The sequence below is a fragment of the Aeromonas sp. S12(2024) genome, from assembly GCF_041402305.1.
Classification (GTDB): domain Bacteria; phylum Pseudomonadota; class Gammaproteobacteria; order Enterobacterales; family Aeromonadaceae; genus Aeromonas; species Aeromonas veronii.
The window spans coordinates 171745-287087 of record NZ_JBGLRB010000001.1; the positions used below are offsets into that span (position 1 = coordinate 171745).

General features: G+C 56.3%; 96 protein-coding genes and 1 pseudogene (2 of these 97 only partly in view). 70 read left to right on the forward strand and 27 right to left on the reverse strand.

Annotated features, from left to right (window positions below; all coding sequences use genetic code 11):
* The 3 genes from ACB035_RS00820 to ACB035_RS00830 all read right to left on the reverse strand — a co-directional run.
* Positions 1-1992, reverse strand: partial view of an efflux RND transporter permease subunit gene (locus ACB035_RS00820; RefSeq protein ID WP_371166435.1) — the 5' portion only. 1071 nt of this gene lie to the left of the window's left edge; the window shows 1992 of its 3063 coding nt (coding positions 1-1992); it begins with the start codon at positions 1990-1992; the stop codon falls past the left edge of the window.
* 167 nt (positions 1993-2159) lie between these two features.
* Positions 2160-4499 carry an acyl-CoA dehydrogenase gene (locus ACB035_RS00825; protein WP_270905100.1) on the reverse strand — a complete coding sequence of 780 codons (2340 nt, stop codon included), beginning with the start codon at positions 4497-4499 and terminating at the stop codon, positions 2160-2162.
* A gap of 48 nt (positions 4500-4547) precedes the next feature.
* Positions 4548-5201, reverse strand: coding sequence for a TetR/AcrR family transcriptional regulator (locus tag ACB035_RS00830; RefSeq protein ID WP_041208826.1), 654 nt, complete (start codon positions 5199-5201; stop codon positions 4548-4550).
* 469 nt (positions 5202-5670) lie between these two features.
* Between ACB035_RS00830 and ACB035_RS00835 the strand changes: the two genes are divergently transcribed.
* The gene (locus tag ACB035_RS00835; RefSeq protein ID WP_371166436.1) at positions 5671-6411 is read left to right on the forward strand and encodes a phosphatase; all 741 of its coding nucleotides are present in this window, start codon (positions 5671-5673) and stop codon (positions 6409-6411) included.
* Between the two features lie 211 nt (positions 6412-6622).
* Here ACB035_RS00835 and ACB035_RS00840 read toward each other — a convergent pair.
* Positions 6623-6748 (reverse strand): annotated as a pseudogene (locus ACB035_RS00840) (IS5/IS1182 family transposase); the annotation flags it as partial.
* A 123-nt stretch (positions 6749-6871) separates the two neighbouring features.
* On the opposite strand from ACB035_RS00840, the gene ACB035_RS00845 reads away from it, so the two are divergent.
* The gene (locus ACB035_RS00845; protein WP_042052982.1) at positions 6872-7996 is read left to right on the forward strand and encodes an HD-GYP domain-containing protein; all 1125 of its coding nucleotides are present in this window, start codon (positions 6872-6874) and stop codon (positions 7994-7996) included.
* Positions 7997-8161: 165 nt separating this feature from the next.
* Here ACB035_RS00845 and ACB035_RS00850 read toward each other — a convergent pair whose 3' ends face one another.
* The 6 genes from ACB035_RS00850 to ACB035_RS00875 all read right to left on the reverse strand — a co-directional run bounded on the left by ACB035_RS00850 (position 8162) and on the right by ACB035_RS00875 (position 12175).
* On the reverse strand, positions 8162-8347 hold the full coding sequence (locus ACB035_RS00850) for a hypothetical protein (protein ID WP_005338109.1): 186 nt from the start codon (positions 8345-8347) through the stop codon (positions 8162-8164).
* A gap of 42 nt (positions 8348-8389) precedes the next feature.
* The gene (locus tag ACB035_RS00855; RefSeq protein ID WP_371166437.1) at positions 8390-8971 is read right to left on the reverse strand and encodes a NifB/NifX family molybdenum-iron cluster-binding protein; all 582 of its coding nucleotides are present in this window, start codon (positions 8969-8971) and stop codon (positions 8390-8392) included.
* On the reverse strand, positions 8968-9282 hold the full coding sequence (locus tag ACB035_RS00860; RefSeq protein ID WP_164537379.1) for a DUF134 domain-containing protein: 315 nt from the start codon (positions 9280-9282) through the stop codon (positions 8968-8970). The genes ACB035_RS00855 and ACB035_RS00860 overlap by 4 nt, the downstream gene beginning before the upstream one ends.
* 223 nt (positions 9283-9505) lie before the next feature.
* Positions 9506-10687 (reverse strand): dicarboxylate/amino acid:cation symporter, encoded by a 1182-nt coding sequence (locus tag ACB035_RS00865; RefSeq protein WP_005359180.1) that lies wholly within the window; start codon positions 10685-10687, stop codon positions 9506-9508.
* 192 nt (positions 10688-10879) lie between these two features.
* Positions 10880-11431 carry a hypothetical protein gene (locus ACB035_RS00870; RefSeq protein ID WP_371166438.1) on the reverse strand — a complete coding sequence of 184 codons (552 nt, stop codon included), beginning with the start codon at positions 11429-11431 and terminating at the stop codon, positions 10880-10882.
* Between the two features lie 105 nt (positions 11432-11536).
* Positions 11537-12175, reverse strand: coding sequence for a TetR family transcriptional regulator (locus ACB035_RS00875; protein WP_139436033.1), 639 nt, complete (start codon positions 12173-12175; stop codon positions 11537-11539).
* A gap of 140 nt (positions 12176-12315) precedes the next feature.
* On the opposite strand from ACB035_RS00875, the gene ACB035_RS00880 reads away from it, so the two are divergent.
* The 35 genes from ACB035_RS00880 to ACB035_RS01050 all read left to right on the forward strand — a co-directional run bounded on the left by ACB035_RS00880 (position 12316) and on the right by ACB035_RS01050 (position 57124).
* Entirely contained in the window at positions 12316-13509 is a 1194-nt protein-coding gene (locus tag ACB035_RS00880; protein ID WP_100646408.1) for an efflux RND transporter periplasmic adaptor subunit, read from the forward strand.
* A 17-nt stretch (positions 13510-13526) separates the two neighbouring features.
* The gene (locus ACB035_RS00885) at positions 13527-16676 is read left to right on the forward strand and encodes an efflux RND transporter permease subunit (RefSeq protein WP_371166439.1); all 3150 of its coding nucleotides are present in this window, start codon (positions 13527-13529) and stop codon (positions 16674-16676) included.
* A 578-nt stretch (positions 16677-17254) separates the two neighbouring features.
* Positions 17255-18340 (forward strand): dTDP-glucose 4,6-dehydratase, encoded by a 1086-nt coding sequence (gene rfbB, locus ACB035_RS00890; protein ID WP_371166440.1) that lies wholly within the window; start codon positions 17255-17257, stop codon positions 18338-18340.
* Positions 18340-19227, forward strand: coding sequence for a dTDP-4-dehydrorhamnose reductase (gene rfbD / locus ACB035_RS00895; RefSeq protein ID WP_371166441.1), 888 nt, complete (start codon positions 18340-18342; stop codon positions 19225-19227). Before rfbB ends, rfbD begins: the two co-directional genes overlap by 1 nt.
* A 112-nt stretch (positions 19228-19339) precedes the next feature.
* The gene (gene rfbA / locus ACB035_RS00900) at positions 19340-20212 is read left to right on the forward strand and encodes a glucose-1-phosphate thymidylyltransferase RfbA (protein WP_371166442.1); all 873 of its coding nucleotides are present in this window, start codon (positions 19340-19342) and stop codon (positions 20210-20212) included.
* Between the two features lie 95 nt (positions 20213-20307).
* Entirely contained in the window at positions 20308-20853 is a 546-nt protein-coding gene (gene rfbC, locus ACB035_RS00905; protein WP_279485870.1) for a dTDP-4-dehydrorhamnose 3,5-epimerase, read from the forward strand.
* A 60-nt stretch (positions 20854-20913) separates the two neighbouring features.
* Positions 20914-21717 (forward strand): ABC transporter permease, encoded by an 804-nt coding sequence (locus ACB035_RS00910; RefSeq protein ID WP_279485869.1) that lies wholly within the window; start codon positions 20914-20916, stop codon positions 21715-21717.
* 33 nt (positions 21718-21750) lie between these two features.
* Positions 21751-23106 carry an ABC transporter ATP-binding protein gene (locus tag ACB035_RS00915; protein ID WP_371166443.1) on the forward strand — a complete coding sequence of 452 codons (1356 nt, stop codon included), beginning with the start codon at positions 21751-21753 and terminating at the stop codon, positions 23104-23106.
* Positions 23107-23153: 47 nt separating this feature from the next.
* Positions 23154-24440 (forward strand): hypothetical protein, encoded by a 1287-nt coding sequence (locus ACB035_RS00920; protein ID WP_371166444.1) that lies wholly within the window; start codon positions 23154-23156, stop codon positions 24438-24440.
* 17 nt (positions 24441-24457) lie between these two features.
* The gene (locus ACB035_RS00925) at positions 24458-26701 is read left to right on the forward strand and encodes a glycosyltransferase (protein ID WP_371166445.1); all 2244 of its coding nucleotides are present in this window, start codon (positions 24458-24460) and stop codon (positions 26699-26701) included.
* A complete protein-coding gene (locus tag ACB035_RS00930) occupies positions 26698-27747 on the forward strand; it encodes an acyltransferase family protein (protein WP_371166446.1) in 1050 nt (349 codons plus the stop codon). The genes ACB035_RS00925 and ACB035_RS00930 overlap by 4 nt, the downstream gene beginning before the upstream one ends.
* A gap of 23 nt (positions 27748-27770) precedes the next feature.
* Entirely contained in the window at positions 27771-28667 is an 897-nt protein-coding gene (gene cysD / locus ACB035_RS00935) for a sulfate adenylyltransferase subunit CysD (RefSeq protein ID WP_279485863.1), read from the forward strand.
* Position 28668: 1 nt separating this feature from the next.
* Positions 28669-30075 carry a sulfate adenylyltransferase subunit CysN gene (gene cysN, locus ACB035_RS00940; protein ID WP_371166447.1) on the forward strand — a complete coding sequence of 469 codons (1407 nt, stop codon included), beginning with the start codon at positions 28669-28671 and terminating at the stop codon, positions 30073-30075.
* Positions 30075-31811 (forward strand): SLC13 family permease, encoded by a 1737-nt coding sequence (locus ACB035_RS00945; protein WP_341536224.1) that lies wholly within the window; start codon positions 30075-30077, stop codon positions 31809-31811. Before cysN ends, ACB035_RS00945 begins: the two co-directional genes overlap by 1 nt.
* Before the next feature lie 12 nt (positions 31812-31823).
* Positions 31824-32429, forward strand: a complete 606-nt coding sequence (cysC, locus tag ACB035_RS00950) for an adenylyl-sulfate kinase (RefSeq protein WP_279485860.1) — start codon at positions 31824-31826, stop codon at positions 32427-32429.
* Positions 32426-33235, forward strand: coding sequence for a glycosyltransferase family 2 protein (locus tag ACB035_RS00955; RefSeq protein ID WP_371166448.1), 810 nt, complete (start codon positions 32426-32428; stop codon positions 33233-33235). The genes cysC and ACB035_RS00955 overlap by 4 nt, the downstream gene beginning before the upstream one ends.
* Positions 33235-34191, forward strand: coding sequence for a UDP-glucose 4-epimerase family protein (locus ACB035_RS00960; RefSeq protein ID WP_371166449.1), 957 nt, complete (start codon positions 33235-33237; stop codon positions 34189-34191). Before ACB035_RS00955 ends, ACB035_RS00960 begins: the two co-directional genes overlap by 1 nt.
* The gene (locus ACB035_RS00965; RefSeq protein ID WP_371166450.1) at positions 34191-35216 is read left to right on the forward strand and encodes a glycosyltransferase family 4 protein; all 1026 of its coding nucleotides are present in this window, start codon (positions 34191-34193) and stop codon (positions 35214-35216) included. Before ACB035_RS00960 ends, ACB035_RS00965 begins: the two co-directional genes overlap by 1 nt.
* Complete coding sequence (locus tag ACB035_RS00970; RefSeq protein ID WP_371166451.1) at positions 35213-37198, forward strand: polysaccharide biosynthesis protein; 1986 nt, start codon at positions 35213-35215, stop codon at positions 37196-37198. The genes ACB035_RS00965 and ACB035_RS00970 overlap by 4 nt, the downstream gene beginning before the upstream one ends.
* A 770-nt stretch (positions 37199-37968) precedes the next feature.
* Complete coding sequence (locus tag ACB035_RS00975) at positions 37969-38991, forward strand: exopolysaccharide biosynthesis polyprenyl glycosylphosphotransferase (protein ID WP_371166452.1); 1023 nt, start codon at positions 37969-37971, stop codon at positions 38989-38991.
* Between the two features lie 28 nt (positions 38992-39019).
* Positions 39020-39766: a glycosyltransferase family 2 protein gene (locus ACB035_RS00980; protein WP_371166453.1), complete on the forward strand. Its 747-nt coding sequence runs from the start codon at positions 39020-39022 to the stop codon at positions 39764-39766.
* A 2-nt stretch (positions 39767-39768) separates the two neighbouring features.
* A complete protein-coding gene (locus tag ACB035_RS00985; RefSeq protein WP_371166454.1) occupies positions 39769-40917 on the forward strand; it encodes a hypothetical protein in 1149 nt (382 codons plus the stop codon).
* A complete protein-coding gene (locus ACB035_RS00990) occupies positions 40895-42037 on the forward strand; it encodes a glycosyltransferase family 4 protein (RefSeq protein WP_371166455.1) in 1143 nt (380 codons plus the stop codon). The genes ACB035_RS00985 and ACB035_RS00990 overlap by 23 nt, the downstream gene beginning before the upstream one ends.
* Positions 42034-43239 (forward strand): glycosyltransferase, encoded by a 1206-nt coding sequence (locus ACB035_RS00995; RefSeq protein WP_371166456.1) that lies wholly within the window; start codon positions 42034-42036, stop codon positions 43237-43239. The genes ACB035_RS00990 and ACB035_RS00995 overlap by 4 nt, the downstream gene beginning before the upstream one ends.
* Before the next feature lie 11 nt (positions 43240-43250).
* Positions 43251-44513, forward strand: coding sequence for an oligosaccharide flippase family protein (locus tag ACB035_RS01000; RefSeq protein WP_371166457.1), 1263 nt, complete (start codon positions 43251-43253; stop codon positions 44511-44513).
* 208 nt (positions 44514-44721) lie between these two features.
* A complete protein-coding gene (locus ACB035_RS01005; protein ID WP_371166458.1) occupies positions 44722-45888 on the forward strand; it encodes a nucleotide sugar dehydrogenase in 1167 nt (388 codons plus the stop codon).
* A gap of 321 nt (positions 45889-46209) precedes the next feature.
* Positions 46210-47325 (forward strand): polysaccharide export protein, encoded by a 1116-nt coding sequence (locus tag ACB035_RS01010; protein ID WP_323891071.1) that lies wholly within the window; start codon positions 46210-46212, stop codon positions 47323-47325.
* Between the two features lie 235 nt (positions 47326-47560).
* A complete protein-coding gene (locus tag ACB035_RS01015) occupies positions 47561-47989 on the forward strand; it encodes a protein-tyrosine-phosphatase (protein ID WP_042018640.1) in 429 nt (142 codons plus the stop codon).
* Between the two features lie 62 nt (positions 47990-48051).
* Complete coding sequence (locus ACB035_RS01020) at positions 48052-50226, forward strand: polysaccharide biosynthesis tyrosine autokinase (RefSeq protein ID WP_371166459.1); 2175 nt, start codon at positions 48052-48054, stop codon at positions 50224-50226.
* A 280-nt stretch (positions 50227-50506) separates the two neighbouring features.
* Positions 50507-50767, forward strand: coding sequence for a hypothetical protein (locus ACB035_RS01025; protein ID WP_108542347.1), 261 nt, complete (start codon positions 50507-50509; stop codon positions 50765-50767).
* A 57-nt stretch (positions 50768-50824) separates the two neighbouring features.
* The gene (locus tag ACB035_RS01030; protein ID WP_304520030.1) at positions 50825-51469 is read left to right on the forward strand and encodes a YjbF family lipoprotein; all 645 of its coding nucleotides are present in this window, start codon (positions 50825-50827) and stop codon (positions 51467-51469) included.
* Positions 51466-52212: a capsule biosynthesis GfcC family protein gene (locus ACB035_RS01035; protein ID WP_236366572.1), complete on the forward strand. Its 747-nt coding sequence runs from the start codon at positions 51466-51468 to the stop codon at positions 52210-52212. The genes ACB035_RS01030 and ACB035_RS01035 overlap by 4 nt, the downstream gene beginning before the upstream one ends.
* Complete coding sequence (locus tag ACB035_RS01040) at positions 52212-54323, forward strand: YjbH domain-containing protein (RefSeq protein WP_371166460.1); 2112 nt, start codon at positions 52212-52214, stop codon at positions 54321-54323. The genes ACB035_RS01035 and ACB035_RS01040 overlap by 1 nt, the downstream gene beginning before the upstream one ends.
* A gap of 178 nt (positions 54324-54501) precedes the next feature.
* On the forward strand, positions 54502-56157 hold the full coding sequence (locus tag ACB035_RS01045) for a Wzy polymerase domain-containing protein (protein ID WP_371166461.1): 1656 nt from the start codon (positions 54502-54504) through the stop codon (positions 56155-56157).
* Between the two features lie 556 nt (positions 56158-56713).
* Entirely contained in the window at positions 56714-57124 is a 411-nt protein-coding gene (locus ACB035_RS01050; protein WP_005344269.1) for an H-NS family nucleoid-associated regulatory protein, read from the forward strand.
* 536 nt (positions 57125-57660) lie between these two features.
* Here the strand turns inward: ACB035_RS01050 and ACB035_RS01055 are convergent.
* From ACB035_RS01055 to nadK, 6 genes are all read right to left on the reverse strand, one after another.
* The gene (locus ACB035_RS01055) at positions 57661-59025 is read right to left on the reverse strand and encodes an efflux transporter outer membrane subunit (protein ID WP_371166462.1); all 1365 of its coding nucleotides are present in this window, start codon (positions 59023-59025) and stop codon (positions 57661-57663) included.
* Positions 59026-59027: 2 nt separating this feature from the next.
* Positions 59028-61001, reverse strand: coding sequence for a MacB family efflux pump subunit (locus tag ACB035_RS01060; RefSeq protein WP_371166463.1), 1974 nt, complete (start codon positions 60999-61001; stop codon positions 59028-59030).
* Positions 60998-62161 (reverse strand): macrolide transporter subunit MacA, encoded by a 1164-nt coding sequence (gene macA / locus ACB035_RS01065; protein WP_047439138.1) that lies wholly within the window; start codon positions 62159-62161, stop codon positions 60998-61000. Before macA ends, ACB035_RS01060 begins: the two co-directional genes overlap by 4 nt.
* Before the next feature lie 250 nt (positions 62162-62411).
* Positions 62412-63302 (reverse strand): manganese-dependent inorganic pyrophosphatase, encoded by an 891-nt coding sequence (locus ACB035_RS01070; RefSeq protein ID WP_371166464.1) that lies wholly within the window; start codon positions 63300-63302, stop codon positions 62412-62414.
* A 328-nt stretch (positions 63303-63630) separates the two neighbouring features.
* Positions 63631-65295, reverse strand: a complete 1665-nt coding sequence (recN, locus tag ACB035_RS01075; protein ID WP_106842548.1) for a DNA repair protein RecN — start codon at positions 65293-65295, stop codon at positions 63631-63633.
* A 250-nt stretch (positions 65296-65545) separates the two neighbouring features.
* Positions 65546-66430, reverse strand: coding sequence for an NAD(+) kinase (gene nadK / locus ACB035_RS01080; protein ID WP_005338038.1), 885 nt, complete (start codon positions 66428-66430; stop codon positions 65546-65548).
* A gap of 291 nt (positions 66431-66721) precedes the next feature.
* Here nadK and grpE point away from each other — a divergent pair, with 291 nt between their 5' ends.
* The 8 genes from grpE (at position 66722) to ACB035_RS01120 (ending at position 77495) form a co-directional block, all read left to right on the forward strand.
* Positions 66722-67297 (forward strand): nucleotide exchange factor GrpE, encoded by a 576-nt coding sequence (gene grpE, locus ACB035_RS01085; RefSeq protein WP_005338036.1) that lies wholly within the window; start codon positions 66722-66724, stop codon positions 67295-67297.
* Positions 67298-67594: 297 nt separating this feature from the next.
* On the forward strand, positions 67595-69523 hold the full coding sequence (gene dnaK, locus ACB035_RS01090) for a molecular chaperone DnaK (RefSeq protein WP_042053028.1): 1929 nt from the start codon (positions 67595-67597) through the stop codon (positions 69521-69523).
* 101 nt (positions 69524-69624) lie between these two features.
* Entirely contained in the window at positions 69625-70767 is a 1143-nt protein-coding gene (gene dnaJ / locus ACB035_RS01095; RefSeq protein WP_005338032.1) for a molecular chaperone DnaJ, read from the forward strand.
* Positions 70768-71031: 264 nt separating this feature from the next.
* Positions 71032-72522, forward strand: a complete 1491-nt coding sequence (locus tag ACB035_RS01100; RefSeq protein WP_371166465.1) for a carbohydrate porin — start codon at positions 71032-71034, stop codon at positions 72520-72522.
* A 115-nt stretch (positions 72523-72637) separates the two neighbouring features.
* Positions 72638-73594: an aminoimidazole riboside kinase gene (locus ACB035_RS01105; RefSeq protein ID WP_371166466.1), complete on the forward strand. Its 957-nt coding sequence runs from the start codon at positions 72638-72640 to the stop codon at positions 73592-73594.
* 83 nt (positions 73595-73677) lie between these two features.
* Positions 73678-75042, forward strand: a complete 1365-nt coding sequence (locus tag ACB035_RS01110; RefSeq protein WP_043818633.1) for a sucrose-specific PTS transporter subunit IIBC — start codon at positions 73678-73680, stop codon at positions 75040-75042.
* Positions 75042-76457, forward strand: a complete 1416-nt coding sequence (locus ACB035_RS01115) for a glycoside hydrolase family 32 protein (protein ID WP_371166467.1) — start codon at positions 75042-75044, stop codon at positions 76455-76457. Before ACB035_RS01110 ends, ACB035_RS01115 begins: the two co-directional genes overlap by 1 nt.
* A gap of 27 nt (positions 76458-76484) precedes the next feature.
* Complete coding sequence (locus ACB035_RS01120; protein ID WP_371166468.1) at positions 76485-77495, forward strand: substrate-binding domain-containing protein; 1011 nt, start codon at positions 76485-76487, stop codon at positions 77493-77495.
* 90 nt (positions 77496-77585) lie between these two features.
* Here ACB035_RS01120 and ACB035_RS01125 read toward each other — a convergent pair whose 3' ends face one another.
* The 4 genes from ACB035_RS01125 to ACB035_RS01140 all read right to left on the reverse strand — a co-directional run bounded on the left by ACB035_RS01125 (position 77586) and on the right by ACB035_RS01140 (position 80829).
* Positions 77586-78314 carry an MgtC/SapB family protein gene (locus tag ACB035_RS01125; protein WP_005338018.1) on the reverse strand — a complete coding sequence of 243 codons (729 nt, stop codon included), beginning with the start codon at positions 78312-78314 and terminating at the stop codon, positions 77586-77588.
* Between the two features lie 218 nt (positions 78315-78532).
* Positions 78533-78937 (reverse strand): hypothetical protein, encoded by a 405-nt coding sequence (locus ACB035_RS01130; RefSeq protein ID WP_075115460.1) that lies wholly within the window; start codon positions 78935-78937, stop codon positions 78533-78535.
* 379 nt (positions 78938-79316) lie between these two features.
* Positions 79317-80588 (reverse strand): NAD(P)/FAD-dependent oxidoreductase, encoded by a 1272-nt coding sequence (locus ACB035_RS01135; protein WP_005338013.1) that lies wholly within the window; start codon positions 80586-80588, stop codon positions 79317-79319.
* A gap of 55 nt (positions 80589-80643) precedes the next feature.
* Positions 80644-80829, reverse strand: coding sequence for a DUF2892 domain-containing protein (locus tag ACB035_RS01140; protein ID WP_005344304.1), 186 nt, complete (start codon positions 80827-80829; stop codon positions 80644-80646).
* An 88-nt stretch (positions 80830-80917) separates the two neighbouring features.
* On the opposite strand from ACB035_RS01140, the gene ACB035_RS01145 reads away from it, so the two are divergent.
* From ACB035_RS01145 to ACB035_RS01185, 9 genes are read left to right on the forward strand one after another with little or no spacing between them, the layout of a single operon-like run.
* Positions 80918-81232: a helix-turn-helix transcriptional regulator gene (locus tag ACB035_RS01145; RefSeq protein WP_005338008.1), complete on the forward strand. Its 315-nt coding sequence runs from the start codon at positions 80918-80920 to the stop codon at positions 81230-81232.
* Entirely contained in the window at positions 81232-81645 is a 414-nt protein-coding gene (locus tag ACB035_RS01150; RefSeq protein ID WP_064338373.1) for a YeeE/YedE family protein, read from the forward strand. The genes ACB035_RS01145 and ACB035_RS01150 overlap by 1 nt, the downstream gene beginning before the upstream one ends.
* A 13-nt stretch (positions 81646-81658) precedes the next feature.
* Positions 81659-82129, forward strand: a complete 471-nt coding sequence (locus tag ACB035_RS01155; protein WP_371166469.1) for a DUF6691 family protein — start codon at positions 81659-81661, stop codon at positions 82127-82129.
* Between the two features lie 41 nt (positions 82130-82170).
* A complete protein-coding gene (locus ACB035_RS01160; protein WP_371166545.1) occupies positions 82171-83211 on the forward strand; it encodes an efflux RND transporter periplasmic adaptor subunit in 1041 nt (346 codons plus the stop codon).
* Positions 83204-86368, forward strand: coding sequence for an efflux RND transporter permease subunit (locus tag ACB035_RS01165; RefSeq protein WP_371166470.1), 3165 nt, complete (start codon positions 83204-83206; stop codon positions 86366-86368). The genes ACB035_RS01160 and ACB035_RS01165 overlap by 8 nt, the downstream gene beginning before the upstream one ends.
* A 27-nt stretch (positions 86369-86395) precedes the next feature.
* On the forward strand, positions 86396-87535 hold the full coding sequence (locus ACB035_RS01170) for an efflux RND transporter periplasmic adaptor subunit (protein ID WP_371166471.1): 1140 nt from the start codon (positions 86396-86398) through the stop codon (positions 87533-87535).
* The gene (locus tag ACB035_RS01175) at positions 87528-88217 is read left to right on the forward strand and encodes an ABC transporter ATP-binding protein (protein WP_371166472.1); all 690 of its coding nucleotides are present in this window, start codon (positions 87528-87530) and stop codon (positions 88215-88217) included. The genes ACB035_RS01170 and ACB035_RS01175 overlap by 8 nt, the downstream gene beginning before the upstream one ends.
* Positions 88218-89432 (forward strand): ABC transporter permease, encoded by a 1215-nt coding sequence (locus tag ACB035_RS01180; protein WP_371166473.1) that lies wholly within the window; start codon positions 88218-88220, stop codon positions 89430-89432. It abuts the gene before it with no gap.
* Positions 89432-90631 (forward strand): ABC transporter permease, encoded by a 1200-nt coding sequence (locus tag ACB035_RS01185; protein WP_371166474.1) that lies wholly within the window; start codon positions 89432-89434, stop codon positions 90629-90631. The genes ACB035_RS01180 and ACB035_RS01185 overlap by 1 nt, the downstream gene beginning before the upstream one ends.
* 50 nt (positions 90632-90681) lie before the next feature.
* Here ACB035_RS01185 and ACB035_RS01190 read toward each other — a convergent pair whose 3' ends face one another.
* Complete coding sequence (locus tag ACB035_RS01190; RefSeq protein ID WP_371166475.1) at positions 90682-93144, reverse strand: diguanylate cyclase domain-containing protein; 2463 nt, start codon at positions 93142-93144, stop codon at positions 90682-90684.
* A 430-nt stretch (positions 93145-93574) separates the two neighbouring features.
* Here ACB035_RS01190 and ACB035_RS01195 point away from each other — a divergent pair, with 430 nt between their 5' ends.
* Both ACB035_RS01195 and ACB035_RS01200 read left to right on the forward strand, forming a co-directional pair.
* The gene (locus tag ACB035_RS01195) at positions 93575-94591 is read left to right on the forward strand and encodes a lipoate--protein ligase A (RefSeq protein ID WP_371166476.1); all 1017 of its coding nucleotides are present in this window, start codon (positions 93575-93577) and stop codon (positions 94589-94591) included.
* Between the two features lie 224 nt (positions 94592-94815).
* Positions 94816-96510: an aspartate aminotransferase family protein gene (locus ACB035_RS01200; protein WP_371166477.1), complete on the forward strand. Its 1695-nt coding sequence runs from the start codon at positions 94816-94818 to the stop codon at positions 96508-96510.
* 126 nt (positions 96511-96636) lie between these two features.
* On the opposite strand, the gene ACB035_RS01205 is transcribed toward ACB035_RS01200, so the two are convergent.
* From ACB035_RS01205 to ACB035_RS01220, 4 genes are all read right to left on the reverse strand, one after another.
* Positions 96637-97266 (reverse strand): NAD(P)H-binding protein, encoded by a 630-nt coding sequence (locus ACB035_RS01205; protein ID WP_201974184.1) that lies wholly within the window; start codon positions 97264-97266, stop codon positions 96637-96639.
* Positions 97267-97448: 182 nt separating this feature from the next.
* Entirely contained in the window at positions 97449-97787 is a 339-nt protein-coding gene (gene bamE / locus ACB035_RS01210) for an outer membrane protein assembly factor BamE (protein WP_005337980.1), read from the reverse strand.
* A 125-nt stretch (positions 97788-97912) separates the two neighbouring features.
* Positions 97913-98617 carry a hypothetical protein gene (locus ACB035_RS01215; RefSeq protein ID WP_371166478.1) on the reverse strand — a complete coding sequence of 235 codons (705 nt, stop codon included), beginning with the start codon at positions 98615-98617 and terminating at the stop codon, positions 97913-97915.
* A 1-nt stretch (position 98618) separates the two neighbouring features.
* Complete coding sequence (locus ACB035_RS01220) at positions 98619-101624, reverse strand: DUF1566 domain-containing protein (RefSeq protein ID WP_371166479.1); 3006 nt, start codon at positions 101622-101624, stop codon at positions 98619-98621.
* Positions 101625-101845: 221 nt separating this feature from the next.
* On the opposite strand from ACB035_RS01220, the gene ACB035_RS01225 reads away from it, so the two are divergent.
* From ACB035_RS01225 to ACB035_RS01285, 13 genes are read left to right on the forward strand one after another with little or no spacing between them, the layout of a single operon-like run.
* Complete coding sequence (locus tag ACB035_RS01225; RefSeq protein WP_005350403.1) at positions 101846-102049, forward strand: Flp family type IVb pilin; 204 nt, start codon at positions 101846-101848, stop codon at positions 102047-102049.
* On the forward strand, positions 102049-102462 hold the full coding sequence (locus ACB035_RS01230; RefSeq protein ID WP_371166480.1) for a prepilin peptidase: 414 nt from the start codon (positions 102049-102051) through the stop codon (positions 102460-102462). The genes ACB035_RS01225 and ACB035_RS01230 overlap by 1 nt, the downstream gene beginning before the upstream one ends.
* A 9-nt stretch (positions 102463-102471) precedes the next feature.
* On the forward strand, positions 102472-103362 hold the full coding sequence (gene cpaB, locus ACB035_RS01235; RefSeq protein ID WP_371166481.1) for a Flp pilus assembly protein CpaB: 891 nt from the start codon (positions 102472-102474) through the stop codon (positions 103360-103362).
* 19 nt (positions 103363-103381) lie between these two features.
* The gene (locus tag ACB035_RS01240) at positions 103382-104779 is read left to right on the forward strand and encodes a type II and III secretion system protein family protein (RefSeq protein WP_201942292.1); all 1398 of its coding nucleotides are present in this window, start codon (positions 103382-103384) and stop codon (positions 104777-104779) included.
* Between the two features lie 11 nt (positions 104780-104790).
* Positions 104791-105339, forward strand: a complete 549-nt coding sequence (locus tag ACB035_RS01245) for a pilus assembly protein FlpD (RefSeq protein ID WP_139740696.1) — start codon at positions 104791-104793, stop codon at positions 105337-105339.
* 3 nt (positions 105340-105342) lie between these two features.
* The gene (locus ACB035_RS01250; RefSeq protein ID WP_255911870.1) at positions 105343-106476 is read left to right on the forward strand and encodes a P-loop NTPase; all 1134 of its coding nucleotides are present in this window, start codon (positions 105343-105345) and stop codon (positions 106474-106476) included.
* Positions 106476-107789: a CpaF family protein gene (locus ACB035_RS01255; protein WP_013723952.1), complete on the forward strand. Its 1314-nt coding sequence runs from the start codon at positions 106476-106478 to the stop codon at positions 107787-107789. Before ACB035_RS01250 ends, ACB035_RS01255 begins: the two co-directional genes overlap by 1 nt.
* Complete coding sequence (locus ACB035_RS01260; RefSeq protein ID WP_371166482.1) at positions 107786-108670, forward strand: type II secretion system F family protein; 885 nt, start codon at positions 107786-107788, stop codon at positions 108668-108670. The genes ACB035_RS01255 and ACB035_RS01260 overlap by 4 nt, the downstream gene beginning before the upstream one ends.
* A 3-nt stretch (positions 108671-108673) precedes the next feature.
* A complete protein-coding gene (locus tag ACB035_RS01265) occupies positions 108674-109558 on the forward strand; it encodes a type II secretion system F family protein (RefSeq protein WP_371166483.1) in 885 nt (294 codons plus the stop codon).
* Between the two features lie 19 nt (positions 109559-109577).
* Positions 109578-110336 (forward strand): tetratricopeptide repeat protein, encoded by a 759-nt coding sequence (locus ACB035_RS01270; RefSeq protein WP_371166484.1) that lies wholly within the window; start codon positions 109578-109580, stop codon positions 110334-110336.
* Positions 110333-110806: a TadE/TadG family type IV pilus assembly protein gene (locus ACB035_RS01275; RefSeq protein WP_005359316.1), complete on the forward strand. Its 474-nt coding sequence runs from the start codon at positions 110333-110335 to the stop codon at positions 110804-110806. The genes ACB035_RS01270 and ACB035_RS01275 overlap by 4 nt, the downstream gene beginning before the upstream one ends.
* Positions 110803-111294, forward strand: a complete 492-nt coding sequence (locus tag ACB035_RS01280) for a pilus assembly protein FlpK (protein ID WP_371166485.1) — start codon at positions 110803-110805, stop codon at positions 111292-111294. The genes ACB035_RS01275 and ACB035_RS01280 overlap by 4 nt, the downstream gene beginning before the upstream one ends.
* Positions 111294-112676 carry a pilus assembly protein FlpL gene (locus ACB035_RS01285; protein WP_371166486.1) on the forward strand — a complete coding sequence of 461 codons (1383 nt, stop codon included), beginning with the start codon at positions 111294-111296 and terminating at the stop codon, positions 112674-112676. The genes ACB035_RS01280 and ACB035_RS01285 overlap by 1 nt, the downstream gene beginning before the upstream one ends.
* Positions 112677-112725: 49 nt before the next feature.
* Here the strand turns inward: ACB035_RS01285 and yiaY are convergent, their stop codons facing one another.
* Positions 112726-113877 carry an L-threonine dehydrogenase gene (gene yiaY / locus ACB035_RS01290; RefSeq protein WP_371166487.1) on the reverse strand — a complete coding sequence of 384 codons (1152 nt, stop codon included), beginning with the start codon at positions 113875-113877 and terminating at the stop codon, positions 112726-112728.
* Between the two features lie 382 nt (positions 113878-114259).
* On the opposite strand from yiaY, the gene udp reads away from it, so the two are divergent.
* On the forward strand, positions 114260-115015 hold the full coding sequence (gene udp, locus ACB035_RS01295) for a uridine phosphorylase (protein WP_005337975.1): 756 nt from the start codon (positions 114260-114262) through the stop codon (positions 115013-115015).
* Between the two features lie 140 nt (positions 115016-115155).
* Here udp and ACB035_RS01300 read toward each other — a convergent pair whose 3' ends face one another.
* Positions 115156-115343, reverse strand: partial view of an RluA family pseudouridine synthase gene (locus tag ACB035_RS01300; protein WP_323895318.1) — the final stretch only. 541 nt of this gene lie beyond the right edge of the window; 188 of the gene's 729 nt are visible here — the last part of the coding sequence; its start codon lies off the right edge, out of view — the gene reads right to left on this strand; the stop codon is at positions 115156-115158.

Sequence of the window (115343 nt, forward strand, 5' to 3'; positions counted from 1 at the left end):
GGGCAGGTTACCCCCCTGCAGTAGCAGGGAGACGCCGTTCTCGCTGTCAAAGCCGCCAAACAGCGACCCCTGACCGCCGAACACCCGGGTGTCGGGAATACCCACCAGCAGCTGTTTCATCAACAGGCTCTCCAGCTCCTTGATGCGGTTCTCGTCCTTGGGGCGCACGCCAATCTGGGCGCCCCCCGGGTAGCGCAAGATGTAGTAGTTTTTGAGGGCAGGCTCTTTCTCCCCCTTCATGTAGGGGGCGAGGCGGGCGATCAGGGTATCGATCACCTCTTTGCGCTGGGCCTTGAGGTTGACCCCGGGGGTGAAGTTCATCCAGACATCCACCGCGTCCCGTTTCACGTCCGGCAGATAGTCCATCTTCGGCAGCAGCGCCCAGGTGGCCAGGGCCGGCAGGCTCATCATCAGGGTGATGACCGTCCAGCGCTGGCGTGAGGTCGAGGTCCAGCGGATCACATGACGAGTGGTGCGCTGCCACAGCGACTCATAGGGGTCGGTCAGCGTTTCATGTCCCATCCAGCGCGCCGCCACCGCAGGCAGCACGATGACGGCGACCAGCATGGAGACTGTCACGGCGCAGGCGATGGTGAGCGCCAGATCGGCAAACAGCTGACCCTCCACATCGTTGAGCAGCAGCACCGGCAGGAAGATGGCGACCGTGGTGAGGGTGGAGGCGACCAGCGCCGTCCACACCTGACGGGTACCTTCGAGCGCCGCCTCTGCCTTGCTCAAATCCCCCCGCTCGTGGCGCCGGTAGATACTCTCCAGCACCACGATGGCGGCGTCGAGCACCATGCCGACGGCAAAGGCGATGCCCGCCAGCGAGATGATGTTGAGGGTGCGATCCATCACCTTGAGCAGGCAGAAGGTGAGCATGATGCTGATGGGGATGGCGAGGGCAATCATCAAGGTCGCCTTGAGCTGGCGCAGGAAGAGCCAGAGGATGGCGCAGGAGAGCAGCACCCCGAGCCCCAGGTTGGCAGTGACCATGCTGACGGCGCGATTGATGTAGAGGGAGGCATCGAACGACTGCTCCATGTGCAGCCCGACCGGCTCCAGCACCTCGCGGTTGAGCTCGTTCACCCGGGCCTTGATCGCCTCAAGGGATGCCAGGGCATTGGCGCCGCTCTCCTTGAAGATCTGGGCGGCGATGGCGGTATTGCCGTTCTGGATCCGCAGCACCGGGTTCTCTTCCCTGGCCACCCTTACTTCCGCCACATCCCGCAGATAGATGGGCAGGCCATCGCGCCAGTCCACCACCTTGTCCCCCAGCGTCTCGACATCGTAGCGACCGGCGAAGCGCAGCTTGTACTCCCAGCGACCGATGTCGAGGGTACCGGCCGACACGTCCCAGCCGGTGGTGGCGCGGCTGGCCAGTACCGGGATCTCCACCCCCAGCTCGGCGGCGCGATAGGGGTCGAAGCGGATCTGGATCTGGCGCTCGTTGATCCCCTCGACTGCGACCGTCGAGACCCCTTCGATGCGCTCCAGCTCGGGTTTGACCCGCGCCTCGATCAGTGCCTGATGATCATCGATCACCCCTTTGGCGCCTGGCAGCTGCTGGATGAAGAAGAAGGTGAGGGTATCGTTGCTGCTGTAGTTGTTGACGTAGGGGCCGCCAATCTTGTCCGGCAATCCCGAGACCCGGTTCAGTCGCGAAATCACATCGAGTTGGGCCCGCTGCATGTCGGTGCCGAGGGCAAACTCCATGTCGATTTCGGTAAAGCCGGGATAACTCTCGCTGGTGAGGCTCTTGAGCCCCTGAATCCCCTGCATCTCCTGCTCGATGGGGTCGGTGATCTCCGACTCCATCTCTTGCGGCGAGGCGGAACGCCAGCTCACCGAGATGTTGAGGTGTGGACGATCGATGTCGGGGAACAGCTGGATCGGCAGTCCCCGGATGCTGAGCAGGCCCAGCAGGAAAATCAGCACGATCGAGACCGCCACCCAGATGGGGCGTTCGATCGCCGTTTTGGCGAGGTTCATTCACTCTTCCTGAGTTGTTGTTATCGGCCATTCCGCTGGCCTTGCTTCCAAAAGCCCCTGCAAAGGGGCTCAAGCATTTAACTGGAATTCTCCCGGCTTGTAAATGCATGGTTAACAAACAAAAAAACCGGCCACGAGGGCCGGTTTGGTACTAGTTTGCCAAGGGATCAGGCGGCGTGCTCGACCTTGTTTGGCTGCTTGTTTGCTTGCTGGGAGAAGCCTTCCAGCTCGCCAGGGGCGAAGTTGTCTACCTGAATCGCTTCGTAGCGCAGGGCATCGGCGGCCAGCAGTTTGTCCGCTTCGTCCTTGCTCAGGATGGAACCGGCCAGTGCGGCGGCAACCAGCTCCGGCAGCGCCAGTTTGCGAGGCAATTTGCCCTCTTTCTGTGCCTGCACCAGCTTCTTCTCGTAGGGCTGCACGGCGATCATGGCCTGGAAGGCACGCTCCATCAGACCGACCGGATCCGCCTCATCCTTGCCCACATAGCAGAGGGCGGTCAGACGGTCGCGGAACTCGCCCGGCTTCATCATGGCCAGGCAGATGGCGTGGCAGCGATCGTCGGCCGGCATCTTGTAACCGACGCCGAACGGGAACACCACGCGCTTGAGTACGGCACCCACCACCTTGTTCGGGAAGTTCTGGAAGAAGCCCTCGAACGCCTTGCCAATCAGGTAGAGGTTGCGCTCGACCGCGTACTGCGCGAACGGCAGATCGGAGACCATGCGGCCCTGATCCTCGTAATGCTTGAGGGTGGCGGAGGCCAGATAGAGATGGCTCAGCACGTCACCCAGGCGGGCGGAGATCATCTCCTTGCGCTTGAGATCGCCACCCAGCATCAGCATGGAGACGTCGGCGCACAGGGCCAGCCCTTTACTCATGCGGGAGAGCTGCTTGTAGTAGCGGGCGGTTTCACCGGCTACCGGCGCGCTGTTGAACTGACCCAGGGTCAGCCCTTGGAACAGGGAACCGAAGAAGTTGCCGGCGCCAAAGGCGATGTGCTTCATCAGCAGGGCGTCAAACTTCTCGAGACCGCGCTCCACGTCGGTATCGGCTGCCGCTTCCAGCTCGGCAAACACATACGGGTGGCAGCGAGTGGCCCCTTGCCCGAAGATCATCAGGTTGCGGGTCAGGATGTTGGCGCCTTCCACCGTGATGGCGACCGGAATCCCCATGTAGGCGTAGCCGGTGTAGTTTTTCGGGCCGAGCTGGATGGCTCGACCGGCGTGGATGTCCATGGAGTCATCCATGATCTGGCGCGCCATCTCGGTCATGTGGTACTTGGAAATTGCGGTGACGATGGCCGGTGCCTGACCCAGGTCCAGGGAACCGGCGGTCATACGACGGGCCCCTTCCAGCTGATAGGTGAGGCCGCCGATACGGGCCAGCGCTTCCTGCACCCCTTCAAACTTGCCGATGGACATGCCGAACTGCTTGCGCACATAGGAGTAGGCGCCCACGGTGCGGCTCGCCATGTGACCGCAAGCGGTGCCCAGAGCAGGCAGCGAGATGCCGCGACCGGCGGAGAGGCACTCCACCAGCATACGCCAGCCGCGACCGGCGTAATCCGGGCCGCCGATGATCCAGTCGAGCGGAATGAACACATCCTTACCGAAGGTCGGACCGTTCATGAACGCCAGACCCATGGGGTAGTGGCGATCGCCAACGCGCACACCCGGGTGGCTGGTGGGGATAAGCGCGCAGGTGATGCCGAGCTCTTCCTTGTCACCCAGCAGCTTTTCCGGGTCATAGAGTTTGAACGCCAGCCCCAGCACGGTGGCTCGTGGCGCCAGGGTGATGTAGCGCTTGTTCCAGTTGAGGCGAATACCCAGCACCTCTTCACCCTTGTGCATCCCTTTGCAGACGATCCCCTTGTCAGGAATGGCGCCGGCATCGGAGCCCGCTTCCGGACCGGTCAGGGCGAAGCAGGGCACCTCTTTGCCACTGGCCAGCCCCGGCAGCCAGAAATCTTTCTGGGCCTGGGTGCCATAGTGCATCAGCAGCTCGCCCGGGCCGAGGGAGTTGGGCACCATGACGGTGACCGCCACGCTCAAGCTCTTGGTGGCGATGCGGGTGACGATGGTGGAGTTGGCAATCGCCGAGAACTCGCGGCCGCCATAGGATTTCGGGATGATCAGGGAGAAGAAGCCTTCTTTCTTCAGATAGTCCCAGACCGGTTCTGGCAGGTCTTTGGTTTCGTTGACGATCTTGAAGTCATCAACCATGGCGAGCAGGGTTTCGACCTGATTGTCGATAAAGGCCTGCTCCTCCGCGGTCAGCTCGGCCTTGCCGTAGCCGTGCAGTTTTTTCCAGTCGGGGTTGCCGCGAAACAACTCGCCATCCCACCAGACGGAGCCGGCTTCCATGGCCTCCCGCTCGGTAGCTGACAAGGGCGGCAGTATCTTTTTGAAGATGCCGAACACCGGACGGGTTACCACCTTTTTACGGATGGAGGGTACGCCGAGCACAACGGCTATCGCCAGCACCAGCAGGACAAGCAATGTGATCATACCGAAGTTCCTTCTATTTCACTGTTTCCGTTGATTTATTGTTGGTTGTTACACGGCCAGGGAGAGCCTGGTCGACTCCACGGGCGCCCCGACTCCGGACGCCAGATAAGGAATAACGTTGCGCACCAGCCCTTCCACATCGAGCTGCTGGCCAAAATCGGCCAGGGCGATGTCGCGCAGCGCATCGGCAGAGGCCATGGTGAATACGACGGTGCCCAGGGTGAAGTGCAGGCGCCAGAAGAGATCCGCGGGCGACAGGGCCGGGTTGGCCTTGGAGATAGCCTGGGTGATCCGCTGCAAAATGGGGCCGTAGTGGGCGGTGATAAAGCGGCGCAGGTGGCCCTGGCTGTCGATATAGCCGCGCCCCAGCAGCTGCATGAAGATGGCCGGGCCGTTGGCCCGTACCGCCGAGAGCTTCATCAGCGGTTCGACAAAACTTTCAAAGAGTTGCAGCAGGGTGAGCTGATCCTGCTCCATCAGTACCCGCAGGCGGGCATCGAGATCGGGCATAAACAGGCTCAGGTAACGGTCGAGTACTGCCTGGATCAGCTCCTTCTTGGAGCCGAAGTGATAGTTCACCGACGCCAGATTGACGTCGGCTTCACTGGTGATCAGACGCAAAGAGGTATCGGCGAAACCCCGCTCGGCAAACAGCACTTCAGCGGCGTCGAGAATACGGTTTTTGGTATCGATTTTACTCACTGGACACCTCACTTAAACGAATGTTTAAAAAGTACGTTTCATAACGTGAAGTGTCAAGAGAATGTGAATGAGTGTTAGCAGAATGTTTTTCGATGAAAAAAGCAAAGTGGGCGGAACTTAGTCAAAAAGCAGGACTCTATATCTATGCCACTGCAATTAAACATTAAGTCTCGCCCAACCTGCACCATGCTAGTTGGGCCTTTTTTTGCGCGTCTGTTACCGGTTTGCGGTTTGCAGGCAAAAAAAAACCGCCGCAGGGCGCGACGGTGGGGAAAGTGAGTTCGCGTCATCCTGACGGCAAACTGTCGATGCGAGTTCAGGCATGTATCGACGGGGGCAGTATGCCAGCCAGAGCCCCTCAGACTATGTCAGCTTCGCGGTATTTTGTGACAAAGTGTGGCAAGCACTGGCGTGGCCCAAGCTGCCGCTCTTTGCTATGCTGCCCTTTCAAAATATGAGGGGAGAGAAGATGAAGTACCCGGTCGATACCCACACTCACACCATTGCCAGCACCCATGCCTACAGCACCATCCACGACTATCTGCCGATAGCCAGGGCCAAGGGGATCAAGCTGTTCGCCACCACGGATCACGGGCCCGAGATGGCCGATGCCCCTCATGTCTGGCATTTTGCCAACTTGCCGATATTGCCAAGAGTGGTTGATGGGGTAGGGATCCTGCGGGGTATCGAGGCCAACATCAAAAACCTCGACGGGGAGATCGATTTTCCCGAGCGCTATGAGTCGCGCCTCGACATGATCATGGCGGGTTTTCATGAGCAGGTATTCCCTCCCTGCGATCAGGCCACTCACACCCAGGCGATGATCAACGCCATCAAGAGTGGCAGGGTCGATATGATCAGCCACCCGGGCAACCCCGCATTTCCCATCGACATTCAGGCGGTGGTCAAGGCGGCAGCTGACTATCGGGTGGCGCTGGAGATCAACAACTCCTCCTTCATTCACTCGCGCCCGGGTAGCGAAGGCAACTGCCGCGCCATCGTCGAAGCCGCGCGAGATCTGGGGGCCTACCTCACCTTCGGCTCCGATTCCCACGTCGCTTTCAGCCTCGGCGATTTTGACCACTGCCACCGTCTGGTGACCGAAGCGGGCTTCCCGCTGGAGCGGGTCTTGGTGCGCTCTCCCCGCGCCCTGCTCGATTTCCTCGAGAGCCGCGGCCGCGCCCATATCCCCGAGTTTTCCGATCTGTAAATCGGCTCTAACACCATGAGCCAACTCATAAAATCGAGCAGGCTCAATTGACTTGCCGGTCATTTTTTATGAATGTGGAGAGCAACAAGCCGGTATAGCTCAGTTGGTAGAGCAGCGCATTCGTAAGTAAATGAGCGACGTAATCTTGTCATTGAACACCTCAGGTCATGGTGGCGACTGTACCACCTAAAATGGTGTCCGGGATGATTAGACCACTACACTTCTTCCTGTGTGCCAGTCCTTCTTTGCGTATTACCAGCACGGCGTCATTTCTTGGGTGTCCCTTTTTCCATAGCCCTGCGTTCTTGCGCGGCGGGATACATGTTGTCGCCCCTTTGCCGTGAGGGCTTGTTGTGGGGATGCTGCTTTGTTGATTTTTCTGTCAATTTTGACGCTGTGGCGGGGAGAGCGTCAAAGGGAGTCACTATACTTCCATCACGGGGTCCCGTTGGAGAAGGCGATGGAAAGTTCATTTGGCGAAAAAATGCAGAGCGTACATGCCACGCTCAGGCAGCGCTTTGACAAGCTGAGTCGGGTGGCCATCGCGATTTACGATCCCCATACCGATCAGCTCAAGACCTTTGCCCACAGCACCGAGGGGCCCTCGCCACTGGTGCAATATGAGGTGAAGCTGAGCGATGTTCCCTCCCTGAGTTATCTGGCGGAGCACAAGCAGCCCCGGGTGCTCAGCAATCTGGATGCCCTGCGTGGCTCTGCGTCGGAGCACAGCCGCAAGGTGCTGGAGGCGGGCTATGCCTCCAGCTATACCGAGCCGCTGCTGTTCAACAGCAAGCTGTTTGGCTTTCTGTTTTGCGATGCCATGGAGCCGGGATATTTCGAGGAGCCGATCCGCAGCGAGCTGTCGGCCTATGCCCAGGCGCTCTCGGCCATCATTGCGGTGGAGTTTTTCTCCATCCAGACCCTTGGCGGCGCGCTGACCACGGCGCGGGAGTTCAGCCGCTATCGGGATGAGGAGACCGCTAACCATCTGCACCGGATGTCGGCCTACTCCCGGCTGATCGCCAAGACGCTGGCCCCGACTTGCGGGCTGAGCGATGAGGAGGTGGAGTTTATCTACCTCTTCTCCGAGCTGCACGACATCGGCAAGATCGCGGTGCCGGATGCCATTTTGCTCAAGCCGGGCAAGCTGACCCCGGAAGAGTTCGAGATCATGAAGATCCACCCCGGCAAGGGGCGGGAGATGATCAGCCTGATGATCAACGAGTTTGGTCTCGATGGTATTCACCACACCGACATGCTGACCAACATCATCGCCAGCCATCACGAGCGTTTCGACGGCACAGGTTATCCGCTGGGGCTGGCGGGGGAGGCGATCCCGCTGGCGGCGCGCATCGTGACGGTGGCCGATGTGTTTGATGCTCTGACCAGCGAGCGCCCCTACAAGAAGGCCTGGCCGTTCGAGACGGCGTTTGCCTATCTGGAGGAGCATGCCGGCAGCCAGTTTGATCCCGCCTGTGTCGCCGCAGCCCTGCACAACAAGGCCGAGTTTTATGCCATCTATCAGCAGTATCAGGATCCGGCCTGCTCTGCGAGCGTGGCGGCCAGCGGCGCCGAGCCGGGTTGAGCGCGTGTGATGAGCGTAAGGGCAAAGTGGCGGAACAAGCATGAATGAAAAGCGTAACAAGAGAGGGGGCACCAGCAGGTGCCCCCTCTCTTTTATGTGCCTCTCGATTCCACGCGCCTTTATTTTTCCGACCTTATCTCTGCGGCTATGGCGTGTGTGGTCAGGTTACTTTTTGGGCGTCGGCTCGCTGATTTGATAGAGGTGATCCGCGCAGGCGCTGGAGCAGCCACAGGGGCGCACCTCTTTATCTTCCCGTTTCTGGGCAAGCTGATATTGGCGCCACCAGATGATGGTGCCCATGGCCAGGATCAGCACGAACGAGGCGAGCAGGCTCAACAACCAGATGGACATGATCTCTTCTCCTTGATGGTGATGACATGCACAGCGATGGCATCAGTGATGATGGCAGCAACCACCCTGCTGGTTGGCGCCTTCACTGCCGTGGCAACAAGTATGGCCTTGTCGTGAGCTCTCTGCCTGATTGCCACTACTGGCGCAACAGTGATCGGAGCCACTGTTGCAACCACCATGACAATGGCTATGACTCTGGCCTGCGCCGACGGGCTGGATTGCACGGATAGTCGCCTTGCTCTGATGACGGCGAGACGGACGCCCCTGACTGGCCTCGGTGAGAGGTTGCAGATTGGCGGGGGCCAGCAGCGCGGGCAGCGGCAGGCGGGCAGAGCGGCACTGCAGCACCCGGATATTGATCGCCAGCAGGCGACTCAGCATCCGCTCGCCGATATTGCGCACCACCACCTGACCCACTTGATGATGGGCGAGGGCGTCGAGCAGCGCTTGCTTGCCGTGGCAGCCTTCGGCGGCGGCCGGGTTAGCCAGGGTGGCGATGACGTTTCCTTCGGGGTTAAGAATTTGCAGCTGCTCGGCACGGGTAAAGTGGCCAGCCAGCAACCCCTGACTCAGCATCAGGGCGCTGTTGCAGAGGGTGGTGGTCATGGTTGTGACAGCATTCATGTCGGCTCTTCTCCACTGGTTGGGTGGTCAGGCTCGGCGGGGTGCATCATCAATGCCTTGCCCAGACTCAGACACTCCACCACCTTGTAGCGCCCTTTTTTCAGGATATTGGCCAGGGTCTGGCGGGAGACCCCCATCACCAGGGCGGCCTCCTGCTGCTGCATTCCTTGAAGGTCGACGAGGCGCAGTGCCTCGAACTCGTCAGGGGCCAGCGTGACCTGTTCCAGCTGATGCATGGGGCGGCCGTTGGGTTTGAAGCAGCTGTTGGCGGGGCGGCCACAGATCTGGCGGGCAATCTTGGGTCTTGGCATGGTGGCTCCTAATTGGCATAAGCCATTTATACGCTCATATGTAGCATATGCCAATAATTTTGTCGGGTGTAGAGAGCTGCGCGAATGCTGTTTACGGCAGAGGGGGGTAAAGAGAGGGAGGAGGAATACGCACAAACACTGTGAAGGTGGCAGAAACGAAGCAGGCCCGAACATGGTTCGGGCCTGCGGTTTTGCAGAGGATGGTCGGGCTATCTCGGCGAGCTTATGCCTGTTCGGCCTCGGCCACAGGAGCTGCGCTCTCGCTACCGTTGGCGAAGCGATCCGCCCACAGGGCAATCACGCCGTCACCGGTGACGTTGCAGGCGGTGCCGAAGCTGTCCTGCGCCAGATAGAGGGCGATCATCAGGGCGATGGAGGCTTCACCAAAGCCGAGCATGGAGGTGAGCAGGCCCAGCGCCGACATCACGCCACCACCCGGGGCGCCTGGAGCGGCGATCATGATCACCCCCAGCATCATGATGAAGGGGAGCATGGTCTCGATGCCCGGAATGGCAAGATGTTCGGAGAGGAACATCACCGCGGTGGCACAGGTGACCAGGGTAATGGTGGAGCCACAGAGGTGAATGGTGGCGCACAGCGGCACGGTGAAGTTGGCGATACCGTCGCTCACCCCGTTGTTCTTGCTCGATTGCAGGGCGACCGGAATGGTGGCGGCGCTCGACATGGTACCCAGCGCGGTGAAGTAGGCGGGCAGCATGTTCTTGATGAGCTGGGCCGGTGAGCGGCCAAGGGCCAGACCGGTACCCACGAACAGTACGGAGAGCCAGATCCAGTGCATCAGGATCGCCATCACCAGCACCACGCCGAAGGTTTTCAGGGTGGCGAACACGGTGCCTTCTACCGTCATCTCGACAAAAACCCCGGCGATATAGAACGGCAGCAGCGGGATGATCACCTTGGCCAGCAGGCGGTCGATGATGTCACGACCCTGATCGGCGACCCGGCGCAGATCGGTGGCTTGGGTGGCGCTGATGCCGATGCCGAACACGAAGGCGGCGGCCAGTGCCGACATCACGCCAAACAGCGGCGGGATCTCCAGATTGACGTAGGAGGCGAGCTTGATGGCCGTGGCCGTGGTGGGCTCGGCGGCGGTGGTGAACTGCGGGATCAGATGGCTCGCTACGGTAAAGGCGAACAGCCCCGCCAGAATGGTGGAGCAGTAGGAGAGGGCCACGGTTTTGCCCAGCAGCTTGCCGGAGTTTTTCGGCAGGCTGGCGATGCCGCTCATGATAAAGAACAGAATGATGAGCGGAATGGTGAAGGTGATCAGCTGACCTATCACTGTCTTGGCCGTAAACAGCACGCGCGCCACCCACTCAGGGGCGTAGAGACCGAGCAAGAGACCGGCAAGGATGCCAGCAATGAGTTTCAGGACAAGTTTCATAAGGAAATCCGGAGTTGGTTGTATTGTCTGTTTTGTTATTAAAATTTGATATTAATCACACTTTTTAACACGTAAGCCGTGTTATGTCTGCCTTTTCTGCGTTAACGCCGAGTTAAATATTGTCGAAAGCCAAGATCGCCGACTAGCTGTCGGCTTGGCGTTGAACAGGAAAATCCGTGATGAATTAGCCCATTAGGTGGCCTGATGATCGCCACGCAGCAACATAACGTACTGGCTGGCGTGTTGACTTGTGCATGATGGCGTGTTGGTCGAGGCGGTTTCCATCGGCGCCAGTTGCAGCGCTATCCCGGATGTGGTGACCAGTTGCTGTAGCTGATGGTGACTTATCTTGCCGCTTGGCGGCAGGGGGAAGCAGAGCGGAGCGCCCGCTTTGAGCAGGGTCGCCAGCTGTTGCAACAGGGGGACAAGGGGGGCCACGTCGCTATCAAGCGGGCGGCTCAGCCAGATGCCATCGTAAGGGAGCACCGAGTGCATCTTCGCCAGTGGGCAGACCCGCACTGCTTGCCCGGATTGCTGCGAGGCAACTTTGGCGTTAGCCAGTACCGCTTCACAGGCAGTGACCACATACCCTTCTGCACGCAGCCAGCAGAGATCCTCCCCCATACCACATTGACCATTGAGCAGGTGAGCGCCGGGTTTGAGGCGTGCCACAAAGGCAGCCCGAGCGCGGGCATGCTGGTCGTTCAAGGGCCGGGAAGCGGGGATGGCGTCAGAGTGTGGCACAGGGGTTACCTCAAGCAGGGGGCGCACAGGGTAACAAATCGGGGCCTGACTGCCAAAACGCGCGGTCAGTCCCCGATTTGGATGTGAGGACGTTGCCGGAGCCGGTTAGCGGCCGCAGGCAGGCCCGTGGGGCTGGGCCAGCATGGTGAACATGCTCTCTATCATAAAGGCGGATTCGCCCTGCAGGTCGATCCGCCCCGGAAAGTGGAGCCAGTTGATGATGTAGCCATCCAGGGTGCAGTGGAGCAGGGTGGCGGCGCGCTGCAGGTTGAGGTTGGCGGGCAGTTGGCCCCGCCGTACCGCGTTGGCCAGGGTGGTCTCCAGGTCCCGAAAGAAGTTGGCGGACTGGCTGCGGATATGTTCGCGCAGTGAGATGGCTTCCCCCTCCAGCGATTCGAGATTGAACAGGATGGTGAACATCTGTCGCTGGGCCGGATTGTGAATGAAGCTGTGGAGCACCCCTTCGAAGAAGAGGCGCAGTTGCCCCAGCGGATCCGGCTCATCTGGGTTGAGGCAGGCATCGAGCTGGTGGGCGAGGGGGCTACAGAGCTCCTGCCAGAGCGAAATGAAGAGTTCATCCTTGTTCTTGAAGTGCCAATAGATGGCCCCGCGGGTCAGGTCTGCCGCCTTGGCGATGTCGGTCAGGCTGGTCTTGGCCAGGCCCTGAGAGCAGAACAGATCCAGCGCCGTGCTCATGATGTGGCAGCGGGTTTGCTGCGCCTCTTCTTTGGTTCGTCTGGCCATCGAAATTTGTGCCTCATGCAAGCAAAAAGTCACTTACATACATTTATGAATGTATGTATATTGCCTCATCTTTCGACTATTTACCAACAGGGCCCATGCGGCCCTGATTGTTCATTGACTGGCAAAGGCTCAGGTGTTTCATGCATAAACATATTCTTGCTCGTTCAGTTGGTCTTGCCTTGCTGGCTACAGGCTTGCTGGCAGGTTGTGGTGACAAGGGGGGCGCACCCCAGGGACAGGGCGGCATGCCCCCCGCGGCGGTCAACGTGGTGACCCTGCAGAGCGGTCCGCTGATGTTGACCACCGAATTGACCGGTCGCAGTGCCCCGTTGCGGGTGGCCGAAGTGCGTCCGCAGGTGAGCGGCATCATCCTCAAGCGCCTCTTTACCGAGGGAAGCGATGTGAAGGCGGGCGATCTGCTCTATCAGATCGATCCGGCTGTCTATCAGGCGGCGGTTGCCAGCGCCAAAGCCAATCTGGCCAAGGCCGAGGCCAACGAGCAGAGTGCCCGCCTCAAGGCGCAGCGCTATCAGGAGTTGCTCAAGGTCAAATCCATCAGCCGTCAGGACTATGACGATGCCGATGCGAGCTGGAAGCAGGCCAAGGCGGAGATCATGGCAAGCAAGGCTGCCCTGCGCACTGCCGAGATCAATCTCGGTTACACCCGCATCACCGCCCCCATCAGTGGCCGCATCGGTAAATCCGCGGTGACCGAGGGGGCGCTGGTGACCGCCCAGCAGGCTGACAGCCTGACCGCCATTCAGCAGCTCGATCCCATGTATGTGGATGTGCGTCAGTCCACCGCCGATCTGTTGCGCCTGAAGCGACTGGTCGCCGAGGGCAAGTTGACCCAGGACGAGCAGAAAGGGGCCAAGGTGACCTTCCAGCTGGAAGATGGCTCCACTTATGGCGAAGAGGGCTCGCTGCAGTTCTCCGATGTGACCGTGGATGAGACCTCCGGCATGGTGACCCTGCGGGTGATTGTGCCCAACCCTCACCAGCTGCTGCTGCCCGGCATGTTTATGCGCGCCACCCTGCAAGAGGGTGAGCGGGCGCAAGGGCTGCTGGTGCCGCAAACTGCCGTGACTCGCACCCCCAACGGCGGCGCCACCGTGATGGTGGTAACCGCTGATAACAAGGTGGAGCTGCGCAACGTGCAGCTGAGCCGGGTCGTTGGCAGCAACTGGGTGGTGGAGTCAGGGCTCACCTCCGGCGAGCGGGTGATCGTGGCTGGCTTGCAGAAAGTACGACCGGGCGCCGTGGTCAATCCCGCCGAGCAGGGTGCTGATGCAGCGTCTGCTCAAGCTGCGTCCAACACCCCGGCCAACAAGTAGGATGGAGTAGTCTCTTCATGGCTCGATTTTTTATAGACAGACCCATTTTTGCCTGGGTGATCGCGCTGGTGATCATGCTGGCGGGCAGCCTGGCCATCATCAAGTTGCCGGTCGCCCAGTATCCGAGCATTGCGCCGCCCGCTGTCGGGATTTCTGCCAGCTATCCGGGCGCATCCGCCAAAACGGTGGAAGACTCGGTGACCCAGATCATCGAACAGAACATGACCGGGCTGGATCACCTGCTCTACATGTCCTCTCAGTCTGACTCCGCGGGGCGGGTGTCGGTGACCCTCACCTTCCAGCCGGGTACCGATCCCGATATTGCCCAGGTGCAGGTGCAGAACAAGCTGCAGCAAGCCATGTCGCTGCTGCCGCAAGAGGTGCAGCAGCAGGGGATCCGGGTACAGAAGACTTCCAGCAGCTTCCTGATGGTCGCGGCCTTCATCTCCAGCGATGGCTCGATGAACAACGACGATCTGGCGGACTATGTGGTCTCCAATATCAAGGAGCCCCTGAGTCGTCTGGACGGGGTAGGGGACATCACCTTGTTCGGCAGCCAGTATTCCATGCGGGTCTGGCTCGATCCCAACAAGCTTAACCGGGTGCAGATGACCCCGGGGGATGTGCAGGCGGCCATCAAGGCGCAGAACGCCCAGGTCGCGTTTGGCAAGCTGGGTGGCACACCATCGGTGGAAGATCAGCAGTTCACCGCCACCATCATGGGGCAGACCCGGCTCTCTACCGTGGAGCAGTTCAACGACATCCTGCTGCGGGTGAATCAGGATGGCTCCAAGGTACGGCTGAAAGATGTGGCCCGGGTCGAGCTGGCGGGCGAAAGCTATGACGCCGATGCGCTCTACAACGGCCAGTCCACCGCCGCGGTCGCCATCAAGCTGGCGACCGGCGCCAACGCGCTGGATACCGCCGAGAAGGTGCGTGCCAAGCTCAATGAGCTGTCGGATTACTTCCCGGCCAACATGGAGATCGTCTACCCCTACGACACCACGCCGTTTGTGAAGATCTCCATCGAGGAGGTGGTGCAGACCCTGATCGAGGCGATCTTCCTGGTGTTCTGCGTCATGTATCTGTTCCTGCAGAACTTCCGCGCCACCCTGATCCCGACCATTGCGGTGCCTGTGGTGCTGCTCGGTACCTTCGGGGTGATGGCGGCGTTCGGCTTCTCCATCAACACCCTCACTATGTTCGGTATGGTGCTGGCCATCGGCCTGCTGGTGGATGACGCCATCGTGGTGGTGGAGAACGTGGAGCGGCTGATGAGCGAGGAGGATCTCTCCCCGCTGGAAGCGACCCGCAAGTCGATGACCCAGATCACCGGCGCGCTGGTGGGGATCGCCCTGGTGCTCTCCGCCGTGTTCGTGCCGATGGCTTTCTTCGGCGGCTCGACCGGTGCCATCTATCGCCAGTTCTCATTGACCATCGTCTCGGCCATGGTGCTGTCGGTGCTGGTGGCGTTGATCCTGACCCCGGCCCTTTGTGCCACCCTGCTCAAGCCGATGAAACATGGCGAGTTTGGTGCCAAGCGCGGCTTCTTTGGCTGGTTCAACCGCGCCTTTGATGCGGGTACCAACCGCTATCAGAGCGGTGTGCGCAAGGTGATCAAGCAGGGCGTGCGCTACAGCCTGATCTACGGTGCCATGCTGGCGGTACTGGCAGTGCTCTTTATGCGGATGCCCACCTCCTTCCTGCCGGAAGAGGATCAGGGGGTCATCATGTCCATGGTGCAACTGCCGGTGGGGGCGACCAAGCAGCGCACCGAGGTGGTGCTGGCGGACATGCGCGACTACTTCCTGAAAAACGAGAAGGATAATGTCGATTCTGTGCTGACCGTATCCGGCTTCAGCTTCGCCGGTAGTGGCCAGAACGCGGGGATGGCCTTTATCAAGCTCAAGGACTGGAGCGAGCGCAAGAGCCCGGATCGCAGTGCCAATGCCATCATCGGCCGCGCCATGGGCTATCTGTTCAGCATCAAGGAGGCGCAAGTGTTCGCCTTTAACCTGCCTCCGATCCCGGAGTTGGGTACGGCGACCGGTTTTGACTTCTTCCTGCAGGATCGCGGCGGTATTGGTCACGACAAGCTGATGGAGGCGCGTAACCAGCTGCTCGGCATGGCGGCGCAGGATCCCACTCTGGTGCGGGTACGCCCGAACGGGATGGAAGATACGCCGCAGCTCGATATCAAGATCGACTACGAGAAGGCGCTGGCGCAGGGGCTTTCCATCGCAGATATCAACAACACCCTGGCTACCGCTTGGGGCTCGTCCTACGTCAATGACTTCGTCGATCGTGGCCGGATCAAGAAGGTCTACATGCAGGCGGATGCCCCCTTCCGGATGAACCCGGAAGATCTGAAACTCTGGTATGTGCGCAACAGTGCCGGTCAGATGGTGCCCTTCTCCGCCTTTGCCAGCACCGAGTGGAGCTTCGGCTCGCCTCGTCTGGAGCGTTACAACGGCGTGCCGGCGATGGAGATCGTCGGTGAAGCGGCGCCCGGCAAGAGTACCGGTGATGCGATGGCTGCGATCGAGCAGATGGTGAAACAGCTGCCGGAAGGGGTGGGCATCGAGTGGACCGGGCTCTCCTTCCAGGAGCGTCAGGCCGGTTCACAGGCACCCGCGCTCTACGCCATCTCCTTGCTGGTGGTGTTCCTCTGTCTGGCGGCCCTCTACGAGAGCTGGAGCATTCCGTTCTCGGTGATGCTGGTGGTGCCGCTCGGGGTACTGGGGGCCATTGTGGCTGCTACCCTGCGGGGGTTGGAGAACGACGTCTACTTCCAGGTCGGCCTGCTCACCACCATAGGCTTGTCGGCGAAGAACGCGATTTTGATCGTGGAATTTGCCAAAGAGCTCTATGACAAGGGGATGGGGCTGGGTGAGGCGGTGGTGGAGGCGGCGCGCCTGCGTCTGCGCCCGATCCTGATGACCTCGCTCGCCTTTATCCTCGGGGTGCTGCCGCTGGTGATCAGCTCCGGCGCCGGTGCCAGCAGCCGTAACGCCATCGGTACCGGCGTGATGGGGGGGATGATCAGTGCCACCGTGCTGGCCATCTTCTTCGTGCCACTCTTCTTTGTGTTGGTGATGCGTTACTTCACTAGCCACAAGAGTAAAGAGGCGCGCATGGCTGCAGCGGTTGAGTCAAAAGGTGACTGATGGCATGCAGGTTGAGCTAATTTGAACAGAGTCCAATAAATCGCCAGTCAGCTTTGGTTTGGCTGACAATCAAGCAGGGCAACCTCATGGGTTGCCCTGTTTTTTGTGAAAAATGTAAGCAAAAATTGCGTGGTTGTAATTGAAAAAGCGAGGTATGAGTAGGCGCTTCGCGCTCTTGAGGTTGTGATGAGCCTCAAGTTGCACCCATCACGAATTACTTTCAACTGTTCATCCTTGGGAAAAACGGGATAGAATTCCCTATAAAATCGGGCTGGTGCAGTGTGCCACTCGCGGCGTGTCCGTTAGAAAGGTTGCGATCAACGCTGCCAAGACATAACGATGCTGGAGGCATGATGACCAATGGCGTGAGCAATTTGGTAAAAAGCAGCAAGCTGGGGGCTGTAACCCAGGGGCGGTAGCCATGATGTTTGCCTGTCATCAATGTAACTTTTGCTTTGTCTAAAATGTCAGCTCTCGGATATTGAGTGAATTTTAGAGATTGCTTCAGTTCTTCAGCGTTTACTCCATTTCAGTCCGCACGTATCACATATCAACTCTTCGCAAGAGATAACATATCTATGAAAATTCTCGTTACCGGTGGCGCTGGTTTTATCGGCTCTGCCGTGGTGCGCCATATCATCCATGATACTCAGGATGCAGTCATCAATCTCGATAAACTCACCTATGCCGGCAATCTGGAATCCTTGGCCGATGTATCGTCAAGCGAGCGTTATGTATTTGAGCAGGTGGATATCTGCAATCGTGCCGAGCTGGATCGGGTGTTTGCCCTGCACCAGCCGGATGCCGTGATGCATCTGGCCGCCGAGAGCCATGTTGACCGCTCCATCACAGGGCCGGCTGACTTTATCGAGACCAATATCGTCGGCACCTATCTGTTGCTGGAAGCGGCTCGCGTTTACTGGAACGGCCTGGACGAGGTACGCAAGGCGGCCTTCCGCTTCCACCATATCTCCACCGACGAGGTGTATGGTGATCTGCCCCATCCGGATGAAGTCGCCGTCGGTGAACCATTGCCGCTCTTCACTGAAACCACCCCCTATGCCCCCAGCAGCCCTTATTCTGCCTCCAAGGCCTCCAGCGACCATCTGGTGCGCGCCTGGCGCCGCACCTACGGTCTGCCGACCATCGTCACCAACTGCTCCAACAACTACGGCCCGTATCACTTCCCCGAGAAGCTGATCCCGTTGGTCATTCTTAACGCGCTGGATGGCAAGCCGTTACCTGTCTATGGCAAGGGTGACCAGATCCGTGACTGGCTCTATGTGGAAGACCACGCGCGCGCGCTCTACAAGGTGGTGACCACTGGCTTGGTCGGAGAGACCTACAACATTGGCGGTCACAACGAGAAGCAGAATCTGGAGGTGGTACACACCATCTGCGATCTGCTGGACGAGATGGTGCCGAAGGCGGGCTCTTATCGTGAGCAAATCACCTATGTGGCGGATCGCCCCGGCCACGATCGCCGCTATGCCATCGATGCGACCAAGATGAGCAGTGAGCTTGCTTGGCAACCGCAAGAGACCTTTGAATCCGGTATTCGCAAAACTGTGCAGTGGTATCTGGATAACCAGCAGTGGGTCAACAACGTCAAGAGCGGTGCCTACCAATCCTGGATTGAGCAGAATTACGGGGAGCGTACTTGATGCATATTTTGCTGTTTGGCAAAAACGGCCAGGTCGGTTGGGAGCTGCAACGTGCACTGGCCCCGCTGGGCCGCATCACTGCCGTTGATTTTGACTCCACCGATTATTGTGGCGATTTCAGCAACCCGGCAGGGGTGGCCGATACGGTACGTCTGGTCAAGCCGGACGTGATTGTCAACGCCGCGGCCCATACCGCAGTCGACAAGGCGGAGAGCGAGCGGGAGTTTGCCGAGCTGCTCAACGCGATCAGTGTAGCGGCGATCGCCAAAGAAGCGGAAGCATTGGGTGCCTGGTTGGTGCATTACTCCACCGACTATGTGTTCGATGGCAGCGGTGAGCGCCCCTGGGTAGAAACCGATGCAACCGCCCCGCTCAACGTCTACGGTGAAACCAAGCTGGCGGGTGAGCAAGGTGCGTCCCTCTGCTCCCGTCATCTGATCTTCCGTACCAGCTGGGTCTATGCCGCCCGCGGCGCCAACTTTGCCAAGACCATGCTGCGCTTTGGCAAAGAGCGTAGCGAGATGTCAGTCATCAATGACCAGTTCGGCGCTCCGACCGGTGCCGAGTTGCTGGCCGATTGCACTGCCCATGCTCTCCGCGTGGCGCAGCGCAAACCCGAGGTCGCCGGGCTGTACCATCTGATTGCCTCTGGTACAACAACATGGTTTGACTACGCCCAGCTGGTGTTTGCCAAAGCCAGAGAAGCCGGCGTTGAACTGGCTGTGACACAGCTCAATGCGGTGCCGACCAGTGCCTTCCCGACCCCGGCCAAACGCCCCCATAACTCCCGCCTTGATACTGGTAAATTCCAGCGCACCTTCGATCTGGTGCTGCCGGACTGGACAGTCGGTGTGGAGCGGATGTTGACCGAGATCCTCGGCAAGTAAATCACTGGCCAGAGATGTAGTGACTGCCTCCCTGGCTGGCAGGGATAAAACAGGAAGGTGTGGCCGCAAGCCACCTTTTTCTTTTGCAATTTAAAAATAAGAAACAAGCATCATGACCAAACGTAAAGGCATTATTCTGGCCGGTGGTTCTGGCACCCGTCTCTATCCGGTCACCATGGCGGTGAGCAAGCAGCTGCTGCCCATCTATGATAAGCCGATGATCTACTACCCGCTCAGCACCCTGATGCTGGCGGGGATTCGCGATATTTTGATCATCAGCACGCCGCAAGATACTCCCCGCTTTGAGCAACTACTGGGTGACGGTAGCCAGTGGGGCCTGAATTTGCAGTACAAGGTGCAGCCAAGTCCGGACGGGTTGGCACAAGCCTTTATTCTGGGTGAAGAGTTTATCGGGTCAGACCCCTGTGCGCTGGTGCTGGGGGACAACATCTTCTACGGCCACGACCTGCAGAAGCAGTTGGCGGCGGCAGCGGCCAAAGAGAGTGGCGCGACCGTCTTTGCCTACCATGTGCATGACCCCGAGCGTTATGGGGTGGTGGAATTTGATAAAGAGGGTACCGCTATCTCTCTGGAAGAGAAGCCACTGGAGCCCAAGAGCAACTATGCGGTGACCGGCCTCTATTTCTACGACAACGGCGTGGTGGAGATCGCCAAGAGCCTGAAGCCATCGCCCCGTGGTGAGCTGGAAATTACCGATGTGAACCGTATCTACCTGGAGCAAGGCAATCTGTCGGTGGCCATGATGGGCCGTGGTTATGCCTGGCTGGATACCGGAACCCACGAGAGCATGATTGAAGCGAGCAACTTTATTCAGACCATCGAGACCCGTCAGGGGTTGAAAGTAGCCTGTCCAGAAGAGATCGCCTATCGCCAGAAATTCATTACTGCAGAGCAGGTTCGTGAACTTGCCGCGCCGCTTGCAAAGAATGCCTATGGCCAATATCTGCTGAAAATGATTGGTTAATGGTTAATGGTTAATGGTTAATGGTTAATGGTTAATGGTTAATGGTTAATCGACTAACGATTAATGGCTAACTCCTCCCGAATCCCGAGACAAATATGAACGTAATCGACACCCAAATCCCCGACGTAAAAATCATCGAGCCCAAAGTTTTTGGCGATGAACGTGGTTTTTTCTTTGAAAGTTTCAATCATAAATTGTTTGAAGAAGCCATTAGTCGACACGTGAACTTTGTGCAGGATAATCATTCACGCTCGATGAAAGGAGTCCTACGTGGCCTACATTATCAGTTGCAACAGACCCAAGGCAAGTTGGTTCGTTGCACTCTTGGTGAGGTCTTTGATGTGGCAGTCGATATTCGTCGTTCTTCTCCAACCTTCGGTCAGTGGGTTGGCGTAATGCTGTCTGCTGAAAACAAGCGTCAGCTGTGGGTTCCGGAAGGATTTGCCCATGGCTTTGTCGTCACATCAGGTGTCGCAGAGTTTCTGTATAAGACCACTGACTATTATGCTCCTGAACATGAACGTAGCCTGCGTTGGGATGATTCAACATTAGGGATTGATTGGCCAATCACCGCAGACGTGCAGTTGTCAGCCAAAGATCAACAGGCCAACACGTTGACGGAGGCCGAGCTGTTCGAGTAAGGTCGCGCCTGTTTTTTCGCCCTTGTTTAACGAGGGCATTATTTTGGAGTGGTTGTCATTATGTCGATTTTTATTCGCCCTTTTTCCAGTATTTTAGAACACCGTCGTTTGGTTTTTGATCTAGTTCGACGAGATGTATCAGCACGATACAAAGGTACATTACTAGGGCTTACTTGGGCTATATTGAATCCGCTATGTATGTTGGCGCTCTATACATTTTTTTTTACCGCTATTCTGAAAGCGAAGTGGAATGTTGGTGAGACACATGCGAATTATGGATTGATGCTATTTTGTGGATTGATTATCCATGGTTGGATGGCTGATGTATTATCTCGTTCCCCGGAATTGCTTGCGTCGAATCGTAATTATGTCAAAAAAGTGGTATTTCCACTGGATGCGTTGACCTGGATTTCAGTGTTGTCAGCACTGGTACAGATATTATTGAGTTTGTTGTTGCTGATAGTTCTATCCCTTTTTATGGGCAACATCTTATCTTGGTCTATGTTGTTTTTGCCCGTTGTTCTGACACCGCTTTTTTTTATGCTGCTTGGTTTGGGATGGTTTATCTCATCGTTGTCTGTATTCTTTCGGGATATAGGGCAGTTCATGGGCAGTCTGATAACCCTGCTGATATTTACCAGCACGGCGTTTTTTTCATTGGAAACAGCCCCAGAGCTTATTCGACCTTACTTGTTGTTTAATCCCCTGACCATCATCATGGATTCACTACGTCAAGTGACTATCCTGCATCAATACCCTGATTGGGGGTTGCTAGCATGGCACTCTGTAGCGTCAATCGTCATATTTTATGCTGGGTATTTCTGGTTTGAACGCACCCGTCCAGGGTTTGCGGATGTTATTTAATAATGCAATATTTCAAGTTTATGGTGGAAGCTGATGTCATTGTCTTATCCTCCGAGTTGTTTACAAGTAATTAATGTATCAAAGACATATCGTGTATTTGACACCCCGTCTCAACGATTGAAAGATCTCATTGGCCTAAATGGCCGTCATCAGGATGTGGTTGCATTACAAAATACTTCATTCAGTCTGGTTCACGGGGAAACAGTAGCTATTGTTGGTGCAAATGGTTCGGGTAAGTCAACTCTGCTACAACTTATTTGTGGGACTCTTACTCCGAGTACTGGAACTATCAAGCGTCATGGTCGCATTGCAGCGCTACTTGAACTCGGAGCCGGTTTTAACCCCGAATTTACTGGGTTGGAAAATGTATTTTTAAATGCCAGCATCAATGGTTTAACACAAGAACAGACCGAGGCCATATTACCGGATATTCTCGCCTTTGCCGATATTGGTGAGCATGTATATCAGCCAGTGAAGACTTATTCCAGCGGCATGTATGTGCGCCTCGCCTTTGCTGTGGCGATTCACGTTGAGCCTGACATTCTCATTATCGATGAAGCTTTGGCGGTTGGTGATGAGGCCTTCCAGCGCAAGTGTTTTGCTCGCTTACGCGATTTGCAAAGCCGTGGTGTCAGTATACTGTTTGTTTCCCACTCGGCGGAGTCGGTCGTATCTCTTTGTGACCGTGCGCTGTTGCTTGATCATGGGCAGCTCTTGCTGGATGGCCCTCCCAGGCAGGTGGTGGCACAATATCAGAAATTATTGTATGCCCGTCCGGAACAACGGGAGCAGGTTCGTGCCGAGATCCGTAATGAGGGGATCGCTCCCCAGCCAGTCGTGGTTTCTGCTTCTGAACCGGCATTCTCCTCTACACCTTATCATCCTGACTTTTTTGTCGCCGGACTCGAGGGGGATGAAACCGATTATGTGGAAAACGGGGCGGTGATATCGTCGCCCATGTTGCTGGATAGCGACGGATACCGGGTTAATCTGGTTCATAAGGGAGCTGAGTATCGTTATTGCTATCAGGTGAAATTTTTGCATGCGGCTCGTGATGTTTTCTGTTCCACCTTGCTCAAACGTGTTGATGGCGTTGCTATCGGGGGCATGTGCAGCAGCCCGCCGGGTCAGCTCAGTGGATGGCATGTGTCCGCACAGAGTCATATTCGGGTCGAGTTCCGTTTTCGAGTATCACTGAACGCGGGCACCTATTTTTTTAATGCCGGGGTTCAGGGAGCCGCTTTGTACGAGCATGGTTTTTTGGCTCGCAAGCTGGATGCTTTGATGTTCAAAGTGTTGCCAACAGCGGACGAGTGTTCGACCGGTAACGTCGATTTTGGTTTGGTCTGTAAAATATTTTCTTGTTCGGGCGGTGCATTAGAAAAATAACCCTAAGGCGCTGTTAGTTCTTCTCTTCATATTATGGAATATGTGATATGTCCTATTCTCGTCGATGGGTGTTTGTGCTCGGAATGCATCGCAGCGGCACCAGTGCGGTTGCCGGTGCCATAGCAACCAGTGGTATTTGTTTTGGACAAACCTTTATTGACCTGCAAGGGGATGTGAACGAAAAAGGATTTTGGGAGCATGCCGAGTTGGTTGCTATTAACGAAGCTCTCCTTGCGGAACTCTCTGCGCACTGGTTTGATCCCTTTTCGATTTATGCACGTTATGCGGCTGGCTGGCAGCCATCTAGTGCGCTATTTCAGCGCATGTGTGATTTTTTGTCTCATCCCGAATTTGGTGATGCGGCATTGTGCGGTCTTAAAGATCCCCGTTTGTCGGTTCTGTTACCCTGGTGGCAACAAGCGTTGCGGCGGGTGGGTCATGATGTCTGCTACTTATTGATGAATCGACAGGTGGGGCAGGTTGCCCATTCATTGCAACGGCGCGACAAGATGGGCATTTTACTCGGATCGTTGTTATGGAACGAATACACCTTTTGCGCCGAATACTATACCCGTAAATCATCGCGTTGTTGGCTTGATTATGAGGCGTTGATCGCTGAGCCTGCAGTTGCAATGGCTCAGGTGGTAGATAGACTCGGGTTGTCGGTTTCAGTAACAACGGATTTTATCGATCCTGCCATGCAACGGCAGCAGGGCAAACCAATACTCTCACTCTGCCTGCCAGAGTTACTGGTGGAGTTGAGTCAGTTTATTGAGACACATGGAATGGCCGTACTCGAGCAAGATTGGCAATCTTTGTGGCAACGTAGTCGACAGATGAATAAAACATCTCAGCTTTGGTTAAGCGCCCTAGTAGAGGATTTTTTGAGCTTAAATCGTGAAATCAAGTTGTCACTTTCTCTTGGCGATCAACATGCCGTTGCGCTGGAGATCATCCGACAACGGGATCACGAGATTGTTGTGCTTGATAGCAGGCTGGTACAGGAGGGGGCGTTACACGGCCGGGCACTCGAGCTGATTAAACAACGTGATGATGAATTACAAGCGCTGAATGCAAAGTTGGTAGATGAAGGCGAGCAACATGGCCGAGCGATCGAGCTGATTAAACAACGTGATGATGAATTACAAGCGCTGAATGCAAAGTTGGTAGATGAAGGCGAGCAACATGGCCGGGCGATTGAGCTGATTAAACAACGTGATGATGAAATCGAAAAAATAAACGCTACATTACATGATGTTCAAATGAAAATTAAGACAATTCAACGTCATCGTGTGCTGAATTGGTTTATCAATAAATTTATCACCAGTATGTGAGTTACTTAATGAAAAATATGAAAGAGCTTGACATTATCATCCCCGTTTACCGTGGTCTTGATGAAACTCGGGAGTGTATTCTCTCATTAGTTCCAGCGATGCCTGTTTGGGCTCATCTAATAGTAATCAATGATAGTTCACCGGAACAGGCATTGACTGAATGGCTGCAGGAAGAGTCGCCCAAGCTGGGTTTTAGCCTTTATGAGAATAGTAAAAATAAAGGGTTTGTTGGTACCGTTAATTTTGGCATGCAGCTTAATCCTGATCGAGATGTTCTGTTATTGAACAGTGATGTCGAGGTTGCTAATTCAGACTGGTTGGAAAGAATGCGTCAGGCGGCTTATTCCCATGATCGGGTGGCCAGCCTGACACCTTTTTCCAATAATGCAACGATATGCAGTTTTCCTCATTTTTGTGAGGATAATGATCTCTATGCTGGAATGAATGTTGATCAGTTAGATGCGCTTTTTGCCGGATTGCCGCAGTCTGATGTGTTGATAGAAGTTCCTACCGGTGTAGGATTTTGCATGTATATTAGACGTGATTGTCTTGATAATGTTGGATATTTTGATGAAAAAACCTTTGGTAAAGGGTACGGCGAAGAAAATGACTGGTGCCAACGAGCAATCAAGCTGGGCTGGAAAAACTATCACCAGTTAAATGTCTTTGCTTTTCATAAAGGCGGGGTCAGCTTTCAGGAAGAAGGGGATCCAAGAAAAGCCAGAGCACTGGAATTATTGAATTCACTTCATCCCAATTATGCTGGTGATGTGCATCAGTTTGTCAATAATGACCCGGCTCGTAAAACAAGGTTGATGGCTAAAATGTTTCATATTAGCCAATTGAATGTTCCGGTAATTCTTGCTGTATCTCACCATCTTGGTGGTGGTGTTGCTCAGCATGTATGTGAGTTAGCTTCTTATTATCATGATCAAGCCTGGTTTATCCGTCTTTATCCAAATGGTAGAGAAGGGGTGGTCAATCTCAGTCTAAGTTGTCTGAATGCTGACAAAAAAGATTATTTTGAATTTGATATTAAATTCGAATATGAACTTTTGTTATCTATTCTGAAATATTTGAATGTGAGCCGGGTTCATTTTCATCATACAATGGCACTACCTCCACGTGTGTGGATGTTGCCATCATCTTTACATGTTCAATATGATGTTACGATTCATGATTATTATATGGTCAATGGTAATCCTACTTTGACCGATAAATATGGTCGTTTTGTTGGTGATGATACCATTGATTTTGATTTGAAATGCTCTGAGGCATATCCAATACCTGTCAGTCCTGCCGATTGGCGTATTGGTGCCATGCCGTTACTCTCGCGGGCTGAAAGAATTATTTATCCTTGCCGAGATGTATATCAACGTTTTATTAAGTTATTTGATTACTCACCAGAGTTATTAGATAAAACGGTTATTGCTTATCATCCTGATGCACAAAATTATCCGGTAACTAACATAACACATCAGCCAAATGAACCGCTTCGAGTCTTGATTTTGGGGGCGCTCAGTCGTGAGAAAGGCGCTGATTTACTTGAACAGGTTGCGTTACTCTGTGATCCGACTGAAATTGAATTTCATTTGTTGGGTTATGCATATCGACCTTTGCGTGGTGTGATTACCCATGGTGCCTATCAGCAGGACAATTTGAATGAAAAGCTGAAACTAATTAATGCTCATGTTGTGTGGTATCCGGCACTTTGGCCGGAAACCTATAGCTATACATTATCCATCGCACTGGAACGTGCTTATCCAACGGTATGTCCTAATCTAGGTGCTTTTATCGAACGTACTTGGCAACGTAATGGTTCTTACCTTTTACCATGGAATATGAGTGCCTTAGATTTTGCTGCATTTTGGCGTGCTTATTCACAAGAGGCAGATGTCATTAGCTTTGAATGTAACCAACCAGAGATTTGTGAACATCCTCCGTTGACTGAATGTTTTTATCAGGAAAATTACTTGTGTTCATCACTTCACCGTATTGTTGAAAGTGAAAACTTGATTGATTTTTGTAAATTAGTAGACCAATCTGAAGATGCTAACAATCTTTGCAATTTGATAGAGCAACCGACAATATCGTCAGGCTCGTATGGTTGTTCAAAAAAAGAACTTATATTACGTCAGCTCTGGAACGTTCGCAATCATCCGGTTATTGGACGAGCATCAAAGTTTATTCCATTCGCTGTGCAACGTGCAATCAAGCGATATTTAAGCAGGAAACCGATGCATGAGATTATTAATAAATGAGAATACGATTATATAGTCTTGATGTTTTGCGTGGTATCGCTGCGCTTCTTGTATTGGTTTATCATATGGAAGAACTCGGTGTGGCCGCTTGGCCACATCTTTTTTCCTGGGGATGGATTGGGGTAGATCTTTTTTTTGTGCTTAGTGGTTTTTTTATTTCACTCAGTGTAATAGTTCCTTCTTCATGGAGCTTTTTAAATTTTATAAAGCGTCGATTTTTGAGGATTGCACCACCATATTATGTGTCTATGATTATTATAATGGCCATTTCTGGAATGTATTTTCTTACAACCAGCAATGGACTTTATCATTCGCTGTCACATTTTCTATTTTTACACTCTTATTCACCGCAAACACATGGTTCAATTAATGGGGCTTATTGGTCGTTAGGGGTGGAATTTTCTTTTTATATCCTGATTGGATTAAGTGCCGCTATATTGAGGCAAAAAAAACGAGCAGGCTATATATTAATAGGTGCAGTTATATTTTCATGGTTATGGCGAACTGGTTGTTTTTTATATATAGAAAATGATGCCATGCAGCGATTTATCTGGTCTACCCAAGTTTTTGGTATGCTCGATGAGTTCGCAATAGGAGTTTCTATTGCTCTGATTTACACGCATGTTGAAATGTCAAAGCTGTTCAGACATGTATGGCTTCCATTTGTGCTTTTATTTGCTGGGCTTGGAATGGTTATCGCTTATGTGCTTCACGCTGTTAGCGTGAATTATTGGTTTGACTACAGCACTATGGTGTTCTCAAGAACTTTTCTTGCACTTGGTTTTGGCATGATAATCCTTTCATTTATCGGTCTGGAAAAATATGATCTTTTTATAAAAGCATGTCGATGGTCTGGGCTATGCTTTGTTGGAACGATAAGTTTCAGTATTTATTTATATCACCTACCCATTATCCAGGCAACAGTTAACGTAAAGGATAGTGTGGGTAGCATTAATGCTATATCCTTAAGCGTCATCTTTATGACAATGTTAGTCGCATGGGGCTCATATATTTTTGTTGAGAGCCGTTTTATGAGAACACATTAAATTTTATGGGAAGGTTGTATACCATGAATTTATCTCATCTTTATAGCCTCGAAATGGAGGCAATAAGCATTTTTCGTGAAGTCGTTGCTCAATTTGAAAACCCGGTGATGCTTTATTCCATCGGTAAGGACTCATCCGTGTTGTTGCATCTGGCACGGAAAGCATTCTATCCGGGAAAAATTCCGTTTCCTTTGTTACATGTGGATACAGGCTGGAAATTTCGTGAAATGATCGAGTTTCGAGACCGTATGGCAGCCGAGCATGGTTTTCAGTTGTTGGTACATACCAACGAAGAGGGACGGGCACAGGGGATTAACCCTTTTGACCACGGTTCTTCTTATACCGATATCATGAAAACGGAAGGGTTAAAGCAGGCTCTCAATCAATACAAGTTCGATGCCGCATTCGGAGGAGCCCGACGGGACGAGGAGAAGAGTCGAGCCAAAGAGCGGGTCTTTTCATTTCGTGATGCGCAGCACCGTTGGGATCCTAAAAATCAGCGGCCTGAGCTGTGGAATCTTTACAATACCCGTGTCAATTCAGGCGAGAGTATCCGGGTCTTTCCGCTCTCTAACTGGACCGAACAGGATATCTGGCAATATATCTACCGTGAGAAAATTGAAATTGTGCCGCTCTATTATGCGGCCCCCCGTCCTGTGGTTGAACGTGGCGGCACCCTCATCATGGTCGATGATGACCGGATGCGTCTGATGCCGGGCGAAACACCCACGTTGAAAACAGTGCGTTTTCGCACCTTGGGCTGTTATCCCCTGACCGGGGCAATCGAGTCTGAAGCGGATACCTTACCGACCATTATTGCCGAAATGATGCAGGCCAGAACCTCCGAGCGGCAGGGGCGACTCATCGATTCGGATCAGTCAGCCTCGATGGAAAAGAAAAAAATGGAAGGATATTTTTAACATGGCTGAGAATGATGTCGTGAATGAGTTTGAGGCCTATCTGGCCGCTAACGAACATAAATCGCTATTGCGCTTTTTGACGTGTGGGAGTGTGGACGATGGCAAGAGTAGCCTGATTGGTCGTCTCTTGCATGACTCGAAGTTGATTTATGATGATCAGTTGGCGGCAATAAAACGCGATTCGCGTAAGTTTAATACCACCGACCAAGAAGTGGATCTGGCGTTGCTAGTTGACGGGCTGCAGGCCGAGCGCGAGCAGGGCATCACCATCGATGTGGCCTATCGTTATTTCTCGACCGATCGTCGCAAATTTATCATTGCCGATACACCGGGCCATGAGCAGTACACCCGAAACATGGCGACCGGGGCTTCTCACTGCGATCTGGCTGTCATTCTGGTGGATGCCAGCAGTGGTGTAAAAGCGCAGACCCGTCGTCACAGCTTTATTTGTTCGCTGTTGGGTATTCGGCATATTGTGGTCGCCATCAACAAGATGGATCTGGTGGCATATGACGAGACCCGTTTTAACCAGATTCGGGATGATTTTTTAGCTTTTTCCACGGAGCTGGGATTTGTGAATATCACTCTTATTCCACTTTCAGCCTTGCGTGGCGACAATGTCGTCGAACCCGGTAACAAGATGCCCTGGTATCAGGGGCCTTGTCTGCTCTCTTGGCTCGAAACGGTGCACATCGCCCCGCTCGACATGGGATCGTTTCGCTTTCCGGTACAGTATGTGAACCGACCTGATGCGGATTTCAGGGGCTACTGCGGCACGGTGGCTCGGGGACAAATCGGGGTCGGTGATCCTGTACGGGTATGGCCGTCCGGCAAAGCGAATCGGATCGCTCGTGTTGTCACTTTTGATGGTGATAAGAGGAGCGCCATCATGGGCGAGGCGGTGACGCTGACGCTAGATGATGAAATTGATATCAGCCGGGGGGATATTCTGGCGCCAGCCGATGAACATTGGTGTTCTGCGGAGAAGGTCAGTTGCATGTTGGTGTGGTTACATGAAACACCGCTGCAGCCCCATCGTCAATATGAGATAAGAATTGGTACTCGTACTCTTACCGGATTTGTGGAGAGCATTGATTATCGGGTTGATATCGAAGATTTTTCCCATCATCCAGCGGTGCATTTGCAGCTTAACGAAATAGCGCACTGCCAGATCCGGTTCACCATGCCGATACCGGTCGATTCCTATGCCACATGTCACGAAACGGGAGCGTTGATTTTGGTTGACCGTCTGACAAATGCCACCATGGGGGCCGCCATGATCGTGCAGGCGCACAGTGAAGAACCTCAGTCGAGACATCCCTTCAGTGAATTTGAAATTGAGCTTAATGCATTAATTTGCAAGCACTTCCCCCATTGGGAGGCAAAAAATCTGAAGGATTTGATCTGATGACAATGATGGCATGGTGGGTGTTGCTGGTTTTTGTTGGCGCACTGATGGCTCTTGCCCGTTGGCAGGACAAGGCTGATCGTATTTTCGGTCTGGTGTTGATGCTGCTCTATTTGCCAGGTGCCATCAGCAGTGAGGCATTACTGGCCAGTGCCGCGAACAATGGCCTGATCACCTTGGTGTTGTTGATTTGCACAGCATTTGTACTGGAAAAAACGCTGCTGTTACAACGTGCTGCCGCCTGGATGTTGACACTGAACTTTGAACGTTGTTGGTGGCGAGTGATGCTGAGCAGCATTGCCAGCTCAGCCTTGTTGAACAATACCGCGATTGTATCAATTCTGCTCGGCCCTCTGCGTTCTGTCACTCATCATCCCGCTCGTCGATTAATCCTACCGATGACCTATGCCGTGTCGATGGGGGGAATGCTGACACTGGTTGGTACTTCGACCAACCTGATTGTTAATTCAATGATGATTGAGGCGGGGTTACCCGGTTTTCATCTGACGGATTTTTTTCCGGTCGGCGTGGCCGTGGCCATTGTGGGTATTATCTGGTTGTGGTGGCGTCGTGAACAACTTCCGGCCGCACCATTGAATGCGGAGTCGGTGGAACACTATCTGGTGGAAGGCCGTATCGAACCGGATTCGTCACTGATTGGCAAGACGATTGCTCAAGCAGGGTTACGTCATCTGCAGCGTCTGTTTCTGGTCGAAATTGTCAGGTCCGGTGAAAAAATCTGCCCAGTGCCACCATATGCCCAACTCGAAGCCGATGATCGGTTGCTCTTTTCGGGAGACCCGGCTTCGATTGGCTTGTTGGCCCGTTTTAAAGGGTTAGCCAGTTATGCGCAACGGCAGGGATTGAATGCCGGCGAATTGACGGAAGTATTGATTTTGCCAGATTCTTCCCTCTGTGGTGTGCGTCTGAAAGATTCCGACTTTCGGGCCAAATTTGATGCTGCCGTGGTGGCGATCCGTCGTAACGGAGAGGCGCTGAGCGGTGTCATCGGCGAGCAGATATTGTGTGGTGGCGATTTCTTGGTGCTGGCAACCGGGAAAGATTTTTTGGGGCGTGCCAACCTGACCAAAAATTTTCTGATTATACGAGGTGCCAAGCCGGCTGCGACGATCAAACCATTGACCGAATGGTTGATGATTGGCGGGTTTTTACTGGCGATTACCCTGTCCGCGTTGGGGTGGGTATCTCTGTTTAAATCCATGGTTTGTTACCTGAGCATTTTACTTTTGTCAGGTACGTTGACCTTGAATGAACTGCGGCGACGTTTTCCTTTGGGGCTTTGGTTGATTGTGATGTCGGCTCTGGCGTTGGCAAAAGCGATGGAAACCAGTGGCTTGATGGGGGCCGTGACCGATTTGGTCAAGGTTCATCTGGAAGGTGCTTCACCTCATTGGGCATTGGTTGGTATGTTGGTTGCGACATGGTTGGTGACGGAGATGGTGACCAACAATGCGACTGCGGCCATGATGATACCTCTTGCCCTCGCGTTGGCGCAGGGTTTGGGCGTGTCGCCACTCCCGTTTGCGATGGCGGTAGCATTTGGTGCCAGTTGCAGTTTTGTCAATCCTTATGCCTATCAGACCAATCTGATGGCACTGAATGCGGGTGAATATCGTCTAGTTGATTTTTTGCGATTGGGACTACCTTTGGCTTTGCTCTATCTTGCTGTGGTTGCAGCATGTGTTCCTCTCTTTTTCCCATTTTTTCCCGGATGAGGCTAGTTTCTTATGAATGATCTGACATGGCATGATCATCAGGTATTGCCAGCACAACGAGCACAACAAAAGCATCAGTTACCCGCAGTGCTCTGGTTTACCGGATTAAGCGGTTCGGGAAAATCGACCATTGCCAATCTGGTTGATGAAAAACTCTATGCCATGGGGTATCACGGATTTGTGTTGGATGGGGATAATATTCGCCATGGTCTGAATGGAGATCTGGGATTCAGTGATGCTGAGCGGGTGGAAAATATCCGGCGTATTGCTGAAGTCGCTGTTCTCATGGCCGATGCCGGTCTGATTGTTTCAGCAGCGTTTATTTCTCCTTTTGCCAATGATCGGGCTTTAGTCAGAGAACGATTGGGTACCAGATTGATTGAAATTCATGTCAGCACCCCCCTTTCTGTATGTGAACAACGGGATCCCAAAGGGTTATATCGGAAAGCAAGAACAGGAAGCATCCTGCATTTTACCGGTATCGATTCACCTTATGAGGTTCCATTAAATCCGGATCTTGTATTAGATACTGGTGAACTTTCCGCAGAAGAGTGCGCCAGCAAGATCTTGGATTTTCTGAGCAATGGTGGATGGTTACTCAAGGATGGTAATAAGTGAGCTCGGTATTACTTTCGATAAGCCTTGTGACCTACAAGCCTGATAAGGTTTTATTAGCGTCAACGCTATCGGTGATGTCTAAGGCTGCTATTGATGCTGGTGTAAATGTGCGACTAACAATGGTAGATCATACGCCATCGGCACGGCTGAATATTGATCGACAATGGTTGGCTGGCATCTGGCATCATTCCTTTGAATTGATTCAGCATGGCGATAACCCAGGTTTTGGTTGTGGGCACAATCTGGCATTGCAAACAGAGACGTCTGACTATCATCTGATTCTTAATCCCGATTTGGGCATCGCAGCGGATGGTTTGGTGTGTGGATTGGAATTCATGGCACAAAATCCGGATTGTGGATTATTGACGCCTTTCGCTACATGGGAAGATGGTGAGGTACAGCGGCTTTGCAAACGCTATCCAACCGTATTTGATTTATTGCTGCGCGGTTTTGCGCCCGCGTTTGTGAAGAGGTTATTCCAGACGCGCTTGGCGAAATATGAGATGGCAGATCAGCTTAATAATCATGACGTGCTGTGGGACCCACCCATTGTCAGTGGTTGTTTTATGATGTTTCGCACAGATGTTCTACAGCAGCTCGGAGGGTTTGACCCTCGCTTCTTCCTCTATTTTGAAGATTTTGACATCAGTTTGCGGGCAGGAAAGATCAGCCGGATTGCTTATGTCCCTCAGGTGAAGGTCGTTCATCACGGTGGGCATGCATCCCGCAAAGGCTGGCGCCATATCTGGATGTTTGGGCGTTCCATGGTGACTTTCTTCAATATTCACGGTTGGCGTTGGTGGTAATGGCAGATATCAAAAGTACAGTCTTGGTGACAGGTGCCAACGGATTTGTAGGCAAGGCGGTCTGTGAACACTTGCTGGCGCTGGGGGCGAATGTGAAAGGTGCAGTACGCAGTAGCCCGCTCGCTTCGTACCAGGTTCAGGCTCCCTCTTTGACTGCGGATGCCAACTGGACAGCCCAATTGCAACAGGTGGATGTGGTTGTTCACTGTGCAGCCAGGGTGCATGTAATGTCGGATACCGCGACAGATCCCCTAGTCGCATTTCGAGCGGTGAATACAGAGGGCACCCTCGCTCTTGCCCGGCAGGCTGCTGAGGCAGGAGTAAAGCGCTTCATCTTTATCAGTTCGATCAAAGTGAATGGCGAGCAGACCGAGCCTGGCAAGCCATTTGATGAGAATGTGCAAAGTCCGCCAGAAGATCCCTATGGACGCTCGAAGTATGAGGCGGAACAGGGGCTGATGGCACTCGCGAAAGAGTGTGGTATGGCTGTAACCATCATTCGTCCTCCTCTTATTTACGGGGAAGGGGTGAAGGCTAACTTTGCCAGCATGATGACGTGGGTGCGCAAAGGGATCCCGCTCCCTTTTGCCCGCTTGACCAATGCGCGTAGCCTGTTGGCGTTACCTAATCTGTGTGACTTTATTGCCCATGCGATGGCGCACCCAGCTGCAGTGAATCAGGTCTTTTTAGTCGCAGATCCTGTCGCAGTGTCGACGTCTCAGTTGTTGGCGGCGATTGCAGAAGCAGAAGGGGTTCGCTGTCGGCTCTTTTATCTCCCACCAGGAGTAATAAGAGTGCTTGGACGCTGTTTGGGGATTGATGCCAAGCTACAACGGATTTATGGCTCTCTGGAAATGGATACCCGCAAGGCTCAGAGCCGATTACAATGGTCGGCACCCTATTCGCTCTCTCAGACCCTATCTCTGATGGCGTCGATCCATAGTGAGTCGTCTTGATGCTGGCATTTGTTTTGTTGTCGATATTTTGTCTTTTTCTTTCAATCACCATGACCGGCCTGCTCAGGCGCTACGCACAGACCCGCTTGCTTGACCAACCCAATCATCGCAGTTCGCATCAGGTGCCTACCCCGAGAGGCGGTGGCATGGCTATCGTGGCGACCTTTCTGCTGGCAGCCCCGTTGTTTGTCACCCTGATCCCACTTCCCTCCGGCATATCCCAGAGCAGCTTCGCATTGATATGGGCTGCGGCGCTGGGGATTGCCTTGGTTGGTTTTATCGATGACCACATCTCTCTCAAGCCCCGAACCCGCCTGATTGTGCAGAGCATGGCGGCAGCTTTGGTGGTCTCTGCGGTTAATGGTTTGCCAGCGCTGACCTTCTTTGGTTGGCAGCTCGATCTGGCCTGGTTTGGTTACCTGCTGGCCTGGCTGGGGGTGATCTGGTTTATCAACCTGTACAACTTTATGGATGGCATCGATGGCTTGGCGGCTGGCGAGGCCGTTGTCGTCTGTCTGTTCATGGCGTTATTTCACTATCTGGTTGGGGGGGAGTGGTCGTCTACCAGTTTGATCCTGCTACTGGGGATATCGGCGGCGGGCTTCTTGTGCTGGAATTTTCCGCCCGCCAGGATCTTTATGGGAGATGGTGGCAGCGGATTTCTTGGCTTGATGCTGGCTTCCCTGATGCTGCTGGATGCTGCATCTGCACCTCAATTCCTGTGGGCATGGCTCGTCATGCTCGGAGTCTTTGTGGTTGATGCGACTTGGACGTTGCTGAATCGCTTTCGTCTGAAATGTCGTCTGAGCGAGGCTCATCGTACTCATGGCTATCAATATCTGGCGAGGCGTTGGCAAAGTCATCGAAACGTGACCTTGGCTGTGCTTCTTATAAATAGCCTTTGGCTTGCTCCAATCGCTGTCATGATTGTATTGGGCCAGCTCGATGGTGTGAGCGGTCTGGTCATTGCCTACTTGCCGTTAGCTTTTCTTGCGTATCACCTGAATGCAGGAGTACCAGAATGAGAAATGAGCTTTTACCCGGTGGGAGCTGGCTACTGACTTGCCTGGGCTCCCTGTCACGAGCCAGCAAGCGTGCCATCTCTGTCACCGTTGATATGATCCTGATCACCATGACCTATTGGGGGGCGTACTGGATCCGGCTTGAACATAATTGGCCAATCGATAGCCCGCATCACTGGGCACTGCTTGGCGCTGTTATCATTGTCAGCATCGGTCTGTTTGTAAGGCTGGGGCTTTATCGCGCAGTGCTCCGATATGTCAGCTTTCGGGTGCTATGGACAATCTTGCTAGGGGCATTTCTTTCAACCTGTTTCTTTGTTCTCTCTGCGTTTTACTTCGATATCTTTCTGCCGAGAACGGTCTCGGTTATCTATCTCTCCTTTTTGGTGTTACTGGTTGGTGGTGTGCGGCTGTTTTTCCGGGCGCTCCTTAATACCACCCGTTTGGCTCGTACCCAGGTATTGATCTATGGCGCGGGCTCTTCGGGCCGACAGCTGCAAATGGCCTTGTTGCAAGGCAATGAGTTTTATCCCGTTGCCTTTATTGATGACGATCCCGCCAAACAGGGATGCGTGATCCAGGGCTGTACCGTCTATCACAGTGCTCAGTTGCCAGCCTTGATTGGCCACCATGGGGTGCAGAAGATCTTGCTGGCCATGCCGAGCAGCACCCGGGCTCGCCGTCAGGAGGTGATTAATGCACTTGAGCCCCTCTCTTGCGAAGTGCTCTCTATCCCGGGGATGGCCGATCTAGTCAATGGCTCTGCCCGCATAGACCAGCTCAATGAGGTCTCCATCGACGATCTATTGGGCAGAGATCCGGTAGAGCCTGTGGCCACCTTGATGGAAGCCAATATCACAGGCAAAGCGGTCATGGTGACAGGTGCCGGTGGCTCTATTGGTTCTGAGCTCTGTCGCCAAATCTTGCGGTGCCGTCCATCCACTCTGGTACTGTTCGAACTATCCGAGTACGCCCTCTATGTCCTGCACAAGAACCTGCGGGAGCAGTGTCAGCGTGAAGAAATCGAAACGGATCTGGTGCCGTTACTGGGGTCAGTGCAGCGCCAGCATCGTCTCAAGACGGTGATGCAGAGCTTCAGGATCCAGACCGTCTACCATACGGCTGCTTACAAACATGTCCCGCTGGTTGAGTTCAACATCATTGAAGGGGTACGTAACAACGTATTCGGCACTCTTTATGCGGCACAGGCGGCCATTGAGGCAGGGGTGGAAACATTCGTGCTGATCTCTACCGATAAAGCCGTGCGGCCAACCAACACCATGGGGGCCAGCAAGCGTCTAGCCGAGTTGATCTTGCAAGCTTTGACCCGCGAGAAGCACAGCACCCGTTTTTGTATGGTGCGTTTTGGCAATGTTCTTGGATCTTCCGGCTCAGTGGTGCCGTTATTCAGGCAGCAGATCGATAAGGGGGGGCCTATCACCCTGACTCACCCCGATATCATCCGTTACTTCATGACGATACCTGAGGCTGCCCAGCTGGTGATCCAGGCAGGTGCCATGGGGGAGGGGGGCGATGTCTTTGTGCTCGATATGGGTCAACCGGTACGGATCATGGAGCTGGCCAAGCGCATGATACGCCTCAGCGGCCTGACACTGCGTGATGAGCAGCGACCGGATGGTGATATTGCCATCGAAGTGACGGGTTTGCGGCCGGGTGAAAAGCTCTACGAAGAGTTACTGATTGGTGATGATGCCAGAGGAACCGAGCATCCCCGGATCATGGTGGCACAAGAGAGCTGGCTGCCCTGGTCGCGACTGCGCCCCTTGCTGGCCTCGCTGGATGATGCTTGTCACCGTTTTGATCAACAGCAAGTTCGCGAGATCCTGATGCATGCTCCTGCTGCATTCGAACCTACAGATGGTATTTGTGATCTGGTGTGGCTGGCCAAACAGCAGCTACCACCAAGTGATAATGTTGTTAAATTGCCCTCACATAACATAGATTTTTTGCTTGCCAATCACTGAGTTTTTATATAGGCGCCCATTATTGGGCGCTTTTTTTTTGCGTCCCCATCAATTTGTTTGTTTTTTAATCGATCGAGCCAGTCGTGGACTAGATTGGCTACTCATTTCGATGAACCATAGGTACAATCCCCCCCGCTATTTCGGAATTATCCTACATTTTGGCGTGAAATATTGGTGCACAGTGTAGGGATTATGGCGAATAGCTGGCGTGGCGACTGGTTTTGTCGCCCCTCTCGCCAGAGGCTGATGATTGTAAATCACAACGCCATTTACTAACTCTTTTAACAATATAAAAAAGACTGCATGCACACTGGGAGCTGTAACTCAGGGGCGGTAGCCATTATTTTTTTTATAGATTGGATTGTTTTTTAGTCCGTTACTGACTTCTTTGTAGTCAATTCGGCGCTTTAGCGATAGCGATGATATCGATACAAGAGGGACCGTCAGTAGTCCCCAGATACATGGCACGGGATAGAGAGTGTGACAACGCCGGAGTGTGATCATTCGGGTGTTTGTCACTGGTTGGCAATCGATTGTAATTGAAATGTTTTTACTGCCGGACTCGTCAACTCGATGAGTTTGCCGAGCTCCTCCTGTCCAGCCCTTCGCTTTCAAATAAAAATCAATCTCTTTTCTTTGTTCGTTTCTCGCCGTGGCTCGTTTCGACAAGCTGCCGGAGGGAAACACAAAATCTACGTGACGTGGCAGTCGAATGCCGATGAGACAAACCTCGATGGTTGTTTCTCTGGGTATAGACATGAAGAGAGCTTATGGGAATGCATAATAAAATAGACAGTAGTGCAGCCTTCGGGATTGCTGCGAATGAACAGTTGACGGCCGAGAGCCATTCACTGGATATTGGTAATCTGGTGTATGAGCTTAAGCGGGTTCACATGAAAAGTGATGAGCTTTATGTTTACTGCAGTGACAATGACAAAAAGCTTATCGAGCGAGTGCTTGCTGATTACCCCTTCACATTGAACTTCAATGTGACAGACCTCTCGGCCCTGAAAGGTAAAACCCTTGTGCATTACAAGAGTGGTGACCTTCCCGATGAACTGGCAGCAATGCTGGTGTTGGCCACCAAATATGGCGCCTACGTTGAACCGCTGGTCAGTTATCTGGATCGTCGTTTCGGCCGCACTGAAGTGGAGTTGCTGCACAGCGGCTACTTCCTGCACATGAAATCTTTCTCCATCCTCTCCCGTCCATCCAATCGCATTGTCAAGCGTGCGCTGGATCTGGTCTCTGCCATTGCGCTCAGTCTGGTTGCCATTCCCATTGGCTTGCTTGCTGCACTTGCTATCAAACTGGAATCACCTGGTCCCATCTTTTATCGTCAAGCCCGGGTTGGTCTGTTCAACCAGGAATTCGACGTAATCAAATTCCGCTCTATGCGAAACGATGCCGAAAAAAATGGTGCTCAATGGGCAAGCAAGAACGACGCCCGAGTCACTCGTGTTGGCCGTTTCATTCGCAAGACCCGTATTGATGAACTACCGCAACTGATCAACGTCTTTAAAGGGGAAATGTCTCTGGTTGGCCCAAGACCCGAGCGGGAAGTGTTTATCAAAGAGCTGGAAGCCGTTATCCCGTACTATCGCTTCCGTCATGCGGTCAAGCCCGGCATTACCGGCCTGGCCCAGGTCAAATACCCTTACGGCGCATCTATTGAAGATGCCGTTTGGAAGCATAAATACGATATCTTCTATATCAAGCATCAAAGCCTGATGTTGGATATCAAGATCCTGCTGCTGACAGTCAAGACGGTGCTGTTTGGGATGGGACAGTAAATTTCATTTAATGTTTGAGGTTTTTCTAGTGAATGAGTTAGTTTCAATAATAATGCCTGCATATAATGCATCTGCAACTATAAAAGAAAGTATAAACTCTGTTATTAGGCAGACTCATGATAATTTTGAGCTTTTGATTGTAGATGACTGCTCTTCAGATGACACTATTGCAATCATATCCGGTTTCGCTGCGACCGATTCAAGAATAAAGCTTATTGTTAATAATGTGAATCTTGGTGTGGCTAAAAGTAGAAATAAAGCTATTGATTGTGCTACTGGAGAGTATATTGCTTTTTTAGATAGTGATGATTTGTGGTGTGAAAATAAACTGAAATTTCAATTGAACGAAATGAAACGTCATCATGCAGAAATCTCATGTTCGTCTTACTATGTTTTTTCTGATAAAAAAGAAAATGTGATCGGTGTTCGAAAAGTTAAGAAAAAAATAGGGTATAAGGACTTACTCAAGTCCAATTCAGTTGGATGCCTAACCGTGATATATAATGTAAAAAAATTGGGGAAATTGAAATTTAAGTCTGTTGGACATGAAGACTATCTAGCATGGCTTGATATAACAAAATTAGGCAGTTTTTTCCTCGGTGTTAAAGAGCCTCTATCTTATTATAGGGTTTCACAAAAAAGTTTATCATCAAACAAAGTAAAAATGATGGGTTATCAATGGAGGATATATAGAGAGCATCAAAAAATACCAGCTATGAACTCAATTTATTATTTTTCTAATTATGTTATTAGAGGAATTCTGAAAAGAGTTTAAATATGAAAATAGAACTTGCATTAAAATTGATAATTATTTTAATGACATTGAAAATAGCAAGTCCACTTGGTGTTTTTTTTGTTACATTCTCTCTGCCCATTGCCATATCTTTGTTTGTTTTATTCTTTTCGCAAGGTAAGTTCTTAGCCCATAGAATTGTCATTTCTGGTGTGTTTCCTGTAGTGTTGTTGCTTTTATCTTGGCTGTTGCTGTTCACTAATGGAAAATACTCTATAGAGCTGTATGCACACTATTTCTATGTTACATCTGTAATATCTATATTTATATTATCATGTCTAATTAACTCTCTGAATGATTATTTTTATAGTTCAAAGTTTTGGTTAGGCTTGACAAAAAATCTAATTGTTTTTCATTGTGGTATTCTAATTGCTCAGCTTGTTCTTTATCATTCTATAGGGGTGAAGATTGATTTTGGAGAGTTGACTGGGGGCAATGAAATTCGTGCGATGTATTCCTTTAATGGTGTAGATGTTTTCCGAGCTAGTGGGATATTTGAAGAACCATCAATATTTTCAGCCTACATGTTTTCATTCATTGTTATTCGATATTTATTCAATGGGAACGGTATAGATAGATATATCTTGCTGGGGACGACATGCATGTTGATGACTTGGTCAGCCATGGCAATTATTTTGGTCTCCTTGTTTTATGTTGTTTCATCAATTAGATTCAATATTGTCAGTGTATTAATTACATCTGTCATGTTAATTGTTATCGGGTATTTTTCATCAGATTTTATTTTGTTGAGATATGAAAATACCATGTCAGGACTAGATCCTAGTAATTTAACAAAGATGACAGTTATAACTGAGTTTATAAATAATAGAGATCTCTTTTTATATGGTTATGGTTTGATTAGAAAGAATATGTTTTATGGTTTAGATGGCCTTGGAGATACAACCGTTTATTCAAGCCTTATAACCATATTTGGTTTTTTTATTGGTGGGCTCCTAACTCTTATTTTGTTAATGGGGCTTTTGTTATCCAAACTTTCAGTCAAAGAAAAAATTCTACTGGCAGCAGTATTTATAAAATTTGCTTGGCCTGGTTATGTATTTTTCTGGTTCTTGTTTTCTTACTCAGTTAATATGGCTTGGTATTCAAAAAATGAAAAAAATTCTGATCTGTAATATAAGCTATCTACCTGAAGTTGGTGGTGTTGAGAACTCAATCAGGCATTTAAAGGATGAGTATGAGAATCTCGGCTATTCTGTCAGTCTATTAGTTGGAACTAAAGAGACGCCTTCCTTTGAGGGCGAGCATAAAGGTGTAATAAAATTCAAGAGAAATAGGTTTAGTGGAGGACTCTTAGGTAAACTAAATTTTATCTTTATGCTGCTAGATTTATTCCGTAAATTACTTATATTACGGGGCGAAAGTTTTGAATTATGCATATCAAGGAATCAATTTTTAACTATTGTTGTAAAGAGTGTTCTTTCATGTCCTGTGGTATATGTGGTGCCCGGATTTGCTTATTTTCAACAATCAAAAAGTAATTTGCATGGTGATATTCTAGGCCAGGCTAAAAGGATGATACATCACCTGTGTGATAAATTGGCCTTACAGTTGGCGGACAATGTATGCGTTTTTAGTCAAAATATGACCATGCAGGCTCTTCATGTAAATAAAGCTGTTGGAAATAAGATGACACTAACACGCCCAGGTGTCGATATTTTACGTTTTCTGCCTAGAGATAATAATGGGCAATTAAGGAGCGAGTTTATTGATAATTGCGGCCTGCCCCAAAATAGCATATTGATACTCTGTCTTGGTAGATTGGTAAAGGCAAAAGGATTTGACATTGTAATTGAGGCCTTGCAGCATCTCCCAGATGAATATAAATGTATCATTGTTGGTGATGGTCCAGAGAGAGTTAGCTTGGAGGAGCAAGCTAAGTCTATTGGTATTGATAATAGAGTTGTATTTTTGGGGAAAGTATCCACGCCTGAAAAAATATACCCACTGTGTGATGTTTTTGCTATGTCATCAAGATATGAGCCATTTGGGCAGACAATATTGGAAGCCATGTCTTGTGATTTACCTATCGTTGCCTTCGAGGGGGTGGGAATTACTACAGCTACACATGAAATATGCTCTAAATACGCAGCCTATTGTAATCCCGAAGCTAAAAGCTTGGCTGATATAATTATCTCTACGCTACATAACTATAAGCGTGGATGTAATAGAGAATTCGTTTCTGAAAAATATTCTTGGCATCAATTAGCAACGCACGTGGTTTCTCTAAAATGAAAAAAGTACTTTTTTTTGTCGGTGAATTCCCCTCATTATCTGAAACATTTGTTTTAAACCAAATAGTATCAATGATAAAGTGGGGTTATGACGTAAGAGTCTTGTCGATCAGAAGAAATCATGAGGTCATGCTACATGATGAGAACGATGCTCAAGATATTCTTGGTAAGTCAGATTATCTTTTTAGTAAAGATGAGTGGGCATGTAAATATAAAATATTCCTGCAATCAGCTATAAATTCATTCACAAAACCGCAGCGTTTCAAAATTTTAGCTGATGATGGACTTTTGGCATTTTGCGCGGTAAATGCATTTTATGCAGCTGACTCCGAAATTAGAGGTTTTCAGCCTGATGTTATCATCTCACACTTCGGGCCAACCGGAGTCATTGCGCAGGCAATAATCGAATCTGATAGTATATTTGATAATGTTAAGCATATGGTTTTTTTTCATGGGTATGAAATGTCAGAACATAAGACATTTCGTCGTTATCTTCCTTCTTATAGAAAAATGGCCAAATCAAAAACTCTTTTTTTACCAATAAGTAATTATTGGGATAAAAAGTTGAAATCTAGTATATCTAGTATTAATTCTCATATTGTGCGTATGGGGGTAGATGTCAACTTGTTTGCATTTAACAATGTTCCTCATACATTTAAAAAGAAAATAAAATTATTTAGTGCATGTCGTTTTGTTGAAAAAAAAGGTATTGAGTATGCAATTAGAGCATGTGCATCGCTTAATCTTGATTACTCCTATGATATTGCGGGTAACGGTCCTTTGAGTGATGATTTATCCAATTTAATCATTTCACTTGGTGTTCAGGATAAAGTTAGACTTATTGGGCCATTAAAGAGCCATGAGGTCGCAGAAAAAATATCGATGTCAGATATATATATATTGCCGAGCGTAACAGCTAGTAATGGGGATATGGAGGGGATTCCTGTTGCATTAATGGAGGCTATGTCGTCAGGAGTTTTGTGTTTATCTACATATCATAGTGGAATTCCTGAGTTAATCAAAGATGGTGTGTCTGGTTTTCTTGTACCAGAGAAAGATGCGCATGCTCTGAGTGAAAAAATCATATACATATCAAAATTGAGTGAAGGTGAATTATCAGCAATAAGAAATGCTGCGCGACGTCATGTAGAGGAGTCATTCAATGTTGAGAGAGAGCTGAAAAAATTATGTTCTCTTTTTTAAAAAGCTCGAGAATGGCATCTGCTGGTTTCATTCAAATCGTTACTTTTATTATAGCAGGTTTGTGTCAGTTAATCGTTACACTGTTATTAGCAAAATACTACGATAAGGATTCTCTTGGTATAATAAGTATAATAAGTATCATTAATTTATTTGGGTTTAGTTTAGCGGAGGCCGGTGTATGTAATTACGTGATATATAAAGGGGATATAGAAAAAAGATGTTTTTTTACAATCCAGTGGACGATTTTATTTTTATCATCACTGATGTCTTTATGTTCTCTTTTGATATATGCTTTTGAGTATTCAGAAGTCATATGTAATTCTGTTGCTGCGGCTTCACTGTGTTTTCCATTGCTCTCATTAGGGGTGGTACAGTATTCAAAGCTGATATGTGATTATCGATTCAAAGACATTCTATATATAGAGGTTTTTTTTAGAGTGTCATTGGTCGCTTTTGTTTATTTCTTCTTGTTTTATGATGTTTTTCATAATGCAATATATGGTTATGTATGTTCTCTAATTTTATCTTACATCGTTAGATTATTAGCAATTCATGTGAGAACTAAAAATTATACTTTTGTTTCTTATAAAAGTGACTTTGATCGTAGTGTTTTTTCTTCTTTCATGAGCTTCTACATGAGTCAAATAGGAAGCAATGCTATTAATGCAGTAGGAAATAAGTTGGATGAGGTTATAATATTGTCTAGTCTTGGTCTATCAAATTTAGGCCAATATTTTATTGTCAAGCAATTTGTGATGCAGATATTTTCTGCACTTTATCAGGTTAAACGAAGATTGTTAATGCCTTTGTGGTCTAATAAAGGTACTTTTAATGTAGATAAGGTCTTATATCTATCATTCCTCATCGTTTGTTTAACCACATTAACGTTATATGTTACCAGCAATCTAGTCAGTGTTGATTTTATAGCTGCATCTTTAAATTCAAATTTAATAATGGTTTTTGGCGTTATATCTATGATTGCATTGAGATATATGTCTGGAAATTTGCAGTGTGCGTATTTTCAGGTCAAGGGAAAACCATATGTTGAACTATATTGGAATGTTATTCAAACATCTTTTATATCATTCTTTATTGCATTGGCTGTGATGTTTTTTCATATATCCACTGTAGAACAATTTGTTAAAGTTATTTGTTTCTTGTACTTTTTGGTCTCTATCGTTGGTTATATATATTTCTCATGGCATGGTATAAAGATGAAATTTGTTTTTTGTTTTTTGTTTTTTGCTTTTGAGTTTGCATTTGTAATGTTTTAAAGTATGTGGTCTATAAATTATTTATTTTCTAAATGACACTGTTAATATAAATTTTTAGTGTGAAAGTAAAAAGTATTTGCTTGTTGTTTACTGCCAATTTATGTCTGCTATAAACAATAGTTTTCAAACTTAAATTGTATGCTATATGTAGGATGAAAATTTTTAGGGTTGACTTTTATTTAATGCATAGATAAAAACGAGGTTAGATGTGAAAGTTGCTATTGCCGGCACGGGATATGTCGGTTTATCAAATGCTGTTTTACTTGCGCAACACCATGAAGTGGTGGCAGTCGATGTGATTGCCAGCAAGGTTGAGCTGATCAATCAGCGCCGCTCCCCCATCGTCGATACAGAGATTGAAAGCTATCTGGCCAGCCGTGATCTGCATCTGCGAGCCACCCTTAATAAAGAAGAGGCTTATCAAGGGGCAGACTTCGTTATCATCGCAACGCCAACTGATTATGATCCCGAAACCAACTACTTCAATACCAGCACGGTGGAGTCTGTGGTGAAGGATGTGATGGCTATTAATCCCGATGCGGTGATGGTGATCAAATCCACCATTCCGGTCGGCTTTACTGCTCGGCTGCGTGAAGAGTTGGAATGTGACAATCTTATTTTCTCGCCGGAGTTTTTGCGTGAAGGGCGTGCCCTTTACGACAACCTGCATCCGTCTCGCATTGTTGTGGGTGAGCGTTCCGAGCGGGCTCACGTGTTCGCCAATTTGCTATTGGAAGGGGCGATCAAGAAAGATGTGCCTGTGTTGTTTACCGACAGCACAGAAGCCGAGGCGATCAAGCTGTTTGCCAATACCTATCTGGCCATGCGGGTTGCCTTTTTTAATGAGCTCGATACCTATGCCCAGCTGCATGGTCTCGATAGTCGCCAGGTTATAGATGGTATCGGTCTCGATCCCCGTATTGGTAGCCACTACAATAACCCGTCATTTGGCTATGGTGGTTACTGCTTGCCGAAAGATACCAAGCAGCTGCTGGCCAACTACAACAAGGTACCGAATAACCTGATCCGGGCGATTGTTGATTCCAATACCACGCGTAAGGATTTTGTTGCCGACTCGGTGATCCGCAAGAATCCAAAACGAGTGGGTGTCTATCGACTGGTGATGAAGGCGGGGTCTGATAACTTCCGTGCTTCTGCCATTCAAGGGGTCATGAAGCGGATCAAGGCGAAAGGGATTGAAGTGGTTATTTATGAGCCCACCTTGAACGAGCCCGAGTTTTTCCGCTCCAAAGTCATGACCGATCTGGCGCAATTCAAAGAGAGTTGTGATGTGATATTGGCCAACCGTATGGTTGAAGAGCTGAGCGATGTAACAGACAAGGTATATACCCGCGATCTGTTTGGTAGTGACTAATATGCCGACAGCGGTTCCCTCAAGCTGGGGGAATCGCATTTTATTGTAAAAAAGTCGTTAAATATTACGTTGGTGCGATTCAATCACATATCTGATTCAATCTGTTGGGAAATCAGGGCTGATTTTAATATCAGCACCAAAGATGGTGTGCTTGAAGATGGGTATATATCCATTGAATTGTCAGTGTTCTGCTCATATTGAGCGGTTCCATTGTTGCTGTGATTTTATCCGTAAATTTATCTCAGAATTCTCCGTGTTTTCCGCTATCATACGGCGATTTTTCCGTTCAGTTCTTGATGGCAAGCTTAATAAGGTGTGGTAGTGAAAAGGATTCAGCTCATTCCTCTGTTGTCGGCCGTGGCCCTGCTCAGTGCGTGCACTGTGGTGCCCGGTACCAATCTTTCCACCAGTGGCAAAACCGAGGTGGCTACAGGTTCCGTTGATGTTGATCAGCTGGCAGATGTCTATCCGGTTACCCCCGCGTTGATCAGCCAGCTGCGCAAGGCGCCGGTGGTGGGCAAGGCCAACCCCGAGCTCAATAGCGAGATCAGCCGTTACGAGTACCGGATTGGTGTGGGTGACATCCTCAATGTCACTGTATGGGATCACCCCGAGTTGACCATTCCGGCCGGTTCTTACCGCAGTGCCAGCGAAGCGGGCAACTGGGTCCATGCCGATGGCACCATCTTCTACCCCTATATCGGCAAGGTGGCCGTAGTGGGGAAAACTGTGGCGGAGATCCGTACCGATATCGCCAAGCGCTTGGCCCAGTTTATCGAGAGCCCGCAGGTGGATGTGAGCATTGCGGCTTTCCGCTCCCAGAAGGTTTATATCTCCGGCGAGGTGACCAAGCCGGGCGCCCAGCCCATCACCAATGTGCCGATGACCCTGCTCGATGCCTTCAATCTGGCTGGCGGGTTGACCCCGACTGCAGATTGGCACCATGTGGTGTTGACCCGCCAGGGCAAGGAGTTCCCGCTCTCCATGCAGGATCTGCTGCAGTATGGGGATCTCTCTCACAATCAGCTGATGCGTGACGGCGACATGCTCTATGTGCCGCGCAACGATGCCCAGAAAGTTTTTGTGATGGGTGAAGTCAACAAGGCATCGACCCTGACCATTGGTCGTGAGGGGATGAGCCTGACAGAAGCACTGAGCAGTGCCGAAGGCCTTAACCAGAATGCCGCCAATGCGACCGGCATCTTTGTATTGCGCCCCGCCGCCAAAGCCCAAGAGAAAGCCGCCATTTATCAGCTCGACCTGAGTGATGCCACCGCGCTGGTGATGGGGACCGAGTTTGCGTTGCAACCTTATGACGTGGTTTATGTCACCACGGCGCCGGTGACACGCTGGAATCGCGTGTTGAGTCAGCTGGTGCCCTCCATCAACGGCTTTAACGAGCTGACCGAAGGCATGCTGCGGGTTCGCAACTGGTAAGGCAGTGATGTTGCTTAACCTCTCCCGCTGGATTGACGTGTAGCCGTACTCCCTCAGGGGGACGGCATTGAGGGGGGCTGATGCCTCCCTTATCTCCGGTTGTTTGTTGCTTTGATACGGTGACAAACGGGGAGGATAGGGCAGAGGGCTATGCCCTCTACCCGCCTACCTTCAGGAAGATGCACGTAGTGAGGGGCGGTGGCTGCAGATTTTATTTTTTAAGAGCGACAGCGATATGTTTGAAAAAATTCTTGTGGTGTGTGTGGGCAATATTTGCCGCTCCCCAACCGGTGAACGACTGCTTCGCGAGCGTTTGCCCGGCCGTCAGGTCAGTTCTGCCGGGGTCAGTGCCCTGGTTGACAAACCGGCCGACAAGGTCGCGAGCGAGGTGGCACAGCAGCATGGGCTTTCCCTTGAGGGACACTCGGCGCGCCAACTGACCCGCGAGCTCTGTCAGGATGCCGATCTGATCCTGGTGATGGAGAAAGGGCATATCTCTGCCGTCACGGCTATCGACCCGGGGGCTCGTGGCAAAACCATGCTGTTTGGCCACTGGCAGGGGGAGAGTGAAGTGCCCGATCCTTATCGTCTGAGTCGGGAAGCTTACGAACATGTTTACCAGCTGTTGGTGCGTAGCGCCGATGGGTGGGCGAAAAAACTGTAACGACATCCGCAGCGTCTGGTGGTGTTTGGGTTGTATCTGACTATAAAAATGGATTGTGTTTAATGACGACTTCTTCTGTTTCGTCCCGGCAGAGCAGTGCCGCGGTGGAGAATGACGAGATCGATCTGGGGCGCCTGCTGGGTTACCTGATCGATGGCCGTTGGTGGATTGTGACGATCACCGCTCTGTTTATGGTTCTTGGCGTTGCATACGCTCTGTTGGCCACCCCAGTCTTCAAGGCAAACGCCTTGCTGCAGGTGGAGAAAAAAGCCAGTGGTGCTGCGCTGCTCGGGGATATGGCTGATGTATTGGGCGGTGAACAGCCTGATGCGGCCGCCGAGATTGAGCTGCTGACTTCTCGTATGGTGCTTGGCCGTACGGTACAAGAGCTTCACCTCGATACCGTAGTGACTCCTAATTTCTTCCCGCTGATTGGCCGTGGTCTGTCACGGCTGATGGGGCATCCCTATCCCAAGATGGCGGTAAGCCGTTTTGAAGTTGCTCCTGAACTGTTGGATGTACCGATCACATTGACCCTGGGTGAAGACAAGCACTTTACCCTTGAGGTTGAGGGGCGGGTGCTGGAAGGTCAGGTAGGCAAGCTGCTTGAAAAAGAGGATGTCACCCTGCTGTTGTCTGATGTGGCAGCCGATGAGGGGCAGGTATTCACGCTGGTCAAACAACCGGTACTGGATGTGATTGCCGAGTTGCAGCGTGATCTTCAGGTCAGTGAAAAGGGCAAAAATACCGGGATCATCTCGCTGGCGCTGGAAGGGGATGACAAGGGCCGCATTCGTGCAGTGCTCGACAATATCAGCCAGAACTATCTGCAGCAGAATGTGGTACGCAAGACCGAAGAGGCCCAGAAGAGCCTAGATTTCTTGCAGACGCATCTGCCTCAGGTCAAAGAGGAGCTGAATCGTTCTGAAGAGCAGTTGAATGTTTATCGCCAGCAGAATGAGTCGGTCGATCTGTCGCTGGAAGCGAAAGCCGCACTGGATACCATGGTGGGCCTCGAGAAGCAGCTCAACGAGTTGACCTTCCGGGAAGCGGAGTTGCAGCAACTCTATACCCGCCAGCACCCGGCTTACATCGCCCTGATGGAAAAGCGCCAGACCTTGATGAATACCAAAAATGCGATCAACAAGTCGATCAAGCGTCTGCCAAAAACCCAGCAGGAGATTTTGCGTCTGACCCGTGACGTACAGGTTGGTCAGGAGATCTTCGTCCAGCTGCTCAACAAGCAGCAGGAGCTCAATATCATGAAGGCGGGCACCATCGGCAATGTGCGGATCATCGATGATGCCGCTGTTGAAACCCGTGCCGTCAAGCCTAAGAAACCGCTGATCGTGGTACTGGCGACACTGCTGGGTGGCATGCTGTCGGTGGGGTTGATCCTGGTGCGCGCTGCCTTCCACCGTGGTGTGGAAAGCCCGGAACAGTTGGAAGAGATGGGGCTGTCTGTCTATGCCACCATCCCCTATTCCGCTGAGCAGGCCACCATCGAGCAGCAGCAGAAAAAGCGGCGGCAGGCAATGCCTCTCAACGAAGCCTTGCTGGCTGCGCGAAATCCGGCCGATTTAGCGATGGAGTCACTGCGTAGTCTGCGAACCAGTCTTCACTTCGCCATGATGGAAGCCAAAAACAACATTGTGATGATCTCGGGCCCCGGCCCGGGGCTTGGCAAAACCTTCGTGTCGACCAACTTCGCTGCCACGTTGGCTCTGGGCGGCAAGAAGGTGCTGGTTATCGATGCCGACTTGCGCAAAGGCTATATGCAGAAGGTCATGGGGCAGGAGATGGGCGCCGGTCTGAGTGCCTATCTGGCGGGTCAGACAGAGCTGACACACGTTGTGAGTCAGACCGGGTTTGATGGCCTTGATTTTGTCTGTCGTGGGGCTGTGCCACCCAACCCTTCCGAGCTGTTGATGCACCCTCGTTTCAAAGCGCTGCTGGATTGGGCGAGCGAGCACTACGATTTTGTCATCGTTGACTCCCCTCCCATCTTGGCGGTCACTGATGCGGCCATCGTTGGTCAGCATGTGGGCGCATCCTTGCTGGTTGCCCGCTTCGCCAAGACTGCGGTCAAAGAGGTGGAGGTGGCCATTCGCCGCTTCGAGCAAAACGGGGTCGCTATCAAGGGGGTCTTGCTCAACGCGGTCGAGAAGAAGGCAAGCAGTTATTACGGTAACTACGGATATTATCAATATAGTTATGGCAGCAAGGAAAAAGCCTGACATTCTGTTTGGATAACCGCAATAGGTGAATGCAGGGTGCGTCTTCATGGCGCACCTTTTTTATGACCCCCATAAAATAGTTTTCGAATGCAACCTGTATTTCAGTGCAATAATAGCGTCCCGATGGTATGCTATATTTGCAATTATCTATGTTTACAATGAGTTACTTAACTTTTTGTGAACATGGCAATGCGCTGGTAAAGAGATATATGGTAATAGCATTGTTGTCATGCCATATTTTCTCCGAGCCACAAGTAGACAATAAACAAGGAAAGATGAAATGAAAAAAACCGCCCTGATTCTGGCTGCTGCCATGGCATTCTCTCATGGTGTGATGGCTGCTGAAGAAACTGCTGCTACTGCATCCACCGGTTCTGCCGGCGCCGCAGGTGCTGGTGCTGCCAGTGCTGCTGCCATCGGGACTGGCACCATTGTTGCCGTTGGTGTAGGTGCTGCGGTTATTGCTGGTGTTGCCATTGCAAATGCCAACTCCAACGATGATGCCGGCCGTGGTACCGGAACCACAACCAGTACTCGTTAATATGATATAGGGCTGCTTTGGCAGCCTTATTTTTTTATTTGTCACTGTGGTCACTCTATGTCTTTATCGCGCAATCTTGTTTTTCTTGGTTTGTTATCTCTCACCGGTTGTTCAAATACTGCTTTTGTGACGAGCGAAACTATCAAATATGCCGTGTTGGGGGCTGATGATGTGACCGTCAGTGCCGAGCATGTCAATAAACTGCCTTATGCAAGTGCTTATCTGAAAATCGGTGATAACCCGCGGATCTTCGTGGTATTGGCTTATGTCAATGGAGATGAACTCTCCTGGCTGACAGCCGATCGGGTCATGATTATAACCCGCCACGGTAGGGTCATTAAAACTGTCGGTATGGAAAATGACCTGGTCATGAGCGAGAGTGCTTCTGCCGACCCACTGTCGATGGCTGCTACCTCATCTGCCAACTGGAGTACCTTGTCAGAGTGGGAACAGCGCTATCTCAGCGGCTACCGTCTTGAAGGGACGATGGTCCGTGCCGGACAGGATGAGCTGGATCTGGTGACGCGCCGAGTTTCAGCTACGCGTTTTGAAGAGACGGTTTCAATGTTCCCGGGGGGGAAATCCTGGACCAATGTATTCTGGCGAGATCCGGTTAATGGACAGGTAGTAAAAACCCAGCAACATCTCGGCCCTGATCTGCCGGTCATTGAACTCACCATTTTGAAGCCATTCTCGTCATGAAAAAACTGACCCTATCTCTTTTATTGCTGTCCGGTGCTTGCTTCGCGGATACCAGTGTCAGCATTTACTATCAGGGGCGTCTTCAAGATCCCATCACCTTGAGTGAAGGGGCACGCCTTGACGCCTTGCTGAGAAACAAGCTGCTGCCATCACCCATCTATTGGCGCTCTGCCCAGATTACGACGCCGGCCCGTCAACATGAGTTTGAGCTCAAGCAGGCGGCGGTGATCCGTGAGTTGGAGAGTCTGGCGAGCATATGGCGTAGCGAAGGTGAGGCTCAACGTGCCTCTTCTGCTACTCGTCTTGCACATCAACTCGAAGGCATCACCGTTACCGGCCGTTTGCCTGTGATAGTTGATCCTGACAATGCCCAGCGCTCCCCGCAGGATAACCCTCGCCTGGAAGGCAACTACCGACTGTTTGTTGCTGCCCGCCAGCCTCAGGTTGCCATGTTTGGCCTGATGGAAGCGCTCCCCACGTTGCCTCTGGTTCCCGGTGCAGGTGTCGATGAATATTGGAAGCGTGATGCGCTGCTGGAGGGGGCCGACTCGGCTCATCTGCTGTTGATCCAGCCAACCGGTGATATCGAGATGGTCCCCGTTGCCGTCTGGAACAAGCTTCATCGTGAACCCATGGCGGGGGCTGCACTGCTGGTCGGGTTTGATCCTGACCTGTTGCCCTCTTCATTTGCCGGAATAAATCAGCGGATCGCCGAGATAATTGCAAACAGGGTGCCTCATTAATGATTCCAAAACTTTCATATATTGCCCTGGCCGTCTCGACCGTTTGTGTTGCTGCACCCGGGGCGAATGATCCCTATGGCCCATCGCAAAGTGATTTCGGTGGGGCAGGTCTGCTGCAGATGCCCAGTGCCAGAATGGCCGCAGAAGGCGAGTTCAGTTTCAACTACATGGATAACGAAGAGTATCGACGCTGGTCGATCTCCATGCAGCCCTTTGACTGGTTTGAGGCCACGCTGCGTTATACCGATGTCAGAACTCGTCTGTATAGCCCTTACGAGCAGTTCAGCGGGGATCAGACTTATAAAGACAAGTCGATGGATTTTAAATTCCGACTTTGGCAAGAGTCTGATTACTTACCCCAAGTATCATTGGGCTTCAGAGACTTGATGGGGACTGGCCTGTTCGATAGCGAGTACGTTGTTGCCAGTAAACGTTATGGCCCGTTTGATTTCACCCTTGGAATGGGCTGGGGGAATATGGCCGAGAGCGGCAATATCAAGAACCCCTTCTGTGAATACAAAGAGAGTTGGTGCCAGCGTAATGATGGTTATGCGGGCAATGGCGGCAAATTTGAGGTCGATAGTCTGTTCCACGGCCCGGCGGCCTTGTTTGGCGGTATCGAGTATCAGACGCCATGGCGCCCTTTGCGTCTGAAACTGGAATATGACGGTAATGATTACAGCCGCGAGTATGCGGCCCGTAACAGCAAAGGCGGCTATGGAGCCTTGCCGCATAGCTCACCTGTCAACATCGGTGCCGTGTATCGTATTTTCGATAATATGGATACTCATCTCAGCTATCAGCGTGGCAATACCCTGATGTGGGGTATTACTATGCGGACCAACTTTAATGAGTTGCAGCAGGCCCATCTGGATGAGCCCCGGCCTGAGTATCAACCGGAAAAGAGTCCGGCCCAACTGGATGATGTCGATTGGGCTGCACTCAGTGCGCAGACGAAAAGCAATGCCGGATATCGTGATCTGGTCTGGTATGGCACGGACGATCGTGTTTTTGTCAGCGGTGAGCAGCTGAAGTATCGCAAGCCAGATGAAGCCGAAGCTCGAATGTCATTATTGGCCGCGAATGCGTTGCCCGCTTCCGTTCACTCTCTGCATATCGTTGAGCAGAAGAAAGGGCTCGATATCCGTGAGACTGTAGTGGACATGGACTCTGTACGGTTGGCAAACAGTGACCTCCCATTGGGACAAGAGACTACTTATAAGTCGGATGTCATCGCAGCCAATGCACCGTCGGCACCTGTTCGCCATGAAAGTCGCAGCTCGGCGCTGAGTTACAGTGTGGATCCTGTGTTGAACCAGTCTGTTGGGGGGCCGGAGTCTTTCTACATGTATCAGCTTGGTCTCAACTTCAATGGTGATTGGCGGGTGACCGAGAAGAACTGGCTGGGGGGCACAGTATTTGTGAACCTGGCCGATAACTACGACAAGTTCAATTACAAGAATCCACCGCTGGACGGGGATGCTTTGCCCAGGGTGAGAACCTGGATCCGGGAGTATGTCAGTTCCTCCGATGTATTGCTTAACAACCTGCAAGCGACCCATTTCGAGCAGTTCTCACCTGAGTGGTATGGTCAGGCTTATGCCGGTTATCTGGAGATGATGTACGCCGGTGGTGGTGCCGAACTGCTGTATCGTCCTTTTGGTCGTTCATGGGCGATTGCGGCTGATGTGAACTGGGTCAAGCAACGGGATTGGAACAATACCTTGCGGATGGCCGATTACGATGTGGCAACAGGCCATGTGACCGGTTATTGGCAACTGCCCTATGTTGATGATGTGACTGCCCAGCTCTCTATTGGCCGTTATCTGGCAGGGGATGTCGGGGCGACATTGGATCTGTCCAAACGCTTCTCATCCGGCGTTGTGGCAGGGGTGTTTGCAACGCTGACCGATGTGTCTGCTGATGAGTATGGAGAGGGGAGTTTCACTAAAGGTATCTATGTGACGATTCCCTTCGACTTGATGCTGCTCCGCCCGACAACCAGCAAAGGCTCGATTGGCTGGATGCCATTGACCAGAGATGGGGGCCAGATGTTGGCCAGAAAATACAGTCTTTACAGTTTGAGTAGCAACGCGTCATTTCCTGACTAATTAATGCTATAGCTTGAGTAAAGCGCTCTGAATATGGTTGTATGAAACACCATTTTTTCAGAGCGCTTTTTTTATGCCTACATTTCCGTCCACCGGGTCATCAGTGCTATCAGCCCATCGGGAAAAGCGAGTATTTTTTCTCTTTTGGGGGATAAGCATACTTTGGCTGGGACTTGGAATGCATTTTTTCATGCATAACCCGGGTGGGGCAGGTCTCTATCTTCCTTTCAACGCATGGGGATGGATATTTGCTTCTTTGATGATCTGTCTGGGGTTGTGGCATATCACGTCGAAAGGCGAATTGGTGTCCAGCAGGCTCTTGCAAGTTTGGGGGGGCGCGATTGTATTGATGCTGCTACCCATGGCGTGGTCTGACGCCACCTTGCGTGATTACGCACTTCCTCGCCTCGGTGGTCTTGTCGGCGGCGGATTATTTCTCTTCTCGCTCTATCAGTTCCGTCTTGCACAGAAGGCGCGTCAACAGCTATTGACGCTTATGCTGGTTGCGATAGCTATCGAAATGACTTTGGGTCTGGTGCAGTATTACCTGCTAACACCGGGCAATTGGCTTGGCTATGACACCAAAGCAAATCGTCCATATGGCATTTTTCAGCAACCCAACGTGATGGCCAGTTTTATGGCCACCGGTTTGTCTCTGGCTGCTTGGCTAAATACCCTCAACCAACATCGATGGCTGAAGGCACTTCAGGGTTATGTGATCGTTGGTTCAGTGGTGTTGCTGATTGTTCTTCAATCCAGAGTTGGGCAATTGGGTGGAATATTGGCTTTGCTGATGATGCTTCCCTGGTTGAAGAGAAACCACGCTTTGAAGGTGACTCTTTCATGTGTCTTATTGGGCGTGCTGTTCGGACTCGCATCTCTGTATGGTGTGGAAGGGGTCAAGCGGGGTCTTTCTGTCTATCAGTCGGGGGGGTATCGTACGATTTATTGGTCGTATGCATTGCACCTGGTGTCACAGCATCCTTTTACCGGATGGGGGTATGGTTCTTTCGAATCTGTATTCCTGCATAACTATATGGCAGATAAGTTATTGAATCCGGCAATGCCACAGATTGAGTACAACCTTGATCATCCTCATAATGAGTTGCTCTATTGGGCTGTTGAAGGGGGTATCTTGCCTGTCATCGGGCTCTTGGTGATGGGGGCCGCTGTGATATGGCGTGTAGCGGGTCAATCCAGGTCGCATGGATTGGCCTTATTGGCATTAGTCGTACCCATTACACTTCATACCCAGGTCGAATATCCCCTCTATCACTCCATTGCTCACTGGATTTTTTTATTGATGTTGGTCTGGTATATCGATGAAACCTGTGGGGCAGACGCAGCCAGAGGGATAGCCGTATACCGTTACCCCCATAAGTTGTTGTTACTCTTTCTGGCGGTTTCCATCCCCTTGTTTATCGTACCATTCATGTTGACTGCGCTTCATACGGCCTGGGTCGTCACCAAATACGAACGGGGTGGGTATAAGGAGCCAGCATTGTTGCTGGATATTATTAATCCAATGGCTTGGTTGACGCGGGTTGAGTTTGATGTAAATGCGGTACGATTGATGGTGGGTTTACAGACTCAGAATAAGACCGAACTGGAGGCTTACCTGGCATGGGGGCAAGATTTTGTTCGCCATACACCCAGAGCAAATATCTACGCGAACATGGTTGTTGCATTGAATGCGTTGGGGCGCCCTGACGAGGCTCGTAATTTAAGAGCCGAAGCGCTCCGTTGGTATCCAAAAGAACCATTGCTGATTGAGGCAACCTCTAAACCAATGGTCAGTGGTGTGGATACGTTACCTACTGGAGCAGCCAACTAAGGCTTGGAAAATGGGATATGAGGCAATCATAGCGGCTTGTCTCTATCCCGTTATAGCTGTAGGAATGAACCTGTGGTTTCCGTGCAAAAGGTAAGGTAGAGGGGAAACACACCTTTAGTCGCGCGCCTTTTTTATGTTCATCGGGCTGGTTTTAACTTGTTGTTTCTAAACGATTTTAATCCATGGCGCGATCGATTGGGTAATATGACGCATGGTCTTAATCTGCTCATGATGCGAGCAGGCATCGTTCTATTTTTTTATGCAGGTACTGCTCAGGAATCGTTTGACGCACTAGTTGTATTTTCTGAAAAATGTTGATGGCAATTACCCTGAACCTCATATTAATAGTTTCAGATGTGTATGTTCGATTTGGTGGTGATATCAAAAGAGATGTCTAGGCGAGATAGGTTTAATGGGTGAAAGCGTGAGTTTGTTGGCAAGTTTATTTTCATATTCTTTCCAAGTATGCCCTGATAGTAAAAATTGCATGTAGTTATGAATTGTCCATGCTATTCTGAAACAGTTATCCCTGTAACCGACTTTTTGTGAGGAAATAATGAACGAGTTTCTGAAAGTTCTGCTGAACATTCGCAGTCTGCGTGCGGCTATTCGTGAGCTGCCGTTTGAGCAACTGCTGGAAGCTAAAGAGAAGTTTGACCTGGTTTACCAAGAGCGCGCCGATTCTGTGGAACAGGAGCGTGCTGAACAGGAAGAGCGTCAGCGCAAGCTGAATGAATTCACCGAAATGCTGCAGCAGGCTGGTATTGATCCTCGCGAGCTGTTGGCGACTGCCGCAGCTCCGGCTGCTGCGACTGGCGCTGCCAAGAGCAAACGTGCTCCGCGTCCGGCTAAATACAAGTACGAAGAAGATGGCCAGGAAAAAACTTGGACCGGTCAAGGCCGTATGCCAAAAGCCATTGCTGCTCAAGTAGCACTGGGTAAAGACCTGAACGATTTCCTGATCTAATTCGTCAGGTTCAGAGATTGAATAATGCCGCCCTTGAGCGGCATTATTTTTGCCGTTTTACTCGTGGTTATCCAATCCGACCCTTCTCCCCACTGTTATCTACATCCTCGCTTGTATCCTTATTACCGTCGTTTCACTTCACTGTTGCTTTTGTCAATATCACTCATTGTTTGCGATTAATTTTGTCGTGCAGGATTAACTGCGTGATATCGCTATTTGTATGCGTCGTGCAGATATGCGCTTCGGATATGTCTCTCATGATTCACGGGGCGCGGCTTGGCAAGAGCCGAGCTCTCTGCTGATGGAATATCCGGTAACCGTTATCTCCGGTCAGGGTGCGTGAGGGATAGAGATAGCCGCGAGGTATAGCCGGGATATTCTGGGTCGCCGATGCATGTAATTGGCTGCGCTGCCATGACTGCCCCTGATAATGGGCAATGGAGTTCGGCTGCCGTGTGGGCGAGGGAATTCTGTGCGGTCTATGGCGATGATATTCCCCACTCTGCCGGCAGAGTGGGGAATGGCCAGGTGAAGCGCTATCGGGGCGTCACGCTATCGCTGCCGCCCAGGGCGCGATAGATTTTGGCAGTGGTGGTGAGCTGCTCTTTTTGCTGGGCCAGCAGGCTCTGCTGGGCATCCCACAGTCGGTTCTGCTCATCAAGCCAGGCTTGCACGCCGGTCGCACCCGCCTGGAAGCGAGCCTTGGCCAGTAGTTCGGCCTCCTGGGCATAACTCAGTTGTTCCTGCAGATAATCGAGTCGCTGCTGGCCATAGTGGCGTGCGGCCAGATTGTCTTCCACCTCCACCAGTGCGGTGTAGAGCTGTTTGCGAAACTCGGTTTCAGCAATCTGGTAATCCAGCTCTGAGCTTTCGATGGCGAGCTGGGTGCGGTTGTATTCAAGGAAGGGGAGGGCGAGGCTGGCTCCCAGCGTACCTACCGGATTTTGCAGCACCTGCGCCAATCTATCGGATGCGGTGCTGGCGCTGCCAGTCAGGGTCAGGCTGGGGTAGAAGCTGGTGCGGATCTCGTCCCCCTTTGCCAGCGTCTTGCGCAGCCGCAATTCGGCCGCTTTGACATCGGGGCGGCGAGCCAGCACATCGGCTGGAATACCCACCGCAAGTTCAGGAATGGTCTGCTTTGCAAGGGAAGCGGGTGCATACTCCAGCGACCCGCTGCTGCGGCCCAGCAACAGACGCAGGGCATTGCGAGCTTGCTCCTGCTGCGCCTTGAGGGAGGCCAGCTCAGCCTGTTTTCCTGCCAACAGTTGGCGTGCCTGCGCCAGATCGAGTCGGGTAATGGCGCCAGCCTGGTATTTGGTCTGGGTCAGCTGCTCAGTTCGGGACAGGTTGGCCAACTGCTGTTCTCCGAGCGTGATGGCAGAGCCGAGATAGCCGAGCTGCCAATACTGCTCCAGGGTATTGCCGATCAGCAGTAGTCGGGTGCTGGCGAGATCCTGCTCGCTTGCCGCCGCTTCCCAGCTTGCCTGATCTCGCACCGAGGCAAGCTTGCCCCACAAATCCACTTCGTAACTGAGGCTCAGCGAGGGGCCCAGACTGTTGGTGTCTTTGCCGGTTTTCAGATCCTTGTTGCCACTGGCTGCGATAGTGCCATTGACCGAGGGGGTGAGGTTGGTATCGGCCTGCTCGGCGCCCAGTCGGGCGCTTTTGAGCTTGAGGGCCGCCACATGCATGTCCGGGTTGGCGGCCAGAACCGCCTCGACCAATTTGTCGAGCTGGGGATCATGAAATTCCCGCCACCAGGGGCTGGCTTGCGCAGCCAGTTGGGCGCCCTCTGCTTGTTGCCATGTGGGGGCGATCGCCAGCTGGGGTCTTTGATAGGTGCTGTGCTGACTGCAGCCGCTGAGGGCCATAGAGAGAGCCAGCCAGGAGAGTTTGTGCATTGTTATTCCCTCGCCAGTGCAACAACAGGGTCGAGCCGCGCCGCATTGCGTGCCGGCAGGTAACCAAACAGGATCCCGATGAGTGATGAGCAGCCAAAGGCCATCAGGATGGAGAAGAGCGAGAACTGCATCTTGATGGAGTCCACCAGCAGTGAAAAGAGTGCGCCAATGCCCAGCGAGAGGCCGACGCCGAAGATCCCCCCCAGCAGGCTCACCATCACAGCTTCAATCAGGAACTGCTGCAGAATATCCGACTGGCGGGCGCCCACGGCCATGCGAATGCCGATCTCGCGGGTGCGCTCCACCACCGACACCAGCATGATGTTCATCACGCCCACCCCGCCGACGATCAGCGAGATCACCGCGATGGCCGAGACCATCAGGGTCATGGTTGCCGTGGTTTTCTCCACCGATTTGATGATGCTGTCGCTACTGAAGGTGAAGAAATCCTTCACCCCGTGGCGCTTGGTGATCAGCTCGATCACTGCCTGCTCGGCCAGTGCCGGTTGTACCCCGTCTTTGACCCGGATGGTGATCTGGCTGAAGTGGTGCTGCGAGATGAGGCGACTCATCACCGCGCTGTAGGGCAGCCAGATATTGACCGACTGGCTGGTGGGGCCGAAGCCGGTCTCCTGCGAAACCACACCGACAATCCGCACCGGCAAGGTGCCGACCAGCACCACCTTGCCGACCGGCTCCTCCTTGTCAAGCAGGCTGGTGATACTCTTCTTGTCCACCACGGCGACGGCGGCACGCTGCTGGATATCTTGCCACTCCAGTAAGCGACCACTGACCAGCGTCATCCCCTTTACCTTGAAATAGTCGTTGCCGACCCCGGTCACGTTGCCGCTGTTGGTCTTGTTGCGATAGCGCAACTGGCCTGAGCTGCCGATCTCGGGGCTGGCGCCCGCAAGATAGGGCTGCCCCAGCAGGGCATCGAGATCCCCCTTGTTGAGGGTCTGGATGCTGGCCATCTTCTCATCGCCCCATCCCTTGCCCGGGAAGATTTCGATGGTGTTGGTGCCCATCGCATTGATCTGGTCGATCACCTTGGCGCGCGCCCCTTGCCCCAGCGCCACCACGCTCACCACGGCGGCGATGCCGATGATGATGCCGAGCATGGTGAGGAAGGCGCGCATCCGGTGGGCTAGCATGGCATGGATCGCCATCCGTCCCGCTTCCCGATAACGATCCCAGTCGTGACCCATGGCGCCTTTAGTGGGCACTATTTTTTGAGGGGCTACGGCGGTGGCTGGAGCCAACACGGCCGTTTGGCAGGGGCCGCTATCTTGTTCAATCCGACCATCCTTGAGAGTGATGATCCGGTCGGCATGGCTGGCCACGTTCATATCGTGGGTGACCAGAATGATGGTGTGGCCCTGAGCGTGCAGCTCCTTGAGGATTGCCATCACCTCCTTGCCGCTCTGGCTATCCAGTGCGCCGGTCGGTTCATCGGCGAGGATCACTTCGCCGCCATTGGCCAGCGCCCGGGCGATACTGACCCGCTGCTGCTGACCGCCGGAGAGTTGGCCAGGGGTATGGTGGCTGCGATCGGCCAGCCCCAGTCTGCCCAGCAGCTGACGCGCGCGCGCCTGGCGATCCAGGCGGCTGGTGCCGGCATAGACGGCGGGGATCTCCACGTTGGCGGCGGCATCAAGATGGGGCAGCAGGTGGTAACGCTGAAAGATAAAGCCGAAGTGGTGGCAGCGCAGGCGGGCCAGCGCCAACGCATCCATGGTCGCGGTGTCCTGACCGCGAAACAGGTACTGGCCGCCGCTCGGGCTATCGAGACAACCCAGCAGGTTCATCAAGGTCGACTTACCGGAGCCGGACGCGCCGACAATGGCGATCATCTCTCCTGCCGTGATAGTGAGATCAAGAGGGTGGAGCACGGTGACTTCGCTGTCGCCGCTCTGGTAGCGTCGCTCGACCCCTTTCAGCTGGATCAACGGCAGCTGGTTCAGGGGCTCACTCATAGCATCACCGCCATCTCATCATTGTCGGCGGGGGCTCCGTGATTGAGCTGCACCTCCTCCTTCTCACTCAGCCCGCTGATCACCTCAATGCGGATCTCGTCCTTCATACCAGTCTTGATATGGCGGGTTTCGGTTGTTTCATCGTCCTTGATCACGGTGACTTCATACTCGTTGTCACCCAGCGACTTGCCGAGGGCGGTTTGCGGCACAGTGAGCACCTGCTTGCGCTCGCCGAGCACTATGGTCACCTGGGTGGTCATTGCCACCCGCAGGGTATGGTCGGGATTGGGCACATCGAACAGGGCGTAGTAGTAGACCGCCGCATTGTTGGTGGTGGTGCCGGTGGTGGCCTGATCGTTGATGTTGGTAGGCGCTAACTCCACGGCGCGAAGCGTACCCTGATAGCGGGTATCCGGATCGCCAATGAGGGTGAAGTAGACTGGCATGCCGGCTTTGACCTTGGTGACATCAGCTTCAGAGATCTGCGCCTTGACCGTCATGGTCTCGAGGTTGGCCAGCTTGAGCACGGTCGGCACCGTCTGGCTGGCTGCCAGGGTCTGGCCCTGACGGGTCACAATGCTGATGACGGTGCCATCCATCGGCGCCAGGATCTTGGTGTAGCCCAACTCGGTCTTGGCCCGATCAACCTTGATCAGGGCGTTGTCGATATTGGCCTGGCTGTTTTGCAGCTCGGCGCGGGTGACAGCCAGCAGTGCCTCGGCACTCTCCAGATCGGCCCGTGAGCTCGCCTCCTGCTTGAACATCTGCTGCTGGCGCCGCCAGGCGAGTTCGTTCTGTTTGAGTTGCGCCTGCTTGATCTTGAGCTGGGCGCGGTTGCTGGCAAGCTCCGCCTCGGCCGTCTTGAGGTTGTTCTGGGCAATCAGGGGATCGATCTCGGCCAGCAGGTCTCCCTGCTTGACCTGATCTCCGGCCTCGACGGCCAGCTTGGTAACCTGACCGGAGACCTGGGCCCCCACATCCACCTGTTCTACGGCCTGCAGCACACCACTGGCCAGCACGGTCTGGGCAATATCCTCGCGGGTCACCTGAGCGGTCAGCATCGCCTTGGGTGGTTGACTGGGCCAGAGCAGCCAGCCGAGGAGCACCACGGCGATCAGCATGGTGATGGCCAGGGTTCTCTGCTTGGGGGTTATGTTCATCGATCACCTGAATGGAAACGGAAAAGGTTGTGCGCGGCGATTATCCTGCAGCAAAGCCCTGATAAATAACAGCCGCAAATATGTAAGCAAAGTTATGGCGTTAACTATCAATAAGTCGTGAAAGGAGTAAACGAGAGACCGCAGTGGTGAGCAAGATGGTCAGCAAGAGGATAGGGAGTGCCGCTTGCGGTGGCGATGAAAAAGCCCTGCGCAGAGGCAGGGCTTTGGAATAGGTGATGGCGAGGGAGGATCAGGCCTTGGCCAGCAGATCCATCACCCAGGGCAGACCCTGCTTCTTGCGGCTGACAAAGCCCGGGTGGTAGCTGGACTCGGCCGGTACTTTGGCGTGCTCGGTAAAGTAGATACGGCTGGCTGCGGCCGTCAGGTCAGTCACCATCAGCACGAAGAAGTCGAGCCCTTCGCCTTCAACACGGTGCGCCATCTCTTGCTGCAGAGTTTCGATCTGGTCGGCAAGCTGTTGTTCGCTGCCCACTTCAATCTGGCTCATGATGAAGTTCAGACCTTCGGCCTGGAATGCCTTCTCATCCTGCTGCAGCAGTTGAGCTGGGGTCAGGCCGCTCAGGTCGGTTTTCGCCATCAGCAGCTGTTGGCCGAATTCGGCCAGCGATACTTCGGCCAGTGGTGCCAGACGCTCACAGGCGATCTTGTCCTGCTCGGTGGTGGTCGGCGAGGTGAGACAGAGGGTATCGCTCATGATGGCACCCAGCATCAGGCGAGCCTGGCTGCGGGTCACAGTGTCTTGCTGGCTCAGCAGGTCGAAGGCGATGGTGCAGGTGCAGCCGACGGCCCGGATCCAGGCATCCAGCGGAGACTGGGTGACCAGAGTGCCGAGACGGTGGTGATCCACCAGGCCCAGTACATTGGCCTGGGAGAGGGTAGCGGGGCCCTGCTCCAGATCACTGAAATCCACCAGCCAGACATCTTCACCGGTCAGATCTTTGGTCAGCAACTCGGGTTCGCTGACGCCAGCCTGCTCCAGAATAAAACGGGTTTCAGTGCGCAGGTCACCCAGACGCCATGGGGTGGCCTGACGGCCCTGGCCATTGAGCCAGTCGGTGATAACCAGCGCACTGCAGATACTGTCGCTATCAGGATTCTTGTGACCAAAAACGTGGATCATAGACAAAGCCTCACAATTGGATACCCATAAAGGGGGGCAACACTATGCGAAATCCGCCACATGAAGGCAACCGGATCCACACCCATGTTGCTGCCAGCTTCGCCTAACTCGCCATTTTATTGATCTGGGTCGGTAATCCTGACGCGAGTTCAGTTATCACAGTTGGCTATTGGCTATTGGCTATTGGCTATTGGCTATTGGCTATTGGCTATTGGCTATTGGCTATTACTGGCTGCGCAGGCCATAGCTCTCGCCTGTGCCTGCGCAGTCAGCATGTTCGGTCAGCGCTATCAGTCGCCATCGCTGCAAATTGGCTTTATCACCTGATTCATCGACGCAGCAGCTCGCGGGCATTGGCCAAGGTGTTGTCAGTGATCTGGTCGCCTCCAAGCAGCCGTGCCAATTCATTGAGACGGGCAGCCTCATCAAGGGCACTCATTTGGGTTTCGGTGGTTTTGCCATCGGTATGCTTGCTCACCACCATATGCTGGTGGCCGTTGCCTGCCACCTGAGGCAAGTGAGTGACCACCATCACCTGAGTGGACTCGCCGAGCTGGCGCAGCAGGCGACCCACCACGGCGGCAGTCGGGCCGCTGATCCCCACATCCACTTCATCGAAAATCAGGGTCGGAGTGGAGACCTTGCGAGCGCTGATCACCACGATGGCAAGGCTGATACGCGACAGTTCACCGCCCGAAGCTACCTTGCCAAGCGGCTGGATCGGTTGGCCCGGGTTGGTGGTGACCATAAATTCGACCCGATCTATACCCAGCGGAGAGAGGCTGCTCTGGGCATCGGGGCGCACCTCGATGGCAAAGCGGCCATCGGGCATCGCCAGTTCGTGCATGCTGCTGGTTACCTTGGCGCCCAGCTCCTGGGCGTAACGCTGACGGCTCTGGCTCAGGGCCTCGGCGGCCTGGACAAAAGCCTGACGAGCCTCGGCCAGCTCATCTTCCATCCCCTCTAACCGCTCCTCATCGGAGTTGAGGCGGGCGAGATCAGAGGCCAGCTCCTGATGGTACTGAGCCAGATCTGCCGGTTTGACGTGGTGCTTGCGGGCCAGATTGATCGCCTTGGAGAGGCGAGCTTCCAGCTCGTTGAACCGCTCGGGATCCAGCTCCAGCCGATCGAGATAGCTGCGCAGCTCGCTGTGGCTCTCCTGCACCCCGATCAGGGCTTCGTTCAGCATCTCCAGTACCGGAGTGAGGCGGCTGTCCATGCTGACCAGCCCCTCGGCCCGATCGACGGCCGATTGCAGCAGGCCAGCGATAGTGGTCTCTTCGTTGTCATAGAGCAGATCGAGGCAAGCCCCGCACTCCTGCATCAGCTCGGTGCCGTTGGCGAGACGCTGGTGCTCCTCTTCTATCTCTTCGAACTCCCCCGGTTGCAGGGCGAATTCGTCCAGCTCCTGCACCTGATACTCGATCAGCTGGCGGCGGGCTTCCCGCTGCTGCTGTTCGGCCTTGAGCCGGTTCAGCTCGTTTTGCAGTTGACGCCACTGCTGATAGTGCTGTCGCACCTCGTCGAGCAGCAGATGGTGACCGGCATAGCCGTCGAGCAGGGCGAGCTGGTAGTCGGGTTTGAGCAGCATCTGGTGGGCATGCTGACCGTGTACGTTGACCAGCAGCTGACCCAGATTCTTGAGCTGGGTGAGGGGGACGGGCACGCCGTTGATATAGCTGCGGGAGCGACCCTCGGCGGAGATGACTCGCCGCACGATACACTCACCTTCGTTTTCCAGTTCGTTGGTGGCGAGCCAGGCGCGGGCGGCCGGGTTGTTGTCCAGCAGGAAGCGGGCGCTGACCTCGCTTTTATCGCTATCGGGTCGCACCATGCCCGCTTCGGCCCGCTCTCCGAGGCAGAGACCGAGAGCATCGATGGCGATGGATTTACCGGCACCGGTCTCACCTGTGATGCAGGTCATGCCCGGTTGCAGATCGAGTTCGAGAAACTTGACGATGGCGAAGTTGTTGACGGTCAGCTGGGTCAGCATGGTCTCATCCTGTATAGGTCAACATTACTGTGTATGCATCCAGTATATACTGGTCTTATATACAGTAAAGAGGGCGCCGTCATTTTTAACAAAGGAAAGCCGCGCCAGTGCGGTATGGCTATGAGAATGCGGTACTGACTATTGGCACGCGGTACGGATATGAGAGTGCAGGGGATGTTGCCACGACAGAAAAGAGAAGGGCGCCAATTCAGGCGCCCTCTCTGGCAATGCCGTTGTCGGTCAGCGCCGATTAAAACAGCTTGCTGCCCCAGCCGAGCTTGTTGCGCAGCACGTGGAAGTAGCTGTAGTCGAGCGGATGCACCAGATGAAGCTGGTGGTGGCTCTTCTTGATGAGGATCTCGTCCCCCGGGTGGACCGCCAGGGTCACCTGGCCATCACAGCTGACCTGCATGGCATCGTCCTGATTGTCGGGTGATACCAGCAGCCGCACTTCGCTGTCGGCATCGAGCACGATGGGGCGACTGCTCAGGGTGTGCGGGAACATGGGCACCAGCGTGATGGCATTGAGCTTGGGGGTGAGGATGGCGCCGCCCGCCGACAGGGAGTAGGCGGTGGAGCCCGTCGGGGTGGCCACTATGATGCCGTCCGAGCGCTGGCTATACATAAAGCTGCCATCGATATAGACCTCGAACTCGATCATATGGGCGATCTTGCCCGGGTGCAGTACTGCTTCATTCACCGCCAGATTGCTCGACTTGCGCTCGCCGTGGCGATAGACCGAGGCCTCCAGCAGGAAGCGGTGTTCGCTCTTGTAGTGGCCGGAGAGCACCTGCTCCAGTGGCAATAGATAATCTTGCGGCGAGAGGTCGGTCAGAAAGCCGAGGTTACCCCGGTTGACCCCGATCACCGCCACATCGAAGCGCGACAGCACCCGTGCCGCCCCCAGCATGTTGCCGTCACCGCCCACCACGATGGCGAGATCGGCCTGCTGGCCCAGTTGCACCAGATCCATCACGTTTTCATCGAGGATGCTCAGGGTCTGGGCGACCCGGCTCTCCACCAGTACCCGAAAGCCGCGGGCAGTCAGGTATTGATGCAGGCCGGTCAGCGTCTGGTTGGCCCCCTCATGGTGGGGTTTGCCAATCAGGGCGATGGTTTTGAACGGAGAATCCATAGTCAGTCAGATCTGGGATGGGTATTGCGGGCCAGTATACAGTGCTTTGCTCCGCTTGTGACGCTCTCCCGTGTGACGGGGCTGGCTATCCCCTTGAGGCTACAGGTTAAACGGTGAGCGGTAACCCGGATAAACCGACGGTTGCGGCTATTCAGCAACCCAGATTGCCCTTTACCCCTTGAAAGCCGGGGATGCATCCCCATAATAGCGCCAACATAGTCGGTCTGTTGTCGTCCGGTCGCTCAACCAGACGTCAGGGCCCTCATAAGTAACCCCGGAATTGGAGATGTCATGAACCACGAAGAGCAAAAGGTTGAAGCGATGGAGCAAGTGGAAGCCCAGCCAGTCGAGCCGACCGATGTAGACAGTGAAGTGACAGCCGAGCAGGCCCGTATTGCCGAACTGGAAGCGCAGCTGGAAACCGCCATCCAAAAAGCGGCGGAAGAGCGTGAACGCGCCCTGCGTACCGCCGCCGAGATGGAGAACCTGCGCCGTCGTACCGAGCTGGATGTGGAGAAGGCGCACAAATTCGCTCTGGAGAAGTTCGCCAATGAACTGCTGCCGGTGCTGGACAACCTTGAGCGTGCCATCGAACTGGCCGACAAGGAGAACGAAGCCCTCAAGCCGATGATCGAAGGTGTCGAGCTGACCCTGAAATCCATGCAGAGCGGCGTGGCCAAGTTTGGTCTGGTGGCGCTCGACCCGATCAACCAGCCGTTTGACCCCAACGCCCATCAGGCGATGAGCATGGTGCCGAGTGCCGATGTGGCCCCGAACACCGTCATTGCCGTGATGCAGAAGGGCTATGACCTCAACGGTCGGGTGATCCGTCCGGCCATGGTGATGATCGCCAAAGCGGTCGACTGATTGGCTGTGGGTGCCCGAGCCCGCCCTGTGGCGGGCTTTTTGTTTCGCAGTGCAGCACCTGTTCATCTTGCCCGGTTTACGGCTCAACGTGACCGCGCAACCATGACAAAGGGTGTGGTTTTTTAGGGTTGGGGCTTGAAGCTGCGTCTGGCGACCCCATATAGGTAGCAAGGCCGCGGCGGCACAAAAAATTTGATGCCGGGAGCTTGAAAGCCAGATTGGCAGCCCCCACCTAGCCGTTAACGCATTAAGGCGAGTTCCTCGCCAGTTTATTCAAAGTATTTGGAGATTCGTCAAATGGGTAAAATCATCGGTATTGACCTGGGTACTACCAACTCCTGCGTCGCTATTCTGGATGGCGACACTGCTCGCGTGATCGAGAACGCAGAAGGCGATCGTACTACTCCGTCCATCATTGCCTATGCCGATGATGGCGAGATCCTGGTTGGTCAGCCGGCCAAGCGTCAGGCCATCACCAACCCGAAAAACACCCTGTTCGCCATCAAGCGTCTGATCGGTCGTCGTTTTGAAGATGAAGAAGTGCAGCGTGACCTGAAAATCATGCCGTACGCCATCGCCAAAGCTGACAACGGCGACGCCTGGGTTGAAGTGAAGGGCAAGAAAATGGCACCGCCGCAGATCTCTGCCGAAGTGCTGAAAAAGATGAAGAAGACCGCCGAAGACTATCTGGGCGAGCCGGTAACCGAAGCCGTTATCACTGTTCCGGCCTACTTCAACGACGCCCAGCGTCAGGCTACCAAGGATGCCGGTCGCATCGCAGGTCTGGATGTAAAACGCATCATCAACGAGCCGACTGCTGCTGCTTTCGCTTACGGCGTTAACAAGGTCAAGGGCGAGCGCAAGGTTGCCGTATATGACCTGGGTGGCGGTACTTTCGATATCTCCATCATCGAGATCGATGAAGTTGAAGGCGAAACCACCTTCGAAGTACTGGCGACCAACGGTAACACCCACCTGGGTGGTGAAGACTTCGACAACCGCGTCATCAACTATCTGGTAGACGAGTTCAAGCGTGAGCAGGGCATCGACCTGCGCAACGACCAGCTGGCTCTGCAGCGTCTGAAAGATGCCGCCGAGAAAGCCAAGATCGAGCTCTCTTCTGCCCAGCAGACCGACGTCAACCTGCCGTACATCACTGCAGATGCCACTGGTCCGAAGCACATGAACATCAAGGTGACCCGCGCCAAGCTGGAATCCCTGGTAGAAGACATGGTGAAAGACTCTCTGGAGCCGGTTCGTGTCGCCCTGAAAGACTCCGGTCTGGCAGTTGGCGAGATCGACGACGTGATCCTGGTTGGTGGTCAGACCCGTATGCCGCTGGTTCAGAAGACCGTTGCCGAGTTCTTTGGCAAAGAGCCGCGTAAAGACGTCAACCCGGACGAAGCCGTGGCCATGGGGGCTGCCATCCAGGGCGCCGTACTGTCCGGTGACAAGACCGACGTACTGCTGCTGGACGTTACCCCGCTCTCCCTGGGTATCGAAACCATGGGTAGCGTGATGACTGCGCTGATCGAGAAGAACACCACCATTCCGACCAAGAAGTCCCAGGTGTTCTCCACTGCCGAAGACAACCAGTCTGCCGTGACCATTCACGTGCTGCAGGGTGAGCGCAAGCGCGCCAGCGACAACAAGTCTCTGGGCCAGTTCAACCTGGAAGGCATCCGTCCGGCACCGCGTGGTCTGCCGCAGATCGAAGTGACCTTCGACATCGATGCCAACGGTATCCTGCACGTCTCTGCGAAAGACAAAGAGACCAACAAAGAGCAGAAGATCACCATCCAGGCCTCCTCTGGTCTGTCTGATGACGAGATCGAGCGCATGGTACGCGAAGCCGAAGCCAATGCGGCCGAGGACAAGAAGTTTGAAGAGCTGGTACAGGCTCGCAACCAGGCTGATGGTCTGGTCCACTCCGTTCGCAAGCAGATCACCGAAGCCGGTGAAGCTCTGCCTGCCGACGACAAGACCAAGATCGAAGCCGCTCTGAGCGAGCTGGAAGTGGCCATCAAGGGTGACGACAAGGCTGCAATCGAAGCCAAGCAGCAGGCTCTGCTGGAAGCGTCCCAGAAGCTGATGGAAATTGCCCAGCAGCAGGCTCAGGCCCAGGGTGCAGCAGGTGCTGATGCCGGTCAGTCCTCCTCTTCTGCCAAGGCTGACGACGACGTAGTCGACGCCGAGTTCGAAGAAGTGAAAGACGACAAGAAGTAAGCCCTACCCAGATGGGCGAAGTCCGCTTCGCCCATCGGCTTGGTCAATGAGTTCACGGGCGTTGGGTAACCAACGCCCGTCTGCGTAACCACAGGATGAGTATGTCGAAGCGCGATTTCTACGAAGTACTGGGTGTGGCGAAAGATGCCGACGATCGCGAGATCAAGAAGGCGTACAAGCGCCTGGCCATGAAGTATCACCCGGATCGTAATCAGGGTGATGCCGCATCCGAAGAGAAGTTCAAAGAGGTCAAGGAAGCCTACGAGGTCCTGACCGATGCCAACCTGCGTGCCCGTTACGACCAGTACGGCCATGCCGGTGTCGACCCGAGCCAGGGGGGCGGTGGCCACGGTGGCTTTGGCGGCGGTGCCGACTTCGCCGACATGTTTGGTGACGTATTCGGTGACATCTTCGGCGGTGGCCGTGGTGGTGCCCGTCGTGGCCCGGCCCGTGGCTCCGACCTGCGTTACACCATGGAGCTGACGCTGGAAGAGGCGGTGCGCGGGGTCTCCAAGGAGATCAAGGTGCCGACCCTGGTTCACTGCGAAGTCTGTAACGGCTCCGGTGCCCACACCGGCAGCAGTGCCCAGACCTGCCCGACCTGCCACGGCTCCGGCCAGGTGCAGATGCGTCAGGGCTTCTTCGCGGTGCAGCAGGCGTGTCCGCACTGTCACGGCCGCGGCAAGATCATCAAGGATCCGTGCCGCAAGTGCCACGGTGAAGGTCGCTACCAGCGCACCAAGACCCTGTCGGTGAAAATTCCGGCGGGCGTCGATACCGGCGATCGCATCCGTCTCTCCGGCGAAGGGGAAGCGGGGGAAGCAGGAGCACCGGCAGGTGATCTCTACGTACAGGTGCACGTCAAAGAGCACGAGATCTTCGTGCGTGACGGCAACAACCTCTACTGCGAAGTGCCCATCAGCTTCACCGCAGCCGCCCTCGGTGGCGAGATTGAAGTGCCGACCCTGGATGGCCGCGTCAAGCTCAAGGTCACTCCGGAGACCCAGACCGGCAAGATGTTCCGCATGCGCGGCAAGGGCGTGAAATCCGTGCGCTCCGGTCAGGTAGGGGATCTGATGTGCAAGGTGGTGATCGAGACGCCGGTCAACCTCACCGAGCAGCAGAAAGAGCTGTTGCGCCAGCTGGACGAGTCGTTTAGCGGTGCCGCTGCCAAGACCCACAAGCCGAAATCGGAAGGCTTCTTCGAAGGGGTGAAACGCTTCTTCGACGATCTGACCAGCTGATTTCAGCGACCCGAATAAACAGAGCCGGCCTTGTGCCGGCTCTTTTTTTGCCTGTCATTTCGCCAGGATCCGCCTTATTGAGTGGATCCTGATGAGGGATCCTCCTCACAACTCCCGCCAATTCCTGCTGTACAAATGTTATCCCGCTCACACTGCTGCTGAAACGGTTTAGTTGCTGTATTGAGTTGGCTAAATTGGTTTAGCTATGCTCTGGCTGTCGATAACAACAGCGCCCGTCCGGGCCACAGATGACAGGTGAGGAAGATGATGATGTTCAAGAGCAAGTTGGCGCTGGCGGTAGCGCTGGGATTGGGGATGAGCAGCCCGCTGTGGGCGGCGGATGGCGGTATCGAGGCCCGTCTGGCGGCGCTGGAGGCGCGGGTACAGGCGGCTGAAGCGAGAGCCGAGGCAGCAGAGAGCCGTGCCAGTCAGGCGGAAGTGAAGGCGAGCGCGGCCAGCGAGCAGGCGCAGGTGGCCAACAACCGCAGCCAGCAGGTGGATGAAAAGACCGCTGGTGCCCAGGGCTTCGAGTTTCACGGCTATGCCCGCTCGGGCCTGTTGGTAAACAGCAATGGCAACGGCGGGCGCGGCGGCCCCTACATCACGCCAGCCGGTTCGGTGGGCGGGGCCGTCGGTCGCCTTGGCAACGAAGATGACACCTACATGGAGGCCAACCTGCTGAAAACCCAGACCTTCGAGGATGGCAGCTGGGCTCGCTACAAGCTGATGCTGGCAGACGGGGTGGAGACCAGCAACGACTGGACCGCCAGCGATTCGAGCCTCAATACCCGTCAGGTGTTTGCCGAGATCGGCAATCTGGCGAGCTTCGACGGCCCCTTCAAGAATGCGGTGCTGTGGGCGGGCAAGCGCTTTGACCGCGACAACTTCGACATCCACTGGCTCGATTCCGACGTGGTGTTCCTGGCCGGTACCGGCGGCGGCGTTTACGACGTGCAGCTCGCCGACAGCTGGAAGGCCAACTTCTCCCTCTATGGCCGCGATTACGGCGACATCAGCGCCAGCGGTCTCTCCGATATCGAGAGCTACATCCTCACCATGAACAACCGCGTCGGTAACTGGCAGTGGATGGTGAACGGTCTCTCGGCCAAGGACAATGACGCCCGCATCAATGACAAGGGGGAGGGCAGCGAGGCGGCGGACAAGGGGGCACACACCCTGCTGGCCTACCACGGCGAGAGCTTCTTTGGCCTCAACCCCGGTTTTGCCAAGGCGGCTGTGCTGTACGGTCATGGGCTGGGGGCCGAGGTCAAGGGGCTGGGCTCTGACAGCGAGCTGTTGCCGGACGCCGATGCGGTGCGGGTCGCCGTGTTTGGCGCCACCGATCTCAACTCGCGCTGGCGTTTTGCCCCGGCCCTGCTGGCCGAGCAGAGTCAGGATCGCTACGTGAAAGGGGACGAGTATCGCTGGCTCACCGTCAATACCCGGGTGGCGCAGGTGCTGAGCCAGAACGTGGAGCTGGTCTACGAGGCGGCCTGGCAGTACATGGATCTCGATCCCAAGGGCTACAAGGGACGCCAGGCGGTGAACGGCAACTTCACCAAGCTCACCTTCGCCCCCACCTTCAAGGCGCAGACCGCCGGTTTCTTCGAGCGGCCTGAGCTTCGGGTGTTCGCCAGCTGGATGGACTGGTCCTCCGAGCTCGACAACTACGCCAGCGACGATGCCATGGGCCAGAGCAACTTCACCGCCGGTGGCGAGTGGAACTTTGGCGTACAGATGGAAACCTGGTTCTAGTTCGTTATCCCGATCACAAAAATGGCAACCGGTGCCGAGATCTATTGGTTGGCTAAAACGGTTTAGCCGATAATGCCAGCCAATAGAACAGAGTTCGGGTTGGACCGTGGATCCGATGCAGCAGTGGAGTAGCAAGGTGACGAATCGTGTGTGGGTAATGGGGGATGCGGTGGTGGACTTGATCCCGGAAGGGGCGTTGCACTACCTCAAGTGTCCGGGTGGCGCGCCCGCCAATGTGGCGGTTGGCGTGGCACGGCTGGGTGGCGATGCGGCCTTTATCGGCCGGGTCGGCGCCGATCCGTTCGGCCGCTTTATGGCCGATACCCTGAGCGGGGAGGGGGTGGATGTGGCCGCGCTGTGGCTCGATCCTGACCATCGCACCTCGACCGTGCTGGTAGAACTGGATGACGAGGGGGAGCGCAGCTTCACCTTTATGGTGCGCCCCAGTGCCGACCAGTTCCTCACCCCGGATGAGTTGCCCCGTTTCAAGGTCGGTCAGTGGTTGCTCACCTGCTCCATCGCGCTCGCCAACGAGCCGGTGCGCACCAGCTGCCTGCAGGCCATGGCAGCCATCAAGGCGGAAGGCGGGCGAGTCTGCTTCGACCCCAATCTGCGCCCCGAGGTGTGGGGCAACCCGGCCGAGATGCTGCCGCTGGTGCGTCAGGCCATCGCGCAGGCGGATGTGGTCAAGCTCTCCATTGAGGAGCTGCAACTGCTGAGTGGCGAGGATGATCTGGCTGCCGGGCTCGCCACTCTCTCTGGCCCGGCGCTGGTGCTGGTGACCAGAGGGGCGGCCGGTGTGGTGGCTCGCCTTGATGGCGAGTTGCTGGAGTGGGTGGGGCAGAAAGTGACGCCCATCGACACCACGGGGGCGGGGGATGCCTTCGTCGCCGGTCTGCTGGCGGCGCTGGCCGGGCGCTCGTCGCTGCCGACGCTGGCCGAGCTGCCCGCCATCCTGGCTCAGGCCCACGGCTGCGGGGCGCTCGCCACCACCGCCAAGGGGGCGATGACGGCGTTGCCGACCCGCACCGAACTGGATGCCTTTTTGCGATCAGGCGCAAGCGGCTGTTGATCTGCGGCTAGAAGCCCGGCTCGACAGCCCCTACTCTCATGTGACAAGGGCCCGCCAGCGTGGCGGGTCATAAGAGGAAGAATATGAATATCAGTGCGATAGCCAAGGATCTGGTGCCCCTGCTCGGGGGCAAGGAGAACATCGTCAGCGCTGCCCACTGCGCCACCCGGCTGCGGCTGGTGCTGGCCGATGACAGCAAGGTAAACAAGGCCGCCATCGACAAGCTGGAGGGGGTCAAGGGGTGCTTTAGCAACGCGGGCCAAATTCAGGTGATCTTCGGCACCGGTCTGGTCAACAAGGTCTATGCGGAGTTTGTGGCGCTGACCGGTACCGGCACCGCCAGCAAGGCGGAACTGACCGACATGGCGGCGGCCAAGCTCAACGTGGCCCAACGGTTGGCGCGAACCCTCTCCAACATCTTCGTGCCGATCATTCCGGCCATCGTCGCCTCGGGCCTGCTGATGGGGCTGCTCGGCATGGTGCGCACCTACGGCTGGGCCAATGCCGACAGCGCTCTGTTTGTGATGCTCGACATGTTCAGCTCGGCGGCCTTTATCATATTGCCGATCCTCATCGGCTTTACGGCAGCACGTGAGTTTGGCGGCAATCCGTACCTCGGGGCGACCCTCGGCGGTATTCTCACCCATCCTGCGCTGACCAACGCCTGGGGCGTGGCCGGTGGCTTCAAGACCATGGATTTCTTCGGTCTCGATGTCGCCATGATCGGCTATCAGGGTACCGTCTTCCCGGTGCTCTTGGCGGTCTGGTTTATGTCCCATCTGGAGAAACAGCTGCGCAAGCGCATTCCGGATGCGCTGGATCTGATCCTCACCCCGTTTTTGACCGTCATCATCACCGGCTTCGTGGCGCTACTCTTTATCGGCCCGGCGGGTCGGGTGCTGGGGGATGGCATCTCGTTTGGTCTGAGCGCCCTCTATGAGCAGGCAGGCTGGCTGGCGGGGCTGGTATTTGGCGGCACCTATTCGCTGATCGTCATCACCGGCATTCATCACAGCTTCCATGCCATCGAGGCGGGGCTGCTGGCCAATCCGCAAATTGGCGTCAACTTCCTGCTGCCCATCTGGGCTATGGCCAACGTGGCACAGGGCGGGGCTTGCCTCGCGGTCTACTTCAAGACTCGCGACGTGAAGATCAAGGCCATTACCGTGCCGGCTGCCATGTCCTGCCTGCTGGGTATCACGGAAGCGGCGATCTTCGGGGTGAACCTGCGTTACATCAAACCCTTCCTCGCCGGTCTGTTTGGCGGGGCCTGCGGCGGCGCCTACGTGGTGGCGGCCAAGGTGGGGATGACGGCGGTGGGGCTGACCGGTATTCCCGGTATGGCCATCGTCCAGCCCATGAGCCTTATTCACTACATCATCGGGCTGGTGATCGCCTTTGGCGCCGCTTTCGCCGCTTCCTACCTGCTCAAGTACAAGGTGGAGTGATGAAGGAAAGCGATCTTCTCAACCAGATTGTCCGGTCGTTGCTGGCCGGACAGCTCAAGGCGGCGGCCGATCCCCATCGGCCCCGCTGGCATCTGGCAGCCCCGGTGGGGCTGCTTAACGATCCCAACGGCTTTATCGAGCACAACGGGCGCTACCACCTCTTCTACCAGTGGAACCCGCTTGGCTGCGAGCACCGCAACAAGGGCTGGGGGCATGTCACCTCCACCGATCTGCTGCATTGGCAGCACGAGCCGGTGGCGCTGTTGCCCACCGAAGCCTATGAGAGCCACGGCTGCTATTCGGGCTCTGCGGTGAGCGACGAGCAGGGGCGTTTGACCCTCATCTACACCGGCAATGTCAAATACCCGGATGGCAGCCGCACCGCCTATCAGTGTCTGGCCCGCGCCGACGGTGAGGGCGGTTTTGCCAAGCTGGGGCCTGTGCTGGATCTGCCCGAAGGCTACAGCGGCCATGTGCGCGACCCCAAGGTGTGGCACGACGGCCAGCAGTGGCTGATGGTGCTGGGAGCCCGCACTCTGGATGACAAGGGTGAAGTGCTGCTCTATCGCGGCGACACCCTGCAGAGCTGGCAGCGGGTGGGTCCCATCGCCGGTAGCGGGCGAGGGGGGCTGGGTGAGTTTGGTTATATGTGGGAGTGCCCGGATCTCTTCCCGCTAGGGGATCGCCATGTGCTGATCAGCTGCCCGCAAGGGATTGCCCCGGCAGGCGAGGATTATCGCAACCTCTACCAGTGCGGCTGGTTGGCGGGCAACTTCGACGGCGAGCGCTTCGAGCACGGGGCTTTCCACGAGCTGGACCGGGGCTTCGAGTTCTATGCCCCCCAGACCACTCTGGATAGCCAGGGTCGGCGCTTGCTGTTTGGCTGGCTGGGTCTACCGGAGGAGAACGAGATGAGCCAGCCCACAGTCGCTCATGGCTGGATCCACCAGATGAGCTGCCCGCGGGAGCTGTTCTGGCAGGATGAGTGGCTCTGCCAGCGGCCGGTGGCGGAGCTTGCGGCATTGAAGGGAGAGTTGACCCGTTTCGAGGGGACGCTTGGCGAATTTCCGGGGCTGGCCATCGACTCGGCCTGGCTCGATCTGGATCTCTGCGGTGAGGGGAGTATTTGGTTTGGCGCAGTGGCCGAGCTGTGTTGGCAGCCGGGGCGCATCACCTTGCGGCGCCAGAACTGGCAGAGCGGAGCGTGGGAGACCCGCAGCAGCCCATGGGCTGGCGGGCGGATCACCGTGCTATGCGATCGCTCCAGTCTGGAGTGCTTCATCGATGAGGGTCGTCACAGCTTGTCGGCGCGCTACTTTCCAGGGGAAAAGCCGCAACTTTCATCAGGTAACGGCGATGATGGCTGCAAAATTTGCCTCAATCACTGGCCGCTGTCGGTGTGCCTAGTACAATAGCCCGGTTCTAGTCAGCCGGGAGGCCAGGTGGAGAAGAAGAAACGGATCACGATTGCCCAGATCGCCGAACTGGCGGGGGTGTCCAAGGCGACCGCCAGTCTGGTGCTCAACGGGAAGAGTGCGGAGTACCGGATCGCCGATGATACCCGCAAGCGCATTCAGGCGGTGGCGGAGGAGTATCACTACCTGCCTAGCTTTCACGCCCGCTCCCTGCGTGAGACCCGCAGTTACACCTGGGGACTGGTGATACCCGATCTCACCAACTTCGGTTTTGCCCGCATTGCCCGTGCCCTCGAGGCGCACTGCCGGGAGGCGGGCATCCAGCTGCTGATCGCCTGCTCCGAGGATGATCCCGCTCTCGAGCAGCGGGTGGTGGACAACCTCATCAGCCGTCAGGTGGATGGGCTGATTGTCGCCTCCAGCGGCCACAGCGATGACATCTATACCCGCATTCACGACCGCCTGCCGGTGGTGCAGCTCGACCGCCATATTGGCGAGTCGCGCCTGCCCATGGTGATCTCCGATGCCTGCAAGGCGACCGCCGAGCTGGTGCGGGACATGGCCAGCGAGTGCGGCGAGCAGATCTACTACTTCGGCGGCCTGCTGGATCTCTCCCCCAGCCGTCACCGGCTGGCGGGCTATGAGCTGGGGCTTCATCGCGCCGGTTTTGAAGCCGATGCCGCCCGGGTGCGCCATCGCGACTACCAGCCGAGCTCCGGTTATCAGCTGATGGCCGAGCTGGTGGCCGAGCTGGGGGCGCCCCCCAGGGGGCTCTTTACTGCCTCCTTTACCCTGCTGGAAGGGGTGCTGCGCTACCTCAACGAGGCGGGGTTGATGGAGACAGGCATGCGCCTGTGCACCTTCGATGATCACGACCTGCTCGACTGCATTCCCATGCGCATCGACTCGGTGGCGCAGGATTGTCCGGCGCTGGCCCTCGCCGCTTTCGAGCTGATGCAGCAATTGATTGCAGGTAATCCCCCGGCGCAGACTGCCCAGGTGATCACCCCCAGGGTGCGCTGGCGCAGTCGCCGCTAGCCACTCTTCGCCCATCCATATGAAAAAGCCCCGCCATTGCTGGCGGGGCTTTTTGCTGCGGGCGGATGGTTCGTTCCTCTGACCAACGGCTCAATCGGTGGTACTGGTGCGCCAGAACACCTGCTTGATATGGGGGTGGATGGCCAGCTTTTGCATCAGGGCATCCAGCTCGTCGCCATCGATGGAGGTAGCCAGCAGCACCGCCGAGATCTCCAGATCCCCCTCGCCAAACGGCTCGATATCGAGTTCGCTCAGGGGGTAGTTGGCCTGCTCCAGCATCTCCTCGAGCCAGTGCAGCACCTCTTTTTGATGTTCACGCTGGGTCAGGGCCGTCACCTTGTAGGTGACTTCGGTGTCGGTATTGTCCACCGGGCGGCGGTTGATCTGATTGACCAGCGGCCGCAACAGGGTGTTGGCGGCGAGCACGAACAGGGCGCCCAGAATTGCCTCCATGGCCAGCCCTGCGCCACAGGCGGCACCGACCGCAGCGACACCCCAGAGAGTGGCGGCGGTGTTGATGCCGCGGATATTGCCCGACTCGCGCATGATGACGCCGGCGCCGAGAAAGCCGATGCCGGAGACGATATAGGCCACCACATGGACCACGTTGTAGTTGCCGCCGTGCAGGTCATAGATACGCTGGGCCAGACTGACGAACAGGGCGGCCCCTACGGCGACCAGCACGTTGGTGCGCAGGCCCGCGGTACGTTGGCGGTACTGGCGCTCCAGCCCGACCAGACTGCCAAGCACAAAGGCGAGCAGCAGGCTGGCCAGGGTGTCGAGCAGGGAGATCATGTCAATTTGTTGCCACATCTTCATGGCGTACTCCTTCTGATGAGCGCTGGCTTGGCGCAATCCACGATGAAACGCCGGGAGGCGGATGGATCAGGGGATGATTGCGCGGATGGCCAGCAGACAAACAAAAACGCGGCGTCCCGAGGCGGGAGCATCATCGGATGCCCTGACGCTCGGAGAGGACGCAACAAGCGGGGCCAGCGTGGCTGGCCCCTTTCACTGTGGTTAACGCAGGTGTGCGGTCAGTTGAGTTCGGGATCGCAGTCGATGCGCGGGCGCAGTTGCCAGCGCACCGGATGTGCTACTCCGACCTGATGAACGAACTGCACCAGATAGCGTCGCTGGGGCGGGGTGCACTGCAGGTTGAGCACCAGCTCTCGCCCACCGCCGCGACCCGGCTTCATCGATTGCATCGGTTGCAGCCCGGCCGGTTGCAGGGTGTGGTTCACCATATCCAGCACCTGCTCCATATCGGCGCGATCCTCACAGCGGATCTGCAGCCGGTAGTGGTGCTGACGCGGTTTGCCGCCCAGCCAGCGTGGCAGCATGCCACGGCCGAGCCGGCTCAACAGGGGGTGAGCCCGGGTTGCAACAGAACCTGTTGCGACCGCGCGATCCGCAGCCGGTTTGATTGAGATAAAACGCATAGCAGCCTCCTTGTGGGAAGCAGAAACTATGCAGGCATGGCGACCGTGGCGGTTGGCCACTGGTTGCCAGACGTCAAGTGTAAAAAGGGAGAAGAGGGGAGTGGATTTCCGCTTCTCGCAGGGTTGCGAGTGGCGGCAGAGAAAGACCTGCGGCTAGCTCGCGACCTTGGTACCGACGATGAGGGTCGGTCTACAACTGTCACTTGATGAGTTGCCCACTGATGGTCTCCGCTATTGATAAGAGGCTCGAATGATAGCCGAGGCGGCGGGCAGGGTAAACCCCGCGCCGCCCGCAGCAACATCTTGAAACATAATCGAAAGCCCCGTTTTGCCACGCAGGGCCGTAAAAAGAGACCCGGCGAGGGCCGGGTCTGCGGGGTCATTCGGTCTTGTCGATGCCGAGGTATTTGAGCATCAGTTTCTCGTAGATGGGCTCGGTATCCCCCACCTGCATCTTGTGCAGAAAGTACTTCTCAAAGGCGATCTTGGCCAGATGGACCCACTTCCCTTTCTTGAACCAGGCGACGTTGCGCGGCGGGATCTGCGGCATGGCGACGAAGGCGGCACCGGTGTCCCCCATGTCTGCCAGACAGATGGCATTCCACACTGCCTTGGTCACCGGCGGCTGGCCGCTGAGCTCCGCCTTGATGTTGTGGCTCAGGGTGCGCACCATCGCCTCAATCATGTAACCGGTCTTGGGCACCCCAGTTGGTACCGGCGTCTTGTGCGGCGGTGCAATGGCGATGCAGACACCGGCGGCGTAAATCTGCGGGAAGGCGGGATTGCGCTGGTGTTCGTCGACGATGACAAAGCCGCGGGGATTGACCAGCCCCTCGATGCCCCGCAGCGGCGCAATGCCGACAAAGGCGGGCAGCATCATGGCGTGTTTGTAGGGCAGGGTGTGGGTGCGCTTGATGTTGCCCTCATCGTCCAGCTCCTCCACCGTCATCTGGCCATCTTGCGCCGCCACGGTGCGGGCATTGCAGATCCACTGCACGTCGCGCATCCGCAGTTCGCTCTCCAGCATCCCCTTGGAGTCACCCACGCCGTTGAGACCCAGATGGCCGATGTAGGGCTCGCTGGTGACAAAAGTCATGGGCACATTTTTTCTCACCTTCTTGTCGCGCAGGTGGCGATCGAGGATGAACGCATACTCGTAGGCGGGGCCGAAGCAGGAGGCGCCCGGCATGGCGCCGACAATCACAGGGCCGGGCTCATCGACCAGTGCGCTGACACTGTGGCGGCACTCTTCGGCGTGGGAGAGGGTACAGACGCTGGTGGTGCCACCGGATTCGGGGCCAGCCCCCGTCACCTCGTCAAAGGCGAGGGCCGGGCCGGTGCAGATCGCCAGAAAGTCGTAACGCAGGGTCTGGCCATCGGAGAGGGTGAGCTGCTGCGCCGCCGGTTGCAGCTCGGTCAGGGCGGCATGGATAAAGCGGATCCCCTTTTTCTTCACATGGGGTTCGATGGGGATCGAGGTCTCCTTGCGCTCCCGCCACTGGACGGCAATCCAGGGGTTGGAGGGGGTAAATTCAAAGTCCGGCTTGTCATTGATGAGGATCACCTCATGCTGCTTGCCCAGTTCGGCCTTGAGTTCGTAGGCGGCAGACATGCCCCCGAGACCCGCGCCGATGACGATTACCGTTGCCATGTTCAGCCTCCTGCGTTTATTACACGCTCATATGAGCCTGGGTCATCCGACCCTGTTATTTAAATCCTATCCGTTTGAGGATCATCGCTGCCGGGCAGAAACCGGTGAATGCGCTCTGGATCAGGTTGACCCCGACAAAGGCACTCAACCAGACAAAGCCCGGATGAACCCAGGTGGTAAGGATCAGCGAGAGCAGCAACATGCAACCCGCGACGATTCTGACTCCGTTATCTACTGTCATGGTCTTTCTCCTCATCTACTTTAGATATTGCTAATTTAGTGTTGTTTTATACAATAGAACAAATATCAGCAATTGCTAATTTACTCTTATGAGCCAATTCGACGAGATGAACAGACATGCGACAGCCGCCGCCTCCCTGCTCAAGGCGTTGGCTCATCCCGAACGCCTGATGGTGCTCTGCCAGCTGGTGGAGGGGGAGAAGGGGGTCGGTGAGCTGCTGGCCCATAGCCAACTCGGGCAGTCGGCTTTCTCCCAGCAGTTGTCGGTGCTCAAGCGCTACGGCCTGATCCGTTCGCGCAAGGTCTCCCAGCAGATCTACTACTCGCTGGTGAGCGAGGCGGCGGCCGATGTACTGGGAGCGTTGCAAACCCATTTTTGTCACTCGGAAAATAAGGAATCTTGATGATGGAAAGCCAATGGCTGCTCTCTTTGGGCGGTGGCATGCTGGCGGGGCTGTCGGCCCTGATCCTGATGTTGTTCAACGGCCGGGTGGCCGGGATCAGCGGCATTCTGGCCGGTGCGCTGCAACACCGTGCACCGTGGCGGGTGCTGTTTCTGCTGGGGCTGGGGGCGGGCGCCTGGTTGGCGCTGACTCTGGGTTGGGCCACCATGCCCGCATTCACCACCTTGCCCGGCTGGCCGGTGGTGCTGCTGGCCGGTCTGCTGGTCGGCATCGGTACCCGTCTTGGCAATGGCTGCACCAGCGGCCACGGCATCTGTGGCATGGGGCGGCTCTCCCTGCGCTCCATCGTCGCCACCCTGACCTTTATGGCGGCTGGCTTTATCACCGTCTTCGTCACTCATCATCTGCTGTAAGGGGCTGATTGCCATGAAGTTGCTGACAAGTTTGTTTGCGGGTGTGTTGTTCGGACTGGGGATGGCCATCTCCGGCATGATGGATCCCGCCCGGGTCACCGGTTTTCTCGATCTGGCCGGGGCCTGGGATCCCAGCCTTGCCTTCGTGATGGGGGGCGCTCTGCTGGTCTTTATGCCGGGTTACTTCTTGCTGGTGAAACCCCGTCGCCAGAGTGTGCTGGGGGAGCCCATCGCAGCCGTACCAGCCCCTCGGCTGGAGCGCAGGCTGATCGGCGGGGCCGCGCTGTTTGGCATCGGCTGGGGATTGGTGGGCATCTGTCCGGGGCCTGCTCTGAGTCTCATTTCCAGCGGGCAGCCCATGATAATGTTGTTTATAGCGGCCATGGTGGCCGGGATCTTGCTGTTTGACAGAGGGCTGGCCAGGTTGCTGACCAAGGCGCCAGCTCGGGGAGTGGATAAGGTGCGCCAGTCCCATACCGCCTGATCCCGTGAAGTGACAGATTACGCCAGGGAAGGAGAGTAATGATGGAAAAGATCCGGTTGCTGGGGATCACCTTATTGGTGATGACATCGCAGGCCATGACATCCACCCAGGCCATGGCTACAGACGGGGAGCCAGAGCCCCTGTTGACAGTGGCGCCACAGCCGGTGACCGACTGGCTGACGCTGGATGGCACCGTCAGTGCCATCAATCAGGGGACGGTGGCGGCCCAGACCAGCGGCCGGGTCTCCCGCATGCTGGTGGATGTGAACGATCAGGTGCAGGCGGGGCAACCGCTGCTGGAGATCAGCGGCAAGGAGCAGTTTGCCGCCGTCACGGGTGCCGAGGCGCGGCTGGCGCGGGCGCAGGCCCAGCAAGTGGAAGCCGAGCGCCAGCTTGCCCGCTTTCAGGCGCTGATTGCCAAGGGGGTGATCACCCGCGCCCAGCTCGACAATGCCCAAGCGACGGATCGCGCCGCCCGTGCCGAGGTGAACGCTGCCGATGCGGCTCTTACTCAGGCCCGCGAGGCCTACGGTTATACCCGCATTCTGGCCCCTTACGCCGGAGTGGTGACCAAACGGCTGGTGGAGTTGGGGGAGACTGTCGCCCCCGGTACCCCGCTGCTCTCCGGCTTCTCTCTCGACACCTTGCGGGTGGAGGTGGAGTTGCCCCAATCCGCCCTGACGCTGGCTCGTGAGCCTGCGGATGTGCAGGTGCTGCTGCCGGATGGCAAGCTTGTTACCCCGGTCAAACTGACCCGCTTCAACTATGCCGACAGCCAGAGCCACGCCTTCAGGTTGCGCCTCGACTTGCCGCCGCAAACCGCCGGGGTATTGCCCGGCATGTGGCTCAAGGTGCAGCTCAAGCAGGGTGAGCGTCAGGTGTTGCAAGTGCCGGATCGCGCCCTGCTGCGGCAAGGTGAGTTCAACGGCGTCTATCTGCAGCAACCCGCTGGCTGGGCCCTGACACCGGTGCGGGTCGGCCATTGCGTCGAGGGACAGTGCGAGATCCTGGCCGGGCTGCAAGCCGGTGACAAGCTGGCTCCCGATGCCTGGGCGCAGCAGCAGGAGGTGGCCCATGAGTAGCGAGCTGAACGGCAACAAGGAGAGGCTGGGGCCTGCCGGTCGGCTGGCTGCGCTGTTTCAGGGCTCGGCCATCACGCCGCTGCTGGCGCTGGTGGGGCTGTTGCTCGGCCTGTTTGCGGTGCTGGTGACCCCCAAGGAGGAGGAGCCGCAGATCGATGTCACCTTCGCCGATGTCTATATTCCCTTCCCGGGAGCCACTCCGGCTGAAGTGGCCTCTCTCGTTACCACCCCAGCCGAGCAGGTGGTCTCCCAGATAAAGGGTATTGATACCCTTTACTCTTTTTCCCAACCCGATGGCGCCCTGCTGGTGGTGGTGTTCAAGGTGGGGGTGAGCCGTGAGCAGGCCATCGTCGATCTCAACAACCAGCTCGACTCCAACCGCGACTGGTTGCCACAGGGGATCGGAGTCGGTCAGCCACTGGTGAAACCGAGGGGGATCGATGATGTCCCCATCGTCAGTCTGACCTTATGGAGCAAAGAGGGGAGCAAGCAACTGGGGGCTCCCGAACTGACCCGGGTCGCCCATGAGCTGGAGACCGAACTCAAGCGCATTCCCGGTACCCGCGATATTTACACGCTGGGCAGCCAGAGCGCCGTGTTGCGGGTGATGCCGGATCCGGCGGCACTTAGCGCCCACGGCATCAGCTGGGGCGATCTGAGCCAGCGACTGGCGGCCGCCAATCAGGTAGGCACCACACAGGCTATCGAGCAGAACAACAGTGAGATTAAGGTGCAGGTGGGGCAGTTCCTGCAAAATGAGCAGGAGGCCCGCGAGCTGGTGGTGGGGCTGCACGACGGCAAGCCGGTCTATCTGGGGGAGGTGGCCAAGGTCTCTCTGGGTCAGGAGACTCCGACCAAACGCAGCTGGATGGGATTGGGACATGCCAGTTATCCGGCGGTGACCCTGGCCGTCGGCAAGCAGCCGGGCCAGAACGCGGTCGATGTGGCCAAGCGGGTGGAGGCGCGGGTCGAGAGTTTGCAGAACCGGCTCATCCCTGCCGGGGTCGAGGTGACGGTGACCCGGGACTACGGCGTCACCGCCGAGACCAAATCCAACACCCTGATCGGCAAGCTGATTTTTGCCACCACGGCGGTGGTGCTGCTGGTGCTGGTGAGCATGGGTTGGCGAGAGGCGCTGGTGGTGGGCGTTGCCATCGTCATCACCCTGGCACTGACCCTATTTGCCAGCTGGGCCTGGGGCTTTACCCTCAACCGGGTGTCACTGTTTGCGCTGATCTTCTCCATCGGCATTCTGGTGGATGACGCCATAGTCGTGGTGGAGAACATCCACCGCCATCGCGGTTTGGGCAAGGGGGCGCTCAAGGATCTGATACCGGGGGCGGTGGACGAGGTGGGGGGGCCGACCATACTGGCGACCCTGACCGTCATCGCGGCCCTGCTGCCGATGGCCTTTGTCAGTGGCCTGATGGGCCCCTACATGAGCCCCATCCCCATCAATGCCAGCATGGGGATGCTCATCTCCCTGCTGGTGGCCTTTATCTTCTCACCCTGGCTGGCGAGCCATTTGCTCAAGGATGAGGTGCATGGTGCCCACGGCGAGGCCAAGGCTGGCCTCTTTCATCGGCTGATGACCCCTTTCCTGATCGGTGATGGCGCCAAGCGCGCCAGACGCAAACTCTGGCTGGCGGTATTGCTGCTGGTCGGGGCGGCTACCGCCATGCCGGTGGTGCAGTGGGTGGTGCTCAAGATGCTTCCCTTTGACAACAAGTCGGAATTTCAGCTGGTGCTCGATATGCCGGAGGGGGCGACCCTGGAGCAGACCGAGCGCACCCTGCTGGCGGTCGGGCGGGAGCTTGCCAAGGTGCCCGAGGTGAAGGATTACCAGATCTACGCCGGTACCGCCGCCCCCATCAATTTCAACGGGCTGGTGCGTCACTACTTTATCCGCAGCGGCGCCAACGTGGGGGATATTCAGGTCAATCTGGTGGACAAGCATGAGCGGGATCGCAGCAGTCACCAGATTGCCCAGTCGGTTCGGGAGCCGCTGCAGGCCATCGCCAGTGCGGCAGGGGGCAACCTGAAAGTCGTTGAGGTGCCGCCCGGCCCGCCGGTCTGGTCCCCCATCGTTGCCGAGATCTATGGCCCGACTCAGGCCGCCCGTGAAGCGGCGGCGCGCGCTGTACAGGCCCGTTTTGTGGCCACGGCGGATCTGGTGGATGTGGATATCTATCTGACCGACCCGCAGCCCAAGTGGCGGCTGGTGGTGGATCGCAGCAAGGCGGCCCTGCTCGGGGTCGATCTCGGCGACCTGGTGAACACCCTCAATGGCGGGGTGGGTTATCAGGATGCCAGCTGGCTGCAGGGTCACGGCGCCAAGTATCCGGTGCCGATCCGCATCGAACTGGCCCCCGGTGACAAACGGGATCTGGCGGGTGTGCTGGCCCTCAAGGTGCGCAGCCAGAGCGGTCAGCTGGTGCGGGTCTCCGAGCTGGTGAGTCGCCGTGATGAGGTGGCCCCCAGCTATATCATGCACAAGAACATGCAGCCCATGGTGATGGTGGTGGCCGACATGGGCGGCCATACCGACAGCCCGCTCTACGGCATGTTTGCCGCCGGTGCCGATATCGACCTGCCCCAATATTACGTACAGCAGCCGGATAAACTGGGAGAGGTGGCGCTGTTGTGGGACGGGGAGTGGAAGATCACCTACGAGACCTTCCGCGACATGGGGCTAGCCTACGCAGTGGGGATGATCCTCATCTATCTGCTGGTGGTGGCCCAGTTCCGCTCCTATCTGGTGCCGCTCATCATCATGGCTCCCATTCCGCTCACCATCATAGGGGTGATGCCGGGCCACGCCCTGTTGGGGGCCCAGTTTACCGCCACCTCGATGATCGGGATGATCGCCCTGGCCGGGATCATCGTACGCAACAGCATCCTGCTGGTGGACTTTATCGAGCAGCAGCGCAGCGCCGGAGTGGCGTTCGAGCAGGCGGTGATCGAAGCGGCGCAGGTGCGGGCCAAACCCATCATGCTGACGGCGCTGGCGGCGATGATCGGAGCCCTGTTCATCCTCGATGATCCCATCTTCAACGGACTGGCCATCAGCCTGATTTTCGGGATCCTGGTCTCCACTTTGCTCACCCTAGTGGTGATACCCTTGCTCTATTATGCCCTGCTCTCCCGACGCACATGACGGGAGTCACTAGCGAAAGGATGCGCGATGAAGAGAGGTTGGTTGTGGTGGGGAAGTGGCGCCGTGGTAGCGGTGGCTGCTCTGGCATGGTGGTGGCGACCGCAGCCGACGCCGATCAGGCTGGCTGAGGTCGGGCGGGGGGATGTGCTGGTCACCGTGGTCAACACCCGGGCCGGTACCATCAAGTCGTGCCAGCGGGCCGGACTCAGTCTGCCCGGTGGCGGCGTGGTGGAGCAGATCGCCGTCGAGGCCGGGGAGCGGGTGGCTCGGGGAGATCTGCTGCTGACCCTCTGGAGTGACGATATTCACGCCGATCTCGCCCGGGCCCGCGCCCAGCAGGCCCTTGGCAAGACCCAGCGCGAGGAGCGTTGCAGCGAGGCGGCCTACTACGAGCGGGAGGCCAACCGGCTGGCCACCTTGCTGGCCAAAAATCTCACCTCCCGCACCCTCGCTGAGCAGGCCCAGAATCTGGCCGATACCCGCCGCTATGTCTGTCAGGCATCCCGTCAGCAGGAGCGGGTCGACGAGGCGCAGGTCGCCCAGGTGGAGGCTCGCTTGAGCGAGCGTCGCCTGCTGGCGCCGTTTGCCGGGGTGGTGGCGGAGGTCAACAGCAAGCTGGGCGAATACATGACCCCCTCACCGCCCGGAGTGGCCATGCCTCCGGTGATCGACCTTATCGACGATCGCTGTCTGTATGTCTCTGCCCCCATCGATGAGGTGGATGCCGCCCGCCTGAAGGTGGGCCAGTCTGCCCGGGTACTGCTCGATGCCATGCCCGGGCGCGATTTTGCCGCCACCGTCACCCGCATCGCCCCCTATGTGAAGGAGTTGGAGAAGCAGGCCCGCACCGTCGAGGTGGAGGCATCGCTCACTGCCCTGCCCACCGATGTCCCCCTGCTTATTGGCTACAGCGCCGACCTTGAAGTCGAGGTGACCCGCGCCACCGATGTGCTGCGGGTAGCGGCCAGCAGCCGGGCCGACGATGGCAGCGTGCTGCGGCTGGAAGGGGATAAGCTGGTGCGGGTGGTGCCCCGCTGGGGCGTGGAGAACTGGAACTGGATTGAGGTGGCCGAGGGGCTCGCCGCCGGTGATCGGCTGGCAGCTCAGCCCGGACAGATTGTCGGGGAGGGCCCTTTCAGCGCCGCCACGGAGCAGACGGATGAGTGATCTCATTCGCCTTGATGCCGTCAGCCGTCGTTTCACTCTGGGGGGGAGCGAGGTGGCCGCCCTCGACTGCGTTTCCCTGCGGGTTGCCGAGGGGGAGTATCTGGCGGTGATGGGCCCCTCGGGCTCCGGCAAATCGACCCTGCTCAATGTGTTGGGGCTGCTGGATCGGCCAGACGAGGGGCGCTACTGGCTGGGAGGGGAGGATACCGCCACCCTGTCAGAACCCGCGTTGGCCCAGCTGCGCGGCCATCGCATCGGTTTTGTGTTCCAGTCGTTTCACCTCATCTCCCGCCTCACCGCCCGTGAAAACGTCGAGCTGCCGCTGATGCTGTGCGGGATCGCCCCCGCCGAGCGTCATCGCCGCAGCCAGCAGTTGCTGGGGGAGCTGGGACTGGAGAATCGGGCCGAGCACCGCCCTGCCGAGCTCTCCGGCGGTCAGCGTCAGCGGGTGGCCATCGCCCGGGCCATGGCGATGGCGCCGCGGCTGATCCTGGCCGACGAGCCCACCGGCAATCTCGACTCCCGCTCCGGGGAGGAGGTGATTACCCTGCTGGAGGGGCTCAACCGGGAGCAGGGGATCACGCTGGTGGTGGTGACTCACGACCCGCGCCTCGGTGAGCGGGCGGGCAGGCGGATCCTGATGAACGATGGCCATATCAATATTGATAGCGGCGGGGGCTGAATGCGGCGGCCCGATGTGATCCGCTTTGCCGCCGTGGCGTTATTGCGTCAGCGTTCACGGGCGCTGGTCTTGATCCTGGCGGTGAGTCTGAGCGTCACCTCGGTGCTGCTGCTCACCGCGCTTGGGGAGGGGGCGAGGCGCTATGTGGCCGACCAGTTCAGTTCCCTTGGCAAGGATCTGCTGGTGATGTTCCCGGGCCGCAAGGAGACCACCGGTGGGCTGCCGCCGGTCACCGGAAACAGTCTGCGGCAGATCACTCTCGATGATATGCACTACCTTGGCCAGCACCAGCCAAACGTGCGGCTGGTGCCGCTGGTGATGGGCTTTGCCGAGGCCAAACAGGGGGCGCGGCTGCGCCAGACCATGCTGCTTGGCAGCAGCAACGGGCTGCGCGATACCCACGGGCTGGAGCTGCTCTCCGGCCGCTGGCTGCCGGGGGATGTCGCAGAGGATCGACCGGCCGTCCTGCTCGGGGCCAAGGTGGCCCGTGAGCTGTTTGGTCAGGCCGATCCGGTCGGCCAGTGGCTGCGTTTTGACAATCGTCGCTTTCGGGTGGTGGGGGTCTTCACCAGCCAGAGCAGCAATCTGGGGATGGATATGGCCGAGGCCGCGCTGATCCCGGTGGGTAGCGCCATGCGGCTGTTCAACACCGAGGGGCTGTTTCGGCTGCTGATCCAGCCGCTGGCGGGACAAGCAGTGCCCCCGCTGGTCAAGCGACTGGAGCAGCTGATGCAGGCGCGCCACGGGGTGCTCGATGTAACCGTGGTGCGCCGTGACGCCATGCTGGCCACCTTCTCCACCATTCTCTCGACCCTCACCCTGGCAGTTGCCGGCATCGGCGCCATCAGCCTGCTGGTCTCCGGCATCATGATGATGAATCTGGCGCTGATCAGCACCCGCCAGCGCACTGGCGAGATCGGTCTGCTCAAGGCGCTGGGGGCCGACAGTCGCCAGATCCGCCAGCTGTTTTTGTGGGAGGCGCTGTTGCTGAGCGGCAGTGGCGCGCTGTTTGGCACTGTGTTGGGCTATGCCCTGGTTGCCCTCGCCGGAGTGATTTGGCCCGGATTTCCGGCGGCAGTCCCTCTGCTCGCTACTTTCTGCACCATACCGGCGGCCCTGCTGACCGGGCTGGTTTTTAGCTGGCTGCCCGCCTCCCGGGCGGCACGGCAAGATCCGGTCAGCAGCCTGCGCAGCGGGCAATGGAGCGGTGGCTGATGCGCGCCGCCGATCTGCTGTTCTGGCTCTGGCGTGCCTTGCTGGCGGGGCGCAGCCGCAGTCTGCTGTCGGCGCTGGGGATCGCCATCGGGATCGCCTCGGTTACCCTGCTCACCGGTATCGGCGAGGGGCTCAGGCTCTATCTGCTCGACAGCTTCTCCCAATTTGGCACCCGGCTGATCGCCGTGACCCCGGGCAAGACCGAAACCGCCGGCGGCCCGCCCGGCATCCTCTCCAGCAGTCGCCCCCTGCTGCTGGAGGATGCCGATGCCCTCGCCAGATTGGCAGGGGTAGAGGCGGCGCTCCCTGTGGTGCAGGGGCAGGGGGAGGTGCGCAGCCGTGGGCTGACCCGCAGCACCGCCATTCTGGGCACTGGCCCGGCGGCGCTCTCCGGCTGGCGACTCACCCTGATGCAGGGACGTTTTCTGCCCGCGGATGACAGTGCCATGCCCCGCGCCTATGCGGTGCTGGGGGCCAAGGTGGCGGCTGAGCTGTTTCCCGGCGGCGATGCGCCGGGCAGTCTGCTGCGCGCCGGTGATCGCCGTTTTCGGGTGGCCGGGGTGCTGGCCCCCAAGGGGCAATTTCTCGGCTTTGATCTGGACGACATGATCTATCTGCCCGCCGCTCACGCCCAGGCGCTGTTCAACAAGGAGGGGCTGCAGGAGATCGACGTCATCTATCGCGCCGGGCATGCGGAGGCCGAGATCACCGCCCAGATCCGGCGGGTGCTGATCGCCCGCCACGGCGCCGAGGATTTTACCCTCACCTCCCAGCAGGACATGCTGACCAGCCTCGACAAGATACTCTCCATCATCAAGCTGGCGGTTGGCGGGCTCGGCATTATCTCTCTGCTGATCGGGGCGGTCGGCATCTTCAGCATCATGAGCATCGCCCAGCAGGAGCGGATCCCCGAAGTGGGCTTGCTGATGGCGCTGGGCTGCCCACGGCGGCGCATTCTATTGCTGTTCCTGCTCGAAGCCGTGGTGCTGGCGCTGCTGGGCGGGGCCATGGGGCTGGCCCTGCTCGGCGGGCTCAAGCTGCTGCTCACCCTGCTGGCGGCCGGCTTGCCGCTCACCCTTCATCCTCTCTATCTGCTGCTGGCGCTCGGTTGCAGCGCCCTGGTCGGTCTGCTGGCCGGGGTCGCCCCTGCCTTGCGGGCAGTGCGTCTCGACCCAGTAGTTGCCCTGCGCGGTGATTAGGTCGCCCCTTTCGCAAGAAGCGCGTTACGCTCGGGTCTGAACAAGGGGGACTAGGTGACCCCCTCTGCAACCGGCACGCTGCGCTCAGATCTGAACAGGGGGAAGTAGCGGCGATCCGCCTGACTCATGTGGCCGACCACCAGCTCCTGAATGATGAAGTTGAGCAACTCGTCGTTGCCCAGCGTCCCCGCTTTGGCGGCGTGCAGTAGCTGACCTGCCTTGTTGAGCAGGCGCTGGTGATCCTGACGGTGGCTGACTAGCTCCCGATAGTCTATCTCCGCCAGCATCTGCTCTTCAAAGGCGAAGTGATGGCGGGCCATGTCGAACAGGCTCTTCAGACTCTCCAGAAACGGGGCAGGAGCCTCGTGCTGATCTTTCATCCGCTCCAGCAACCGGTTGGTCAATACGAAGAGCTGACGATGCTCGGCATCGATGCGCGGGTGACCACACTCGTGGCCGGGTTGCCACAGCAGGGCGCCCTGCTCGGGATCAAGGCCTTCGGTAAAGAGGCAGACCCGGCCGCGGCCGCGATTCTTCGCCTGATACATGGCCTGATCGGCGTGGTGCATCAGGGTTTTGGCATCCTCCCCGTGCTCGGGATAGAGCGCCAGCCCGATACTGCTGGAGATGAGCAGCTCCTGCCCCTCCAGCTGGAACGGATGGCGCAGCTGCTGGTGCAGCTTGTCGGCCACCGCCAGCACTTCGTCGCCACTATCCGGCAGCAAGATAACGAACTCGTCGCCCCCCAGCCGCGCCACCAGATCCTGTTTGCGCACGCAGTGGCTCATCCGCTCGGCCACCATATTGAGCAGAATATCCCCGGTCTCATGGCCGAAGGTGTCGTTGATCGGCTTGAAGTGATCGAGATCGATAAACATCAGCGCCAGCGGACGGGGCGTCTCCTGTTCCATCAGCTCCTTGAGCCGTTGCTGCAGCAAGCGGCGATTGGGCAGCCCGGTGAGGGGGTCGTAGAAGGCGAGGCGGCGCATCATCTCCTCCCGCGCTGCCCGCTCGGTGATATCCCGGGTGACCCCGAGGATCGCCTCCGGCTGGGCATTGTGGTTGCCATGGAGGGTGGTGATGGTCTCGGTCGCCACCAGATGGCCATCCTTGTGGCGCAGCTGGGTGCGAATGACCCGGCGGGTCTGGTCATGTTCCCCCCGCTGCCAGGCCTCCAGGGTGGCGGAGATCTCCTCGCGCAGCAGTTGCCTTGAGGCATCCGGTAGCAGCTGTTTGAGGGGCAGGGCAAACAACTCGGGGGCTTCGTAGCCGCTCAGAGGGGCGATGGCCGGGCTGACATAGCGAAAGCGCAAGCTGGCGGCATCCATGGTCCAGATCACATCGGCGCTGTTCTCCGCCACGAATCGATAGTGCTGCTCGCTCTGGGCCAGTTCACGGGTCAGCCGCTGGCGATCCCGCGCCTCCTCACGCAGGCGCAGATAGAGGTGCAAGAAGATGCCGAGCAGGGTCATCAGGGTAAAGGTGATGAGCATGGCCACCGCCACGCTCTTGTCGAGCAGTTGCCGTTGCTGGCGCAGCCGCTCCTGCGCCGGGTCGTAGATAAAGCGGTCGAGGTTGGGCAATACCGTGAGCATGCCCGCCTCCAGATAGGTTTTGGCGATCTGCAGCCAGCGCTCCTGCTGCATGTAGCCAGGTTCGATCAGATCCGGCTGCATCAGCTCTCTGGTTTCGCGAGCTTCGAACTCCAGCTGTTCACGGCCAGCCCCGGTCGGGTACTGCTCCATGATCAGGTTGATCATCTCGTCGGGGTGGTCCATCGCATAGCGCCACCCCTTGAGGCTGGCCTGCTGGAAGGCGTAGACCCGATCCTGTCGGGTGATCAGCTCCCGTTCGGAGGTAAACAGGTTGTCGCCGTAGAAGTCGAAGTCGATGGTGCGCGGACTGAAGACCCGATAGGGGATCCCTTTTTGTTGCAGATAGAAGGGCTCGGTAGTGCTGTAGGCGCTGATGGCATCCACCTTGCCCGCCAGCAGTGCCTGAATCCCCTGTTTGTAGGGAAGGGTGACCCAGTCGCGGCTGCGGGTCTGGTGGGAAAGGTAGGTCAGCAGCTCGTTGGAGCCAGGCTCCAGCATCAGTCGCTTGTTGGCCAGATCGGCCGGGTTGCGAATATCTGGCCTATCCAGCGTGAGCAGAACCAGCGGCGAGTGCTGCAGCAGGGCGGCGAGCACCACTACCGGACGACCGGCAGCCCGATCCAGCAGCAGATCACTGCCGCTGATGCCAAACTGGGCCTTTCCCGAGATCACCTCGCTGACCACATCGGTGCGGGAGTCCGCTTCGCGCAGGGTGACATGCAGACCGGCCTCCCGATAAAACCCTTTGGCGATGGCCGCGTAGTAACCGGCAAACTGGAACTGGTGTTGCCACGGCAACTGGATGATGACCTGCTCGCCGGCTCGCACGGGGGAAGAGGTCAGGGTCGCGATGATCATACCGACCAGCATTGGCATAAACCAGCTGAGGGGCTGGCGGGGGGCTGCGTTCTCCGTCATACAACGTTTCTCTCGGGAGCGGTGTCTAGGCTAGATTCAAGCAATTTTGTGTCACCTGCAAGGGGAGAAAAGGCGTTTGCAATAGGGTATAGGGGGGTTGGGAAGTCATTTTTGTGTCGTTCATCACACGGGATGGATACATGCCGTTTTTTTGCAAGTTATGTGACCAATAAGAGAGTCATATGGCCTATCGAAGTGGTCGCATTCTAGCCACTTTTTCCCGTTTTTATCGTTGTCATTGTGGCTTGACTGCATTTTTTCCGTGGTTGCACGTCAAGCTGTGTCGTTATATCAATAGATACTTTTATGGGGCGGTCAGGTGTGACGCAAATGTATCGCGGCTGCTGCGCACCGGTTAATGTGCAACGGCTCAGTGATGGTACCCCGTCAGTGTTATCATGCTGCCCCCAGTTCCGGATAAGGTCTTTTTATGTCCCGCTTGCGTCTGCTTGTCTCCGACTCTCACGATCCCCTGTTCAATCTGGCCGTTGAGGAGTGCATCTTCCGCCAGATGGACCCCGGCCAGCGGGTGCTGTTCCTCTGGCGCAATGCCAATACCGTGGTGATTGGCCGTGCCCAGAATCCGTGGAAGGAGTGCAATACCCGCCGGATGGAAGAGGACGGGGTGACCTTGGCGCGTCGCAGCAGTGGGGGCGGTGCCGTGTTCCACGACCTTGGCAACAGCTGCTTCACCTTCATGGCGGGCAAGCCGGAGTATGACAAGAGCGTCTCCACCGCCATCGTGCTGGACGGGCTCAAGCGATTGGGGATCGAGGCGTTTGCCTCCGGTCGCAACGATCTGCTGGTGGCGACCCTGGACGGGGAGCGCAAGGTATCGGGGTCGGCCTATCGGGAGACTCTGGATCGCGGGTTTCACCACGGCACCCTGCTGCTGGACGCCGATCTCGGCCGCCTTGCCAACTACCTCAACCCCGACCCCAAGAAGCTGGCGGCCAAGGGGATCACTTCGGTGCGCAGCCGGGTGGCCAATCTGTGCGAGCTGCTGCCGGGGATCGACCATCAACAGGTGAGCGAGGCGCTGCAGGAGGCCTTCTTCCACCATTACGGCGCGCGAGTTGAGCCCGAGCATATCTCCCCGGAGCAGATGCCGGATCTGCCGGGCTTTGCCGAGACCTTCGCCCGTCAGCGCAGTTGGGAGTGGAACTATGGTCATGCCCCGGCGTTCAGCCATCTGCTGGAGGAGCGGTTCAGCTGGGGTGGGGTTGAGTTGCACTTTGATGTGGAGAAGGGGGTCATCACCCGGGCACAGCTCTTTAGCGATACTCTGGAGCCGGCCCCGTTTGATCTGCTGGCGGCCGAACTGGCGGGTTGCGGCTATCGACCGGACGCTGTTGCCGCGCGCCTGCAGCCCTGGCTGGCGGCCTTCCCTCAGCAGCAGAGCGAGCTGGCGGAGTTTGCCGAGTGGCTGTTGACCTCTCTGCGTTAAGGGGGGGCACTGCACTGATGGCGGTCCGTTAGTGAGGGCGCTGTCAGCCAGGATGGGAGCAAGATCACGAAATATAAAGAGGCGCCTCAAAGGCGCCTTTTTGCCAGCCCTTGTGTTGGCTGATACATGACAAAAAGTAGGGTAGGCCATTAGATATTGTCGCTGTCGGCCCCTTTGGCACAGGGGTATAACGGCCGCACATTTGCTGTACTAATGGTATAAAAATGAGTGACTTAGTTTATCTGCAAGACGAAAGCGTCAATGCCGTCCATCCCGATTTTTCCGCCCGTTTCGCCACAATCAAAGCCAACTTTTTCTCGCGCAATCCCGCTCTCTGGCCGGTTTTTCGCGAACCCGGATTTGCCACCCTCAATGAATTTCGGGCCCGTGGCCTGGCCCCCGATGCCCGTTTGAACGCCTGGCCTGATGGCCGTGCCCGCCTGGCCGATCTCTGCGAGACCATGCCGGTGCCCGCCACCATGCGCACCCCGGGCGAGCCGATGGCCGAGCTGCTGTTTGCCGCCGCCCTGTCGAAGGATTGGGAGAACCCCTCCAGCGTCGAGAACGTCATCACCATGTCGGCGGATCCCGCCATCTACGGCGCCCAGCTGGGCATTCTGGCCAACCCCAATCTGGTCTACTCCGAATATGCCGGTGTGGCCGAGGAGCTGGAGAAGAAGGTGGTGCGCCAGATTGCCCTGCTGGCGGGTTATGACCCCGAGCGTGCCACCGGCATCTTCACCCAGGGGGGGACCTTCTGTAACCTCTATGGCTACTTGCTCGGCATTCGCAAAACCTTGCCGGAGGCCAAGCACAAGGGGCTCGGCCACTATCAGGATTACCGCATCATCAACTCCCAGGGCGGTCACTACTCCAACATCACCAACCTCTCCCTGCTCGGGGTCGATATCGAGAACAAGACTATCCGCATTCAGGTCGGCGAGAACAACGACATCGATCTCGACCACCTTGAGCGCACCCTGACCGCCTGTTTTGCCCTGAAACACGTGGTGCCCACCATCATGCTCACCATGGGCACTACTGACACTTTCGGGGTGGATCAGGTGAAACCCGTGTTCGAGCTGCGCAATCGCCTCTGCGAGCAGTTCGAGGTGGCGGTCAAGCCCCATATCCACGTCGATGCCGCCATCGGCTGGTCGATGATCTTCTTCCTGGGTTACGACTTTGCCGCCAACCCGCTCGCCATCAACAGCGCCACCTTGGCGGGGATCGAGCGCAACGTGGCGCGCTTTGCCGAGCTCAAATATGCCGACTCCTTCACCGTCGACTTCCAGAAGTGGGGCTATGTGCCCTACACCTCCAGTCTGGTGATGATCAAGGAGCAGGATGACCTCAAGGCGATGGAGAATGACCCGGAGAACTTCTCCTACTTCGAGCGGGACATTCAGGGCCAGACCCACCTGCAATCCACCATCGAGTGCTCCCGCGGCGCGAGTGGCCTGTTCGGTGCCTATGCGGCGCTCAACTACATGGGGGTCGAGGGGTATCGCACCGTGCTGGCCCACTGCCTGCAAAATGCCAACTACTTCCGCTTCCGGTTAAGCCAGCTCGGCAACGTCAAGTTGGTGGCGCAGGAGAATCAGGGGCCGAGCGTGGGCTTCAAGATCTACAACCCCGAGTGGGTGAGCGATCCGGAGGCCGAATTTGCCTTCGAGCTGGCCCGCTCCAGTGACCCTGCCTACAAGGCGCGACTGCAGCGCAATACCGATTACCACCGCAGCCTGTTCAAGGGGCGCGGCAAGGTGGGGCTCTACACCAACTGGGTGGAGGCGGTGGCCCACTCCGACTATGACGCCCGCGGCAAATACTCCTATATCGCCGGGGAGAAGGCAGTCTTTATGAATCCGGCCTGCACTCGCGAGCAGATCGACGCCTTTATCGACCATATTCGCGGTTGATGCTGGGCACCCTGGCTGCTGGGCGTGGCTAGGGGCGGCAGATCAAGAGTACGAACAAAGGGCAAGCCGGTTGGCTTGCCCTACTGTTTTAACGACGGTATGCGACAGCGATGGAAAAGGCCGGGTTCAGAGTGCCAGCAGTTGCTCGTTTTCGACAATCTCGCACCCGGCGGGCAGTTTCGAGAGGGCGATCATGGCGCGAGCCACCTGACTGGCCTCGATGGCACGCCAGCGGGCGAGCCTGCCCACCAGCAGCGGCCGAAACAGCGGGTAGATGGTCTGAAAGATCTGCTCGGAGAGGCGCGGTGGCTGGCGATCTCCGAGCAGCATGGCGGGCCGCACGATGGCGAGCCGTGGCCAGGATTGGGCCAGCAGGGCCTGCTCCATCTCCCCCTTGGTACGCGGATAGAGCGCCGGGGACGATGCACTGGCCCCCATGCTCGAGACCACGATGAGGCGTTGACAGCCGTGGCGGCGGGCCAGTTCGGCAAAGGCGACCACATAGTCGAGATCGACCCGGCGAAACGCCTCGGCAGAGCCCGCCTCCTTGCGGGTGGTACCGAGGGCACAGAAAGCGATATCGACCGGGCGAGAGAGGGTGACGCTGGCCAGATCATCAAAATTGACCGGCAGCCAGTGGTGCGCCTCCTTGCCCGGCTTGCGACAGAGCAGGGTCAGTTCATGTTCGGCAGGCAGTTGCTGCACCAGTTCGCGACCGATCAGGCCGCTGGCTCCGGCAATCAGGATCCGGCTCATGGGGATTCTCCCTGTGTCATTCGATGGTGTTGATGCCATGGTGGCTGCTCATCAGCATCAGGCAATTTGCGAGCAGCTGCAATGGGGGAGATGACACTGTATCCCCTGACAGGATCAAGGGCAGGATGAATTACGCGGGGCTGGATAAAACAAAACCGGCGCGAGGCCGGTTTTGCGGGATATCAGAGCGGGGTATTGAAAGCTGCTGGCAGCGGGAAGTCACCCGTCACTGTGGTCAGCCTGTCATTGGCGAAGGTGACAGTGAGCTCTTTGCGCTCCTTGTCGCCGTGGCCCGGCTGGAATTCATAGAGGTAGTACCAGGTGTTGGGGTCAAAGCCGTCACGCAGCATGGGGGTCCCCAGCACATAGCTGACCTGCTCGCGGGTCATCCCCTGGCGCAGTTTGTCGACCTGTTTTTGTTCCACATAGTTGCCCTGGGGAATATCGATACGATAGACCAGGCTGCAACCGGAGAGGGTGAGGGCGGTCAAAGCCGCGGCAATCAGGTGTTTCATCCGCATATCGAGTTCAGATCATCCATTCAAGTCTTTTTACGCTGGCCGAATCATACCTACTCCCTTGGCGGAAGTAAAAAGCCAAGGCAAAAATTGCCAAAGGGAGTTACCTCCCTTTGGCCAGCACGGCGTCATTCACTGTGGTTCGGGATTGGCCTGACGAGCCTAAGCATAGGTGCACTGTAACCGCCTTCATGAAACACTTCATGTGATGGTTCGAACTGAAGGTAGTTGTATTTCTCTCCTAAGGCGCTGTCTGAAATAAACTGGAGCATGGTTAAGGCATAGCTTTGCCGGGTTAGCTTGTTGCAAGCCTGTGTCTGCTCTTCGGTCGGCTTAATATACATATGGGTCACCGGATCAGATCTGGCTTCACACGCACGCTGTTTGAGGGTTTCAGTATCTGCGGCCAGCTGAGGGTCTGGAAAGCCCACTGCGCTGTAGGTACCAGGTTGGCACTGAGGGTTGTAGAGGGTAAACAGCTCCTTGATGTCTGGGGCCCGCCAAGGGTGTGCAGGGGTGTTCAGTCGGTCGTTGGCCTGCATGATGATGGTCATCAAGGGGTTGTCACTCGGGTTTGCTCTGCTGTTGATCACCTCGGGCATGCCCTCGCAGCCAGAGCCATTATTACTGACTTTTTGGCCGTATGGGCAGTAGAGCCACTGCAGACCGGTGGCTTTGTCGTTGACCACCTGCAGCTTGCCTTCGTCCGTGTCGATCAGTTCGCTAACGAAACGGGTATCATCGTCCTGATAGCCAGGCAGGCATTCACGGGCCAGGCTTGCTGCCGGCAACAGGGCGGCAGTTAGTAATAAGGGGAAGAGAGAGTGGTGCATTTTATTCTCCTGTGACCTTGAAGCCATCGCTTACCAGCATGACGTAGTGGGGTTGATACTGACGGGCAACGCTGCCACGCAGCTGGGTATTTGGGCGAACCTGGTAAGCATCTGGTCCGCCGTCATCTTTCTTCCAGGTGCCGATGGGACGACTGACCGGCATCACATCCGAGGTCCAGAAGCCGTGGAAAATCCCCTCCAGCTCCTGCGATTTTCCACTGGTGAATTGCAGACCCGAATTGAGCGGGAAGTAGCGGGTATCGAGGGCAATGGGGTTATCCCGGGTCAGGGTCATGATGCCGTAGAACTCCTGCTGGCTGGGGGCGCGCCAGTTGGAGAGGCCGCATAGCTTGCTCTGGTTGACCTGGCTTATTTGGCGTTTCAGGTTGCAGCGGCTGCGGTCACTGGCCAGAGCACCACTTTGCGGGTCATAGCAGCTGCCGTTGAAGGCGTTGTTGCTCTGGATATCGTCATAGGCAAACAGGCTTTTGTCATCGTGCAGGGAAGATTCGCCATCTTTGTGTTGTACCTTGGTCTCCCACACCAGCCCACTCAGGGCATCGACCACGCAGGCAAACGGCATCTGTTTGTAGGAGAGATCCTGGCGTGGCAGGGGTTCTCCCCGGTTGTCCAGCTTGATGTAGCGAGCGCCGAGCACTCCATCCAGATTGCTGTTGACCGCTTGTCCACTCAAGGGATCGCAGCGGCTATCCAGGTCCCGGCCACGCTTGCCATCATCTAGCCCCATGCTGTGGGTGATACGGGTATCGGCCACATGCAACTGCCCGGCTCGGTAGGTCAGTGGGGCACTGATGGTGCCACCCTCGCTCATCACTCTTATCTGGTAGTCCTGATAGTGAGGGAGACCCTTGAGGGTGATGCGAGTCAGCTGGCTGATGTCTTGCTGTTCGGCGTTTTCAATATGTTCAAACGGGGTTTTCCCCCAGCCAATTCGATACTGACTCACTCCCTCCTGGGGTTGCCAGCCGATGGTGACCCAGTGGCTGCCATCCTGATCACGGCCCTGGCCCAGAATAGCCAGGCCGATCACTTGATCTGACAACACCTCGCGCTGACAGACTGGGGATATGGGGCTGTTGGGGTAGGGGGTGAGCCAGCTACCCGCTGTGCTGGTTCCGGGATAGAGAAGAGCATCGCTTTCCGAGTTGCGGATCAGACCGGCCGCCGCCTTGATGATGTGGGAGATGTTCTTGTCTGGATTGGCATTCAACAGGGGGCCCAGCCCGCTATTTTCGGCGATGGTGGTTTCCAGTTTGAACAGGTCCGGTATGTGATTGTTGCGGGACACGGTTGAATATTCATTGGCCATGTTGATCTCCAGCCAGCTCAGTAGTTGCTGGCGAAAATCAGTGCCCTCGATCAGGTTGACAGGTTGCTGCCAGAGCTCCCCTTCGGCCTGCAGGGCAACCATGGCTGCCAGTAGCTCAACCTGATGCCTCGGTAGTGCTTTGAGTTTTTGATCCAGCTCCGCCAGGGTCCAGGCTTGCCAGTCCAGGAAAGAGCCCATGCCGGCACTGAGTGTGGTTTTGAGCAGCAAAGCCCACTGCGCCGTGGTGGTATAGCCCACATTGAGGCGCGGATATTCGCTGGCGCCGAGCATGCCATCGCGATTTTCATCGCGCTTGACCAGCTCGCAGAAAGAGCCGAGCACCGAGCGCAGTTCCACCTCACTCTTGGCATCCTGTACCACCAGGGTCAGGGCGTCTTCCATCAGGTCATCACTGGTCTCGCTGCTGCCCGGTTTGCAACTGGCGAAGCTGTTGTTGAGGTCAGCGAGCGTGAGAGTGATGCTGTACTGGTTGCCCTGCTTGATGGGAAGAGACTCTTGCATCCGACCACTCTGGGCCATTACCGCAAGCCGTTGTGGCCGAATGGGGCGTTCGGGTTTGAAATAGTGGGTATTGAGCCCATCGTGGTTGGGTTTGGCACCGATCTCTACCGATACCGATGCTTCGCTCAGACGAGAGGGGAATTGTCCTAGCAAGGTCAGTTTGCGCTGTGGGTAGAAGGTGGTGAGCAGCTGGTAGGTCGCTGTGCGGGTATCCAGTTTCTCCATGGCAGCGAGGGCATCGTTCAGCCGGGCTTCGGCGTCGTCAGGTAATGTTGTGCCTTGGCTGGTGGCCAGTGTCGTTAGGTGTTCAAGCAGGGTGGATGTCGGGTTGGACTGTTGCTGGCTGACCAGTGCAGTTGCCAACTCACCGAGCTGCTGAGCCGGGTTCGGCATATCGCCGTTCAGGGTCAACTGCAGCAAGGCGGTGAGATCTCGGGCAAAACGGTGATTGAGATGAGGGTCACTGAAGAGCTGGCCAGAGACATCCTGTTTTCCCTCCTGCTTTTGCAGCGCCGCCATGATGCTCTGATATGCCAGCGGCATGGGGGAAAGGTGCAGACGAGGACTCTCTTGCTCGGTGATGATGCCATCTCCGTTTTGATCCTGTTTGAGCAGTTGTGTCAGCGTAGGCAATTCACTGCTGAAGGATAGCGCGCTGTTCTGACGGTGGCTGGCGACAAGGCGCAGCGCCTTGTCTTGTGGCCATTGGCTCAATTTCAGTTTGAAGCCGAAACTGCCATCAGCCTGAGCGCTCTGGGTGACGCAGACCTTGTCGGCACAGAGCTGAATATCAAATTGTCCACCCTGTTCGTGAGTCAGCGGCAGTGCGCCGGCCAGATCCAGCGAAGTGGGTGGGGCGGGCTGTGTCGTCTCCGTTGTTGGTTGGCCCGATTGGTCTGGTGCAGTTGTTCCCGAGCCGCTACCTGAGCTCCCTCCGCTGTTACTGCTGGCGCTTCCTCCGCTGGCAGTACCTCCAGCTGTGCCCGGGTTGTTGCCACTTCCGCTATCCGGTGTGGTGGGTTGCTGGTTGCTACCGCTTCCTCCGCTGTTGCTTGCGTTATTTCCCGCCTGATCGGGGCTGCCCAGCTCTGCCTTGCATGCCAGCAATGTGGCACAGCAAAGGAGCAACAGCAGTGGTTTCGTTGTCCTGAACACGTTCGACTCCGTTATTGTTGTTTAGATTATTAATCTGCCAAGTCCGGTTTTTAGCGCGTAAATGAAACCCATAGCAGATGCTTTTGCTGTTAACTTCGTTAAATTGGCAAATTCACTCTGCGAATTATTTCATTTTATGATAATGATATTGATTCTCGTTTGCGATCTCAATATCATCTTGTCGTTGTTTAATTTCAGGCATAAAAAAACAGGGACAAAAAATGACGATGCGAGTTTGGGATTACCTTCGTGACTACCTGAAGGATGAAAGCGGTGCCACGGCCATTGAGTACGGCATCCTGGCTGCCGGGTTGGCGGCCGGGATCCTGGCCATATTTGGCTCGGACGGGATCTTCATCACGGCGTTGAAGGAGAAGTTCACCGCCATTGTTGCCGGGTTGAATATGGACGCGGCTGGCAAGTGATGGCGTGGGGGCAATGGCTCGCCACATTGATGGCCTGCTGGTGTCTGGTCAGTGATTTGTTCGAACGGCGGATCCCCAATCTGGCGGTGCTGGTACTGGCCCTCTGGGTTGGCTGGTTGTTGCCGTTCAATCCGCTGTCACTGGTGTTGGCCATACTGACCTTGCTGCTGGGGCTGGTTGCCTATCACCGAGGCTGGTGTGGCGCCGGGGACAGCAAATTGCTGGCGGTCTGCCTTTATGGGGCAGGCGAGCAATGGCCCGAATTATTGCTGTTGATGGCGTCCTCCGGTGGCCTGCTCAGCCTGGTGTGTTTGATCCATAGCCGCCTGCGCCCTTCACCCAATCCAACTACTGTGCCTTATGGGTTTGCCATCCTCTGGGCGGCAGCTCTGACCACACCTCTATTTATGTAGTCACACCTTATGAAGAAACTCTTTTTGCTTATCGCTGCACTGCTGGTGCTGGCGGCGATGCTGGCTACCTTGTGGCCAGCTGAACCTGCGCCGCAGAGCGCTTCATCCCCACGGGATCCGCCAGCAGAATCGTTGGCGCCGGATCGGGTGGCCCAAGTGCTGGTTGCCGCCCATCGGGTACAGGCCGGCTCTTTCATCCATCCCGAAGATCTGCGCTGGCAAGCCCTTCCCGAAGCCGAAGAGAGGAACCTGCCGGGTCTCTTTCTGTTTGGTTTTACCGATACCAAGGCCCTCAAGGGGAGTCTGGTGACCCGCACGCTGGAGGCCGGCCAGATCGTCTCTGCCGATGATCTGGTTCGTCCCGAGCAGAGTCACTATCTCTCCGCCATGATGGCGCCGGGCATGCGAGCGGTAACGCTGGCGTTGGGGAGGGAGGCGGCCAGCCACGGCCTGATCCGGCCCGGTAACCGGGTGGATGTGATCCTCACCAGCAAGCATGCGCGTCAGCACAATGCCCAAGGGGCAGAGGTAACCAGCAATCAGTCGGCCGAGATCATTCTGACCGATATCAAACTGCTGGCCATCGACGCCCAGGTGACCGATATCGCCGCGCTCAACGGCAATCCTGCGGCACAGGATAACTTCGACCAGGTCGCCGTGACCTTCGAGTTGCCCCCTCGGGCGGCAGCACGCTTGTTGCTGGCACATCGCTTGGGAGAGCTGGCTCTGGTACTGCGTTCGGCACAGAGCGCACCGGCGGGCAGCCCTGCGATGGCGCTGCCGGAGGGGAGTCTGATATGGGCTGAACAGGTCGCTCGCGGCCAGAACCCGAGAGCCATTCCAGGTCATGGGGTCAAGATCAGTTATGGCGACGGTAACGACCGAACCCGTCAACCCTAATCAACACAGAAAGGAAATGATGTTGCGAACATTTGTCATATTGCTCGCCATGCTGCCGCTCTGGGCAGCCGCCGCCGAGAGCCTGACGCTCACTCCCGAGCAATCTACCCTGCTCAATTTTGATGAACCTGTGCTGGACGCCTTTGTCGCCAATTCGGAGTTGGTCAGAGTGCACAGCCCTTCCGATCAGCAATTGCTGATCTATGGCCGCAAGGTGGGCAACACCGATCTGGTGGTGACCGCCCTCGATGGCCGAACCCTGGGTCACTATCGGGTAACCGTTGTCGCTGATCTCGCACCGCTTGAACAGCTGGCCCGTCAGCATTTCCCCCAGAGCCGGCTCACCTTTAGCGAGTCGGGCGGTGCCATCGTAGTGGCAGGAGAGGTGACCAGCCCGCTGCAGGCGCACGAAATCCTCAGCATGGTGGAAGGCTTTGCCAAGGGACTGCAACCGCAATCCGTCGCCCAGAGTACGGTGATGGCCCCTTCGCCTCCGGCGGGTAACCAAGATGAAGGTGCCGCTGTCGCCGGTGGGGGCAGCGGTCAGTACGCCAATGTCATCAACCAGCTGCGACTGGCCGGATCGGATCAAATCAACATATCGGTGCGCATCGTCGAGATGCAGCGTACTACCAGTGAACAGCTGGGGCTGCGCTGGAGCGCGATGGGTGAGTATCTGCAGTTGGGTGTCTCGCCGGGTAACCGTTTCCCTAAGCCGCTGGAGCGAGGCAGCTGGACCGGCAAGAAAGATGTGGTCTACATCAATGCCATCATCGATGCGCTGGTGGAAAACAGCCTGGTCAATGTACTGGCCGAGCCCAACCTGACGGCCAAATCGGGAGAGGCTGCGACCTTTATGTCCGGCGGTGAGTTCCCCTTTCCGGTTGGCAACGGGGATAACGGGCCCGAGATTGAGTTCAAGAAGTTCGGTATCTCGCTGGAGCTGACGCCGACCCTGCTGGACAACAATCGCATCAGCCTGACGGTCTCCCCGGAAGTATCGACCCTGAGCCGGGAGAACAGCGTCACCATTGCCGGGGTCGTGGTACCGGGTATCGAGACGCGTCGTACCACCACCACCATCGAGTTGGCTGACGGCCAGAGCTTTGCACTGGCAGGTTTGGTGCGCAGCCATCGCAACCAGAATAACGAAGCGCTGCCCTTCCTGGGAGAGATCCCCGGGCTGGCCCCCTTCTTTGGCAGCAACAGCTTCAAAAATCAGGAGAGCGAGCTGGTGATCATCGCCACCGCCCGTCTGGTGCAGCCCACCAGCGATCCCCTCTCCCTGTCGACGCCGCTGGATCACTACCGGGCTCCGAGTCGCTTCGAGCGACTGTTCTTCACCGACATGGGGTCAACCCAATTGCCGGCGGCGCAGACAACCCGCCTGTTCGGCAACTATGGCTACAGCTACTGAGGAGGATGACCATGTTGAAAGAGACGCTGTTACTGGCCATGACGTTGCCGCTACTGGCTTGTACCACTCCACCTCCGGCTTCCCTTCTCAAGGATCAGTTGCAATTCCGGGTTGCCCCGTCGCAGTTGCAACAGCAGTTGCAATGGCAACTGGCCCCTTTGGCCAATCGGCTGGAGGCGGGCACCGTCACGCTGCAGATCAGCGGGCCGCAGCCAGCAAGCCATGCGCCAACGCCGGAGGCGCTGCGCCAGCAGCTGGCTCAGTGGCTGGCGCTTGATACCCGCCTCATCTTCACCCCGACCGGGCAAGGTGACTATCAGGTGCAACTCGATGCCACCTTGCAGCCGGATAGCTGCCGTTATACCAGAGGCGGGGCGTCAGCCCCTGTCAGCGCCTGTCTGGTGCTGCGCAATCAATATCGTGCCCAAAGCCATGGCGAGCACTGGGCTCGTGGTGCCCGTTATGACGGCAGTGGTAGCGCCCTCGATGCCGGCGCGGTACAGCGCCTCTATCAGGGCAAGGCCAAATCGGCCAAGAAACAGCAGACGACCGGGGAGTAAGTCATGAGTGAACAAGCCAAACGGCTGGTGGCCGTGACGCGCCAGCCTGCCTTGAGTGCCGGGGTAGAGCGGGTGATGGCCGGATTGAGCGATGTGGAGCACCTGCAACTGACGGGCTCTCTGGCGGAGGCCAGATCGCACTGTCTGGCTCACGGTGCGCCCGATATCCTGCTGGTGGAAGTGGAAAATCAGCAGACGCTGGCGGCTGATCTGGCGGCGCTTGCCGAATGTTGTCCACCCCAGATGCGGCTGGTGCTGCTGGGGGAGCGGGGAGATGTTGCCCTGTTTCGCTGGTTGATCTCGGTGGGGGTGGATGATTACTACCCGGCGCCGCTGGATCCTGATGCGCTTCGTGCAGGTCTGTTGCGTCTGCTGGGGGTGCCGCTGGTGACCTCCTTGCGCAAAGGGAGAGTGATCTGTGTCGTGGGGGCCGCGGGTGGCGTGGGCACCAGTACCGTTTGCGCCAATCTGGCACTGGAGCTGGCAGAGCAGCATCACCGTCAGGTGGCCCTGCTGGATCTCAATCTTTATCACAGCCGTCACCCTATTTTGCTGGGCAGCGACTATGCCCCGCCCGGCGAGCAGTGGTGGCAGGCGACTGATCGGTTAGATGGCACCCTGCTGGCCCACACCGCTCATCAACTCGGGCCACGGTTGTTCCTTTTCTATGACGAGGGTGCTGAGCTGGTGCTCGGCGCCGAGCAGCTGGTGGCCGCGGTCAATGTGATGGCGGAGCACTACAGCACCCTCATTATCGATGTGCCGGACCTGCGCAGCCATGGGTTACGCGCCTTGCTGCAAGAGGCAGATGTGGTGATCTGGTTGCACGATTTCAGTCTGGGGGCATTGCGACTGTTGGGGAACTTGCCCAAAGGGGGGCAGGCTCAACGTCACCTGCTGGTAGGCAACCATTGCCGCGGCAAGGAGGGGCGAGTGCCCGCCACGGAGCTGGAGCGAGTTTGTGGTCAACCTCATGCAGCCGTATTGCCTTATGACCACGGCGCCTTTGTGCGAGCCGAGCGGGCCGGCATGGCGCTTATCAAACAAAAAAGCAAACTGGCCCGAGCAATCAAGTGGTTGGCAGCCGAGCTGGTTGGCACTCAACCAGCGGGGCGCCGCCGGGGAGGATTGCGCTGATGTTCGGACAAGCCAGCAATCGGCAGCCGCCGGTACAAGGGGCGCTGCTGACCATGTCTGAGGCCGCGCGCGAGGCGTTTTACGAGCTGGTGGAGCCCTCGGTGGCCGCCACCTTGCCCCGTGATGCATTGCTGGAGCGGGTCGCCAATGCCCTCGAGCAGCTCTCGAGCCGCCGCATGCTCCCTTACAACCGTCAGGAGTTGCTCCTGCTGGGGCGGCAACTGGTGGACGAGATGGTGGGGGTCGGGCCGCTGCAACCCCTGCTCGACGATCCCGAGGTGTCGGACATTCTGGTCAATGGTCCGGACAAGGTCTATGTGGAGCGGCACGGCAAGCTGGTGTTATCAGGGGTGCGCTTTCGCGACCGTCAGCATGTGTTCAATGTGGCGCAGCGGATCGTCAATGCGGTGGGACGGCGGGTGGATGAGTCTACCCCCATGGTGGATGCCCGTCTGGCCGATGGCAGCCGGGTCAACGTCATTGCACCGCCGATCGCCCTGTGCGGTACTTCCATCTCCATTCGTAAATTCCCGAGTAGCCGCCTGACGTTGGCTCACCTGGTGGAGAAAGGGGCCTTGTCGGACGCCATGGCCCGCTTTCTCGGTCTGGCTGCTCGCAGTCGTTTCAACGTGTTGATCTCGGGGGGGACGGGGTCGGGCAAGACCACCCTGCTCAACGCCTTGAGCAAGCACATCAACGACGACGAGCGGATCATCACCATTGAGGATGCCGCCGAGCTCTCTCTTGAACAGCCGCACTGGGTACCGCTGGAGACGCGCAACGAGAGTGCCGAAGGCAAGGGGGAGGTGAGCGTGCGGGCGCTGGTGCGCAATGCGCTGCGGATGCGGCCGGACCGGATCATCTTGGGGGAAGTGCGCGGCGCCGAGGCGTTCGACATGCTGCAGGCGATGAACACAGGCCATGACGGTTCACTCTGCACCCTGCACGCCAACACACCGGAAGATGCGCTGCTGCGCCTGACCAACATGTTGCAGATGGGGGCGGAGCGCCTCTCCGAGCAGATCATTCAGGCCCAGATCGCCAGCGCGGTGGATCTGGTGGTGCAACTGGAGCGAATGCGCGATGGTCAGCGCCGCATCACTGCCATCAGTGAAATCACGGCGCTGGAGGGAGGCCAGATCAGGATGCAACCGGTGTTTCGTTTCGTGCTGGAGTCCGAGCTGCACGGCAAGTTGCAGGGGCGCTTCATGGCCCATCCGCTCTCGGCCGGGGTACAAGAAAAGGCCCGTCAGGCGGGCCTGCTAGCCGAGTTGCAGGCGTGCATGGATGAAGATGGGGAAGAGGACGCATGAGTGTGTTGTTATCCGTCTGCCTTGGCTGGGGGGCGGCCTGTCTGCTGCTCTGGCAGTGGCAGAGTCGGCGTGAAGCCTGGCTGCAACAGAGCCAGCGTTATGGCGGGCAACCGGAGTCCCGGGAGGCGGCGCGTCCCTTGCCCCAGTGGTATCAGCAGATGGTGACCATGGTGGGTCAGGAACAACTGACACGCTGGTGCTGGCAGGGGCCGGCAGGCGCCGCACTTGCCTGCATCTTGCTGGTCGCCAATGGCATGCCGCTTTGGCTGGCGTTGTTGCTGGCGGTTGGTGGCGCGCTGCTGCTTGGTCTGCTGCTCTATCAACAGCTGCAACAGCGTGCGCTGGAGCAGTTTCGCACCGGCCTGCCCGAGGTGATTGACGGGATGATCCGGGCGCTGCGGGTGGGGGCGCCGCTGGCCGATATTTTCCAGCAAGTGGCACGGCAGCAGCGCGGCTTGATGTCACGGCTGTTTGCCCAGATGCACGACGAGTTGCAGGTGGGGCAACCGGTAGCGCAGGTGATGCGACAGGCTGCAAACAGGGTCACTGTGGCCGAGTTCCAGTTTCTGACCATAGTGCTCAGCCTGCAGCAAGAGACCGGTGGTCGCCTCTCCGACGTGTTGGCACAACTGGTCGAAACCCTGCGTGCCCGTCAGACCCTGGCGGCCAGCATCCAGACCATCACCGCCGAGAGTCGCAACTCTGCCAAGGTATTGGCCGCTCTGCCTGTCATCATCCTGCTGGTGCTGTTCAGTACCGGGCGGGAGCACTTTACCTATCTGATGACCACGGCCAGCGGCCAGTGGGTGATGGGGTATGTCTCAATCAGCGTGGCGGTGGGGCTTTGGCTTATCCGCCGGCTCACGTGTCTGCAGGGGTAGGTCATGACTGTTATCCAACTATTCGCATTGGCACTGCTATCGCTTGCGCTTGCCGCAGTGACAGGCTGGTACGGTTACCGGCAACAGCAACAGTGGCAACAACAGTGTCGCCGTTATGCCACTCTTGCCGCGGCAAAAGTGCCGGGGCAAGAGTGGCTGGCGTGGTGCGGCCGCGGTTATCCGGTGGGCGGCCGCGAGCAGGCACGCTTGCAGCAGTTACTGGCGCAAGCCGGGATCTTTGCCAGCCAGGGTTTTGACCGGTTACGGGGGGCCAAACTGCTGGGGGGGCTGGGGTTGGCCATCATGGTGCTGACATGGCGCCTGCTGGGTGCCCCGGCCGATGGATTCACCCTGATGTGGGTACTGATGGCCTATGTGGTAGGGGCCGGTTTGCCGGAGCGCTGGCTGCAGTGGCGGGCCCGCAAGGTCAAGGCGGCTCAGCAGAAGGTGGTGCCTGATGCCATCGACCTGCTGGTGATCAGCGTCGAGGCGGGGCTTGCGCTGGATCGGGCGTTGCTGCGAGTGGGTCACTATCTGGAGGCGTCGGAGCCGGGGCTTGCCCGGCAATTCTTGCGTACTCATGCCGAGATCCAGATGCGCGGCGATCAGGCCAGCTGTCTGGCACGGCTTGCCTGGCGGACCGGCTTGCCCGAGCTGGATCGTCTCGCCAACACCTTGCAGATGGCTCAGCAGTACGGGTCGCCATTGGCCGAGACCATGCGCACCATTAGTCAGGAGGCGCGCCTGATGCGGAGACTGGCACTGGAGGAGCAGGCTGGCTCCCTGCCGGGCAAGATCACCCTCATCCAGATGGCGCTCATCATGTTGCCCATGCTGGTGCTGATCATTGCCCCCACCCTCAATTTGTTGATCAACAGCCTGCGTTGAGCAGGTGATGGAATCGGATATGAAATCAAGCTATTACCTTATTTTTATCTCGCTGCTTCTGCTGGCGGGATGCAGCAGCCATGGTGATGCATCGGCGCAGAGTCAAAGCAATGGCATGGCGGTGGCCAAGGCCGCTTTTGATTCTGCCCAGTATGAGAAGGCTGAACGCCTCTATCTGGCGCTCTTGAGCAGTGCTGCCTCGCTGGAAGAGGCGCAGTTGATGCTGGCGCGAACCCGTTATCAGCAAGATAAAAAGCAGGCCGCGCGCGATGGTCTGCAACAGCTGCTAGACCGCGCTGGCAAGCAGGCACCGGAGGCGGCCAATTATCTGGGCAAGTTCCTGCTCGATGATGGTCGTACGGAGGAGGCCGCAACCGCTTATCGTCAAGGGCTAGCCTTGCCGGAGCTGACACCGCTGGCACGGGCCCGGCTCAGCAATGGGCTGGGGGTAGCCAGTCTGCGGCAGGGGGCGTTTGTCAAAGGGCGTGCGCTGTTTGAGGCGGCGGTCGCCGCTGCTCCGGATGAGCCTGACTATCGCGGCAATCTGGCATTGGGCTGGCTGATGGAGGGTAACCGGGTCGCAGCTCGTCAGGCCTTCGAGCCGCTGCTGCATTATCAGAGCCTGCCACCCCAGGTGGAGATGAACTACGCCCTGCTGCTGCTGGCTGAGGGCAATGAACCTCAGGCTCGCCTCATCCTGTCGCGCTTTCTCAGTGCCAGCCAGCTGGAACACGATATCCGGCTGCTCAAGGCGCAACTCAGAGGGCAGTCTGTGTGAATCATCAGCGTGGCGTGGCCAGCATCGAACTGGTGATCATCTTGCCACTGCTGCTGGCGTTGTTGTTGCTGGTGGTGGATGTGCTGCGGATACAGCTGCAATACAGCACCCTGGAGTATGGCCTGCGCGCTGCATTGCGGGAGCTGCAGGCCGAGTCGGCCGCAGGGCGTATCCCCTTGGCTGGCGCTATTCGGGAGCGGTTACTCAAGCAAGGGCACGGTGAATTGGCCGGGGTGGAGGTGACTGTCAGGCATCATGTGTCACTTGCAGCCATGTTGGGGCAACAAGAGGGGGGGCTGGATCCGGGCAGTGACACCCGTGCGCCTGCCGATCCCGTGCTGGAGGTGACTGCCAGACTTCGCCCCCGTTTGCTGCTGACTCCGAGCTGGCTGGTGGCCGATCGCCAGCTGGGTTATCAGAGCACCTTGTTGTTGCTGACTGACCGGTTGCCGGCAGGTGGTGCAGGATGAGCAGAACCATCTCTCGACCCGCACAAAACAGAGGGAGCATCAGCATCGAGGCGATGCTGTTTATCCCCGCGCTGTTGGCCCTGCTCAGTTTTGGCAACGAAGCATTGCAACTGCTGCGCCTTGAACAACGGTTGCACAATGTGGCCTATAACGTGACGCAGATCGTGACCCAGCAAGGGGTCACGCAGGATGCGGCGGCAGTTTCCCAGCTGGCGTTTTATCAAGGATTTGTGCAGCAGCAACTGGCGGCTCTGCATGGTGGGCAAGCGGCGTTGACCATAGAGCAGTACAACAGCGCCAATGGTGAACTGTTGCCGCTGTTGCAGGGAAGTGGCTGTGCCGGGCAGGGCAATTGGCCGCCGCTGCGGGTTGGCACCTTGATGCGGGTGACCCTTTGCTATCGCCCGGATGTGGACGGGGGGAGCATGTTTAGCCGCCTGTGGGGCGATCGTGCGTTGACCACCCACTTTATTCAGGAGGTTCACTGATGCCACTATTGTCTGAACAGCGTGGCGGCTTATCTCCGGCATTCGCATTGATGCTGGTCGGGGTATTGGCGCTGACCGGGGTCGCTATCGAGTTGGTGCGCGGTTACAACGGCCAGAGTCTGCTCAGCGCCGCTGCCGATGCAGTCATCTACTCTGCGGCAGATAGCGACACAGCCTTGCAAGATGCCCAGGCGCTGATGCAGGCCAATCTGAGTGGGCGTAATCTGCAGGTGGCTACTCCCCGCCTGAGCCAGGGAGAGCAGGGGGCGCAGTTGACCTTGCAGGGAAAAGTTCCCGCTCTGATGGATCTCTCGGCGATAGATGAAGGGGAGGAGGGGATGCCGATTGCGGCGGCTGCGCGTGCCAGCAGTGCACGAAGCCGGATCGAAGTCGCGCTGGTGCTGGATATTTCCGATTCCATGTCAGGTGCACCCATGAAGGCGATCAAGCAGGGCCTTGTCGAGTTTGGCGAGGTGCTGTTTGGTCGCGAGCGGCGCAATCAGGATCGGGTGGTCAGCATCATTCCCGCCACCGGGCTGGTCAATATCGGCGATCATCCCGAGCTGTTTCATCCCGAAAGCATCGAAATTCCCTTCGGGTTGCGGACGCTGGCAGAGGAGCATGGTTGGCCCAATCTGTTGTCGCGAGAGGTGCCTGGGCGTCAACGCAAGGCATTCTGTGCCAGATTGCCGGAACATGTTGATGGTATCGATCGGGTGGCAGAGGTCACGCCCGGCTGGATCCGCAAACTGGAGCAGGCCCCGCGGGATGAACTGAGGCCCCATCTTTTTTACAGCACCAAGCCTCCCCCCATTGCCCGTTATGGCGATGGGACGCCCTTGCTGGCCTTTGCGCCCAAAGAAAATCCGCTGGATCGCTATCTGGAGAACCGCCGTGACAAGCTCGGTATTTTCGATGATGCAGATTGCGGGGTCAGTCCGATCCAGCCTCATCTTGCGACCCGTGCCGACTATCGTCAGGCGCTTGATACCCTCTATGCCGCATTCAATACCAACACGGCAGAGGGGGTGATGTGGGGTTGGCGGCTGCTTTCACCAGAGTGGCAGGGACGCTGGCGGCAGGGGGCGGCAGCTTTGCCGCGCCCATATGGATTACAGGATAACCGCAAGATCATGGTGCTGTTTTCCGATGGGGAACACATGACCGAAGCGGCATTGCGGGATCGCAAGCAGTTGCTGTTATGCCGGGAGATGAAACGCAAGGGGATCCAGATCTACACGGTGGCGTTCGAAGGGGATACCCGTTTCGTGGCCCAGTGTGCCAGTGATCGCTCCCTGGCCTTCAAAGCAACCAAAAGCAATATTCGTACTGTACTGACCCGGTTGGCGAGCTCCATCAACGATGTCGTGTTGACGAAATAATGCAAAGAGGGGCCTGATCGGCCCCTCGCTATTCAAGGTGTTAACAGGGTCACATCGCCGCGTGGAAGATGGCAACGATCTCTTCGTGGCTCGCCTGTTTCGGGTTGGTGAAGCCGCAGGCATCTTTCAGGGCGTTGCTGGACAGGGTATCGAAGTCATCGGCCTTGACGCCGAGTTGCTCCAGACCGGCCGGGATCTTCACATCCAGCGCCAGCTGCTTGATGGCGGCAATGGCAGCGGCGGCGCCCTGTTCGTCGTTCATGGCGCTCACGTCAACACCCATGTAGCGGGCCACATCCTTCAGACGAGCGGCGCTCACCTGGGCGTTGAACGCCTGAACGTGGGGCAGCAGCACGGCGTTACAGACACCGTGGGGCAGGTCATAGAAACCGCCCAGCTGGTGGGCCATGGCGTGCACATAGCCCAGGCTTGCGTTGTTGAAGGCCATGCCGGCCAGGAACTGGGCATAAGCCATCTGCTCGCGGGCATGCAGGTCATCGCCGTGGTGAACGGCGGTGCGCAGGTGCTTGGCAATCAGCTCGATGGCCATCACGGCGCTGGCATCGGTTACCGGGGTGGCGATGGTGGAGACATAGGCCTCGATGGCGTGGGTCAGGGCATCCATGCCGGTGGCGGCGGTGAGACCGGCCGGCTTGGCCAGCATCAGCTCGGGATCGTTGACCGACATCAGCGGGGTAACGTGCTTGTCGATGATGGCCATTTTCACGTGGCGCGCTTCGTCGGTGATGATGCAGAAGCGGGTCATCTCGGAGGCGGTACCGGCAGTGGTGTTGATGGCGATAAGCGGCAGTTGCGGTTTGGCGGAGCGATCCACCCCTTCGTAATCCTTGATGCTGCCACCGTTGGCGGCGACCAGCGCAATGCCCTTGGCGCAGTCGTGGGGCGAGCCGCCACCCAGCGAGATGACACAGTCGCAGCCGTTGGCCTTGATCATCGCCAGACCCGCTTCAACGTTGCTGGTGGTGGGGTTGGGTTTGGTCTCATCGAAAACTGCGCTTTCAATGCCATGTTCAGCCAACAGGGTGGTGAGCTTGGCGACCACGCCGATCTGGTTGAGGATCTTGTCGGTGACGATCAGCGCCTTGCGATAGCCGTAACCCTTGATATCGGCGGCAGCCTCTTGCAGACAGCCGGCACCCATCAGGTTGATAGCGGGAATATAGAACTTGAATGTAGCCATGATGGACTTCCTATAGTTAGCCATTAAGTGGTAGTTGAGAGCTAGGCTACCATCTAGAAAGGGATACAAAAGCATCTTGTTTACAACTTTACGGGGTCGATCACGAGTCGTTAATTAAGCGCTGAACCAGGCTTGACTTTCCCGCATCTGACTCGATTAGCAGAAAAACGTTTGTCAATTATTTCATTGAGTTAGCAAACGTTTTGCGCAATGTTTGTCACTGTCAATGCGTGGAAGTGTGAGGCGCTTCAAGGAATTGGAAAGCGCTTTCGACCATAGTTGGCGCCTCCCCGAAGAGGGGGGTAAAGGCTTGAAAGTATCATAAAGAATCATCTTAACTTGTGCCCTGACCATGCTGGCAGGGGGCAACCAGGAGTCCAATATGTCTGATGTATTTCACTTGGGTTTGAAGAAAGCGGATCTGCAAGGCGCCACCCTGGCGATCGTCCCCGGTGACCCCGAGCGCGTGAAGCGTATCGCAGAGCTGTTGGACAACCCGGTGCACCTGGCCAGCCATCGTGAATTCACTACCTGGCGCGGCGAGATGGACGGCAAGGCCGTGATCATCTGCTCTACCGGTATCGGTGGCCCGTCCACCTCCATCGCGGTAGAAGAGCTGGCCCAGCTGGGTATCCGCACCTTCCTGCGTATCGGCACCACCGGCGCCATCCAGCCGCACCTGAACGTGGGTGATGTGATCGTGACCACCGGTTCCGTGCGCCTCGACGGTGCCAGCCTGCACTTTGCACCGATGGAGTTCCCGGCTGTTGCCGACTTCGACTGCACCACCGCACTGGTGAACACCGCCAAAGAGATGGGCTCCAAGCTGCACATCGGTGTGACTGCCTCCTCTGACACCTTCTACCCGGGTCAGGAGCGTTACGACACCGTATCCGGCCGTGTAGTGAGCCGTTTCCAGGGTTCCATGAAAGAGTGGCAAGCCATGGGCGTGCTGAACTATGAGATGGAGTCCGCAACCCTGCTGACCATGTGCTCCAGCCAGGGACTGCGTGCCGGTATGGTGGCTGGCGTTATCGTCAACCGTACCCAGCAAGAGATCCCGAACGCCGAGACCATGGCGAAGACCGAATCTGATGCCATCAAGATCGTACTGGGCGCTGCCCGCAAGCTGATCTGATAGCACCACAAAGAGTGGGGGGTGGGGGCCGTTGCGAAAGCGCGGCCCCTATCTTTATCCGCCGTTTGCCGCTTTTCCTCTCCCGTCACGCCTTTCACTGATCCCGTCGCACTCGCGCTGGTTGTCTCTACTTATTGCTCCTAAAAAGGCGCTGCACAGCGGATCTGCATCGGCTCGCCGCTCACCGGATGAGCAAAATCCAGCTCGCTGGCATGCAGCATCAGCCGCGGCGCCTGTTCGCAGCCGGGCGGCAGCAGGCCACCATAGAGATCGCAGCCGAGGATGGGGTGGCCCAGCAGCTGGCTGTGGATGCGCAGCTGATGGGTGC

Coding starts and splice junctions, on each gene's coding strand:
- ACB035_RS00825 (WP_270905100.1), bottom strand. CDS start 4,499: ATGATCACATTGCTTGTCCTGCTGGTGCTGGCGATAGCCGTTGTGCTC.
- ACB035_RS00835 (WP_371166436.1), top strand. CDS start 5,671: ATGAAGTACCCGGTCGATACCCACACTCACACCATTGCCAGCACCCAT.
- ACB035_RS00845 (WP_042052982.1), top strand. CDS start 6,872: ATGGAAAGTTCATTTGGCGAAAAAATGCAGAGCGTACATGCCACGCTC.
- ACB035_RS00850 (WP_005338109.1), bottom strand. CDS start 8,347: ATGTCCATCTGGTTGTTGAGCCTGCTCGCCTCGTTCGTGCTGATCCTG.
- ACB035_RS00855 (WP_371166437.1), bottom strand. CDS start 8,971: ATGAATGCTGTCACAACCATGACCACCACCCTCTGCAACAGCGCCCTG.
- ACB035_RS00860 (WP_164537379.1), bottom strand. CDS start 9,282: ATGCCAAGACCCAAGATTGCCCGCCAGATCTGTGGCCGCCCCGCCAAC.
- ACB035_RS00865 (WP_005359180.1), bottom strand. CDS start 10,687: ATGAAACTTGTCCTGAAACTCATTGCTGGCATCCTTGCCGGTCTCTTG.
- ACB035_RS00875 (WP_139436033.1), bottom strand. CDS start 12,175: ATGGCCAGACGAACCAAAGAAGAGGCGCAGCAAACCCGCTGCCACATC.
- ACB035_RS00880 (WP_100646408.1), top strand. CDS start 12,316: ATGCATAAACATATTCTTGCTCGTTCAGTTGGTCTTGCCTTGCTGGCT.
- ACB035_RS00885 (WP_371166439.1), top strand. CDS start 13,527: ATGGCTCGATTTTTTATAGACAGACCCATTTTTGCCTGGGTGATCGCG.
- rfbB (WP_371166440.1), top strand. CDS start 17,255: ATGAAAATTCTCGTTACCGGTGGCGCTGGTTTTATCGGCTCTGCCGTG.
- rfbD (WP_371166441.1), top strand. CDS start 18,340: ATGCATATTTTGCTGTTTGGCAAAAACGGCCAGGTCGGTTGGGAGCTG.
- rfbA (WP_371166442.1), top strand. CDS start 19,340: ATGACCAAACGTAAAGGCATTATTCTGGCCGGTGGTTCTGGCACCCGT.
- rfbC (WP_279485870.1), top strand. CDS start 20,308: ATGAACGTAATCGACACCCAAATCCCCGACGTAAAAATCATCGAGCCC.
- ACB035_RS00910 (WP_279485869.1), top strand. CDS start 20,914: ATGTCGATTTTTATTCGCCCTTTTTCCAGTATTTTAGAACACCGTCGT.
- ACB035_RS00915 (WP_371166443.1), top strand. CDS start 21,751: ATGTCATTGTCTTATCCTCCGAGTTGTTTACAAGTAATTAATGTATCA.
- ACB035_RS00920 (WP_371166444.1), top strand. CDS start 23,154: ATGTCCTATTCTCGTCGATGGGTGTTTGTGCTCGGAATGCATCGCAGC.
- ACB035_RS00925 (WP_371166445.1), top strand. CDS start 24,458: ATGAAAGAGCTTGACATTATCATCCCCGTTTACCGTGGTCTTGATGAA.
- ACB035_RS00930 (WP_371166446.1), top strand. CDS start 26,698: ATGAGAATACGATTATATAGTCTTGATGTTTTGCGTGGTATCGCTGCG.
- cysD (WP_279485863.1), top strand. CDS start 27,771: ATGAATTTATCTCATCTTTATAGCCTCGAAATGGAGGCAATAAGCATT.
- cysN (WP_371166447.1), top strand. CDS start 28,669: ATGGCTGAGAATGATGTCGTGAATGAGTTTGAGGCCTATCTGGCCGCT.
- ACB035_RS00945 (WP_341536224.1), top strand. CDS start 30,075: ATGACAATGATGGCATGGTGGGTGTTGCTGGTTTTTGTTGGCGCACTG.
- cysC (WP_279485860.1), top strand. CDS start 31,824: ATGAATGATCTGACATGGCATGATCATCAGGTATTGCCAGCACAACGA.
- ACB035_RS00960 (WP_371166449.1), top strand. CDS start 33,235: ATGGCAGATATCAAAAGTACAGTCTTGGTGACAGGTGCCAACGGATTT.
- ACB035_RS00965 (WP_371166450.1), top strand. CDS start 34,191: ATGCTGGCATTTGTTTTGTTGTCGATATTTTGTCTTTTTCTTTCAATC.
- ACB035_RS00970 (WP_371166451.1), top strand. CDS start 35,213: ATGAGAAATGAGCTTTTACCCGGTGGGAGCTGGCTACTGACTTGCCTG.
- ACB035_RS00975 (WP_371166452.1), top strand. CDS start 37,969: ATGGGAATGCATAATAAAATAGACAGTAGTGCAGCCTTCGGGATTGCT.
- ACB035_RS00985 (WP_371166454.1), top strand. CDS start 39,769: ATGAAAATAGAACTTGCATTAAAATTGATAATTATTTTAATGACATTG.
- ACB035_RS00990 (WP_371166455.1), top strand. CDS start 40,895: ATGAAAAAAATTCTGATCTGTAATATAAGCTATCTACCTGAAGTTGGT.
- ACB035_RS00995 (WP_371166456.1), top strand. CDS start 42,034: ATGAAAAAAGTACTTTTTTTTGTCGGTGAATTCCCCTCATTATCTGAA.
- ACB035_RS01000 (WP_371166457.1), top strand. CDS start 43,251: ATGGCATCTGCTGGTTTCATTCAAATCGTTACTTTTATTATAGCAGGT.
- ACB035_RS01015 (WP_042018640.1), top strand. CDS start 47,561: ATGTTTGAAAAAATTCTTGTGGTGTGTGTGGGCAATATTTGCCGCTCC.
- ACB035_RS01020 (WP_371166459.1), top strand. CDS start 48,052: ATGACGACTTCTTCTGTTTCGTCCCGGCAGAGCAGTGCCGCGGTGGAG.
- ACB035_RS01025 (WP_108542347.1), top strand. CDS start 50,507: ATGAAAAAAACCGCCCTGATTCTGGCTGCTGCCATGGCATTCTCTCAT.
- ACB035_RS01030 (WP_304520030.1), top strand. CDS start 50,825: ATGTCTTTATCGCGCAATCTTGTTTTTCTTGGTTTGTTATCTCTCACC.
- ACB035_RS01035 (WP_236366572.1), top strand. CDS start 51,466: ATGAAAAAACTGACCCTATCTCTTTTATTGCTGTCCGGTGCTTGCTTC.
- ACB035_RS01040 (WP_371166460.1), top strand. CDS start 52,212: ATGATTCCAAAACTTTCATATATTGCCCTGGCCGTCTCGACCGTTTGT.
- ACB035_RS01045 (WP_371166461.1), top strand. CDS start 54,502: ATGCATTTTTTCATGCATAACCCGGGTGGGGCAGGTCTCTATCTTCCT.
- ACB035_RS01050 (WP_005344269.1), top strand. CDS start 56,714: ATGAACGAGTTTCTGAAAGTTCTGCTGAACATTCGCAGTCTGCGTGCG.
- ACB035_RS01055 (WP_371166462.1), bottom strand. CDS start 59,025: ATGCACAAACTCTCCTGGCTGGCTCTCTCTATGGCCCTCAGCGGCTGC.
- ACB035_RS01060 (WP_371166463.1), bottom strand. CDS start 61,001: ATGAGTGAGCCCCTGAACCAGCTGCCGTTGATCCAGCTGAAAGGGGTC.
- macA (WP_047439138.1), bottom strand. CDS start 62,161: ATGAACATAACCCCCAAGCAGAGAACCCTGGCCATCACCATGCTGATC.
- ACB035_RS01070 (WP_371166464.1), bottom strand. CDS start 63,302: ATGATCCACGTTTTTGGTCACAAGAATCCTGATAGCGACAGTATCTGC.
- recN (WP_106842548.1), bottom strand. CDS start 65,295: ATGCTGACCCAGCTGACCGTCAACAACTTCGCCATCGTCAAGTTTCTC.
- nadK (WP_005338038.1), bottom strand. CDS start 66,430: ATGGATTCTCCGTTCAAAACCATCGCCCTGATTGGCAAACCCCACCAT.
- grpE (WP_005338036.1), top strand. CDS start 66,722: ATGAACCACGAAGAGCAAAAGGTTGAAGCGATGGAGCAAGTGGAAGCC.
- dnaK (WP_042053028.1), top strand. CDS start 67,595: ATGGGTAAAATCATCGGTATTGACCTGGGTACTACCAACTCCTGCGTC.
- dnaJ (WP_005338032.1), top strand. CDS start 69,625: ATGTCGAAGCGCGATTTCTACGAAGTACTGGGTGTGGCGAAAGATGCC.
- ACB035_RS01100 (WP_371166465.1), top strand. CDS start 71,032: ATGATGATGTTCAAGAGCAAGTTGGCGCTGGCGGTAGCGCTGGGATTG.
- ACB035_RS01105 (WP_371166466.1), top strand. CDS start 72,638: ATGCAGCAGTGGAGTAGCAAGGTGACGAATCGTGTGTGGGTAATGGGG.
- ACB035_RS01110 (WP_043818633.1), top strand. CDS start 73,678: ATGAATATCAGTGCGATAGCCAAGGATCTGGTGCCCCTGCTCGGGGGC.
- ACB035_RS01115 (WP_371166467.1), top strand. CDS start 75,042: ATGAAGGAAAGCGATCTTCTCAACCAGATTGTCCGGTCGTTGCTGGCC.
- ACB035_RS01125 (WP_005338018.1), bottom strand. CDS start 78,314: ATGAAGATGTGGCAACAAATTGACATGATCTCCCTGCTCGACACCCTG.
- ACB035_RS01130 (WP_075115460.1), bottom strand. CDS start 78,937: ATGCGTTTTATCTCAATCAAACCGGCTGCGGATCGCGCGGTCGCAACA.
- ACB035_RS01135 (WP_005338013.1), bottom strand. CDS start 80,588: ATGGCAACGGTAATCGTCATCGGCGCGGGTCTCGGGGGCATGTCTGCC.
- ACB035_RS01140 (WP_005344304.1), bottom strand. CDS start 80,829: ATGACAGTAGATAACGGAGTCAGAATCGTCGCGGGTTGCATGTTGCTG.
- ACB035_RS01145 (WP_005338008.1), top strand. CDS start 80,918: ATGAGCCAATTCGACGAGATGAACAGACATGCGACAGCCGCCGCCTCC.
- ACB035_RS01150 (WP_064338373.1), top strand. CDS start 81,232: ATGATGGAAAGCCAATGGCTGCTCTCTTTGGGCGGTGGCATGCTGGCG.
- ACB035_RS01155 (WP_371166469.1), top strand. CDS start 81,659: ATGAAGTTGCTGACAAGTTTGTTTGCGGGTGTGTTGTTCGGACTGGGG.
- ACB035_RS01160 (WP_371166545.1), top strand. CDS start 82,171: ATGGAAAAGATCCGGTTGCTGGGGATCACCTTATTGGTGATGACATCG.
- ACB035_RS01165 (WP_371166470.1), top strand. CDS start 83,204: ATGAGTAGCGAGCTGAACGGCAACAAGGAGAGGCTGGGGCCTGCCGGT.
- ACB035_RS01170 (WP_371166471.1), top strand. CDS start 86,396: ATGAAGAGAGGTTGGTTGTGGTGGGGAAGTGGCGCCGTGGTAGCGGTG.
- ACB035_RS01175 (WP_371166472.1), top strand. CDS start 87,528: ATGAGTGATCTCATTCGCCTTGATGCCGTCAGCCGTCGTTTCACTCTG.
- ACB035_RS01180 (WP_371166473.1), top strand. CDS start 88,218: ATGCGGCGGCCCGATGTGATCCGCTTTGCCGCCGTGGCGTTATTGCGT.
- ACB035_RS01185 (WP_371166474.1), top strand. CDS start 89,432: ATGCGCGCCGCCGATCTGCTGTTCTGGCTCTGGCGTGCCTTGCTGGCG.
- ACB035_RS01190 (WP_371166475.1), bottom strand. CDS start 93,144: ATGACGGAGAACGCAGCCCCCCGCCAGCCCCTCAGCTGGTTTATGCCA.
- ACB035_RS01195 (WP_371166476.1), top strand. CDS start 93,575: ATGTCCCGCTTGCGTCTGCTTGTCTCCGACTCTCACGATCCCCTGTTC.
- ACB035_RS01200 (WP_371166477.1), top strand. CDS start 94,816: ATGAGTGACTTAGTTTATCTGCAAGACGAAAGCGTCAATGCCGTCCAT.
- ACB035_RS01205 (WP_201974184.1), bottom strand. CDS start 97,266: ATGAGCCGGATCCTGATTGCCGGAGCCAGCGGCCTGATCGGTCGCGAA.
- bamE (WP_005337980.1), bottom strand. CDS start 97,787: ATGCGGATGAAACACCTGATTGCCGCGGCTTTGACCGCCCTCACCCTC.
- ACB035_RS01215 (WP_371166478.1), bottom strand. CDS start 98,617: ATGCACCACTCTCTCTTCCCCTTATTACTAACTGCCGCCCTGTTGCCG.
- ACB035_RS01225 (WP_005350403.1), top strand. CDS start 101,846: ATGACGATGCGAGTTTGGGATTACCTTCGTGACTACCTGAAGGATGAA.
- ACB035_RS01230 (WP_371166480.1), top strand. CDS start 102,049: ATGGCGTGGGGGCAATGGCTCGCCACATTGATGGCCTGCTGGTGTCTG.
- cpaB (WP_371166481.1), top strand. CDS start 102,472: ATGAAGAAACTCTTTTTGCTTATCGCTGCACTGCTGGTGCTGGCGGCG.
- ACB035_RS01240 (WP_201942292.1), top strand. CDS start 103,382: ATGTTGCGAACATTTGTCATATTGCTCGCCATGCTGCCGCTCTGGGCA.
- ACB035_RS01245 (WP_139740696.1), top strand. CDS start 104,791: ATGTTGAAAGAGACGCTGTTACTGGCCATGACGTTGCCGCTACTGGCT.
- ACB035_RS01250 (WP_255911870.1), top strand. CDS start 105,343: ATGAGTGAACAAGCCAAACGGCTGGTGGCCGTGACGCGCCAGCCTGCC.
- ACB035_RS01255 (WP_013723952.1), top strand. CDS start 106,476: ATGTTCGGACAAGCCAGCAATCGGCAGCCGCCGGTACAAGGGGCGCTG.
- ACB035_RS01260 (WP_371166482.1), top strand. CDS start 107,786: ATGAGTGTGTTGTTATCCGTCTGCCTTGGCTGGGGGGCGGCCTGTCTG.
- ACB035_RS01265 (WP_371166483.1), top strand. CDS start 108,674: ATGACTGTTATCCAACTATTCGCATTGGCACTGCTATCGCTTGCGCTT.
- ACB035_RS01270 (WP_371166484.1), top strand. CDS start 109,578: ATGAAATCAAGCTATTACCTTATTTTTATCTCGCTGCTTCTGCTGGCG.
- ACB035_RS01280 (WP_371166485.1), top strand. CDS start 110,803: ATGAGCAGAACCATCTCTCGACCCGCACAAAACAGAGGGAGCATCAGC.
- ACB035_RS01285 (WP_371166486.1), top strand. CDS start 111,294: ATGCCACTATTGTCTGAACAGCGTGGCGGCTTATCTCCGGCATTCGCA.
- yiaY (WP_371166487.1), bottom strand. CDS start 113,877: ATGGCTACATTCAAGTTCTATATTCCCGCTATCAACCTGATGGGTGCC.
- udp (WP_005337975.1), top strand. CDS start 114,260: ATGTCTGATGTATTTCACTTGGGTTTGAAGAAAGCGGATCTGCAAGGC.